This window comes from Neisseria dumasiana (assembly GCF_022870885.1).
GTDB classification, from domain to species: Bacteria; Pseudomonadota; Gammaproteobacteria; order Burkholderiales; family Neisseriaceae; genus Neisseria; species Neisseria dumasiana.
Genome location: NZ_CP091509.1, coordinates 2,530,167 through 2,643,295 on the forward strand (window position 1 = coordinate 2,530,167; position 113,129 = coordinate 2,643,295).

The following is a 113,129-nucleotide window of genomic DNA, read 5'->3' on the forward strand; positions in this document are numbered from 1 at the left end:
ATCCCGTTAACCGCAACGTTATTGACGAAGCCCTGAAAAACGGCGTGAAAAACTACATCGGCGGCAACTGCACCGTATCGCTGATGTTGATGGCTTTGGGCGGTTTGTTCCAAAACGACTTGGTCGAATGGGCTACGAGCATGACTTACCAAGCCGCATCGGGTGCGGGTGCGAAAAACATGCGCGAGCTGATTGAAGGCATGGGTGCCATCCATCACGAAGTGAAAACCGAATTGGCCGACCCTGCCGGAGCGATTCTCGATATCGACCGCAAAGTATCCGATTTTCTTCGCAGCGACAGCTACCCAAAAGCCAACTTCGGCGTACCGTTGGCGGGCAGCCTGATTCCGTGGATTGATGCCGATTTAGGCAACGGCCAATCGAAAGAAGAATGGAAAGGCGGCGTGGAAACCAATAAAATTCTCGCGCGCAGCAGCAACCCCATCGTTATCGACGGCCTGTGCGTGCGTGTGGGCGCGATGCGCTGCCACAGCCAAGCCATCACGCTTAAATTGAAAAAAGATTTGCCGGTAGAAGAAATCGAAAAACTGCTGGCCGAAGCGAATGATTGGGTAAAAGTGATCCCCAACCAAAAAGAGGCCAGCATGCACGAGCTGACTCCCGCCAAAGTAACCGGCACATTAAGCGTGCCCGTGGGCCGCATCCGCAAACTGGGCATGGGTGGCGAATACATTAGCGCGTTTACCGTAGGCGACCAGCTTTTGTGGGGGGCGGCCGAGCCGCTACGCCGCATGCTGCGGATTGTTTTGGGTAATTTAGATTAATTGCCTGTCGAAACGAATAAAACGAAAGCAACGGTTTTTTTACCGTTGCTTTTTTATTGAGTTAGAAAACTTCGGCTATGCCGCCCCTTATACAGTCAATCAACTCAATTACGGCATACTCCCGATTTTTCAGACGGCCTCACTAAAGTTAATGCCATATTTTCAATGCAGGTTGGGGTGTAACCGTATAACCGCTGCGGCGCAGCTGTTCGATCAGGCCTTCGCTGCTGACGAGATGCCCCATACCTACCGCAATTAATGTTTTCTGCTTGGCGGTATTCTTTTTGATTTCCGGCATCCACGCACGGTTGCGGGCCGACAGCAGATCCTGTTCCATCCATTTGCGTGCGGCGGCAACATATTTCGGCTGCATACGAGGTTTCGACAATTGTTTATCCATATACGCCGAAGCATCTTTAAAGCGGTTTTCCACATACAGCCGGTGCAAAGTGCGCACATCGGCGTCATCCTGTGCCTGATGTTTGACCACGCTTCTCAACAATGCCAACGCCAAATCATCAGACAGCTTTTCCGAATGATCGAACACATCTTGAATGGTTTCCAAATGGCCGCGCGGCTTACCTGATTTTTGCGCGGCCTGTGCCAACAAAATATCTGCCCCTTTTTCGGCGCTGTATCCTTTCGGATGCCGCTCGATCGCCGCCAGTACGGCTGCCCACGGTTTCAGGTTTTCCAATACGGGAGAAAAAGCCGATAAAGCGGGAGAACGGTCGAAATAGCGTTTCAATCCGGCAAAATCCTTTTCGCCTAAAGCCTCCCGCAATGACTTCGGCGAAATCATTTTCTGCCCCATGTAAGCCGCTATTTCTTCTGCGGCCTGCTCATCAGGCAGCATATCCACTTCGGTAACCAACTTGTCGGTTTGGTTGAGCAAAGCTTTGGCCTGCGCGCTCAACTGTTTGTTTTCTTTACCAAGATGTATGGTGCCGAGTAGGTAAGAATCGGGTTGGCCTGCTTTACTGATTTTCCAAAGATTGCTGGTTAATTGGGGCGTATGCCAGTTGAACGCGGCAGATTCCGCATGGGCGAACGGCAGACTTACCAACAGGGCGCATGCGCCTGCAAATTTGATGAAATGTTTTTTGAAACCGACCATCTTTGTACTCCCATTGTGTTGTCTTGTTAAACAGATTGAGACCTTTGCCTCCGAATACAGTTCAAAGTGCGGCAGCACAGCGATTGCAGACACATCATACACAAGGCTAAGCGGGCGGACGGCGCACAACGCGCAAATGCGTCGCAGACGGTGTTTTTGCAAAGATTTCAATAAGTTGATTGGCCATAGAATACGTTGTTCAGACGGCCTTAGGAAAGGCTTACCACAGCCCCAAGGCTGTCAGGCAGATTTCGCGCTGACCTTTCTGCGGGGCAATCACACGTTGCGGCAGCTCCAGCGAATATGTCTGCCCGCTGCGTTCGGCTTCTAAAACGCGGAAGCACAGCAAGCCTGCCAAGCGGTCTTTAGATGTACCGGCGGGGTAATCCAAATAAGAAATCACGGTATTGCGGACGGCGGTTTGCGGCTCTTCAAAGCGTTTATCCAGCATTTCGCCCGTTTTCGCATAAGTTTTCCATGCCACATGCTGTAACGACGCGCCTTCTTGATGAGGCTGCAAATAAGACAAATCGTCGCCTCCCTGCACGGGCGGGCGTTTGCGGTCGGTTTCGCCGCCGTGCTCGCAGCCGTCGGGCAGCTCATGGGGAATCGGCGCGGGAAACACCACCGCATCACTCGGCCAATGCCAAACGCACTGCACCATGCTCATGCCGAACGGTGCAACGGCGGCGGTACGCAACGGTGGTACGCGCAAATAGCCGCGCATCAACGCAGGAATTTGCCATTGGTGCACAGAGAGGCCGTCTGAAACAATATGCCAAGGCTGCCAGAGTTTGTCGTCTGTTTTGTCTGCACGGAGAAAATCGTCTTCGCTGCACAGCCACAGCCAGCGGCGGCGGGTGTTGTTTGTGGCGGTGAGCGACAAAACTGCCGTGCCACCGGCAAACACTTCATCCGGCATGGAAACGTCTATCTGCATATCGAGCAGTTGGCGTAAATTAAGCAGCACGGCTACAGCTAAGAATCCTGCCAACCAAAATGCGGCGGCATAAGCCAGATTCGCCTGATAATTCAGCCCTACCAGCCACAACAGCAAAATCGTTACCAGCAGGCCGGCACCCAAACGGGTGGGGCGGCAATGCAGCGCGGCCAAATCGGGAGAACGCTTACTAGCAACGGTTTTTCGAGAATTACGCAACGGCCACATGGTTCAGCAAATCTTCAAGAATCTGTGCACCGGTCAGCCCCTGTTGCACGGGTTGTAAACGGTGGTTCGCTACCGGCACCCACACGGCTTTGATGTCTTCCGGCAACACATGCCCGCGCCCTTGCATAAACGCCCACGCTTTGGCGGCATTGATTACGGCCAAGCCCGCACGCGGGCTTAAACCCAGCACAAAACGCCCGGGCTGGCGCGTGGCCTGCACCAAACGGTACACATAATCGGCGGCCGCTTGGGCGAATTTCACCTGCGCGGCCTGTTGCTGCCATTGTTGCAGCGTCTGCGCATTGCACACGGCCTGCAAAGCGGGAAGCGCTTGACGGCGGTCGCCCTGAAAATAAAGCTGTTTTTCGGCTTCGGCAACAGGATAGCCCATGCTCAGGCGCATCATGAAGCGGTCGAGTTGGGATTCGGGCAGCGGAAACGTACCCAGCTGCTCGGTCGGGTTTTGCGTTGCCACCACGATAAACGGCTCGGGCAGCGCATAGGTTTTACCGTCCACCGATACCTGATGCTCTTCCATCGCTTCCAGCAAGGCGGATTGCAGTTTGGGGGATGCGCGGTTGATTTCGTCGGCCAATAAAAAAGAATGAAACACGGGGCCGGGGTGAAACTCGAAACGGCCTTCGTTCGGGCGGAACACGTTCACGCCCAATAAATCGGAAGGCAGCATATCGTTGGTGAACTGCACGCGGCGGTAGTCCAGCCCCAACACCGCGGCCAAGCCGTGCGCCAACGTGGTTTTGCCCACGCCGGGCACATCTTCGAGCAGCACATGCCCGCCGGCCAGCACGGCGGCCATCAATTGTTTTAAAACGGTTTCTTTTCCCAAAATCAGTGAGTTAAGCTGGTGTAATGCGTGTTGGATAGAATGGTTCATGTTATGGTTTGATTCAGTATGTGAATAGGCGTAACGCCACGGGGTTTTAAGCGGTGGGCATTTTATCATGATGCAACAGTAAACCCGCCAGATGATTGCGGACGGTATTGTTTAAGTGTGGCAAAAATGTGCAGCGGCCGTCTGAAAACGGTTTTCAGACGGCCTTGAAGTTGCTGTTTGGCTTACCGCTTCATGAATGGTTGCTTCAAGACTTTGCCCTGCCCACATTTCCCCGAACACCCTGCATTAAACTGCTATAATTCCGCCTTATGTTTACGTTTTTCTAATCAAACGCATTTCAAAAGCACAATACCATGCAAGAACAATACCAACCGTCTGCCGTCGAACCGGCAGCGCAAACCAAATGGGACGAAGCCCGTATTTTCAACGTGGCCGAAGACGCTTCCAAACCCAAATACTATTGCCTTTCCATGTTCCCCTATCCCAGCGGCAAGCTGCACATGGGGCATGTGCGCAACTACACCATCGGCGACGTGTTGAGCCGCTACAAACTGCTCAACGGCTTCAACGTGCTGCAACCGATGGGCTGGGACGCTTTCGGCATGCCCGCCGAAAACGCCGCCATCGACCGCCAAGTCGCCCCCGCCAAATGGACTTACGAAAACATCGCCTACATGCGCAAACAGCTGAAAAGCTTGGGTTTTGCGTTTGACTGGGAACGCGAGCTGGCTACCTGCACCCCCGAATATTACCGCTGGGAACAGCTTCTGTTTACCAAACTGTTTGAAAAAGGCGTGATTTACCGCAAAAACGGCACGGTAAACTGGGATCCGGTCGATCAAACCGTTTTGGCCAACGAGCAAGTAATCGACGGTCGCGGTTGGCGTTCGGGCGCATTGATTGAAAAACGCGAAATCCCGATGTATTACTTCAAAATCACCGATTACGCCGAGCAGCTTTTGAGTGATTTGGACGGCCTCAACTGGCCGGAGCAAGTAAAAACCATGCAGCGCAACTGGATCGGCAAATCGCGCGGCGTACAAGTGCGCTTTGCGTTGGACAGCGGCAGCAAACAAGGTTTGGAAGGCGATTACGCCGAATACTTGCAGGTGTACACCACCCGCCCCGACACCTTGCTGGGCGTAACCTACGTTGCCGTGGCCGCCGAGCATCCGCTGGCCACCGCCGCTGCGGCCGACAAACCCGAACTTCAAGCGTTTATCGCCGAATGCAAATCCGGCAGCGTGGCCGAAGCCGACATGGCGACGATGGAGAAAAAAGGCGTGCCGACAGGCCGCTATGTGATCAATCCACTCAACGGCGACAAACTGGAAGTGTGGATTGCCAACTATGTGTTGTGGGGCTACGGCGACGGCGCGGTAATGGCCGTGCCCGGCCACGACGAGCGCGATTTCGAGTTCGCCAACAAGTACCGGCTGCCGATTAAACAAGTTGTCGAATCCACTTTGGAACAACCTGCCTACAACCCGAACGAATGGCAGGATTGGTACGGCGACAAAGAAAACACCCGCCTGATCAACAGCGGCGAATTCGACGGCATGGATTTTCAGACGGCCTTTGATGCCATTTCCGCCAAACTGCAATCCCTAAATGCCGGCGCGCCGAAAACCCAATACCGCCTGCGCGACTGGGGCATTTCGCGCCAACGCTACTGGGGCTGCCCGATTCCGATTATCCATTGCGAAAGCTGCGGCGACGTGCCCGTGCCGGCCGACCAGTTGCCCGTGGTGCTGCCCGAAGATGTCGTGCCCGACGGCAGCGGTTCGCCCTTGGCCAAAATGCCCGAATTCTACGAAACCACCTGTCCGCACTGCGGCGGCCCCGCCAAACGCGAAACCGATACCATGGATACCTTTATGGAATCGAGCTGGTATCAGTTCCGTTACATGTCGCCCCAGTTTTCAGACGGCATGGTTGCCCCCGAAGCCGCCCGATACTGGCAGCAGGCCGACCAATACATCGGCGGCATCGAACACGCCATTCTGCACCTCTTATACGCCCGCTTCTTCACCAAACTGATGAACGAAGAAGGCATCGTGCCGGTGAAAGAGCCCTTCGCCAGCCTGCTCACGCAAGGCATGGTGCTGCAAGCCACCTACTACCGCGAAACCGAAGGCGGCAAAAAGCAATGGTTCAACCCCGCCGAAGTGGAAGTGCAAACCGACGACAAAGGCCGCCCCGTATCCGCCGTATTGCGTTCAGACGGCCAGCCGGTGGTAATCGGCGGGGTGGAAAAAATGTCGAAATCGAAAAATAACGGCGTCGACCCGCAAGAGTTGATCGAAGCCTACGGTGCCGACACCGCCCGCCTGTTTATGATGTTCGCCTCGCCGCCCGAACAATCGCTCGAATGGAGCGATGCCGGCGTGGAAGGCGCACACCGCTTCCTGCGCCGCCTATGGCGTACCGTGTTTGAATACATCAACCGAGGCGGCGCGGTCAAAGCCTTTTCAGACGGCCACGACAGCTTGGGCAAAGAGTTGAAAGACCTGCGCCACAAACTGCACGCCACCATTGCCAAAGTCAGCGACGACTACGGCCGCCGCCTGCAATTCAACACCGCTATCGCCGCCGTGATGGAATTGCTCAACCAATACGACAAAACCGATTGCACGTCCGAACAAGGCCGCGCCGTGGCGCAAGAAGTGTTGGAAGCCGTTGTCCGCCTGCTGTGGCCGATTGTGCCCCACATCTGCGAAGCCTTGTGGAGCGAACTGCGCCCCGGTTCGTCATTATGGGAAACCGGCTGGCCGCAAGCCGACCAAGCCGCGCTGGTGAAATCGGAAATCGAAATCATGGTTCAGGTAAACGGCAAACTGCGCGGCAAAGTAACCGTGCCCGCCGATGCCGACAAAGCCGCCCTCGAAGCCGCCGCACTCGCTACCGAAGGCGCAGTGAAATTCATGGAAGGCAAAGAACCGAAGAAAATCATCGTCGTTCCCGGTCGTTTGGTAAATATCGTGGTTTGACCTATTAAGTGAAATTTTTTCTGTGTTATACGGGCGGAGTTACCTGTCCGCCCGTAACGGCAAATCTTGCAAGAATTCCCGAACACAGCAGAAATATCAATAAGGGCGGATATATAATCCGCCCTTATGATCTTGTTATTGAATTGATTGCTACATAGAAATAGCACATCCGTCATACTCGGGCTTGACCCGAGTATGACAGTTTGGTTATTAAACTTAATTTGATTGACTATATATACAAAGAAACCGGCAGGTTGATACCAACCTGCCGGCCGTCTGAAACACATCATCAAAAGCATTAAGCCGCTTTTGCCGCTTTGATGCTGTCGATAAACTTGTCAAACAGATAAGCCACATCATGCGGGCCGGGGCTGGCTTCGGGGTGGCCTTGGAAACTGAACGCCGCCCGATCGGTCAGCTCAATACCTTGCAACGATCCGTCAAACAGCGAACGGTGCGTTACTTTCACATGAGCGGGCAAAGTATCCGCATCCACTTCAAAACCGTGGTTTTGGCTGGTAATCATCACTTTGCCGCTGTCCAAATCCTGCACGGGGTGGTTGGCTCCGTGGTGGCCGAACGCCATTTTGCGGGTTTTGCCGCCCACCGCCAAACCTAATAACTGATGCCCCAAACAAATACCGAACAGCGGTTTTTTGCTTTCCAACAGTTCTTTTACCGCCGCAATCGCATAATCGCACGGCTCGGGGTCGCCGGGGCCGTTGGAAAGAAACACGCCGTCGGGATTCATCGCCAACACGTCTTTGGCAGGCGTTTGAGCCGGCACAACGGTTAAACGGCAGCCGCGCTCGGCCAGCATACGCAGAATATTGGTTTTTACGCCGAAATCGTAAGCAACCACATGAAACGGCTGTTCAGACGGCCTCTCAAAGCCTTTGCCCAGCTTCCATTCGCCTTCCGTCCATTCATAAGATTCGCTGCACGTTACTTCTTTCGCCAAATCCTTGCCGACCATGCTGCCGAACGCCGCAATCAATTCACGCGCTTTTTCCTCGGTAGCGTCCGCACCTGCCAGAATCGCACCGGCCTGCGCCCCTTTGTCGCGCAAGATGCGGGTGAGACGGCGGGTGTCGATGTCGGCAATCGCCACGGTTCGGTTGCGAACCAAATATTCCTGCAAACTTTCGCTGCTGCGGAAATTGCTGTGCAACAGCGGCAAGTCGCGAATAATCAAACCGGCGGCATGTACGGCAGCGCTTTCAGTATCTTCGCCGTTGGTGCCGGTGTTGCCGATGTGCGGATAGGTAAGGGTAACGATTTGTTTGCGGTAAGAAGGATCGGTAAGGATTTCCTGATAACCAGTCATGGAAGTATTGAACACCACTTCGCCGGAAGTTGTGCCCTCAAAACCCACCGACGTGCCGTGAAACACGCTGCCGTCGGCGAGCACTAAGATTGCGGGTGTCGTCATCATGATTTCCTATCGTATCTGCGGGTTTACCAAAGGCCGTCTGAAAACCAACAACCGTTATTTCAGACGGCCTCTGCATCCAATATCAGGTAAAAAAAAACACGCCGCACAGATGCTTCATCCGTGTTACGTGCTTTTTAAGGCAACCCGAAGTTGCCTCAGAAGCAGCATATTCTAAGCCAAATACGCCGTCGATTCAAGAAGCACACATACCCGCCTCCATAAACCCCTTTAACATCTGTTTTTCCCCTCACTCCGATTGTTTCATTTTTTCCATAATAGCAATCGAGTAAACTGTTGATTGCGTTAAACCGTCGAATTATTCCGCTCAAATATGATAAAATCACAAACATTTCCTAACAATAATCACATGATAGGCTGTTTCGGATACAGCTGCCACATGAAAGACAGCACATTATGAAAAAATCTGCTCCCCGTTTAAACACCGCTGTGCGCCCGATAATTTACAGTTTGCTCGCAGCATTTCCTTTATTGGCTGTAAACACGGCATCCGCACAATTTGCCGATACCCCGTTGCACCTGCAGCAACAAACCACCATTTCCGGCGGAGCAGGCAAAGTTAAGCCGAATGTGATGCTGTTTATTGATGATTCGGGGAGTATGGATTGGGCGCCGGCTGGCCGAAACCAACCGGGTAGAAAACGCATTGAGATAACCAAAGATGCTTTAAGCGCAGTTATCAATAAATATGGCAGCAAAGTTAATTGGAGTCTGCAAACTTTACATAATAATAACAATGCCAATTTATCTGGGTACACAGATCAACCCCATACTATTCTTCAACATATCAGCAGATTATCTCCCGATCATGGCACGCCGACTACTCGACGCTATTATGAAATTTCCAAAGATGTTAGGAAAAATACCTTATACCGTTGCCAGAAAAACTATATCGTCTTAATGTCTGATGGTGATGCTAACTTGAGTTGCAGCACCCCGCCTGCTCGTTTATTCCCTTGGAATCCCATTATCCCATCAAAACTAACTTTTACTTATCCGAGCGCTCAGTTTCCGGATGAGCAGAATTATTTCGGAAATGTAGATAGCCGGGGAAGATGCGAATATTCGCAAGCTTCGACAGGTCATTACCATACATTTTGGGATGGAAACAAAGGTTTACAGTTTTTCAGCAGAACTCTAGCATCCAAGGATTTCAAGACCACAGGAACAGACCTTGCAGGTAAAAGTTGGAACGGCGATCCTGCCGATCCCAAAGGCCCCGACGGCCAAAGCATCTATGCCAAACAAACCGCCCAAACATTTACCGTAGGCTTTGGCGAGGACTTAACCCGCGAAGGTAAAGCCTATCTTCAAAATGGTGCCACCAGACCGGAATGGTTTTTCGACGCATCCAACGAAGAAAAACTGGTTGCCGCCTTTGATACTATTTTTAGCGATATTGAAAACAACAGCTTAAACAACGCAGAAGAAGGTGCCGGCACCGCTGCCCCGGCAGTAACCGGCAACCATACAAGCGGCACGCCCAATACCGCCGTCAGCGTTTATCTGGATCCGCAATCGTGGAGCAGCCAGTTGCGGTTCTATAATATTAATACAGCCGGCCGGGTAGATACCGCCTTCAAACTCCCTTATTTCGGCGAACGTAAAACATTAATCAGCACAGGAAAAGCAGACTCTTCAGGTAAAAGCGTATTTTGGGCCAATAACGTCAGCCATCTGAACAATGCCGATTTCGCTATCAACAATCCGAGTAAAGCCGGCGAATGGAGTTCTTCTCTGCTGCCGTGGACTATCCGCAGTAAAGATGATGCGCAAATTAAAGCCGACACACAAAACAGCCAAGTGTACCGCAACCGCAACCTAGATGCACAAGGTAAGGCAGTCAGCGGCAAACGCGATTTGGGAGACATCTTAGATAGCGGTATTGCCATCATCGGCGACACCGACGGCAGCAACCAACATCATCAGGAATTTCTGTTAACGGCTGCCAACGACGGCATGGTTCACCTGTTCCAACGTGTACCCCAAGTAAACCATCCTTATTCGCTGAAACTCAGCTATATCCCCGCCGGCATGGAACGGGATAGCGGCAACGGCGGCGAAACTTTAGGCAAAACATTGAAAGAAGTGGCTCAAGAAGGATATGGAGCAGCTCATCCCCACCGTTATATGGTTAACGGCGGCTTCGTTGTACGCCGCACACCGTTGAGCAGAAACCCGGCTGTAAAAGGCCAACAAATTGTAATGTTCGGCGCGATGGGTCAGGGTGGCCGAGGAGCGTATGCCCTGAATATTGGCGGAAAAGACCGTGTTACGGGTCAAGGCATCGGTTTGAGCAACAATAACCCTACATCATGGGATAGCAGCGTTCCTTTATTCGAAACAGAAAAAGGGACCAACAACACCCTCGGCTATACCGTAGGAACACCGCAAATCGGACGCGTGTCACTTGAACGCATTCCCGGCCAACAAGTAAAAACCAACGAAAAAGTGCGCTACGGTGCATTCTTATCCAGCGGCTACCGCAAACAGGACATCAACGATAAATCCAATGAAACAGCCCTATATATCTACGATTTATTGGGGCAAGAAGCTTCTACCGGAGAAAAAAACGGCAATAAGGCCGGATCGTTGATCAAAAAAATTACCGTACCCGACGGGGTAGGCGGCTTATCCAGCCCTACCGTACTCGATACCGATTTTGACGGCATTATCGACGTAGCTTATGCGGGCGATTACGGCGGCAGCATGTACCGTTTCGATTTACGCGGCCAAACACCGGATAACTGGCAAGTACATAAAATTTATCAAGGTTCACCTTCACAACCCATTACCGCCGCACCTGCCGTTTCGCGCAGAGGCATTAATCGGTATGTGGTTATTTTCGGCACCGGCAGCGATATTTACCAATCAGATCTTAAAGATACCCGCCAGCAGGCCATATACGGTATTTTCGAAGATTTAACTCCGCCCAAAGACAACTCTCCATCCCAAGCACCCACTACGGTAACCAATGCTGAGCTTCTTGAACAAACCATCACGCTCAAAGAAGTCGAAGGAAACCCATACCGTTTCTTAAGCAACAACCTTATCCAACCGACGCATAAAGGTTGGAAAATCAACTTGGGCAGCACAGACGGTGAACGTGTGGTCGTCAAACCTTCAATGATTTTGCGTACAGCCGTATTCAGCACACGCATTTATAAAGCAACCGAAACACGTTCCAGCAACGGCGGAGATTTGTGTATCCCCGACAAAACAGAAACTTCTACGGAAAGTAAAAGCTGGATCTTAGCCGTCAACGCCGAAACCGGCGGAGGTCTGAAACAAGGCGATGCCCGCTTGAACTTCTTAAATAAAGTAGTACAAACAGGCGGCTACTATGCCAACGGCCAACAAAAATCAGGCATCGTAAGTTTTACCTATATAGATCCTGTTCAACTTGCCAAAAATAGCCCGGTAACGGCAGACGGAGACAGCGGTGGCAGCGGAACCGATGCAGAAGTTGACGGGGAAGGAAGACCAGTTAACCGATCCACTCCCAAAAACCAATGTTTTGCGAAAAAAGCCGACCGCAGCCTTATCACCAACCAAGGAGAGTCTATCGGTGTAGCCGGCAGAAACTGCGGCATCAGAAGGATCAGCTGGCGTGAAATTTTCTAAATTAACTTATTGAAAGGGGCTGAAGTAGATTAGCCCTAAACACCACACCAAAGCCGCAAAGTTTTTAACTGCTGCTTTGGTGTCCCGAAGTTAAAACGAAACTCACATTCTTTCAAGAACAGAGGAAAAGATTTTCGGTCAATTCCGTTGTATTTGCGCAAGACACGTTTCGCCTGATTCCAAAAATTCTCAATGCCGTTGATATGGTTGTGTCGGTCGGCAAACTTTTTGCTGTGATTAATCCTGTGATGGTGAAAACCGCTGACATCCAACACGTCGTAACTGCTCAGGCAGTCCGTATAAACTACGCTATCAGGTGTAATTTTCCTTGTAATAACAGGAAATAAACTTTCCTTTCGGGCATTATTCACTACAACCGTATAAACCTTACCTCCACGTTTAAGGATACCGAAAACCACCACTTTACCTGCTGCTCCCCTACCGCGCTTTCCTTTACGCTTACCGCCGAAATAGCTCTCATCCAATTCTATAGTGCCCTCAAAAACCTGATCTGCTTCCAAAGCCAAATGATGGCTGATAACAAGACGGATTTTACGGTAGAAGAGAATAGCCGTATTGGGCTGAATACCCAAGATATCGGCAGCAGAACGTGCGGTTACCTCCAATACAAAATATTCAAGCAGTTTTCTTTGCAGACTCTTCTTTAACTTACAGTGGGTTATCTTCATTTTGGCAGCCTATCATGACTGCTAATCTACGTCAGCCCCTATTGAAAATAATATGTTGGTTTGGCAGTTGCTTGAACAGCCAAACCAACATCAATGAAATCATTAAAAATCTTGACAACCAGTTAATTTAGATTTATTATTTAATTCCTATCGGGTCGTTAGCTCAGCTGGTAGAGCAGCGGACTTTTAATCCGTTGGTCGAAGGTTCGAATCCTTCACGACCCACCAGCTTTTCCAAGCCTAAACAAACGTTTAGGCTTTTTTCTTTGCCACCGCCTATCCTGGGGTGTGCCGAATTTGTGCCGAAACCAAGACCGACACCGTCCAATACAGCCGCATGCTCATGCAAATGCTCGGGAGCAAGATGCGCGTAACGCTGCACCATACTGATGCTCTCCCATCCGCCCATCTCCTGCAAAGCAGCCAGTGGAACACCTGATTGAACCAGCCAACTTGCCCATGTATGGCGCAGGTCATGCCACCGAAAATCGGTAATACCTGCTTCAGTCAACGCATTTTTCCAAATCCGTGAACTGATGCTCTTGACCGGATTGCCGTTTGGATAGGTAAAAACAAATGATGGGTGTTTACCCATCTGCCTTTCCAATACTCCGAGTGCAGTCTGATTCAACGCTACTCCGATTGAGCGACCACTTTTGGCTTCATCAGGATAAATCCATGCCGTTCTACGGTTCAGATTTATTTGCTCCCATTTCAACTCCAAAACATTTCGCTGGCGCAATCCTGTGGCCAAACTAAAAACCGCCATATCAGACAAATATTCAGGCAGGGCGACTATCAATTTTTGCGCTTCTTCTCGCGTTAACCACCGGATTCGCCGTTTAGCTTCCCGATACAACGTGATTTTGGGTACATCATCTAACCATTGCCACTCCTTCGCTGCTTTATTCAAGATGGCACGGATCAATGCTAGATAGCGGTTTTTGGTGCTGTCGGAACAAGTCATACCACCAACGACGCGCATAATAAAATCACGGTTCATATGGTGCAAAAATACCCCTTTGAATTGGGTCAATCCGCGTAAGCGGCTGATGTCGTCGTTGATACTTTTCTTTTTACCTCCTTGCTCTTTAATCCATCTGACGGCTGCTTCCTCCCACAACCGTTCGGGTTTCTGTCCCATGTATCGCTGCTGCCATAACTCATATTTCAGTTTGTCGTGCAGCTTTTGGGCCTCATCCCTGCTTTTGGTGCCAGCAGATTGTCTAATTCTGCGGCCGCATTTCGTTGTGATGTCAACGTAATAAATACCGTTTTGTCTTCTGTAAATCGGCATTTTTCTTCACTCCTACTTTTGAGCGAAGCCTGCAACTCCTCATTTTCCAAACCACGAAGAAATGCGTCAAGTGCAGACTGGGTTATACAATATTTACGACCGGGCTTGGATGCTACTAATCTGCCCTCTCTGATATGTTCCCGTATTGTTTCCGGGTGACACTTGCAGTATTCAGCAGCTTCTTCAACATCATATGTACTCATAGCTGTTCACTCATATACTGTTTCATACACCGTGTACGTTGCTGTTTTCAGAAATTCTGCCAGCTTTCCAATGGCAAGATGCCGTTTTATTTTTGGCTCAAGTATCAAAAAGTCTTTGCTCGTAACGTAAAAAAACAGGCAGTGGAATCTGCCTGTTTCTGTTTGTACCGGTAGCAGCCGGTAGTGCGGGTAGTTGTTTTCCGGCGGAGTAAAGCCGGGCGGGGCTTTTATAGTTTGGATTACCGGAGTAGCTTCGCTTAACATAAATACGCCTTCATAAAAAGTAAGGAAAGACTTTAGATATTCATAAATCAACGTTTGAACGGTCATTTTTTCCGTCGGATGCTTTTGAATAAATTGCAAGCCAAGAACCTAACACCATAAATGCAAAAATTCCGCCGACTAACCACATCTTAAATGTTTCACTGCCCCAATCTGATTCTCCATTTGCAATGCTTAAAACACTGTCTAATAAAACAATAGTAAAAACGATGCCCGCCAATAACATAACAAGGATTATAGCAACTCTCATACTTTACTCCCTATACCAATAATGTTTATTTAAGATTCAAAACTACTAAAAGAAGTAGTAATCCTATACCCCATGCGGCAGAAACAAAAATCAACAGCTTTTTAAGACGGTCTATAAAGGCTGTATTAGCGTTCTCTACATCCCGAATAACACGTTCAGAAACCGAGGCATAAACACGATCTTCAGTTTCTTCTATCCTACTGTTGGCTTGCTGTGCCAGCTCAACCAAAAGCTGTTCGCGGTAGGTTTCAAGTTTTGCGGCGGCTGCCGTGATGTTTTCGGCATGGGCGGCAATAGCTTCGGCGTATTGCTCTTGATGAGATGAAAGCCCGGCGAAAGCGGTATCAAACATCTGTTGTTGCATAAGAAGAACCGCCATTACCGGATCATCTTTGGAAATACGAAGACCTGTAAGGCGGAATACTTCAGAGATGATGTGGTCAGTTTCACTACTCATCGGCCGCACCGTTTTGCTGATTCACCCAAATGGGAAGATTTTTTAGTTGTGCGAATAAGTCGCGTTTTACAGTACGCAAGCGTTGGCGTGGCATGATGCCCCAATCTGACGATGCCTCAATTTCAGCAAAGGTTAGATTTGCTGAAGTCATAGCCTGAATATCTTTTTCGTAAGTATCAGGATTACGATGCGCGACTTTAATAACTCCAATAATCTTGGACTTATTGTCTTTATAAACCGAAAAATCAGTGAATACCTTGTTATCGGAAGATTTAATAGCACCGTTATATTCATTCAACCAAACAACAACATCTGCATCAATGGCATTGATGGTTTGAGATAAACCTACAACACAATCTTCCAATGCTTGTCCGCCCATAATCGGCACATGGAGAATCAGACGCACACCGTTTTCTTTCAGTAATTCGTCCACATGGTTTTCAGCCATGTAACTCATTAGTGGTACAAACGTTGCTGCCCCGTTATCCACTACTGCAATGCCATCAGTTTCAATTAGCTTTTCAATCAAACCATCAAACATACGGGTATCAATAGTATTGTCTGCTGTAAGGATGTTAATGATTTCAGGTTTCAGTGAAGCATACCTGCTAAAAGTTTGGTTTACCGGGTCGGTATCGAAGCAAACAACTGGAACCTCATTTTTTGCTTCAGCAGCCAAATATTGGGCAATAATCATGGCTGTAAACGATTTACCAACTCCACCCTTGCCCTGGACAATCAAATGTGCTTCTTTCATTTTATTTCCTTTTTTAAAACGGCCTATCGACCAATCTTTTTACACATTAAAAAACGCCTTAAGTCAGGCGCGCTTTAGTCTGTAAAAAGACCGGCGGAGAATGCTAACTCCGCCGGTTGAAGTTGCTCCGGTAGGGTTGGATGGAGGAATGCAACCGGAGCCGAGTGAACTATTTCACATCTACCCAACGCCCGCCTTCTTTTTCATTGCCGACATATTTCACTTTTTCGCCCACGGTTGTCCAACCGTGTTCAAAGTAGGCTTTACAGTAAGATGGTTTTGCATTGCGGATATAGCTTTTAGTCACATATTTGTAATCCCAATCGCTGCGCCGCCCGATTTTGTCGGGGATTTTTTCTGTATAAGTCACACGGTTAACGCGATTAAGCTCGGCTGCATCGCAACGGCCGGCACCGTTGACCAATGCGTCAATCAAGCCGGGCATATTTGCTTCATTACTGCTTGGGCACAGATTTAAAAAATTACGCCGCGCCTCTAATGTTTTGTGAAATTTTTTGTGCCGGATATCGAAATAACGCTTAATTGATGCCGCACATTCATGGGGCCGGTCGCCGGTGGATAAACACAAAATGGCTTCACACGCCAGCTTGGTGTCGCCGGTCAGTACATCTCCCGCTTGAGCAGGGAGAGATGTAAAAATAGCGGCAGATGCCGCTAAACTTGCAAAGAATTTATTCATCAACACATCTCCAATTGACTTAATTCCACAAGAAAAGGATAATCGCCATACCCCTATGGTTTTATCCCTTTTAAATTAAACAGGCCGCTTTGGAAACAAAGCGGTTTTTTATTGCCACTTCACAGCCTGGACTGTGTAGCCGGTTCCTTTTTCGGACTGCACGATGTTGGCGCAGGCATCGGGATCGTTTCCCCGCATAAACAGATCAACCTGCTTTGACGCAGCCTCGAGCGAATCATAAGTGCCGATTACCGATACCGGCACAGGCTTACTGATTTGTATATTGAACATAGTCGTTCTCCTTTTACATAAAAAAGTTGGTAAATAAAAAAGGCCGTCTGAAAATCATGGTTTCAGACGGCCTTTACGGTAAGGCGGGCGTTTCAATGTCCGTGTTAAGATTGGATTTCCACGTCTTCTCTTTACACAAAACAGGAAACGCCCATGAACATTGAATGGATCAGCTTGATTCTGTCGCTGTCTGCAATCGTTTTAAGTTTTATCAACTACCGGCACAGAGTAAAGCCAAGCATAAGAATTGTTTCGGTAACAAAAGGTTTTCATGAAGACATAATCGTTATAGAAATGGAAAGGCTCAAGCACGGTTATCATTTTTACAGTATAAAAACAGCCTGTATGGAAAAATGTACGATTATCGACTACGGGCAAGGCATTTACAGTCCGAGAATCCCCGTCAATCTTCTGCCGAAGAAGAAAGAAAACTTAGGTTATTGGATAAACCCCAAGTCGTCTTCAGATGACGAATCCTGCCTTTTTTGGTTTGCCGTGTCCAAAACCAATAGAGACCGTTGGCTTCGCTTGAAATTCAAAAGCGTCTCATTTCCTTATAAATCAAGCTGCTCGATTCCCATAATAGAAGAAGAGGTTTTAATCGTATAACTTAACGCCAATAAACAAAATTATTGCTGCACAGGTAAGCAGTTTTGCCATATTCTCCGTTGAGCGGAAAGTCGATTTTTTTGTCCATGACCTCACAACGGTTTCTTTGCCGAAAAACCTCCCACTCTTTTTCATCATGCCATTCGTGCAGAGCAAAAATAACGAGGGAAATAATGGTAAGAAATACGGTAGTGGCGACAAGTCTGGACTCACCGGCCAAACGGTCGTCGATATAAGAGTTAAAAATAAGAAAAAGAACAAGGGCAACAACATACGATGAAAAATAAACCCAATCGTGAAACATCGACAGCTCCTTATAAATGCAGAAAAGCGGGCCTTCCACCCGCCCGAACCGGTATCGCGAGGTCTGTAAGCGTCTTCCCACCCCTTTCGGCCGGAGCAGGTCGAACTCTCAAAGGCTGATTGATGCGTTAACGCCCTGCCACAGGCGAACTATGGTGTGCGAAAAAACATAACGGAGGCCACACCCGAGCCGCTTGCTGCATCATCCCTGCCGAACGGGAATCAGCCCTAACCTCCGTTATGGTGAGGCCGTCGGAAAATCATCTTTCAGACGGCCTGCTAAAACTACTTAAAAAAATCTACGAATTGCGCTTTGAAATCAGCAGCTTCTTTTTTAATATCGATATCGAGTTCCTTAATCAGCGGGGAATCGAGCAAGTACCATGCAAACTTGTGTCGATAACGATTAGCCGTACCGGCAAGAGCAATGCTTTTTTCCACATGTTCACGGTTCATGTTGTAAAGCTCTTCGCCTAATGCTAAATAATCGCCAACTTTCTGTTCATAGAACACTGTGATCTCGTCGGCTTTGTCTCGCAACAATCTTATTTCATCTTTCATAAAATGCTCCGCTATCACTCATGCTAAATATCCACAATATAAAAAATTACCTAAGTTAGTTACTTGAGCAAATTAGGTGTACAATAGGAGATACCCACAATGAAGCCCGCTTTTTCAAACGGGCTTGGGTCTGGGTACAGACCTAAGACGGTGTGTGAGACCGTCTTATAAAGAGTGTGCATTATCGGCACACTTAGGGCGGTAAAGCCCTGAATCTGCCCGCCAAGAGGCAGCCTCAAAAAATCAGTATGTAGTTTGGAGCTTGTCCGTAGATTATCGCTCCGCATCGGGGATACGCCCCGATTGTCAAATACGTTCAACAGCCGCCTGTTACCGGACGCCACTGCGCTACCCGGATGCGCGGCTTTTCTTTTTTTAGGCGGTTGAATGTCGCCTGCAACCGTTTGTGCGCCCACCGTTCCGGTGGTTTTATTTACCCAAAGGCTCGAAGCCTTTTCTACGCCTACCGTCCAAAGTTTTAGTGATGTCTGCACATTTCAGTCAATAATAAGCATGAAGACTTAGACGGCTCCGAAGGCCGGTTGCTACTTTCCGATTTGTTAAAGAACGGTTATTGCTTGATTGGAAATATATCAAATGATATACAGAATTGCAAATGCAAATGTATCAAATGATTAACTACATTCAGTAAAGTTTTGTAATGAAATGATTTTTAAAGAAATGCTCACAGAATAGCTTGTCAATCATGGCTCGTTTACAAACTTACTGGAGATATTGAAGTGAAAATTCCATTCAAAGATGATTATTTCTCAAGGTATCTAGTCGACAAGGTTTTTGTATTTTCTATTGATGATGAAGGAATGATTAGCATTAGGGAATTAAAAGATGATGCTTTAATTCTTTTGCCTGAACAAATTCCTGAAATGATCCAGGATAGAAATGTAGTAGATGATGAACTAGCAAATAAGATTCTCTTAGCCTTCAGCAAGAGATAAAAAAACTCCCCTTGTGTGTTACGAGGGGAGATTCCTTTGGATGGCAACAACTTGACCGATAATTTGAATTAAAGAAAGATTTTCATAGGAGGTGGCAATATCAGGGTAAAGTGTTTTATCTGCGCTATCGTTTGCTATTTTCACATCATTACCTAGTAAAAAGAAAAAACGCTTAACACTTACAATTCCATTATTAAAAAAAACATAAACACCTGAATTAGTTATATTTTTCTTTTTTGTATCAACTATTAAACTATCCCCTTTTAAAATATTGGGATACATATTTTCATCTGACATCTCATATTGAAATAGGTTGTTTGGGTCGAGATTCCGTTCAACAGCCCATTGCTTAGTCATGATGCCTTCATTCAAAAGTACAATTTTATAGCTACCATCACTCTCGTCTCCCACTATATCTACAATGGGTATCAAAGATGAACCATGTGAAAAATTTGTATCTTCAGTATGGTGAGGTAGATCAAGATAACCTGAAGGCAGCTTCAAATTCGCTTCAATTCTCCTTGCCAGCTGCTCGCCTAAATTTCTAACAGGGTTAGGTCCAATTATATGATTCAACTGATTTGGTGTGAGGTTAGCTGCTTCCGCTAAGGCACGCTGACCTCCATACTTTTCGGATAATAATCGTAAATTATCCCGTCTAATCGCTCTAGTATCCATCTTTTAAATTTATCAACATCCTATCTTATGATAAATAATCAAATGATATATTTAGTTTGCTGATACAGTTATCATTTGATATATTTATTTTGTTAAACAAAGGAACAAAGATGAAGTTATCTGAATATCTGAGAAAAATGCCTAGAGGTTACAGGTTTGAGTTGGCAAAAATTTTAAAATGCCATCCTGCATACATTTCACATATATCTACTGGTTATAGAAAACCTTCTCCACAAATGGCAGTGGATATTGAGAAGGCCACAAATAATGAAGTATCTCGTTATGATTTGCGAGATGATGCTGAGCATATTTGGGGCAAACGGCAGGAAGCATAAATGCTCATCGCTGATTTGCGCCCTCATTTGACTAATAAATTCGTCCAAGTCTATGACGAGTTTATGCCCGTGTGCGCGCATGATTTTCAAGCGGCATCGTTTCTATCCAATCTGTTTTGGTGGAGCGATGTGGCCGATAAAGAGCCGAAGCGGTGCGGCTGGCTCTACAAGACAGCTGCGGATTTGAAGCAGGAACTCGGTCTGACACGGCGCGGCTATGAAAAAGTACGCCGCACCCTGCTTAAGCTCGGCTTAGTGCAATATCGGCGCGGCGGGGTACACGGCAGAATGCACTGGTATCTCAACCGCGAGGTTCTGTTGGCCAAAATCTGCGAATTGCGGGGCATTCCCGTTCCCGAAAAGAACAGCCGCCACCACTACGACCGAGATAATTACCGCCTGCCGAAATTCATTCCGCTGGATTTGTGGCATAACTATTTGGATATGCGGGCTGGAGCGGGCAAACCGGCCAGTATGGGCGCAAAGAAAGCCGCTATCAAGCAACTGGCGGCACTCCACAATCAAAATCTCGATCTTCGTCCGATTATGGAGATGACCATTCTCAAAGGCTGGCTGGGCTTTTTGCCGCCCAACCAAAAACAAACCGGCAGGCCGTCTGAAAGCGACCTGAAAGCACAGGAAGAACGCACGCAACGTGAATTGGAAGCGGCTGCAAAAGAGCGGCAGCGCGATGAACAGGCGAAGCGGAAGCCGGACAAACCACCGCCGGAAAATTCGGCAGATTATCAGGCGATACAGAAATATTTAGGCAAAGGCGGTATGAAATCAGGCAAATAAGACCTGATGGTGTACCGTGTCTTACTATTACCTAAATGTCCTAAATAAATGGTTTTCACCCTGCTTTTGAGCGATTCAAAGGCATTTTGATACGGTCGATGCACTGCATTGGCCGTTTTTTTATGCTATTTTCGTAAATTCGGGTATTGATGCCGTCTGAAACCGTTGGTGTCCGTTTTCAGACGGCCTTTTCTATTTCCAAAATTTATCTAATAAAATCATGTCTTTGTACATATTGAACAAAGTACACTGTACATATTAGACAAAGTTCTTTGTACGCTGAGGACAATATCTATACAGAGATCACATCAGAGACCACTTACAGATATTAATAAGGCCATTCGGCCTGATGATTTTTTGTGCAAATTATTTTTTAATTTGGAAATAAACGTTTAAGTCATTTAACGGGAAGAATATGCACGTTTTTTGTGGATAAGTTGGTTTTGGAAGGCATATTTTTGACACCCAAATCCAAAGTATCTACAATGTAGATACACGTCAATGGGAGTATCAGTATGAAGTTACAGAAATGGGGAAACAGCGCGGCAGTACGCTTTCCCAAAGAGATTATCAGCCAGCTCGGTTTGCAAATTGGCGATGAACTGCAAACCGAAGTCAGAGGGCAAACGATCGTGATTAAGGCAGTGAAACGACCACGATATAAGCTGTCGGAATTGCTATCAGAGATGCAAGGTGATGCCCCTCGTGCTGAAGGGTGGGAAGAAATGCCGGATGTTGGCAAGGAGATTGCCGAATGACGTATATCCCGGAAAAAGGCGATATTATCCATCTTCGATTTGATCCTGCATCAGGAAAGGAAATGCAGGGAGATCATTTTGCTTTGGTGGTATCGGCCAAAGCATTTAACAAAGCGATGGGACTGGTTTTTGCCTGTCCCATTTCACAAGGCAAAGCCGAAGCCGCTAGGGGAATGCTTTCCAGCCTGCTCGGAGCCGGAACCCATACTCAAGGTAATATTCATTGCCACCAGCTCAAATCTCTTGACTGGAAGGCACGAAAAGCAGCGTTGAAAGAGAAGGTTCCCGATTATGTGGTGCAAGATGTTTTATCCCGCATTGCGGCTATTTTGGAACTTGATTGAAAAATGGTGATTGGGGCCGTCTGAAAAATTCAGACGGCCTTATTTACATCAACTTTTTCGCATCAACTTCAGAAGGTTTAAATTCAAATTTCCGTGGCTCACCCGGCTGAGTTTCAGAGGATTCTGAATTAGCCGCATTTATTGGCTTAACATTGCCAGCGATTTTTACAGTTTGTTGGGCTACATCTAGTTGCGTTTTTTGCACTTCTTCTTGCTGCTGATTTTGTGCCGAGGAATCCTCGGTTATCTCCGGTTTTGCCGAAGACACCTGACTAGGAAATTTCGGATTCTGCTGCACAGATTTTTTTTCATCAGTTTCTGTCCGGCTACGGATAAACCAGTTTAACGTAGTCATCCCCACCGAAACGTCATTCATCTTCAAAAAATCTAGTATTTGCTGCTGGGTGTAACCTTGAGATTTAAGCAGCAGAATATCTTCTCGGTATGGTTCCAGCTTTGAGCACCTACCTTTTTTCTGATGAGCTTGAATAAATTCGGCTGCTGATATTTTCGGCATACTAATCCTATCTAATTATTATCTAAATTCATCTAATAAAGTCTATATTCATCTATAAATATACCAATTAATATCTATTTTTGTCTATATAAATATCTAATAAATACCAAATAATATCTAACATACATCTATTTTAATCTAATTAATGTCTATATAAAACTATTTATAACTAATATAATCTAAAATTGCAAACGTTACTATCTAAGTCCACGCGTATCTCACCCCTGATAAAAACGCAAAACTTCCCTAATAAACCCATTTTCAAACTAGACGCAGGATAGGCAACGAGTGCCAAAAACACCGCTAAACGGTGTATTCCGCCAAAGGCGGAAACGCCGCAAGCGGCTGTCCCGTAAACAACCATCGGGGGCGGTCGCCGCCGTGTTGTCTCCTGATGTCTAAATTTCAAAGCGCAAAAAGTCCAGACCAAGACGAGTGTCTTTGCACGTCTTCCACCTTTTCCACCACGCCGCTAAGGGCGCACCGGACAAAGATGAAAGCCGCACAAAGCCAGTCTGGACTTTTTGCGCTTTGAAATTTTTAACGACATCACAACACGGCGGCGACCGCCCCCGATGGTTGTAATTATTGTTAATTATTTCACATGAAAGGAATGACTATGGGATTGGACATGTACGGCTACACCATGCGTGCCGAGTTTGCGGGCGACCGACAAACCGATGTGATGCCAAAAACTGATGAAGAGCGCGAGCAGGCGCAGCTAACCGATATTGCCTATTGGCGCAAATTCAATCATCTGCATGGTTGGATGGAAGAGCTTTACAGAGAAAAAGGCGGGCAAGACGAGGTGTTTAACTGCCGCACGGTAAGGCTGGAGTTAGCGGACTTGGTACGGTTGGAGCAGGCGTTAGAAAACGACGAACTGGAATATACACCGGGCTTTTTCTTCGGCGGCGAGGAGGTATACCCCGAAGATATAGAGGATACCAAGAAATTTATTGCAGCCGCCCGCGAAGCCATAGCAAACGGCTTGGCAGTCTTTTATGACAGTTGGTGGTAATCGTTAACCAAGTTTCAGACGGCCTGTTGAGGCCGTCTGAAAAAGCAGAATATATAAGAAAAGGAAAAAATCATGGGATGGATAGCATGTCATACCGCAGGAAAAAACCTGAAAGCGGCATTTGAAGATTGCTGGTACACCCTAGAGTGGGGTTTGGGCTTATCGAAAGAATACGAACCTGCAATGTCCGAAGACCTGCGCTTCTTTATTGCCGATTACCGCATCAAAGGCCGCAGGCTGACCCTGCTGATTCAAAACCCGAAGCACCCCGACCATCGGGAAATCGCCTGCTTCCTGATTGACCTCGACAGGAAAAACAGCGAATTTTTCTATAAACAAGTGGGCTTTGCCGACGGCTTTTCGGAAGACTTCCCGATGATGAAAACATGGGCAAAAGAATTGTTGGACAAACAGGGAAACTGCAACGCAGGCGACGAATGGGTACGGGGGCGTTTCAGCGAGTTCAGCCGCTACCTGTCCGACGCATACATGAAAACGTCCAAATCGGGAGGCATTTAAGATGGGTACACGTTGTTATATCGGCCGTCCGAATCACAGACAGGAGGGTTGTCTGATAAAGCTGACACCTCAGAGCAGAAACTGTATCCGCCATTTCTTTCAGATTGTGGATGAAATGACATTGGAGCGCGGGATGGTGTGCAGTATGCCCTTGGTCTTAACCGAAAGCGGCCTGATGAAAATCAAAAGCGATATTAAAAACAGGCTGTTCAAATACCTTGCTTGGGCTGAAGAAGAAGGTTTCTCTGAATATTACACCGTTCAATCTGCCATCAATAACGGATTTTGCCGAATCCGATTGTGGACAGACTGATTTTTGCAACAAACGATTCAGACGGCCTTTAGGCCGTCTGAAAAGAAAGGAAGCAGCGATGAAATACCACTTTCAATATGGATATACAGGTACGCGCGAGATGGTCATTTTTTTAGATGAAGCAGCATTAAAAGACAACATATGGGCTGATGATGATGGAGATATACGGGTTTATCAAGATTTAACGGTTACGTTCGATATAGACCGCTATTTACGGCTGATGCAGCTTCTGAAACCCCTGAAAGAAATTGATGCCGGATTTGGACGGGTGCAGATGACAGCGGATATTGAAAGTAAGAGCGCGGCCGAAACCTACAAAATACGCGGCACATTTATAGAAGTTTATTACAAGGGAGAGTTGAATCTTGATGCGAGATGGTGGTGCGATGGTGCTTTGATTGATTTTGGCGTTTATCTAAATATGCCGAATCAGTTTTATACCGACCCTACGGCATGGTTTGAGCAGGAAATAGCAGGCAAAGGCATTAAAAATCATTATGAAAGCGGGGTATGAAATGATGTTTTGGGATGATGTGGCAGACGATTTCAACCATTGGGTTCACTTGTTGGAACAACTTGGCGGATACAGTTTTATCAACTTCGAGCAGGATGTTTGGGAGATGGCGCGGGAGTATAAAGAACCTCCGCATATAGGCGACATCCGCCAGCATCTGCTACTGGAGCGGCTCAGACAAACCATAGAAGGGCGTTACTGTTTTTTACCTGTGGAATATAGCATTAATGCGATGGATACACATCTGTATGTCAACGGATACAGCGTTGCAACCTTATCCGATTTTGACAGAGCGTTAGGGGGATATTGCAGGGAAAACGACGTAACGATTACTGAAAAAGGAGATAAACATGAATGAAGTAAAAAACTGTGTAGAGAATACGGTGTCTCTGTTTGAAAAACTCGAACCGCATGAAATGCGTGAAGCTTTTATGGCTTTATGGAGGAATACCGACCGCCTGAATGCAGCTTTGACAGCAGACGACTGCATAGAAATTTTTGCTTCGTCCTTAAAAGGCAGTTCGGATTTTACTTACGATTTACTGGCGCAAACATGTGCGGATTACGAGGTCGGCACAATGACAGAAACATTTGCATTATTGCCCCGACCAACGTATGACAAGCTGTTTTCAGACTGTTTGAAAGGGGATATTCCTCCCAATACAAGGCTGGATACGGTAGCTTTAACTAATCTGCTGATGCTGGAAAATGTCGCCAATGTTGAGGCCAGCATAAGAAATGGTTGTATAAGAGCAACACATTTTATAGGTTCAGACGGAAAATTTATCTATGATACAGGAATTGATGATGAAGAAAATCTATGGAAAGTTGAAGAATTTAGGGAAGCCTACCCTAAAACTTGGTGGACAATCGAGCAAGTAATCTTTAATTTTTGATGTGGCAGGCCGTCTGAAAGAGACGGTTTCAGACGGCCTGAATATGGCAGGAGGGAAGCCCGTTTGTCAAAATCCAGCCCGCAGCAGCCCCGTTCCCGGCTCCGTACCTCCGCCCGAAACGTCCCCACGCCCCCAAGCCGGACTTGACCATGCCGACCGCTCCGGCACCTGCGGCAACCTACGCAACCGGCAAGCCCAAGCCCGACTTGCCCCCTCCTGCGGGAGGATTATTGTTATTACCGTTACTTCTTTGTTGAAACATATGAAGTGAAGAAGGCAACCTGAAAAGGTTCCGGCGGCTTTTAACGTTCGGGTTCGGAGCCGCCCAATGAAAGATGCCGCTCTTTAATTTGGGCTAACAAATTCCCATAAAGATTAATCCGTGCCTGCATCTGTTCGGCAGGCGAAAGCCCTTTGATTACGGCTTCGCCCGCCTGTATTACTTGCTTTTGGGCAGGGGATAAAAGATGGGTGTTCTTTTGAAAATCCGCCCGAATCTTCCCGAGTTCCCGCTCATTGCGGTGTAGTTCGTAATCGATGGCCGCACCGGGCATCTGTCCGACGTGGATACGGTCGTCAAACACCAAACCGTCCCTGTTATATACCCTGAAATGATCGGCTTTGCCTGATAGAAAAACGGCATCCGCATTTTTCGGCAGCAATTCCACCACCAAATCATGATGCGCTTTATCGGTGTATCGGGGCATTTCGCCTAACAACACCATTTGTTCGTATCGCTCGAGCGTGCTTTGCCAGCTCACTTCGGCAGGGGTGGTTTGGATATAGACGGCCGTTTCATAACCGTGGCGGCGCATATCATCTAAGGTTTTCATCGGCACGTCGGCTGTGCGAAAAGTACCCTCGACACTCACGTTATATCCTTCAGCAAGAGCCTTTGCTATAACCCTTTCTGTCATCATTCCCGAAAAAGCGGCCGTATATTTGGGAGCATCCTTGCCATATTGAGCCTGAATATCGTCAAAATCAGGATGGTAGCGGCGGAACTCGTCACCGTTGATAACCAAAAGATTGCGGTTGAGTTCGGCCCTGATTTTTTGAACCAAGTTGGATTTGCCCGCCCCGGGTTGCCCGCCCAATACAAAACCTTTGGGCAAAGAAGAAGGACGGACTTGTGTTTCAGACACCAAGCCGTCCCAAATCATTTCAAAAGCAACATCTTCTTGCTTTGTCATCTATGCAGCAGCCTCCAATTGAGGCTTCGGTAATGTTGAATATTTCTGATAAAGCGCATTGCATTCATCCGCTATCGTCTGAAAATCAATATTTTCGGGAACGGAATCATAAAGGAAGCTGCGTATTTCTACGATCCTTTGCTGATCTGCCGTCCGTTTTTCCGTGCGCGGGGTTTTGCGGGCAATCAACGCCTGCACCGACGCTACACGTTCGATCAGTGCGTCTTTTTGCATCAATGTACACATGGTTTGCCCTTTCTTTCTCTGTATTCCGGTTTTGGCATTATATCATACAGATGCCTAATCATCTGAAAACAAAATGATTTATAAGATTGTAAAATAAAGGTAATTACAAATACAAAAAGCCCTGCCGCCATACAAATAATGTACGGCGGCAGGGCTTAAAACTCAGCGGTAGGGGGGCTGAGTATTGTTGTCAGTCGGTTTCTCAACCTTGTTGTGTTTAATTGGTAATGTGGCTTTATCGGTGTTTTCTTTCAGATTTTGGCTAACAACTACAAGATATCCCTCAATCGGCGGCAAAATCACACTTGCAGCCGGAAATGCCGATACTTTCAAAGAAAGTCCGCATAAAACCACGCCAATAAATTTTCTTGCTTGCATACATACTCCTTTCCTTATTGAATAAAAAAAGCAGGCATCAAGCTGCCTGCTTCTCATATCTGAACATTGCGTCAGGGTTGTAGTTGGCACGAATCAGTGCGGCCATCGGGGGTGGCGACACCGAGTTACCACACATCCGCACTTGGGCGGTTTTGGTTAAAGGTCTGCCGGTATGGTCTCTGTCAAAGACGTAATCGTCGGGGAAACCCTGAGCTTTATAAAGCTCCTTCGGTAACAGCATACGCAGCGTAATATCTACTATGTAATGGGGCACGCCCTTCACATAAACCGTTACCAAAGCCAATTTATCTTTTGTCGTTATGGTATCCATCGGAGCCGATAAGTTGCGGGCATCACCATTTCCGTAATAATTGATCAGGAATGAAGCAACCCTAAGCGCACGTTCTTCCGTGTCTCCCAACTCGCAAACGGCCAACGATGTTTTACCGCCGCCACCATCGGTCATCACCGTACCCATAGGTGCGGCAATGTCGCTGCCGGTGCTGGCTCCGAACTGGCGTATTAAGCAGGCTGATACCAGTTGTTGCTGGCTGCCGCTGTTGGTAATCGTCGACATCGGCTCGGTTGCGTCTTTGCCGTGTACGGTGTTGAAGCCGCCGTTTGCCTGCATCAGATATGCGGCGGCTACGGCGTGTCCGCCGCTGCCGGAGGCGGTTACTGTGCCGAGGGCATCGGTAATATCACGGCTGCCGATACCGCGCCGTTTGTTTTCGCCGCTACCTTCTCCGTAGGCAGCGTTAACCAGCACCGCTGACACCAAACCGTGCCGGTTTTCAGTCGTTTGTGTTTTCAACGGCGCAGACATATCGGATGCCCTGCACTCGTTATTCTTCGGAGCATGATAATGGCTGATGATGGGGGCTAAGGCCGGAACCGCCAACCCCAAAGCATGGGCACCACCGGCCGGCCGTTTGGGATTGCCGCCGCTGGTAATGGTGGATAAAGGTTGATTAATGGAACACCCTGCGCTGTCGCCACGAAATTTGACGATAAAAGGTTCGGGGTTGTCCAGGACAAACTTTTTGATGCCTTTGGCAATCCGGCGCATGGTGGCTTCGGCCAGCGGCTTTTCGCGGTCGAATATGGATTTACCGGGAACGGACCAATCGATACATTCGGCGGCGGCCCGCCATTTCTTCTGTCCGGGCTTGGGATTTTTAAAATGGGTAGCTTCCGGCCACACTATCGGCAAACCGTCTCTCCGCGCAACCATAAACAGCCGTTTGCGGGTAGTGGGTGCGCCGTAATCGGCGGCAACCAGTGTACGCCACTCGACAACGTAGCCCAGTTTTTCCAACTCACGAACAAATTTCTGCCACCGCTTCCCCGTCTGTTTCGGATCAGGAACCAAGTATTGCTGTTGCACCGGTACTCGTTCGCCGGGAGCCGCCACGGTTTTATCCAACTTTATGACACGCCCCGTAGCCTTGTCGCGTTTGGCCACCAACCGGCCCCAACGGGTTATCTGTTCGACGTTCTCTAATGTGATAACATCAGGACGAACTTGTGCCGCCCATCTTTTACCCGCCCAACTCAATGAACGGGTTGCATTGTCACGCGGCTGGCCGCCTGCGGCTTGGCTATGGTGGGTACAATCCGGGCTGAGATGCAGCAGACCGACAGGACGGCCGCGACAGGCCAAATACGGGTCAACTTCATACACATCGGTTTGATAATGTATCGTCTGCGGATGGTTGGCGGTGTGCATGGAAATGGCTTGTTCGTCATGGTTAACCGCAAAATCAACATAGAGGCCGGTGGCCTGCTCGATGGCGCAGCTTGCTCCACCGCCCCCGGCGAACAAGTCGCCGATTTGTTTGTATCTCAAGTCTAGTGTGTATTGTTTGGTCATTTTTACTTCCTGTTCAAAGGCATGGGAAATTCCTGCCGGACACTTCCGTTGAGCAAACAACCGTTGGCACGCTTACTGCGCTTCATGCCGTCTGCTCCCCAGCTGCCCCATTGTTTGAAGAAAAACGCGGCTCCGGCAGTCTCGCATTGCCGCCGGATGTTATCTACCCATGCAGACTGCATCTGCCTTGCTTTTGAGCCTGATTCCCCGCCGACGATAACCCACTCGATGTTTGTAAGGTTTAGAGACCCCAAATCTTCCAGCAGCGGTTCGCAGGAAATAAAGCGGACGGTTGCCGGAATGTTTCTCAGCAATTCAATCCGGGGCAGACCGTAACGCCGGTCTTCCACCGATACGCCGAGCCATACGTTTTCGGGAACGGTTCGCGTAGCGAAGTATTCCGCCATTCTTTCCGCCCGTTTGGTCAGTACCTGATAAGTGTGCTGCGGTGTCTGCCGGACGGTTTCAAAGATACGGTCGATGTAGGCAAACGGTACGTTTTCGTGAAACGTGTCGGACATGGAGTTCACAAAATAAACCGCCGGCTTTTTTCTGCCGGCGGGTTCTCTCAGACGGCCTTCCATCAGGGTAAGGGTAAAACCGTTTTCATAGCCGGGCGTGTTCATGGACTGCAAACGCTTCGCCATTGATTCGGCGTAACAGTTTTTGCATCCGGGCGATAATTTGGTACAGCCGGTTATGGGATTCCATGTACGTTCCGTCCATTCGATATTGCTGTTGGCCATAAAATTCTCCCAATATTAAAAACCGATTGCCTGCTGTGCCGTCCGTTGTTCGTGCAGATTGACAAAGGCAGGATTCAATTCAATCCCTATCCATCTGCGCCCCAGCCGGTTGGCCGTTTCCGCCACCGTGCCGCTGCCCGAAAACGGATCAAGCACCACATCACCCGAGCGGGAACCTGCCAAAATACACGGCTCGATCAGTTTCGGCGGGAAAGCCGCCAAATGGTCGTGGCGGGTGGCTACGGTGGATACCGGCCATACGCTGCGCTTGTTACGCAGCGGCCGGGCAGGTGTGTGCTCACGGTTACTGCGGTGTTGGGTTGCACGTTGGCCGGGATTCGGCATTGCCGTATATTTGCCTTTCGTCCGGCAGAAATCATTTTGTCGGTTTGCACCGGGGCGGTCGTAACTGTCCGATGGCTCCCGGATGGCTTCGTGATCGAAGTAGTAACGGCTGTTTTTGGAAAGCAAAAAGAGATATTCGTGTGAGCGGACGCAGCGGTCGGTGACAGATTCGGGCATCGGGTTGGTTTTGTGCCAAATGATGTCTTGGCGCAGATACCAGCCGTCGGCCTGCAAAGCGAGGGCGACGCGCCACGGAATGCCGATCAGGTCTTTGGCTTTGAGGCCGTCTGACAGCGGCGTGCTTTTCAGACGGCCTGTCAGTTGGGTGCTCGTCTGAAATGAATCTTGATATCCGCTAAACGGGCTGCCGTCGGCATTACGGCCTTTGCCGCTGCCTGCATAACTGTCGCCGAGGTTGAGCCATAAGGTTCCGTCATCGGCCAATACTTCATACACCATACGGAACACTTTCACCAAGTTGACGACGTACTCATTCACGGTCGGCTCCAAGCCGATTTGTCCGTCACAACCGTAATCACGCAAACCGTAATACGGGGGTGAGGTAATACAGGTTTGGACTTTCACGCCTTTTTGGGCCAGCCGGGGCAGCACAAGACGGCAGTCGCCGGTAATCAGACGGTCATTGTCAGAGTGGGCGGAAGATATCATGACTACACCTTTCATACTCGAAAGGCAGGCAGGGACAACTCCCAAGCCTGCCTTTGTTTATATATGGAACACCATTTGCCGCTTTAATTCTTGCCGCTGTTTTCCATTTCATTTTGCAAACGGTCAATTTCCGCTGCAATCAGCGCACCGGCGCGGACGAGATTTTCAATCGGGCTTTGCGGTTTCCATGTATTTTCACTCCACGGCCATCCACGCGGGCATTTGTCGGATTGTGTCGAGGCGGCTTTCGCATAAGCCAATGCCGCATCTACCAGCTCACCGTTACGATAGGCCATGTCTTTTTGCGTGGTGAAACCAAGATCATCGATTTGATGGCAGCGTTCTTCTGCGATCAGTTCCACGCCGGAAAGATTAGTCTTCATAAAAGCTCCTTATATAGAATTAACGGACTACGCCGTCTGAAAAAAAAGATGCTTCCCGACAGGAAACATCTCTCTAAAAAAACGCTACTGTGCAAATTACCGTGATATGTCGTTATCTTGTCTGTCTTGATCGTGTTGGCTGAATTGCTGTTGCTGCTTATCGTGTGCAGGCTTGATGCCCTTAACGGTGTCGTACTGGTTTTGCGCTTTGGTATCAAACGATTGCCCGGCCACTTCTTTTGCCAGTTGGCTGATGATGCGGGCTTCGGTTTTATTGCCCATCTTATAAAGCTCTTTGGCTATTAGGCCGTATTGCTCCAGGACAATACCGCGCGTCTGCATGGTTTCCCGTAAAAAAGGATGCTTGGGGCGGTCATTGTTTTTCAAGGCTTCTATCAATTCAACGGCCTGCTGCTTTGCAACATTGGACAACGCACCACGTTGGCGCATGGCCCGCAACAGGCTGTTTTCCGGTTTTTGGGCTTTGCCCCGGTGTATGCGTTTTGTGGCCGCGCACATCACGCCTTCTTCGCGCAACTTTTCTGCAAACCGGACACGCCATTCAAACAGATCGGCTTTGCGCGGATTGAGCCGCTGCCCGAACTCGTCGCGCATCAACACGTACAAGTGGACGTGGGGGTGTTTCGGTTCGTCGGGATCGTGGCTGTCGTGGTGCAGGCCGAACACATATTGATGCCCGGCAAATTGTTCGGCAGCGAAGTTGCGGGCGGCATTCAACACCGCGTCCGGCGGTGTGCCTTCGGGCATGGATAAAACGATGTTCAAGGCTTCTTTGTGCTTGCTTTCCTCGGGGATACCGAGTTTGCGCCAGTCGTCTGCAAAATCCATGACCGCGCGTTTGCCGATCAGCTTTTCGCCGGATTGCGTTTCCAGCGGCACTTCGCCGTTTCTCGAAACATAATCCAAATGGTTGCGGACACCTTTCATACCTTTGGAGTTGTTACTGAGCCGCTTGGGGATTTTAACCATCACTTCGGGATGTTTAAGTGCGGCGGCGCGCAAGTTGGCCAAACCGCTGCCGGGCTTCAACGGCTTGGCGTTGCTGCGGCGGCTACTGCCGAAATACAGCCCGCCGTCTTTTTTGGCTTTGACGGCACGGGTTTTATAGCCCAAAAACCAATCGTCTATTCTACGGTGCATCGATCTACGCTCCTTAACGGCTTACTCGCGCTTGCGGCGGCGGTTGGTTTGCAGCACATGGTTTACCTTGCCGACGTGGGCATCAATAAACTTTTTAAGTTCGGTAATCTGTTGGCTACTCAAAGATACGTTTTCGCCCGCATTCAGGCGGCGGGCGATTTGGTTGAGGTTTCTGCCTATCATGACCAACTGGTAGTTGGACTGCGACAGCACATCGGCTTCAAATGCCGACAAAATCGGATGATGCGAGATATGGGATTGGATAATATCTCTGACGACATCGTTAATGGAGCCGCGACGTGTCTCCGCTGCCGCCTCAAGATAAGCACGGTCTTTATCCGGTAGGCGCAGGGTGATGCGCTTTTTACATTTGGGCGGCGGCAGTTGTACCGGATCGGGTTCGGCGGCTGCTTCCAACTCTGCCTGTAACAGTTTTTTGGCCAACAAAGACACACTGGCTTTTCCGAAACGCTTAAAAGCGACTTCACGCAATGCGTTAATTTCCGCATCGGACAAACCGTACACATCAAATTTTTTCGGCATAGATAAACCTTTATCTTAAAAAGCCTGCCCTTTAGAAGGGCAGGCTTTCAGGCGTATTGTTTATGAATCACCGCTCAATACCGGTTTCAGGTTGCAGCTCCGCCGTGGTCTCATATTTCTTGGCGGTATCCTGCACATGCGACCGGTAAAAATTAATCCTTGCCTGTAACTGCACGTCGGCAGGCAGCCCGGATATGGTTTTTTCCATAGCCTGCTCCAGGGTTTGAAGACGGTGTTTCTCTAATCCGGGCGGGTCGGTTGCCATCCTTGCCCGGTAAAGGTGAAGGGCTTTTTCCATGATTTCTTGTGGCAATGAATCGCCGGTGTCGGGATTGTTGCGGTCGAACAAGCCGCTGTTATTGACGGCTGACTTAATCTGTCCGTCTGCATTCATAAAATAACCACCGAAACCGCCTTGGCGGTTGCGTTTATCCCAAAGACCTTTGGCGGCATCCGTTTGCGAACGTGCAGGATAGATTTCTTCGCCCAAACATTGCTCTGCAAAACGGTATAGCGCGGTACCAACGCCCTTGCCCCTGTAGGCTTCTTCTATTTCAACGCGATACGGCGTGAAATAACTGCTACCGTCTTGTTTGGCCAACGGACGGTTGCTGGAAAAGCCTTGCTCACCTTTTTTTTCCGGCATTAACAGAAGGCCGCCGACAAAGCGGTTACTGCCTTGAACGTGGATATGAAAAGCACTGTCATCAACCTGTGTGAAACGTAAGGTTTCATTTACCGTCTCTGTTTTGGTTACGTCTTCGTAAACGGTGCGGGTGCGGGCGTGCCGTTCGGGGATGTAGCCGTCTCGGGGCTGTGCGGATATTGCCGTGACGTTGCCGTCGGTACCGTATTTAACGTATTCCGTAACCGTTTCCCGGATTTTCCGCCGCTGCTTTTCGGTATGGGAAATCTCGAGGGTAACGTCGTAAGTGTCGGCAACCGGTTCGGGGTAAAAGATTTTAGGTTCACCGTTCGCATCAAGCAGTCTTTCGGGAGCACGGCCGTTTTCCCAATCTCCGAACCACGCTTTAAACTCAGGTGTACGCACCTGTACCCATTGCCGGTAGTTTAGTCCGGTTTTACCGGCGGCTTTGGCCGCATCATAGGCCGCGCGGCCGCCCAAACGCTTTTCGGTAGCATAAAAACCGGGGTTATCTCCATATTTCGCTTCAGGCATGGCATCTCCAATAAGAATGGCCGTCTGAAAACATGGTTTTTCAGACGGCCTTTGTGTGGTTCAACCCCATTGTGCAGTCTATGAAAGCGATACCGTCACCGCTCGATACCGGTTTCGGCTTGACGCTCCGCCGTGGCCTCATATTTGTTTGCCGCTGCCTGCGTTTGCGAACGGTAAAAATTAATCCGTGCCTGTAACTGCACATCGGCAGGCAGGCTGGATATGGTTTTTTCCAACGCATGTTCCAAGACGGTGCGGTGCTGTTTATCTCCCGGTGACAATGTGGCTGTCTGCATCAGGTACTGGTGCTTGAGTACATTCAAGCTGCCTTGCGGATTTTGCTCCGACACGCCATTGGAAAAGGCCGTCTGAACGGTTTCAGACGGCCCTGCAATGTGGTTGGTAGTTTTTTCGACCGGCTCCGGCGGTGCGGCCGGAGCCTTCTTCGGTTCCTGACTGATCTCTTTTTCAAGTCCCATCACATAGCCCTGAATTTTGTCTGCATCACGGGCAGCTTTGAGGATCTCCGTGGGTTCGTCGGTCAAAATCTGTATCCATGTGCCGACGTAGGCGGCGTGGCGACCCGGGTCATGCGGCAATCCAAGCTGCCGCGTCAACATCATGGATGTGATTTCGGCGCGCAACTCTTCCCGCGCATAAGACAAAGTGCCGTAACCGCCGGAAAGATCGCGGTTTAATCGGCCTTCATGCCCCGTCCAATGCCCGAGTTCGTGCAAAGCGGTGGCGTAATACAGACCGGCATTCGGAAACTGCTCTTTGTGCGGCAGCACGATGTGATCTTCAGACGGCCAGTAATAGGCGGCATCCCCGTAACGGTGTCTGATTTCCGCGCCCGAGGCGGCAAGAAGAGCTTCAGCACGTTGATGGTTTTCCCATTCATGCTGCGGGGAGTGTGTGGGCTTCCATTCGGGCAGACCGTCTATTTGCTCCGCATTGAAAACGCTGAACGTTTTGATATAGGGAAAGTCGAGTTTGACAAACTCCTTCTGCGGCTCGCCCTGGTCGTCCAAGACCGGCTTGCCGTTTTCGTCCTTAACCGTTCGCTCGACATGGGTAATCAACCGTATCAGCGGTACGCCTTTTTCACCTTTGCGGACTTGTGCGCCGACCGACTGCGCCTGTTTGTAAGTCAGCCAGCGCGGGTCATCATACGGCTGCATCATCAATTTCAGCGTATTACTGCCCGAATAGGTGTTGCCGGTGAGATGGTTATACGGCAAACCGCTCATGGTAGGCTCCCACGGCTTTTGCCACGGAGCCGTTCCGCTTTTCAAATGCGCGATAAGTTCTGCGGCAATGGCTTCGGCGTATTGCTCTTGTGCATTTTGCGTATTCTGTTGCTCTTTGCTCATTTCTTCCTCCAAACAAAATACCCCGCACTGTTTAAGTACGGGGTATGTTTCAACCGGTTTTACCGCTGGCCGTCTGAAAGTAGTTGTTTTGCTGACTGCGGCTCGTCGGGATTATCCAAATAAGCCTGTACACTTTCAGCAGAAGCGCAAGCATCCAAATAGCGTTGCTGCTGCTCAGGGCTTAAACTAAAAAACACTTCAGCTTCTTCCGGCGTGAAGAAATTCTCCAGCGGCTCCTTTTGCTGCAATTCAAGCAACAGATCATTTTCCGACATACATTCTCCTTTCGTTAACGCTCGATTTCCATTTCTTTGCCTTGCGAACGTTCATGCCGTTGGTTTCGTTCGGTTGTTAGGTTGGTCGGCGTTTGCTGATGGGCGGGCTGCTTAATCGGCTTGGGCAGTTTCAGCTTGGAACCGCTCATCTGTTTGGCCGTATGCTCATAATAGTTGGTCAATGCCAACGTGCGGGCATCACCTTTCAGACCGCGGATGGTGTCTAGAACATTTCGCTCGTGCCATTGCAGGTGCTGCTTGTTCGCTTTAGACAACTTGGCTGCCTTATCCGCGTAAACCGCTTTGGCCGACAGATAGTTCGTTTCCAAAGCAGCCGTTTTCATACGGTTGGCCTGTACGACCACTTCGGAGCGGATTTCGGATTGTCCGACGGCTTGCAACGGCACACCGAGCTGCGTGTCGGCGGCATCGGAAGAATTGATCGTAGCGTCAGACGGCAACTCGTTCTGTGTCATCATCTTATCTGCCTTCGACAGCATCTCCACGTCGGGCTTGGCGGACACCTTCTCCGGTTCGCCTTTAGTAGGTGCTTCTTTTTCCTGCTGCTGCCGGTTGTCTTGCACGATTTCCATTCTGAAAAGATTGCGCTCGACTTCTTTTTTCTCGGTGCCGGTAATGTTCCCGTTTTCATCACGGACAGCTACTTCAATCTCAACCGGTTGTTTACCCAACTTGTGCAAGTGGATGCGGTCGCCGACTTCGGCTCCGCTGCGTGCCATTGCATCGGGAATATCCACGCCCCAAACGGTGCGTTCCTTGCCCTCGCGCTCCAACACTATATACGGACTGAGTTGCTCATTGGGGTTGTGGCGGTAATGAGCCGTGCCGACGTCCACAATCCGCTCTCCCACTTCTGCGGCCGCTGCGGTTTTGGCCGCTGCACCCGCTTGGGTTTCAGACGGCTTTTTCCGCTTATCGCCGGGGTAAGGCGCGGGTGTGACTTTTTCCACTTTCGGTTCAACAGCGGGTGCACGTTCGGGCTGCGGTTCGATGGCATTCAACGAGCGCTCCTGCCGCATCCGCTCCAATAAGGCTAGGTCTTCGGGTTTGGGGCGGTATCCGGTGGTGCGGATACCCCGGCTTTCAGCCGCTACATACATCATGGCCTTAAACTCTTGGCTGCCGCTGATTTTAATGCTGTCCCAGCCTTTCTCTTTGGCCACTTCCAGCATATCGTTGATGGTTTGCATATCAGTCTTGGCGGTACTGATTTTTTTGCCCGCGTCCGTAAACATCACGGTAGTGTGGTTGGCTGCCGACAAATACTTGCCACCGGCAACAACGTAACGGCTCTCAATGCTTTCCGGCGGGATACGGTAATTCAAATCAGTCACGGGCTTTTTGACGGTTGCTGCTTCCGGCTCCGGTACACCGTCGGTTTTTTCTGCTTGGTCGGGTTCGGATGTTTGCTCGGGCGCATTGCCCGGTAATGGGGATTCCCACCCGTCAGCAGTTTTGCTGAACGGCACCAATTCACCATCATGGGTCAAACCCTCATATCCGTAAATATCGCCGGCCTTATCCAAATCGGCTTGGATTTCCTGCGGGGTATTTCGCAAATATTGGATATTGGTGCGCGGATCGAACATTTCGTAATGACGAAAGTCACCTTCATAAAAAACTCGCTCGCTTTCACCCGTTGCAGTTTGGGTGGTAGTGCGGCCGCTGCCGTAAACATGATCGGGATCCACGCCCTGATAGGGTTCGGGTTCTTTGCCCCGGCGCAGCGTAGCGTATTCGATGGTGTTTTCCGACAGGGCGGCGTTTTCAGAAGGCTTTTCCGCTGCGGCTTCCGTCCCAACTGCATCATGTTCGTTACTGTTCATCTCCTGCTCCTGTAAAACAGAAGCCGCCTCAGTTTGGGCGGCTTGGTGTGGCGGTTCGGCGGGCGGCGGCGCGGAATAGCCCGACAAGCGGGCTTCTTCGGCAACTACGGCTGCCCACTCTTCATCTGTCATGGCGGGTGCGGCGGCGGGGCGCGGTTGCCCGACTTCCGGCGCGACAGCGAGTGCCGCTTCAGGCCGTCTGAAAGCCGCTTCCATTTTTTCGCGAACGGCATCGATACCGGCCAAATGGTGCAAGTCGTTAAAATCGCTCGGCAGCTTGGGGCGGCCTTGTTCGTCCATGCCGTTTTCCTGCTGGTATTGTCTGATTTGGGTCATGGTAAATTCCGGTTCGACAACCTGTGCCCGACCGCCGAAGTATGCCGCCGCCTGTAAAGCCTTTTTCATACCTGTCTGACTGGCATCGTTATCTACTGCAAGCGTAACAGGTACGTTTTCAGGCAAACTTTTGGATAAACGTTCCGATACCGTTACCATATTTCCGGCATGGAACGCCACGATAACGGTTTTCCCCGTGGCTTGGTGAATACTTGCGGCCGTCGCAAAACCTTCGGCGATTACGATACCGTTTTGGGTGTTGGCGGCGTCGCCCACTACCGCAAAACCGCCTTGTACTTGGCCGTCGGCCAAAAACCGCTTGCTGCCGTTCTGATTGATGGATTGCACATTCACAATCTCGCGGTTGAAATACACCGGTACCAGCAGATTATTGTCGCCCTGATACAGGTTTTGGCGCAGCCCGGCCATAGCGGCCGCACCGGTAATGCCTTTGGCCGCCAAGTAAGGATGGCGGGCTTCGGCAGGCGATGCCTGCGCCCAAATACGTTGGGCTAGCTGTTTGACCTGTTCGCGGCGTTCGGCGCGGGCTTGTTCTTCAGCCAAACGCACCGCTTCCCGCTCTGCCTGAATCCGCGCCTGTTCTTCGGGCGACGGAGGCGTATAGGGTTTGTCGGAACGGTAGCCGTTGGCACGGGCGTGATAAAACAGAGAGCCAATGTGTACCAGCCCGGGTTTGAATGATTTCCAAGCTGTTTTAGCATCACGGGCATTATAGTTATCCGCTCCTTGAGACCAGCTGTCCCACAGGTTAAAACCTTCTTCGCCCAATTCGTCTTTTATTGCTGCGCCAACCTGTATCCAAGTTTCACGATCGTGTGAATCGATATATGTGAGTGCATTTCGGATGTCGTCGTTGTTGCTCATTGCTTACATCTCCTTAAATGATTAATATACTTGATATAAATATGTATCTAGTAATTCCATTCCAAAACTGAGCCACAGTTGTGGTCTAAAATTGAGCCACCCTATGAGCGGTTGTAGTGTATTGCCATCAAAATCAGGCACAGTGTTAATCCGATAGAGCCTATGTAGAATAAGACTGCTGTAACCGTAGGCAAAATGGCGTAGGAATGAGTTGTATTTTCTGTTAATTCCCTGCATATGGATAAAACGACAAAAAGTCCTAAATAGCGGTACAGATAAGAAAAAAGACGGAAGTGTATTTCCGTCTTTTTTAATTCTTTCACATACTCTCTTATATTCCTGATTTTGATCAGATTAACATTTTCTGAGTAAAACACATCTGTCCAGCAAAACCATTCTCTGAGTTTTCCTTTCATCAGCAAAGGTGCAAATCGGATAACAACAGCCAATGCAAAGCCAAAAGCCATTAGCTTTTCTCCAAAATCTGCCGGAATATTGCTCCCTGAAGGAGGATGCAGAGAAAAGAGAAAGGAACAGAACAAAACAGATATAGACAGAAAAGCGTGATAGTCGAGATATTTTGATTTTTTCATGGATGGAGGTATAAGGCTTTATAAATAAATTGGTCGTCTGAAAACGCATTTAGACGAGTAAGTGCAGTTTTATCTATCATTAGCTATCAAGGACAATTTGCTAATAATTTCGTCATCTCGATCCCAAATTCTCTCTCATATTTTATATTACTCCGGTAATAACCGTATCATCCCCACTTCAGGAGGTGTGCCTCGATAGGAAGCAGCCCCTGTACGAGTTTTAGGGTCATAAAGAATATTGCCTATATGCCCCGGAAAAAGCTTGTCTATTCTCCAAGCAATTTCAGCAGGGCAGTGTGCAGCAGGATTGTGTAATTCTCTTGCGGATAATAATATTCCAAAAGTAAAAGCAGAATCACAATCATCAAAGTGGATCACTTCAGGCGGAATAATAGATTTGCCCGAATCGGTATTACCAATGATAATTACACATGTATTTATTACAGGTATCCAACTTGGAAAACCGTTATCGTTAATCTCATCTCTAGTAATACCGCCCGTTCCGTTTGTCACTTCAAACAAACGTCCATCTTTTTCTTCCAAAAATATCTCTTCGGAAACTTTTTCAAGGATATCTGGAGAGATAGAAGACTTGTCATCAACACTAATATACAAATCAATCGGCCAACTGCTTTCAACATCCTGCAACATCAACTTGTCGGCTTGGGGCAGGAGACAGCGTATTTCATGATGGCTCGTATTTTGTTTGTGTGTGATAACACGGTTTCTCTTACATTCATCTGCACCGGTAATTAAAATTAATTTACGCATAACTTTTCTCCAAAAATGAAATGGCCGCCTGAAGAGTTTCAGACGAGTGAGAGCGGTTTTATCTATCTTCAGGAAGTCCCCGAATCGTTCCAACGGCTGGAGGCGGATAGTCGCGTATTGATGCAAATCCGGTGCGTGTCTTCGGATCATAAGAAACGGTATTGAGTTTATAAGAAAACAACTTATCCAGTCGGCTGCCAATTTCAGTGTCCAAATGCGCAAAAGGATCATGCAATTCTCTTGTTGCGAGCAATACGGCGAAAGCAAAGGCCGCATCGCAACCATCTTCATTTAACAGTTCAGAGGGAAAAATTGTCCGACCATCATCACTATTACCTATAATGACTATTTGGGTATGTGTAATCGCCTGCCAACATGAAATATCTGCATCGTTATCAAATTTATATTTGATTTCTTTTCCTGAATTATCTGTTTCAATAACTGTAAGCTGTCCGTTTTCATGTGAAAGGTGGACACGTTCCGTTACCTTATCCAAAACTTCTTGCGCAATGTGTTCGGTATTATTCATGCCGATATATAAATCAACACCCCATGCGTGTTCCAAATCATGCAGTATTTCTTCATTGCCGAGTGCTAAAACGGCTCTGATATCCCTGTTCTTTGTTTGATTCTGCTGACTTGCAATATAGCGGTTACGTTGCCGTTCCGTTCCCCCTGTTACCAACACAATTCTCTTCATCTTCAATCTCCAAAAAAATAGACGGACACAAAGGACCGTCTTTAATTCAAGCCTAAATTAAGCCGCTTTCGGCTTGTCGTCTGTCGAAGTGTTTTTCAGGATTTCCGACACGATGGACATTCTGCCTGCGCCCCAATTTTGGATTATCACCGGCACCACTTCGGCCACAAACTCCGGCTTGCTGTCCGGCGGAATCAGTGCCGTAATCAGCGCACGGGCAATCTCTTCGTTGTTGGCTGCTTCCTCCCACTTGAAGCTCGCCATATCTTCAGGGGAAACATAATCCGGTGTTATCACTTTCGGCGGTTGTTTCTTGGTAATGGTAACTTCTAAAACGGGAACATCCGGCACAGGCCAGTTAGCCCGTTCGCTAAAAATGGGGTCTTCGTGATAAACGATTCTGTCTGCAAAAATGGCATTCACGCCTTCCATTGTGATGATGCAGTTAGTGTTCGACATCGTTTTAAGCTCATCAGGATTCATTACCGCCCGCTTTTGATCACTGATGTTGCTGCCGGTGCTACTGCTGTTTTTGCCTCTCGAACGGGAAGATGATTTCGCCTTATAGGTGTAATAGCCTATCAGCTTACTTAACTCTTCAGCATCTTGTTGCTCCCGGGGGGCAAAAACGATACGGGCTGCGAATGTGGAAAAGAACGTTTGACTTGCAGCTTTGCCATAGACGTTCTCAACTTGCGAAGGAGCCTGAAAAACGGGAACGGGACGGATACCGTAACCGGCCAAATATGCAATACCTTCTTCAATCGCACGAATGCGGCCAAGAGCCGTAAATTCATCCAACATCAGCAAACATTGGTATTTCAAATCTTTGTTGTCTTTCGGCAACCCCTGCCGGACATTCACATCGACAAGCTGGCTGAAAAATAGATTGAGAAGTGTACCGTACACTTTCAATTCTTCCGGCGATACCCCCAAATAAATCGTCATCAATTTACGGCGGACATCATCCAGGTAAAAATCATCACCGCCGGTGGCCGCCTCAACCGCCGGATCCAAAAAAATCGCCAGCGGCGCGGTCATGGTGGACAAAACATCACCGCTGGTTTTGGCATTTGCGTTGGCAAAGCCCAATAACAGGGTTTTGCAGTTGTTGCTGAGTTGAGTTGTATCCGGTTGTGCCGCCCGCAATTCAAACTCTGCCCGTATCCACTCTTGCAGGGTCTTGCCGTCTGTTGGGGTGGTGAGGCGGAACAGGTTGGCCATCGTGGTTTTGTTTTCCAGCTGGCTTAAATCCCGCTCCTGTTCGGTCTCGATCATATAAAGCAACAGGCCAACGAAAAGTTTTTGCGCCTCTTGTTGGAAAAACTTTGCGCTACCGCGGTCTTCCGTTGGCAACGGGTAAAATACAGCTGCTACCGCCAGCGCATCCTTGTAGGTATTAATCGGGTTTCGCCGCACATAAGTCAGCGGGTTCCAACGGTGACTGATAAGGGGTGCACTTTGATCGCGGTCGTGATACGGCATGGTGCCCGAAGGATTGAAAAAATAGACTTTGTGTCCGTGGGCCGCTCGGAACCCAGCCGTAATGAAGAAATTCTCTTTTTTAACGTCATTGACCACCATGCTTCCGTTGTAATGCAGACAATTGGGGATAACAAAGCCCACACCCTTACCGCTACGCGGACGTGCGGCCAAATATACAGGGCTGTCGGACGGCCAACGCAGATATTCACCGTTAAACTTTCCCATGATTAAATCAGGATACTTATCGGGCTTGGGCTTTAACCAAAACAGTAACGGTTTTTTCTCCAACAAACCGGCCTTTATTATTTCACTAGGCTTGGCAAAGCGCGCCGAGCCGTGCAGTTCTTTTTTCGGACGGGAAAACAACGCTGTCAGAAACAATACCACAACGAAAACCGGCAATAAGGCAGCAACAACGCTGGAGACGTGCAGCCGCCAAACCATGCCTTTAGGCAACTGTTCTATATGCTGCCAATATTTGATAAGCAGAGATACCGACGGTTCGGTTTTTAATCCTAACCATTGTGTGTAAAGCATAGCTCCGACATACAAACCGCCACAGACGGCTACGGCCATCAACAGACAGAATACAAAAGCCGCTACCAAATATTTCTTCATATTGGAACTCCAAAGCAAAGGCCGTCTGAAATTTCAGACGGCCTGAAAAACAAGCTCAGATTACATCATGTTGTATAAACTGCCATCCTGCGGAATATCATTACCGGATGGTGTATGACGGTTGGCTGTATGGATTATCTGCATTTCGTTGGCAATTACTTCAGTTACGCTTCGATCGTTACCGCTTTGATCCTTATATTGGCGCGTCCGCAATTTGCCATACACTTGTATGCAGTCGCCTTTTTTCATGTACCGACAGACGACCTCAGCGTGCCGACCGTATAGCAAGACAGGGCACCACTCAACATGCTCTTTAAGCTCCTTCGTTTTTTTGTCTGTCCATTTTTCGGCAACGGCCACAGTGATTTTAGTCGTCGGCGTACCGTCGGGCATGTAACGTAACTCCGGGTCTTTGGCCAAGTTGCCCATGACTTCGATTTTGTTGATATACGGCATACTCCCCCCTTTTTTGACTTATTTATCTGTTTCAAAAGTGTTAAGAACAGTATGCGTTCCACCGGTTTTACCGCTCCCCGGGGAGCCTAATACCATATAGGATGTTTGCGGCCAGCAAACAGGGACAATCGATTCGATATCGATTATTTCGTTTTCCTCGTGATACTGTTTTTTAAGCTCAGGTAGGATAGATTTATTTAAATCCTCCCAAACCTGAATGGGGGGAGATTCCAATATGAGTGATATAACACGAATCTTATTACTCATATCTGCATAATCCCCCCCTGTTGATCTGTAAACAGATGCGCGGACAAAGTAACTGAATTTTTCTGAAACAGATGAAGTCATTGGTAAACCTTTCTTTTTTAATCGCAAAAAAAGCAGCAACAACCATGTTCAATAACAACGTATATATTGATGAATAATTTCGCAGTCATTTTGATTATCACTGGCTTCCGTATTCAGGACATCTGAAGAGTTTCGTATGCGGGAAAGCATAGACAATTCTTGAATAACCAATTCCTCAGTTTCTTGGTTAAATTGTTTTGAAAATAAGGCAAATATGTAATAAAAAATATCTACATAATTGTCTCCCATTTCATACTCGAAAATCCGACTTACGGCCCGAATTTCTTTGTTTAAATCTGCCAAACCATCTTCCCCAAAGCCGTAAACCGTACCGCACACATACCAAAGTTTTTTCCCATTAACCGGCAATGTCACTGAAATACCTTTCTTCTCAACCTACAAAAAAACAGCCGTCACAGACGGCCGCTCATGGCATAGAATTTTTCAACCGGATCGAAATACAACTCGGTCATGCGGGTTTTTTCAAAGTAGCAAATAACATCAATAGTGGCTCGCACGGTATTCAATATATAAGAATGATCCATATTTTGACCTGCCGGGGATTCCATCGCCAACTGCGCGATACGATAATGAACCGAGCGGGCATCGTTGGCATGGACGGAAGTTAATCCGCCCGGGTGTCCGGTATTGAGAGCGGCCAAGTAATCCCATGCTTCATCGCCGCGAAGCTCTGTCAAAAATATACGGTCAGGTTTCAGCCGCATACAGGCAGCCACAATCATTTTGGCCGAAATGTGTTCTTTATAGAAAAGATGGGCATGGTTAGGATGGTTGGGAAGACTTAATTCGTGCGTATCTTCAATGGTAATCAAACGCTCGTTTTCGGGAATTAAGTCGGCAAGGGCTTTAGTAAACGTGGTTTTACCGGAACCCGTGCCGCCAACCATGCAGATATTTAACTTACGGGCAATCGCTATTTTAAAAAACTCGACCAAATTCCCATTGGCTTTGTGTTCCAACATCTTATACTGCCAGTCAGCCAACTTTACATCGTGCGGCAACTTCATCTTGTCGCAAACATCACGGACATAACGGCTGTCAATTTCAATTTCGGATGCCATACGACGTTCAGGTACACCGTGAGATGATACATCGTTAAAGTCTTTCAGACGGCCTGTATTGATATAGTCATCCAAGCTGAAACGGTTGTTCGATGGTTTACGGAAGGCGAACACCATTGTTCCGTCTTCGCAGGAAGGCGGCATCATGATGTGACCACGTTCGCCATCAGGTAAGGTAACGGAATGAATGGGAGATTCGTGGGAGATATATTTTTTGTTATAAGTACACAAAGTGTTCGCCAACTTTTCCAATGTATGGAAAGTCAAATCCTCTCTTTCTAATCGGCGGCGGCCATCGGCACCTTCCAAAAATACTTCGCCCGGCCGGTTGATAAATACTTCCGTTATTCCCGGCATATTGAGATATTCAGTCAGTCGTAACTTTTCCAATAAATTTCGGGATGATACTGAATTGTCGTGAGCCATATCTTTCTCTCAAAATACTTATTGTGGATACCTCAAAAAAGCCGTTCCCATATAGGAAACGGCTTACGGTCAGTAGGTATCGGGAACGGTAATATTTTCATATACCCCTGAAAAATCGACATCGCGGGCAGCAAAAATCATGATTTCCGTGCCTTGATTGACATAACCTGTCGGCGGAATATTAATGCTGTTTTTCAATATCTCGGTTGCCAAGTCCTGAGCGGATTCTGTTGTGCTTTCAAAACTCACATCGGTTCCCTTGCTGCTACGGCGGTTTCCTGCGACAGCCACAACATTTTGTATCATGCTGATCATGACCGCACCGCCGATTCTGCGCCAAAAATGGTGTTTGACTTTAGCCGGATGGCCTGACGCACCAAGCGCATCACCGCCGGGGCTGTCTATCGCCACACGGATACCTTCAGGTGTTTCAAGGGTGTTCCACAAAACAAACACCCGTGCCTGACCCTGTGTCAATGCGGAAGTTTGCTCTCCGATGACGGTTGAACCGCGCTCGACCAAAAGTGTTTTGCCGTTCGCAGAATATACGTCTTTGGTTACTTGGCAGCGGGTTAAGCCGGGATGAGTGGTGACGATTTTGCTTGTGGTAACGCAAGGAATGCCTGTGCCTCTACCCAATACATACGTTAAATCGCCACGGTTTTCTGCTAAAGCCGTCTGATATGCTCCGGGGCGCAATTTGGCTGTTAAGGCGTTATCTGAAGGGGAAGAGATGCTACCGGTAGAAAGATTCCCATCCATGCTACCTCTTTCCCCAATTGACGCAATTTGGCCGGCTGCATTGCTGCCGGAATTGCCTAGCCCTTGTGGAGACAAGTCCGAATCCAAACGTTCGTCGGGCGGCGGCGGAACCTGAGCCGGAATTGGGGGTTCATTGATAGTTACCTTGTCGGATACAGAAGAAGCAGCTTCAACTTTTTCTTCTTCCGCAGGTTCGGAAGCGGTAGTTTCGGGCTTTTGCGTCATTTCCAAGATTTCTTCCTGTTCAGATGCAAAGCTTTTGCTACCGGCTTTATTATTGACAGTTTCTTCCTCTTTTTTTACCGGTGCTTCGTCAGAACCGCCGGCAAACATCATCAAGCCGCCAACAGCCAAGCCTGCAACCATCAAGCCTATAAGGAACAGCACAACACCCAGCATACTGTTCTTTTTTTTCGTATTGAGGTTTGTAGGGATACCGCGTTCGATAGTGTTATCACCGATGCGCTCTTGCAGGGTCTGACGGTCTTCTTCGGAAGGAATATGATTACGGCTCATTTCTTCTCCTTTTTCATGCGTACAGTGCGACTTTGGGTCGTACCGGTAATGTTGAATTTACCTTTGGGGTTGTAACTGCGGTTTTCGATGCCGAGAACCGATTTACCCAAACGCAGTACAAAATGCTTGGCTGTTTCATGTACAACCAAAGTATCACCTTCAACGTGGCTGTTGACGGCAGCTTCCGTACCGTCGGCTTTAACACGGAATACCGCAGGCAGGTCTTTTGCATTATCGAAACGGAAGTAGGTAAAGCGTCCGTTGTCGTAAATTTCCGTTGGTGCCAACGATTTTTTACCCCGCCCCCAATAGTCAAGGTTGTATCCTTTACGAACGGGATTGCGTGCTTCCTCCATACGAAGTACGGCTTCCGCGTTGGCGTATTTAGCCATCTCGGCCTGCTGTCGTTTGCGCGCTTCTTTCGGATAGCGGAATTCGAGTACATAGGTTGGCGGGTGGTTTTGATTGGACATTTTCAAATCGAGCGAATAGCGGCGGTTTTTATTGGAAACCATCAGCAGATTGGTTGCCGGTTGCGGCTTCGTCGGCTTGAAAAAAATATTGTTGCCACGGACAGAAAAACCCCATGCCTTACCGTAGCCGGTCACCAAACCTTCATTGACAGGATTAGCCACATCAACCGTTTCACCTTCTTCCAGCTGAAGCAGTGAGGCATAACCAACTTTTGCTCTAACGACAACCACATCGTAGGGATTGTGATTGACATGCTGAATCCTTGTATCGAAAGAGGAATGTTTGGGATTGACTGCGGCCGTGGCCGTCTGAAACGAAAAACCGGCCATCAGGCCGGTTATCAACAAGGTAGGTTTTATCATGGTGCAACCTCTTCAGTGACGTTGTAACTCAACACCTGAAAGCCCAGCGGATTTATCAGGCGGTCGGCTTCACTCATCGGTGTTGACTTGAATTCAAATGCCATTGTGGCAATCATCTTTTGCGGAGGTGCAGATTTGGTATCCGCATCCGCCCCTACCGGTATGGTTCTCTTTTCAAAACGAACTTGAGCCATATCACCTACAAACGAGATATTGGTTACTTTTACCGTTGTTTTAAAATGGTTTTTCAACATCTTATGCGGCGCGGCAGCATGGTTGTAGATGTTTCTGAACTCAGTCTGTATCGCGGGAGAACTAAGCAGATTGGTTGCATCATAAGTGGCCTGAATCGTGTTCCAGTCGTATGCTTCACGATAACGGACATATTGCGAAAGCCAATAACGGTTAGTTACTTCGTCATATTTCATTTCTTTATTTTTTATCGTGGTCATGATATCCACCGCTCCGGTAGTATCATTGACGCGGGCAACATAAGGCACGGCTTCCTTTAATGGTGTCAGCCCCATAACGGCAGCAACTGCTAAACCGACAATGACAAGGCTGCCGATACCTACCCGTTTCCAAGTGCGTGCATTCTTCTGAGCTTCGTCAACGAGAGATTTTTCAAAACCTAAAGCCATGTTGATCATTTGGTTCACTTCTTTATGAACGCTTTTTTTCTGCTCTTTTTGCAATTGCTCGGGTGTTTGAGGTTGTTTATTGGATTTGCGTTTGAACATTATTTCATCCCGTTCTGTTGAGCGTTAATCGGAAAAGCCTGTCCGTAAGGCTGTTTGGGTGATGATGAACAGGCCGAGAGAATGGCAGCCAAAACTGCCAGTAATATAACTTTCTTCATAGCGGTATTCCTTGTCGGTAAACATAAAGCCCGACAAGATATCTTGTCGGGCTTTAGCTGTTGTCGTCTAAAATCAGTCGTCGTACCAATCACGGCGACGACCGGAACAGGCCACTGCAAACAATGCAGCGGGAAAAATCAAAATCATCATAATTGCCGGAGCAATGTTACTATCCCGGTTGAAGTAGGCAACCAAAACCAGTGCCCATACCACACCTATTCCTAACAGCATTTTCATGATGGATTCTCCTTTTGGGCTTACCTTATATGCTCAAAAGCATAATTGTTTACTTCGGCACTCCAATCGCGTCCGTTGTACAGATTTCTAATGGTAACAGTTCTACCGTATCTGTCCAACAGGTAAACGGTGTAGCTATGGGCAGCCCATCCAAAGACGCTTTGCCCATACTGTACTTGATCGAAGTTTTCCCACCGTATGCCGCGTATGCCTTTTGCCCAGGGCAGCAGGCCGCTGTAATACCATACTCCTGTTTCATCAACATAGGCGCGACAGCGGCTCAGTTGGAACATCACCCATCCGAAGCCGGACAAATACAGCAACGTCAACCCGTAAAATACACTCTGGGCGGCAACTTTTCCCAAAGCCAAGCCGAGTAGCCCCGATATAATCGAAAATGCCGATGAAACGACAAATAAATACAGCAGGACACCGATAGCAAAATATTGGATATACACTACCCAAGACAGACGGGCGGTCATATTGTACTCCTACATGATTAAGGTTAAGAAGGCCGCTTGTTGAGCATAGGGGAGATACCGCCGCCGCTGCGCCGTGTAGAGGCAGCAGACAACATAGCTCCACCGGCACGACCGGCCAAGCGGCCGACAGTACCCATGCCGCCTGCCAAAGAGTTCAAGTGTCGGGTTGCACCTGACAATATGGCTCCACCGGTTAAAGCAGAAGCGATGCTTGGAATATTGAAAACAACCACTAGGAAAATAATGGTTTGCAATAAAAACAACGGCGGCAGCAATTCGGCAGCAGCATAATCAGCCACCCCGCCACTGAGTGCCATATTGATTGCTTTATCAAATGCGGTCATTTGGACTTTAGCCAGCAAAACAAACATCGTGCAGGTGATGATATGGTTCATACATTGTCCGATCCAATTGATTGCATATTGACGGGTGGCAGGAAAAAGCATGAACGCGAGAAAAAGCGGTCCGATCATCAAAACCAATGCCAGTGATATTTTTGCCACCATATAAAAGGCAAACGATAGTCCGACAACCAATGCACCACAAACAAGGATAATGGCACTTATCTTCACTGCTAAACCGAAATGCACCCCCAAGTCATACCATTGATATTGTTCATGTAATTTAGAAATGCTATACAGCAAATCCATTAACAGTTTCCAACTGGCATCCAATGCGGAAGCATCAACGGTATAACCGCCGGCAAAAATACCTGCAATTTCATCCGGTAAACCGTATGTAAGTACGGCCAGTTTCATGTACGCTGCCGGGGCAAAGGCAAGACTGATAATAACCATCCAACCGCAACATTTTTTGATGAAATCAACCAGCGTGGTATCAAAACTTTGTCCGTAATAGTCCCATATCACCAACAGCACATACAGGGAGAAGCCTGAGAGAAACAACGGGGAAATCTGACTGATAAAGTCCCCGGTTTTATCAAGAAGATTCTGCCCCAAATCTGCGCCAAGCGTTTTTGCCACGTCTGCAAAAAAAGTAGACATAAACGTCTCCAATTAAAAAGCCACCGTTTTACCGGTGGCTTTATATGGTTAATCGTGGTTAATTTTCAGGTATAGGAAACTTCTTATGGCAATCAACATTAGTATTATTGATTCTATTATCTCTAATACAATTATCACGTTTTTGGCGGATTTTGCTGATTTCCATATCCTTGTTCATTTTCTCATAAAACTTCTCTTCTTCGGATTTGCCGCAGGCAGATAATAATAGAGCCGCGCTGATTAAGCCCAACAGTTGAAGTTTCATTTCTGATGTCCTTTCAATATTTAACCACAGGATTTATTGGTATTGTTTATATAATTGTCACGAATACAATTATCAACAGCCTGCCGTTTCTTGAATTGCACTTTTTCGTCCAACGCCATAAAGCGTTCCAACATATCCAATTGGGTTTGGTTTTGCTGGATATAGGCATTTTCCAATTGAATACGGTTCATCAGGTCGGCAGCCGCCTTCGCATCTTGGGTTGTGTTGACCTGATTCATCAATGCCTTGATGTTTTTAAAACGTAGCTCTGAATCTTTAATAGCCTTTAAAGTCAGATCGTAATGCTTAACCAAACGGTCATTGTCCGCATTCTTGTCATAGCCTTTGGAACTCAGTAAATCTTTAAAGTTCCCGTTTTTAGCCTTCATGGCTTGGCTGTAAACCGACTTCCATTCGTCCGGCAATTGTTCGAGGGCTTCGGTTTTTAAGATATTACCGAGGTTACGGTTGCCGGTAATGGCTTTTACTTGGTTTTTCAACTCAGTAATTTGCTTCACTTGGTTGTCAATCTGTTCCTTAAGTTGGATAACTTGCTGAGCAGCTTGAGCCAAATTAGCCCCATCAAATACCAAAATACCACTAGCAGAGGCCGTGGGTATTGTAGCAGCCATTAACCCCGCTGATACCAAAACAGCGGTAACGTTATTTTTAAGTTTTTGCATATTCATAAAAACCTCACTTTAGATAAAGAAAAAGCCGCCAAATGGCGGGCAAAAGCAAATACCGTCTGAAAAATTCAGACGGTATTTGTTGGCGGCACACCGCATTGTTTAGGCGGTATTGGCGGTCCCTTCCCCCAGTACCGTCTGATAAAGCAGCGGAAGCCATACTTCGGGATCTTCGCTGCCGGTCTCTTCCATGATGCGGTGCATATGAGCTACGTTTTCCGACGTGCCGGACAACACAATCAGTTCCTTGTCGAACTCATGCAGATCAAGCGTTGCCAACGTGCTTTGTTTTCCCTGCTTAATCAGGAATGTGCGGCTGAGCGGGTGCAGCTTGATGACTTCCTCAGCCTCTTTATACGTCAGTCCGCATTGCATATAAGCGTCTATGCTGGCATCAGGATTAGGCAGGAAAATCTTAGTTGGTGTCTGCTGAACAATTGCGGCTGCATTGGGAGATTTGGCCGCGTCCTCGGGAGATTGTGAATCCAAAAACATAAATTCACCCAACTTCCGGCCGGTCTTCAAGGTTTTAAGCATCAACTCGGAAGTAATATCGAAACGGTCTGCATACCAAAACTCGGCGATAACCGAAGCCAACAGACTGCCTTCCCGTGCTACACGCTCCGACATGATTTCTTTCAGGTAAAACAGGTACGACAATACTGGTCCTGTTGGCTCATAATTTGTTTTCAGAATACAAGTGGCATCCATTCCTATCCGGTAGAAAGCGTCGGGATTGAAACGGTTTTGCAGGCTGTCTAGACACCATGCGTACTCCCCATTTTCGCTTCGACACCACTTTGACAAACGGGTGCGTAGCGAATTTTTGGAAGTGGAAAAAGGCAGGTTATCCAACAAAGTGCTGAAATTTCTATGCTCTGAAGCCAGCTCATACAGGGTATCTACCGCCAATTTGATCTGCCTTTCTTCCGAAGCGTCCGCACCACCCGCACACAGATTGACCAACCGGTACAGAAAACTGCGATTTTTCGGCAAATCAGGCAGTTGGAACGGATTTAACCCGCTATCCACGCCTTCTTCCAGGGCAAAATATGACCCACCCAATGCCCGTACAAAAATCTCCATCCCTCTATCCAAATCCAACACGAACATATAAGGGTTGAAGCGTTCCATAAATGCTAAAACAGCCGTTTCGAGTGCCGTCTTACCTGTGCCCGTCGCACCGGTAATCAGAGTATGTCCCGCTATTTTTTTGCCGACCATATTGAGGTCTTTAAGGCTGTAATGCAGGCTTAGATTAAACAGCGTGTTGGACAGCGTTTTCAGCGGCATAACGGGGGAGCCGTCACCAATTGGGTTTCCCCAACTCTTGCCTTGAGGGTAATTGTGCATACCGAAGACAGTAGCAAGATTGGTAGTGGTTTTGGGAATCATACGAGGACGTTGGCGATAGCCCGGTATTTGGCTGAAGAAGGTTGAAGGCATGGAGCCTGTAGCCCGGACAAAACGGAAGGAATGGGCATTTAGGAATGCCGTCACGGCTGCCGAACCGTTTCTGTCAGCAGCCTTTTCCGTCTTACCATAAACCACAAGAGAAGCGGAATAATCGCCAAACATGGTTCTGCCCGCGGCCAGCTCGCCTTTACCGATGAGCAACTCTTCCTGCTGATCTGTTGCTTGGTCATTGGCACTAATCAAGGCATTGTTCTGTTTATTAATGGCCGTCTGCATCTCCGCATTTTCAGTAAAGACAAAACTCTGCGTCAGTGTAAATTCACAAGGCAATGAGAGAACGGGCAGCAAAACCATGATTTTGCTTTTGCCAAAGTCCTTTAAGTCATAACATGTGGCGAATTTACGGTGCCCGGCACTCCTGATTTCCAAAATATCCGTACCGAAATGCAGATCTGCCGACGGAATGACCTTATATGCCGCGGATGCGGTTAAGGGAATTTCTTCACGCAAGCCGCCATTGCACAAAGTACCTAAAAACTGATATGCCTCGGAGAATGTCACGCCTGAATCATTTTCATAAACCGACAAAGGCTGCGGCTCAAAGAGTGACAACCCTTTTACCATCAATTCCAAAAGCTCTTGGGCTTCCTCAAGGCCGTCTGAAAAATCTGTATATTTCAATACGGCTGTTATGTAAAACAGGTTCTCATAGTAATTTTTCCCGCCGAACTCTTTGATATAGTGTTCTGAAAACTCCTTACAGAAATTCGAGGAGAACTCATACTTGTGATTTAAGCCGATTTCCTGTCTCTGAATTGTTGTCCATAAGCCAAGCCGACTTCCATACTGTTTACCCGCAGCATTCAGCACTCTTTTCAATGTTTCATTGGCAGCGATCAAATGTCCGTCGTTAACACCTTCAAAAGGAATACCCTCAAACTTTAGGGTAAAACCAAAGTAGCCGCTGTCGTAATGAAAAATATGTTCAGAAACGTGCCGACTGACTTTCGGAAAGAAGTCTTGCTGCGGCGGCTGCTTCCTCAATATCTTCATTAATAAATCGGGTATAATCATCTCGGTCTCTTCCAAATTTAGTTGCAGAAATAGTTAAAGTGTCTCCGAATAAAACGGACTTCCGTCGGACAAACCACCAGTAGATTTCCAATCCCAATATTCTTATTGCCTGATCATCCCGTTTAACCAAGATGCGCAAAAAAATAATGACGGGAATACCCAGTAAAAAAACGGAAAGAGCTTTTAAGCCCAACAAAGGTATTAGCCCCATTGCACTAACCATCAATGCTATAAGCAAAATAAAAGCCGGTACTATCGGTACACCGGCTATCATGGCCTCGCGGGACAGTCCGTCATAGGTGCTGTATTCGGTATCTATATCGACTTCCGGTAAATTCCGCATTTTTAGTTATCCTAAGAAAAGGAGGCTTGTTTGCCCCAATCAAAGACCGCCTTAGCTATTGCCAAGGCCGCACCGGCAAGAAAAATCCAACCACATACTTCCACCACGTCTTTCAAAGTTTTGTTACCCAAATAACCCCAAACAGCCGTTACAAGCATAGCCAGACCGGCCAAGATACCTACAATACCGTAGAAGCCCATAATCGCATCTTTGAGGCTACTCTCGGCAGAAGATAATCCTCCGGCAGCCAATGCAACTTGTGCTCCGCCAAGCATGACGGACAACAAAAAAGCTTTAATCCATTGACGGGTATTTTCACTTACATATTTCATACAAATCTCCAAAAAAAAAACCGCCTAGAGGCGGACACACAAAAACTACATATTTAATTAATTAAAAGTCACCAAATACATCCCAAGACGCATGCTGTTTGGGGGCCTGAGCATAAGCGGCTTCTAACGGTTCGGCTCGTTCTGCTTTAGCGACAGGTTTGGCCCGGTAAACCGCTTTAGCAAATCCTGTATGCTTCCCAGCTGCATAAGCAGGGTTGCCGCTTAATTTGGCATAACGGTTACGAACCAAATGGACATATTTTTTAGTTTCGGGATAGGGTGGAATGCCTTTATATTTATTCACTGCCCCTTCACCGGCGTTGTATCCCGCTAAAATAAAATCTAAGTTACCGTTAAAATACTTCGTCAGGTAACGCAAATACCGCGTACCGGCGATAATATTTTGCTCAGGGTCATACAAATGTTTTGGGTTAACACCCATTCTTGCGGCAGTAGGCGGAATAACCTGCATCAATCCGCGGGCATTCTTGTCAGACAACGCATAGCGGTTGCCTCCGCTTTCACGCGACATCACAGCCCATACTAGATTTGCGTCTAATCCTTGCGCCGCCGCATGTTTTTCTACTAAATGTTGATATTGAGGATACGGTGCTGCGGTACAGATGGCGGAACAGAATGCTGCCGCCAATACGAAAATAGTTTTATTTCTTTTCAATTTAAATACTCCTTTATTAAGCGTGAAAAAGCCGTCTGAAATTTTCAGACGGCACTCACTAAATGATAAATAATATTAATCAGAACTTATTATTACTGTGGGGGGAAGCTGCAAACTCAAAGGTTTTCCAAATATGAAATTACGGTTCGGGAAAGTGAAAGTACCCTTTAAATTTATTTTTGGTCTTCGGGGCTTCGGTTCCACAACAAGAACAAAAGAGCCACCTTCAGTCAGACAAAAGGAAAAAGAAGATTCGGGTTTAAATATTAAACGCCGTCGTAAAATTTGTTTTTTTCGGAAGTTCATAATTTATTCCTCTAATGGATTTTCTCAAATACCACTAAATCGAATCGAAACATCGGCGGCTGAGCGGTTTAAAATAAATCACACTTACCAATGCAAACTTTTTTGTATTATTTATTCAGGTCTTCAATTCTTTCGTCCGTGACAAAATCCTGAAAACTCCGGTTGTTATCACAAAACGTCGTTACATATTCTATGTTATTATCATTAACCGTCGAATACGGATGCTCCGTTTGATAAAGTTTAATGCAACGGTAAAGGTTCTGTCGTTGAATGTCGGAACCATATTTGTTTGCGGTTTCAATACTTGGTCCAAAATTTACAATTAATATAAACCCAATTACCAATGAAAAAATTACTGAGATGATAGCAATGGGTAAAATTTCTAAGTCATAATATATTCCAGCTGTACTTGCAAGAATAATGAGACATGAGAAAAATGCTAAAATTACTAAGCTGCTTACTGCTAAAGAGTTCACAAAACCATAATCATTAAGCAACCATTGGATTAAATTCATTTTTGAATTCCTTTTTAGATAAGTGACAATTTTTCATAGATACGCTCAAAATAAAAAATGAAAATTTAAACATACCTTTTTTTAAAGGCAGGCTTAAATTTTCATTTTTCAATGTGTGCCAAATTTGTGCCTGAATGCACTTAAATAAGGCTGTATATGACTGTAATTGCAGGCTTCACTCTTGTTTAAAAACAATTAGTTATATTTATATTTTAGGACTTTTAATCCGTTGGTCGAAGGTTCGAATCCTTCACGACCCACCAAATAAATCAATAAGAAAGGCCGCAATTGTTTGCGGCCTTTCTTATTTTTAAACAGTTTATTAGACAGCCTCAAATTTTACAAAACTCTTAAAGTATCAAAGTATTTTCGTACAGCAATCAAAGCCTGAGACCTTTGCAAAACCCGCTACGTGCGCGACAACGGCGGCCGTCCCGCCTATCCTTTGCTCTCCATGTTCAAAGCCATCCTGCTCGGTCAATGGCACAGCCTTTCCGACCCCGAACTCGAATACAGCCTCATCACCCGCATCGATTTCCAACTCTTCTGCCGCTTCGACGACTTTTGCATTCCTGACCACAGCACCCTCTGCCGTTTCCGCAACTGGCTGGCGCAAGACAACACCTTGGCCGAACTACTGGATCTGATTAACCGCCAACTGACTGACCAGGGCTTAAAAGTAGAGAAAGCATCCGCCGCCATCGTTGACGCCACCATTATTCAGACGGCCGGCGGCAAACAGCGTCAGGCCATAGAAGTGGATGACGAAGGCGTTGTCTGTGGCGAAACCACCCCCAGCAAAGACCCGGATGCCAGATGGATCAAAAAAGACGGCCGCTTCCATCTGGGCTACAAACAACACACCCGTACCGATGCGGACGGCTATATCGAGAAACTGCACATCACCCCGGCCAATGCTCATGAGTGCAAACACCTGCTGCCATTACCGGCGGACATCGCAGAAGGCAGCACCGTCTATGCGGATAAAGGCTACGACAGCCGGGAGAACCGACAACATTTGGCAGCGTGCGGCTTGAAAGACGGCATCATGCAAAAAGCACACCGTGGCTGCCCGTTAAGCCAAGAGCAGAAAATCCGCAACGGCCGGCTGGCGAAAGTGCGCTATGTGGTGGAACAAAGCTTTGGTACGTTGCACCGCAAATTCCGCTATGGCCGGTCAGCCTATTTTGGGTTGGGCAAAGTGAGGGCGCAAAGCCACCTGAAGGCGATGTGTGTGAACCTGTTGAAGGCGGCCAACAGGATAGGTGTGCCTGTTGCTGCCTGAACAGGCAGGCAGTGCCTCATGATGAGGCACTTTAAGGGGACTTTAGGGGTAGCTTGTCTACTTTTTACGCAAAAACAGCCGGAACATGATGAAGAATGTTCCGGCTGTTTGTTGGCGTGGGGTTTTGCAAAAGTCTCGGCCTTTCCTTTTTATGGCATCCCTCCAACCCTTACATTACAATAACGCCTTTCATGACACTATCGAGGCCGACACCATGACCGTCAAAACCCGTTTTGCCCCCAGTCCCACCGGTTATCTGCACATCGGTGGCGTTCGTACTGCCCTGTTTTCATGGGCATTTGCCAAAAAACACAAAGGCGAATTTCTGTTGCGCATCGAAGACACCGATTTGGAGCGTTCTACCGCCGAGTCGGTCAATATTATTCTCGACGGCATGAATTGGGTCGGACTCAACTACGACAATGCCGACAACGTGGTTTATCAAACCCGCCGTTTCGACCGCTATAAAGAAGTAATTGCCGAGCTGTTCGAAAAAGGCCATGCCTACCATTGCTATTGCAGCAAAGAAGAGCTGGAAGCCATGCGCGAAAAAGCCGAAAAAGAAGGTACGGCCACTTACGACCGCCGCTGGCGGCCCGAAGCCGGCAAAACCCTGCCGCCCGTACCCGAAGGCGTGGAGCCGGTGGTGCGTTTCAAAACCCCGATTGACGGTACAACCACATGGAACGATTTGGTTAAAGGGCAAATCAGCATTCCCAACGAAGCCTTGGACGACCTGATTATCGCCCGCGCCGACGGCACGCCCACCTATAACTTCTGCGTGGTGGTGGACGATTACGATATGGGTGTTACCCATGTTATCCGTGGCGACGACCATGTGAATAACACCCCCAAGCAAATCAACATCTTAAAAGCAATGGGTGCCACCCTGCCCGAATACGCGCACTTGCCGATGATTTTGAACGAACAGGGTAAGAAAATCTCCAAACGCAGCGGCGACACCGTGGCGATTACCGATTTCGGCGCGATGGGCATCCTGCCTGAAGCCATGCTGAACTATCTCGCCCGTTTGGGTTGGGCGCATGGCGACGACGAATTTTTTACCATGAAGCAGTTTGTCGAATGGTTTGATTTGAAAGACGTTTCCCCGTCGCCCAGCCGCATGGATTTGAAAAAGCTCTACTGGATTAACGGCGAGCACATCAAATTCACGCCCAATGAAGATTTGGCAGAGTTGGTTAAACCCCGCTTGGCCGTGCGCGGTGTCGACGTTACCGACAAACCCGCTCTGGAAGACGTGTTGGCTTTGGTGAAAGACCGTGCCCAAGACTTGAACACGCTGGCCGACGAATGCATTTATTTCTACCAAAAAGGCACACCCGCCGAAGCCGACGTACAAAAACATTGGGACGAAGAGGCTCCCGCGCGCATGCTGCGCTTTGCCGACAAACTCGAAGGCCTGAGCGATTGGAATGCCGAATCCATCCACGACCTGTTCAAGCCTTTCTGCGATGAAGAAAACATCAAAATGGGTAAACTCGGCATGCCGCTGCGTTTGGCTGTATGCGGAACAGCCAAAACCCCGAGTGTGGATGCCGTACTGGCATTAATCGGCAAAGAAGAAGTATTAAAACGTATCCGCAGCTGAAATTAAGGTAAAACCTGATTCGGGTTTGTTCTTCATGGCATTTGGCGTCAAAACAGTTTGAAACCTTTGAAGACACCGAATATAGATGCAGTTCAAGGTGCAGCAGCACAGCGGGCACAGGCATATCACACGATAAGCAAACCAAGGGAGTAGCTCCCAGCACAGAAATGCGCCGTAGGCAGTGATTTTGTAAAGGTCTCGGCTTGATGAGCAGTTCAAGTAGATCACAAAGTTCTTAAATTCGAGGTGTTTGAAAGCGCCGGTGTGTAAAAGCTGAGACCTTTGCAAAACCCCGAGCCAACAAACAGCCGAAACATGCTTCATCATGTTCCGGCTTTTTTTGCGTAAAAAGTAGACAAGCTACCCCTAAAGTCCCCTTAAAGTGCCTCATTATGAGGCACTGCCTGCCTGTTCAGGCAGCAACAGGCACACCTATCCTGTTGGCCGCCTTCAACAGGTTCACACACATCGCCTTCAGGTGGCTTTGCGCCCTCACTTTGCCCAACCCAAAATAGGCTGACCGGCCATAGCGGAATTTGCGGTGCAACGTACCAAAGCTTTGTTCCACCACATAGCGCACTTTCGCCAGCCGGCCGTTGCGGATTTTCTGCTCTTGGCTTAACGGGCAGCCACGGTGTGCTTTTTGCATGATGCCGTCTTTCAAGCCGCACGCTGCCAAATGTTGTCGGTTCTCCCGGCTGTCGTAGCCTTTATCCGCATAGACGGTGCTGCCTTCTGCGATGTCCGCCGGTAATGGCAGCAGGTGTTTGCACTCATGAGCATTGGCCGGGGTGATGTGCAGTTTCTCGATATAGCCGTCCGCATCGGTACGGGTGTGTTGTTTGTAGCCCAGATGGAAGCGGCCGTCTTTTTTGATCCATCTGGCATCCGGGTCTTTGCTGGGGGTGGTTTCGCCACAGACAACGCCTTCGTCATCCACTTCTATGGCCTGACGCTGTTTGCCGCCGGCCGTCTGAATAATGGTGGCGTCAACGATGGCGGCGGATGCTTTCTCTACTTTTAAGCCCTGGTCAGTCAGTTGGCGGTTAATCAGATCCAGTAGTTCGGCCAAGGTGTTGTCTTGCGCCAGCCAGTTGCGGAAACGGCAGAGGGTGCTGTGGTCAGGAATGCAAAAGTCGTCGAAGCGGCAGAAGAGTTGGAAATCGATGCGGGTGATGAGGCTGTATTCGAGTTCGGGGTCGGAAAGGCTGTGCCATTGACCGAGCAGGATGGCTTTGAACATGGAGAGCAAAGGATAGGCGGGACGGCCGCCGTTGTCGCGCACGTAGCGGGTTTTGCGGCCGGTGAGGTATTGTTCGATGGGTGCCCAGTCAAGAATACGGTCGAGTTTGATGAGTGGGAAGCGGTCGAGATGTTTTTCGATGTGGTTGAGGGCATCGGTGTGTAAAAAGCTGCTCATGAACAAAATCCTCTAAATTCTCGGAGTTTGATGTGAGTGGGAATTTAGAGGATTTTTGGGGGTTTTGCAAAGGTCTCGGCCTATTTTGGTCTGAGCAAAGTGAGTGCGCAAAGCCACCTGAAGGCGATGTGTTTGAATCTGTTGAAAGCAGCCAACAGGCTGAGACCTTTGCAAAACCCTCAGATGTGGATGCAGTTCAAGGCGTAGCAGCACAGCGAGTGCAGACATATCATACAGATAGGCAAACGAGCGGGCAGCGCACAACGCAGAAATGCGCCGCAGATGGGGGGGTTGCAAAGGTCTCAGGCCGTCTGAAACCGCTGCTAAGGTTTTCAGACGGCCTTTATCCATAGAAAAAACCGTTGAAACGGCGTAAAATACCGCTCCAAACAGCTAACCTTATCAGGCCGTTTTAGCGAAGCTCACTAAATTCGCTTTCAGACGGCCTGCTTATTTTTGGAAAACAACACCATGAGCGAACAGAACAACCCACAAACCGAACCGCAGCTTGATGAAAACCAAATCATCGCCCTGCGCCGCGAAAAATTAAACGAACTGCGCAAACACGGCATCGCCTTCCCCAACCAATACAAGCGCGATGCCTTTGCCGGCGATTTGCAGGCGCAATACGGTTCGCAGGAAAAAGCCGAGCTCGACCCGCAGGAAATCCCCGTTAAAGTGGCCGGCCGCATGATGCTGCAACGTGCCATGGGTAAAGCCAGCTTCGCCACCATCCAAGACGTAAGCGGCCAGATTCAGGTGTATGTGAACAACCAAGGCGTGGGCGAAGACGTGCACAACGCCTTCAAACATTGGGATTTGGGCGACATCATCGGCGTGGAAGGCACGCTGTTCAAAACCAACCACGGCGAATTAACCGTGCGCGCATCCAAGCTGCATCTGCTCACCAAATCGCTGCGCCCGCTGCCCGACAAACACAAAGGCTTGACCGACCAAGAGCAGAAATACCGCCAGCGTTACGCCGATCTGATTACCAACCAAGATTCGCGCGACACATTTATCAAGCGCAGCAAAATCATCCAAGCCGTGCGCAACTACATGGTCAACGAGCGTTATCTCGAAGTGGAAACCCCGATGATGCACCCGATTCCCGGCGGTGCCACGGCCAAGCCCTTCGTTACCCACCACAACGCGCTCGACATGCCGCTCTACCTGCGCATCGCCCCCGAACTGTATCTGAAACGCTTGGTTGTGGGCGGTTTGGAGCGCGTGTTTGAAATCAACCGCAGCTTCCGCAACGAAGGCATGAGCACCCGCCACAACCCAGAATTCACCATGATGGAATTCTACGAAGCGTTCTGCACTTACGAGCGCATGATGGAAATGACCGAAGGCGTGATCCGCCATGCCGCCAAAGAAGTGTGCGGCACCGCCAAAGTGAGCTACAACGGCAAAGAAGTCGATTTGGAAAGCCCGTTCGAGCGTTTGACCATTCTCGAAGCCATCAAAAAATACAATCCGCAATATACCGACGAGCAGTTGAACGATGCCGAATGGCTGAAAAAAGAGATCGTGAAACACGGCGAAAAAATCCCGCCGTCGCCCGGTATCGGCAGCCTGCAACTGGCCTTGTTTGAAGGCTGTGCGGAAAGCAAACTGTGGAACCCGACGTTTATCATCGACTATCCGGTGGAAGTATCGCCGCTGGCACGCGCATCAGACACCAAACCCGGCTTAACCGACCGCTTCGAGCTGTTTATCGTCGGCCGTGAGTTGGCCAACGGCTATTCGGAGCTGAACGACCCCGAAGACCAAGCCGCCCGCTTTAAAGCGCAAGTGGCGCAGAAAGATGCCGGCGACGACGAAGCCATGCACTACGATGCCGACTACATCCGCGCCATGGAATACGGCCTGCCCCCCACCGGCGGCAGCGGCATCGGCTTGGACCGCTTGGTGATGCTGCTCACCGACGCGCCGTCTATCCGCGACGTGATTCTGTTTCCGCAAATGCGTCCGGAATAAAGTTTGCTTTTGGTATGTAAACAGGTCTAAACCTTTTCACCCTGCCATGCAGATGTGCAGGCATATATAGCAAATAAACGTTATTTCTGCTGCCGCGTTGCTGCCCCTTGCCGTATTACTCATACTGTTTGTGCGAGGGCGCAGCAACGCCGTAGTAAAATTTAAGTTGATTAACGATAACGCTTACGCCTGCCCATACCTTCCCAACACAGCCCGCAGGCTCGAAACCGCCTGTTCGCTCAAACGCGGGGCGGCCAGTTCCAGCGTAGCAGCAGCCAAAGCCAGATAAAACGCCCTCTCTTTATCATTCATACCGGCCAAATGACTATCAACCGTAGAATCGTCTCCCCGTACAATCGGGCCGGTTAATGCATTCTCGGGTGTAAGTCCGGAAAGATTGCCGACACTCTGCCGCATCAAACCCGCCACCAAATCACGCGTTAAATGCTCCGGCAAATCCAGCGGTGCCAGCAGGTTTTGGGCAAAAGCCGCCAGCGTTACCGAAAAATTAGATGCTGCCGACAATGCCGCATGGTAGCGTGCCTTATGTTCAGACGGCATCACGAAAGGCCTCAAGCCCGCAGCCTCGGCCAACCCGCGCAACACCGTCATCGCCCGATCACTCTCAGCCTCTAATGCACACAAACTGCCCCGCAACGAGCGCACGGCGTTTTCTACGTCTGCAAACGCGAAAACAGGGGGTAAACTGCCGACTGTCGCTCCGCATTTGACAACGGCATCCAATACCCCTATTGTTTTCGCACCGCTGAAATGTACAACCACAGTTTCCCTGTTCAGCCAACCCAACCGTGCAAGGGCTGAAGCCGTTTCCTGCAACGCATTGTCCGGCGTGCACACCAGCACCACATCGGCCGGCGGCAGGTCTCTAACATGGGGAACTATGTCCACACTTCCACAGTCTGCCAAAGCAGCCGCACCGGCTCGGCGGGAAACCACCGCAACCGGTTGCCATTTACCGCTTTTCGCAAGCACAGCGGCAAACGTGCGCCCTACGCGCCCCGCACCGACAATATGGAAGCTTTTTTTCATTTCAGACGGCCCTAACAGATTGAATAGCTAAGGTTAACACGGTAAACTTATAACCATTAAATTTTTTTATGACTGTCTTACTAAAATGAAACCAGCTTTTGAAGTTAAATCAGCACGTCTCGACGTGCTTTCCGTGCAGCTGCATACTGCAGATTTAGGGGAATTGGAAGAATTTTTACAGCAGCGGGTGAGCCAGCACAAAGAGCTCGACAGCATGCTGTTTTTATTAGACCTGCAGGAATTCAGCAACCCGGGCGAATTGAGCATTGCCGGCGTTGTATCGCTTTTTGCCCGTTACGGTTTGCAGATTATCGGCCTGCGCCATGAAAACGAAGCTTGGGCACCCCATGCCCAAGCCTACCATTTGGCCTTCAGCCGCAACGACAGCAAACCGGCCGACCCCCAGCCCAAACCCGCAGCGCAACCGGCAGCAGCCGCACCTGCGGCCGAATCCGTGCAGGCCACCGTGATCAGCAAACCTACCGTATTGATCAACACGCCCATCCGCACCGGCCAGCAAGTGTATGCGGAAAACGCCGATTTAATCGTAACCGGCATCGTTAACGAAGGGGCGGAAATCATTGCTGACGGCAACATCCACGTTTACGGCACCATGCGCGGGCGCGCATTGGCCGGCGCCACCGGCAACCGCGACGCACGGATATTCATCCAATCCATGCAGGCCGAATTGGTATCGGTGGCAGGCATTTACCGCAACTTCGACCAAAGCCTGCCCGACCACCTGAACAAAAAAGCCGTGCAGGTATCGCTTCAAGACAACCGTTTGGTTATCAGCGCCATAGACGGCCAATAACCGTTTTTGATTTTAAAAAAGGAAACATCGTGGCAAAAATTATTGTAGTAACTTCAGGCAAAGGCGGCGTAGGCAAAACCACTACCAGTGCCAGCATTGCCTCCGGTTTGGCTCTCCGCGGTCATAAAACCGCGGTTATCGACTTCGACGTAGGCTTGCGCAACCTCGACCTGATTATGGGCTGCGAACGCCGCGTCGTATACGATTTAATCAATGTTATCCAAGGCGAAGCCTCCCTGACCCAAGCACTGATTAAAGACAAACACTGCGACGACCTCTTCATTCTGCCCGCCTCGCAAACCCGCGATAAAGATGCCTTGAACCGCGAAGGCGTAGGCAAAGTATTGAAAGAACTCACCGAAGACATGGGCTTTGAATACGTTATCTGCGATTCTCCCGCCGGTATCGAACAAGGTGCGCTGATGGCCCTCTACTTCGCTGATGAAGCCATCATCACCACCAACCCCGAAGTATCGAGCGTACGCGACTCCGACCGCATTTTGGGTATTCTGCAAAGCAAGAGCCAAAAAGCCGAAAAAGGCGAAGTGGTTAAAGAGCACCTGTTGATTACCCGCTACTCTCCCGAGCGCGTAGACAAAGGCGAAATGCTTTCCGTACAAGACATTTGCGATATCCTGCGCATTCCGTTGATCGGCGTGATTCCCGAATCTCAAAACGTATTGCAGGCATCCAACGCCGGCGCACCGGTTATCCATCAAAACGATGTTGCCGCCGCCGAAGCCTACAAAGACGTGGTATCGCGCCTGCTGGGCGAAAACCGCGAAATGCGCTTTTTAGAAGCCGAGAAAAAAGGCTTTTTCAAGCGTTTGTTCGGAGGTTAAGCCATGTCGCTGATTGACTTACTGTTTGGCAGAAAGCCTAAAACCGCAGCAGTGGCGCGCGACCGCCTGCAAATCATCATTGCACAGGAACGCGCCAAAGAACAGGCTCCCGACTATCTGCCCACTTTGCAGAAAGAACTCTTGGATGTATTATCGAAATATGTTCATGTATCCTTAGAAGACATCCGTATTTCTCAAGAAAAACAAAACGGTATGGACGTGCTTGAACTGAATATCACCCTGCCGGATCAAAAAAAGGCCGACTAAGCTATGACCTTAACCGAATTGCGTTACATTGTAGCAGTGGCACAGGAGCGCCATTTCGGGCGCGCTGCCCGCCGCTGTTTCGTGAGCCAGCCCACTCTTTCCATCGCCATTAAAAAGCTGGAAGAAGAGTTGGCCGTATCGCTCTTTGACCGGAGCAGCAACGACATCATCACCACCGAAGCGGGCGAACGCATCATCGCACAAGCCCGCCGCGTGCTGGAAGAAGCCGAGCTGATCAAACATCTGGCCAACGAAGAGCAAAACGAGCTGGAAGGCGCATTCAAACTCGGTCTGATTTTTACCGTTGCCCCCTACCTTCTGCCCAAGCTGATTATGTCGCTGCGGAAAACCGCGCCCAATATGCCGCTGATGCTCGAAGAGAACTACACCCAAATTCTCACCGAATCGCTCAAGCGCGGCGATTTGGACGCGCTGATCGTAGCAGAACCTTATCAGGAACCGGGCATCATTACCGAGCCGCTGTATGACGAATCTTTCTTCGTGATTGTGCCCAAAGGCCATCATTTTGAAGAACTCGATACCGTTACCCCGGAAATGTTGAGCCAAGAACAGGTGCTGTTGCTTACCGAAGGCAACTGCATGCGTGATCAAGTGTTGGCAAGCTGCTCCGAATTGGCTTCCCGTCAAAAAATACAGGGCTTGACCAATACCTTGCAAGGCAGTTCCATCAACACCATCCGCCACATGGTTGCCAGCGGCCTGAGCATCAGCGTATTGCCCGCTACCGCCCTCACTGAAAACGACCACATGCTGTTCAGCATTATCCCGTTTGAAGGCGAAGGCCCGAAACGCCGCGTTGTGCTGGCTTACCGCCGCAACTTTGTGCGCCCCAAAGCACTTTCGGCTATGCGCAATGCTATCCTGACATCGCAACTCAACGGTGTTACCTTTATCGAGCCGCAGCAGGCCGTCTGAAAAATCTGCTTTATGCCGGGCTGCATTGCTTGCAGCATTTTGTTTCCAAACAGCCGTTTCTTTTTAAGAAACGGCTGTTTCTTTTGCCTTAATACAAATTAACGCCAAAGAACCCGTCCGCTCGCATCACCGTTTTCTCACCGACACTTGCAAACGCCGCTGCCGAATCCATTACAATACAGCCTGTTTCATTTTTTCAGACGGCCTCTTCTATGTTTCCCGAGCAATCCGCCCCTTCCTTGCTGCAAGGCTTAAACTCCGAACAACTTTCCGCCGTAACTTGGCCGCCGCAATCCGCCCTCGTGCTTGCCGGAGCGGGCAGCGGCAAAACCCGCGTGCTCACCACCCGCATCGCATGGCTGCTGCAAAGCGGCCAAGCAAGCGTGCACAGCATTATGGCCGTTACCTTCACCAACAAAGCCGCCAAAGAAATGCAAACCCGCTTGAGCGCGATGCTGCCCGTTAACGTGCGCGCCATGTGGCTCGGCACTTTCCACGGCCTGTGCCACCGCTTTTTACGCCTGCACCATAAAGACGCAGGGCTGCCTTCCACCTTTCAGATTCTCGACAGCGCCGACCAGCTCGCCTTAATCAAACGCCTGCTCAAACAGCTCAACATCGCCGAAGAAATCATCGCCCCGCGCACGCTGCAAGGCTTTATCAACGCCCAAAAAGAAAGCGGCCTGCGCGCCTCATCCCTGCAAGCCCCCGATCCGCACACCCAGCGCATGATCGAGTGCTATGCCGAATACGACAAAGCGTGCAACCGCGAAGGCGTGGTCGATTTTGCCGAACTGATGCTGCGCAGTTACGAAATCCTGCAAGCCAACGAAATCCTACACCGCCATTACCAAAACCGCTTCAATCATATTTTGGTGGACGAATTCCAAGACACCAACAAACTGCAATACGCATGGTTGAAGCTCATCGCAGGCGAACACGCCGCCGTGTTTGCCGTGGGCGACGACGACCAATCCATCTACCGCTTCCGCGGCGCACACGTCGGCAACATGACCGCCCTGATGCGCGAGTTTCACATCGAAGCACCCATCAAGCTCGAGCAGAACTACCGTTCAGACGGCCACATTCTCACTGCCGCCAATGCCGTAATAGAAAACAACGCCGAACGCCTCGGCAAAAACCTGCGCACCGATGCCGCCGCCGGCGACAAAATCCGCTTTTACTCCGCCCCCATAGATTCCGACGAAGCCCAATTTATCGTAGACGAAGCCAAATCCCTGCAACGCGAAGGCCACACACTCGACCAAATGGCCGTGCTCTACCGCAGCAACGCCCAATCGCGCATCATCGAACAAGCCCTATTCCGCGCCGGCATCCCCTACAAAATCTACGGCGGCCTGCGCTTCTACGAACGGCAGGAAATCAAACACGCGCTCGCCTACCTGCGCCTCTCCGTCAACCCCGACGACGACAACGCCCTTTTGCGCGTCATCAACATGCCCCCGCGCGGCATCGGCACCCGCACCATCGAAAACATCCAAGCCGCAGCCGCCGAACAAGGCATCTCCCTATGGCAGGCCGCCTGCGGCATGGGCGCAAAAGCCACCAAAGTCGCCGCCTTCGTACGCCTGATAGAAAACCTCCAAGCCCAAGCCCCCAACGTATCCCTGCAAGAAATGATGCTCGGCATCACCCGCGACAGCGGCCTCGTCGAATACTACCAAACCCAAAAAGGCGACCACCAAGACCGTCTCGACAACCTCGACGAACTCGTTAACGCCGCCGTCGCCTTCAGGCCATCTGAAAGCAACTTCGAAATCCTGCCCGAAAACGTCGCCGAAAACCCGCTCTTCCCCATCCTCGCCTTCTTAAGCAACGCCGCCCTCGAATCCGGCGAAAACCAAGCCGGCGAAGGCGAAGAAGCCCTGCAAATGATGACCGTGCACGCTGCCAAAGGGCTGGAGTTCGACACCGTATTCCTCACCGGTATGGAAGAAGGCCTCTTCCCCAGCGAATACAGCCTCGCCGAACGCGGCGGCCTCGAAGAAGAGCGCCGCCTCATGTACGTTGCCATTACCCGCGCCAAAAAACGCCTCTACATCAGCATGTCCCAACAACGCCTGCTGCACGGCCAAACCCACTTCGGCATCGTCTCCCGCTTCGTCGAAGAAATCCCCGAAGAAGTGCTGCACCGCCTCTCCCCCCCTCCCAAACGCTTCAACAGCTTTACCGACATACCCAAAACCAAAAACCGCACCGCCGTCGAACACTACGACCTGCCGCAAGAATACGCAGGCTTCCGCATCGGCCAAAACGTGCGCCACGCCAAATTTGGCACCGGCGTAATCATCGACGCCGTCAACAAAGGCGAATCCGCACGGCTTACCGTGAATTTCGGAAAAGAAGGGATTAAAGAACTGGATACCAAGTTTGCCAAGCTCGAGGCCGTCTGAAAAAAGGCCGTCTGAAAAAGGGTAGGCAGTTGGGAGATTTGATGCGCTGTTTTTCAGACGGCCTTAGATGCGAATGATGTAGGTCGGATTCTTGAATCCGACCTTTCGGGGAGGTTTGGGCGGATTGTCGGATACGAGTATCAGACTGCCACGGTTACTAGTTGCTATAGCCAATCAATACATTTTTAATACAAGACAGCAAGCCGCAGGCAGTGGCAGTACAGATAGTACGACAAGGCGTAGCAACGCCGTAGTAAAAGTTAAGTTGATTGACTATAGATATTTTTTCTTACAAATCTTACAAGAAAGAAATTTTAATTAGGCTGGTTTGTAGTTAATTCATTTTTTTCCCAGCGATTAGCTAGCCATTCAAATTCCTGATAGTACGTTTGTCTCTTTTTTTGTCGGCGCAATTCCATAATCATTGGTTTTGCCTTGGCCCAAATATCCATAGTGTCTGAATATTTCAGACGTTTGTATATTTCCTCTTCAAAAGCTCCATTTTTAATTCCTAGTGCAACAAATTCATATCTATTTAAAAGTATACGGATGCATTCTTTTTCTTTTTTAGAATTGTCATCATCACATAAATTCGGTTCAAGATATTTGATAAAGGAAGCTTCACCTGGTAAAGCCATTACAATTCTTTTAGCTTCAACTAATTCCTTATCCTGATTTTCTTGAATTAAGATGTCAATAGTTGCTCTTTTTCGAATCATTAAATGATTATGCTCAAGTGTATCTTTTGCTGACTTGCCGTTTTTGACTATTGCTTTCTGAGCAAAATAACCTGTTACTGCGATAGATATAATAATGGCTCCTGTTTGTACCCAGAAGCCATATGCTTGATTAAACTCAATCAGAGTTCCCATTTTTTAAAATCCATCCCAACCTTCTGAATAAACACGTTTCATATCCAGCTCCTTATTTGATTAATATATTTTGGTTAAATAAAAAAGTTGCTGCTTTCACCAGTCAACGCGTTCGAAAATATATTATATAGCATTGCTATATTTTTTCAACTTCCATGTTTAAATCAATTCTTAGGTTCGAATTTTAGTATAACATTCAGACAATAGTAGTTGAACAAATTTAAGAATAAAACATTTGGCGTTTCATAGCAACATGCCACCGCGAGTTTAGTCGATCTTGAAAAAGCCAACGAATATGTGCAGGAAACTTTCACCCAAATCCGCAACCGCTTGCTGTCGGAACAGATACGACAAGATTATTCTCAACCGTTAGATGGTAAAGAAGAAGACTTGGGTTTGGATAAGATCATCAATCTGTTGGATAAAATTACCAATTTGGCCAATAAAAAGCCGTCTTAAAAACTTGACCGGGTCGGGCATCCTTGCCCGACTTTTTATTTAGGCATCTTAAACTTAAATCACTATCTAACACGCAAAACTTATCGCGATAAGATTAAAGAGCCAAGTTTTCAGTTATGCTGCTTTTTCAGACGGCCTTCATGGCGGATAACTTGAATTTCGTGCGGGTATGTAGTCAAATCGCGGAATGTTGATGTTTGCTGTTGAAAGGCCGTCTGAAAATGCCGAACCGTGCTGAAAAATCCGAGTTGCGCCGCCGCCTGCGCCGTGCCCGTGCGGCTTTGCCGAAAAAAGAGCGGGCTGCGGCCACGCGTGCGGCCAATGGTTTTTTAAAGCGGTTTATCCGCCGCGGCAGCCGTATCGGTGTTTATTGGCCGGTGGGCAGCGAGATGCGTTTGAGCGGTTTTGTTCAGACGGCCTTATCACGCGGGGCGGAGCTTTATCTGCCTTATATCGAGCCGGATTCGCTGCGTTTGTGGTTTACGCCTTATCGGGGCGACGCGGCGCAGGCGGAGCGTAAACGCGGCAGGGGCAGCCTGCATATTCCGCAATTCGGCGGCAAAAAAATCCGTGCGCACCGTTTGCATGTGCTGTTCGTGCCTTTGGTGGGCATAGACAGACAGGGCTACCGTTTGGGACAGGGCGGCGGCTATTATGATGTGTCGCTGGCGACACTCCGCGGCCGGTTGCGGCCGCGCACGGTGGGCGTGGGTTTTGCGTGCCAATTATGTGATGTGTTGCCGCATGAGCCGCACGATATTCAGCTGGATGCTTTTGTATGCGAGCGGGGTATCATTCGTTTTTAGGCTTGCGGCCGTCTGAACACTGCCGCCATTCTGTTTTATCGCGGGCGTTTAAATGGGCTACAATGTCGGCAGTTTCTGTAAAACAGTTCGATATATATACTAAGTTTATGAATATAAGTTGGTTTTATAAGCAGCTTTGGCAGGTTGCGCCTTTTTTTATCCGCCATTATCTGCGCAAACGCGGTGTGAAAGCGCCTGCTTATCTGGAGCATTGGGGCGAGCGTTTCGGCGAGCCTCTTGCCCAAGCGGTGCAGCAGCCGGTGTGGGTGCATGCGGTATCGGTGGGCGAAACGCGGGCGGCACAGCCGTTGATTCGTGAGCTGTGCAAGCATTTTCCCGATGCGCCGCTGCTGGTTACGCAGATGACACCCACGGGTCGGGCAACGGCGGAAATGCTGTATCCGAACGCGCAATGCCGTTATCTGCCTTATGATAAGCCGGAATATGTGGCGCAGTTTTTACGCGAACACCGCCCGCGTTTCGGAATTTTGATGGAAACGGAAATTTGGCCGAACTTGATGCACGGTTGCGCCGAGGCGGGCGTGCCGCTGTTTTTGGCAAATGCGCGTTTGTCGGAAAAATCGCAAAACGGTTATCTGAAAATCCGCACGCTGGTTGAGCCTGCAATGCAGACTTTGCGCGGCTGTTATGCGCAAACGGCGGCGGATGCGGAGCGTTTGCACCTGATCGGGGCATCGAACGTGCATGTGTGCGGCAACACCAAATACGATATTACGCCCACCGATGCCATGCGTGAGAAAGCGGCTCATTTCCGCAGCCTGATCGGTTCGCGCCCTGTGGCGGTGTGCGCCAGCACTCGGGAATATAAGGGAGCGGACGAGGCGGAAATGCTGCTTTCGGCATGGCGTGCCTACCACGGCGATGCTCTGCTGATTATCGTGCCCCGCCACCCCGAGCGTTTTCAGACGGCCTATGATTGTGCGGTGAAAATGGGGTTTAAAACGCAAAAACGCAGCGACGGGCATGAAGTGGCCGCCGATACGCAGGTGTGGATAGGCGACAGTATGGGTGAAATGCTGGCTTATTATCTGGCTTCTGATGTGGCGTTTGTGGGCGGCAGTTTGGTGGATACGGGCTGCCAAAACATTATCGAGCCGGTAGCCTGCGGCATACCGACGCTGTTCGGCCCCTCTACTTATAATTTTGCCGCGGCCTGCAAAGGTGCGGTTGCGGTGGGCGCGGCCAAGCAGATATTCAGCGCGCAAGAATGGCAGTACACCACAGCCAAATGGTTGTCGGAGCCTGCATTGCGCGCGCCGTTTGTAGAAGCGGCGGCGGCTTTTGTGGCACAAAACCGCGGAGCCAGCCGCCGGATTGTGGAGCGCATGATAGAGGCCGTCTGAAACAGGCCATTCTCCATGCCGCTTTGCCGCTATTGCTTTATATATGGTTAATTAACTTATTTTTCATACAAGGCAACAAGCGGCAGCAGCACAGGTAGTACGGAACCGATTCTGTTGCCGCTTCAGCCGCTTACACAATCGTTTTTAGAGCTAAGGCGCAGCAACAGCGTAGCAAGTTAAGTTTATTTACGGTATAGGCTCACTTAATGCCTGTGTTATCTCCATCGGCAGAATATGAAAAAGGCCGTCTGAAAATATTTTTTCAGACGGCCTTTGCATAGCGGGAAACCGATAAAACCGACGGCTTATCTGTTTACTTGGCTGCCGATCACGCCGCCAAGTGCAGCACCGCCCAAAGTAGAGCCGGTGTCGCCGCCGATCAGGTTGCCGGCCACGCCGCCGATTACGGCACCGGTAGCGGTATTGCGCTGGGTGCGCGACATGCTTTCACAAGCAGTCAGTGAACCGGCAACTGCTACTAATGCGATCATTTTTACGATGTTTGATTTCATGGTGTCCTCCTAAAAGGGTTGTTTGTATTGCCGGAGTACCCGCTGCCTGAATGGTTTGCGGCAGGCAAGCCCCCGTTGATGCACGCGCAGTATGGCACAGGACTCGGATAATGGTATATTGGCAGGCGTAAAGAGTCTTAAAACTGGGAAAGATTGTGAAAGGCTGGTTTATGAATGCTTATTCTGTTGCACATATCATACATTTATTTTGCGCGATTGCTTTTGTGGGCGGGGTATTTTTTGAAACATTGGTGCTTTCGGTGATTCACAGCAAACGGGTATCACGCGAAGCGCGGCGCGAGGTGGAAAAAGCGATAAGCTACCGCGCGGTGCGGGTGATGCCGTGGATTGTAGGCGGGGTGTTTCTTTCCGGGCTGGCGATGGCGCACCGCTATGCCGCGATACTCGCCGACCCGTTCGGCGCGCCGTTTAATATACAGCTGAGTTTGAAAGTGCTGCTGGCATTCGGCGTGTTGGTGCATTTTGTGATTGCCGTTACCAAAATGCGCCGCGGCACACTCACGGCGGCATGGTCGAAATACATTCACGCCGCCGTGCTCGTTCATATGGTTTTGATTGTGCTGTTGGCCAAAAGCATGTTTTATTTCAGCTGGTAAACATTGGCAAATGTTTCATGGCCGTCTGAATCGCGGGTTCAGACGGCCTTGTTTTCAATAAAGCCGCCTTCTGCGCGCCATTCTGTTACCCGTTCATTCCCTGTTTCTCTTCTACCGGCATTCGGCTATCGGGATTCCTATATGTTAAAATGAAAATGCTTTATGATTTCATTATGTTAGGAATTTTATGGTTGAACATCCCTCTGTCGGCTCCCCGTTGTTTTACGGGGTATTCTTTGCAGCCGTGTTTATTATGATTGCCATCGATATGATGTCGCTCAAAAAAACCGGCGTTCACAAAGTCAGCATGAAAGAAGCTTTGGCTTGGTCTTGCGTATGGGTGGCGGTATCGTGCGCATTTGCCGGCTGGCTGTATTTTGAACTGGCAGGCAACCCGCTCTACGGCCATGTTGTCGCCAAGCAGAAGGTATTGGAATTCTTTACCGGCTATGTGTTGGAAAAATCATTGGCGGTTGACAATATCTTTGTGTTTTTAATGATTTTTTCTTATTTCAAAGTCCAGCCGCAATACCAGCACCGCGTGCTGCTTTACGGTGTGTTCGGTGCGATTGTGCTCCGCATGATCATGATTTTTATCGGTGCGGTATTGGTGAGCAAATTTGAAGCGGTGCTTTATCTTTTCGGTGCATTCCTGCTCTACACCGGCATCAAAATGATCAGATCGGGCGGAGAAGACGAGCATGAAGATTTATCGCAAAACAAAATGCTCAATTGGGTAAAAGGCCACATTCCGGTAAGCAACCACTTCGACGGTGAAAAGTTTTTTACCGTTGAAAACGGCAAACGTATTGCCACGCCCATGCTGCTGGTGCTGATTATGGTTGAAATGAGCGATGTGATTTTTGCAGTAGACAGCATCCCCGCTATTTTTGCGGTAACCACCGACCCGTTTATCGTGCTCACTTCCAATATTTTCGCCATTCTCGGTTTGCGTGCAATGTATTTTCTGCTGGCCGATATTGCCGACCGTTTCGTGTTTTTAAAATTCGGTTTGGCGTTTGTGTTGAGCTTTATCGGCATCAAAATGCTGATTATGTATTTCAACATCCACATTCCGGTAGGCGTGTCATTGGCGGTAGTGTTCGGTGCCTTGGGCGTTTCCATCCTGATTTCACTGATGTATAACCGCCGGAAAACCAATTAACTATCCAACCCGTAACAAAAGCAGATGTATTACGCATCTGCTTTTTTTGCATCCGCTAAACTGTTTTAATATCGGAAATGCGACATATTTGGTGCATTTACACTATTCATCTTGCTTATCAGAGTGCAGGTTTGTAAACTTATTAATGAAATACCTGTTATAAAAACGGCTTCTGTTCGTCTAATCACAAGATAAATCTTATATTCCGTCCAACAATATATGAAGGAAACATTATTATGAAAACGTTTAATATGTTTATGATCGCCAGTTTGTCTGCCTTAACCCTATCGGCCTGTGGTGCCAAAGAAGCCATCGAATCCATCCGTCCTCCCTCCGGAGATACCGAGCCTAAAAGCATCACCACGCCGGATTTCAGCAGCACCAATATTAAAAATGTTACGTTAACCATCAACGGTAAAACTTATCAAACCGGAAAAAGTATAGATATCGCATCAATATCCCCTAATAGCGTTCACAATCAAGATTACGAAATAAACGGGCAAACGCAAAAAGGGGAATATAAAGAAAAAGGTACGCTTCGCATCTATAAAACCGTACAACATTTCCCTAAAGGGCACGCTGCAATATTGGCTAAATATGCAGAACAACAAACGGAAAACGGTGTCAACAAAGCTGCCAATAAGTTTGAAGTCCTTTCCATACAGGGCAACCCGACTAAATTAGAGAATCTGCCTAAGCAAGGAAGTTACAGTTATCAAGGCTTGGCATTCACAGGAAAAAACGATACCGCTCAATTTATCTACAATATTGATTTTGATAAGAGAGTCGGCTCCGGCCAAATCGGGAAGTCTAAACAATACGACATCATTAAACTAAAAGAACATGATATTACCGCATTGAACGCCTCTTCTAATTTCCACGCAACAACAGGTATCAAAGGTGATGCCGAATACGGCGGCAAAACCGTAGGCAAATATGAAGTAGGCTTGTTCGGCCCCGCAGCCGAAGAGATTGCCGGCAAAGCAAACCTTAACATCGGCGGAAACGAAGTTGATTTCGGGTTCGGTGCCACCAAACAGCCGGGCTCGAAATAAATTCGGTTTATAAAGTTATGCAATAGAAATGATGGAGCATCAGGCCATCTGAAAAGCACAAAAGGGCGGGGTTCAAACCCGCCCTTTTGTTTTATGGCCTACCAACTTAATTTTTACTACGGTATTTCTGCGTCTTAGCTCAAAGAGAACGATGGTGTAAGCCTCGAAAGCGGCAACAGAATCGGGTCCCGTATTAGCTGTATTGATTGCGGCTTGCTGGCTTGAATTAAAAATTCAGTTGATTGACGATACGCCTTGGACTGCATCCACATCTGAGAATGTTACAAAGACATCCACAAGTTATCGCAACCGTTTACCCGTATCCGCATCAATAATACGGCTGGGTGCCCGATAACCGCCTGTTCGTCCTCCCACCACCCATACATTGCGCCCGAATTGCCTACGGGCTTCACGTTCACTTTTACAGGGTCTGCCACCCGAACGGTTACACGAAGTCGATACCAAAGGCGTGGCAAGTGAGGCACACAACTGCCGTGCCTGCCGATGTGCCGGCACTCTGACTGCCAGTTTTTTACGGCCTTTTCCACGCAATAATACCGGTTGTTTGCGGCAGGTAAGCAAAAAAGTGGTTGGAGCCGGCCATGTGGTCTCAAGCATATCCACCGTTTTTTCAGACGGCTTCTCAAGCAGCGGCAGAAGCTGCTGCAAACTGCTGCCAATCACAATCATGCCTTTGTTTTGTGGGCGTTTTTTTAAACGGATAAGCTTTTTTAGCGCAAGTGGGTGCTGCGGTAAGCAGCCTATCCCGTAACAAGATTCGGTTGGATAAGCCACCAATCCTCCGCGCTTTAAATGTGCACGCAACCTGCTTTGGGCAGATGCGGCAAGCACGCGGGAATATTTGATTGTGTTCATATTATCCAAACCTTTTATGGCTGATTTTATTGATCAAAGAAGAGCATAGGCCGTCTGAACGCAGTTTCAGACGGCCTGAGACTTGCACAAACACCGACTCATTACCGATTGAGCAATGGTTGCAAGATGTTCTATCTTGCCGCGCCTTTGGTTTGCATCTTCGGAATTGACTAAAAAAAACCTCGGCAAACCAATTGCATCATGCTTTAGCCTTTAATGGCTTTGTCGGCAATATCGCTCCGATACTGCATGCCTTCAAAATGAATATGCTCAAGGGCTTGATAAGCTTTGGCTTTAGCAGCCGCCACATCCGAACCTAAACCTACCACGCACAATACCCGGCCGCCGTTGGTAAGCACATTGCCGTTATTATCTTGCGCCGTGCCGGCATGAAAGACTTTTCCTATTTGATTGGCTGTGTCCAATCCGGTAATCACATCGCCTTTTTTAGGGGTTTCAGGATAGTTTTCTGCGGCCAACACCACACCGACAGCTGTTTGTTCGTTCCATTCTGCCACGGCCGTATCCAGACGGCCTTCGATGGCTTGATCAACCAGCTCTGCCAAATCGCTGTTTAAACGGCTCATAATCGGTTGGGTTTCGGGGTCGCCGAAGCGGCAGTTAAATTCAACGGTAAAGGGCGCACCGTTTTGATCTATCATCAAACCTGCGTATAAAAACCCTGTAAACTCATGGCCTTCGGCTTTCATCCCTTCAATGGTAGGAAGAATAATCTCATTCATGGCACGCTGATATACTTCCGGCGTAACCACCGGCGCAGGGCTGTATGCCCCCATGCCTCCGGTATTCGGGCCTTGGTCGCCGTCGAGCAGGCGTTTATGGTCTTGGCTGGTAGCCATCGGCAAAACGTGATTGCCGTCTGCCATCACAATAAAACTGGCTTCTTCGCCCTGCAGAAAATCTTCAATCACAACACGCGCACCGGCATTGCCCATTTTATTGCCGAGCAACATATCGTCAATGGCGGCATGCGCTTCGTCTTCCGTCATGGCAACAATCACGCCTTTGCCCGCTGCCAAACCGTCGGCTTTTATCACTATCGGCGCACCTTTGGTTTGCACATATTGATGTGCTTTTTGTGCATCTTCAAAAGTTTGATAAGCAGCGGTGGGAATACCGTATTTCGCCATGAATGCTTTGGCAAAATCTTTGGAGCTTTCCAGCTGTGCGGCATAGCGGGTAGGGCCGAAAATTCTCAAACCGGCAGCGCGGAAATCATCCACAATACCTGCGGCTAAAGGTGCTTCAGGGCCAACCAAAGTAAAAGCTATATTTTCCCGTTTACAGAAATCAATCAAATCGGCGTGGGCGGTTAGTGCCAAATTTTCGAGCTTGGGTTCGGTTGCCGTGCCTGCATTGCCGGGAGCCACGAATACGGTTTCCACATCGGGGTTTTGTGCCAACTTCCAAGCCAGCGCATGTTCACGCCCGCCGCTGCCGATAACGAGTAATTTCATGTTGTTTCCTTGATTGACGCCTGTTTAAAAGTGTACATATAAGCATTGGATTATAGCCGATTTTCTCCATGCCGCGCAGGTGCGGCAGGGTGAAGGCTTTGCAAAACCTTCGCATTCACATGCGCTTCAAATTGAAGCTGCACAGCGAATACAAACATATCCGAGCGGACGCGGCGCACAATGCCAAATGCGCCGCATATGGGTTTGATAACGAATAAGCTTTGTTTCAGCTACGGTGTCGCTGCGCCTTAGCACAAAGAAAACGATTGCCGCTAAAGCGGCAACAGAATCGGTTCCATACTGCGTGCACTGTCTGAGGCTTGCTGCCTTGCATCCAAATTAAAGTTGATTGACTATATGTTATATAAAGGTCTCTCAGGCTTTCAGACGGCCGCACACCGTGCTTATTCAAACGATGTCGTGCTCGCTGTCGGTATGCACTTCGATATTTCTAGTATGCTGCCATGCTGCCACACATGCTTCGTAATGTGCCAAAGGGATGCGAACGGTTAACCGGCAATCCAGCTGCAAATCTTGGGCTATAACGCTGGCCTGATGTTGCTTGGCGATTCGGATTGCATCGTTGAGATAAGGATAGGCACAACGCAGCCATACTGTTTTTTCTATATTTTTTTCAACCGTTTCTGCTGATTTCAAAGCTTCGGCAGCGGCTGTTTTGTAGGCATGAATCAAGCCCGGCACGCCCAAAAGGGTTCCACCGAAATAACGCACCACCACAATCAAAACATCGGTTAATCCTGCCGAATCAATCTGACCCAAAATCGGCCTACCCGCGCTGCCGGAAGGCTCTCCGTCGTCATTGGCGCGAAACCGGTTACCGTCTGTGCCCAAGCGGTAGGCATAACACCAATGTCGGGCTTTATGATGTGCTTCCCGCAAGGCTTCAACATGGATTTTGATCTCTGCCGTGCTTTGCACCGGATATGCATAAGCGATGAAACGGCTGCCTTTATCTTTAAACTCGGCCTCAACCGGCGCGGCAATGGTGTGAAAAGTTGTTGTTTCGGCCATTTCAGACAGCCTCTACGCTTTTTTGGGCTGCGGCTATCAGTGCATCGACATCGGATTCCTGTGTATCGAAACTGCACATCAGGCGCACGGTTCCTTCATTGTCCCAATCATAAAAAACAAACTGTTCATGCAGTTTTTCTGCGACGCCTTTGGGCAAACGAACAAATACTCCGTTTGCTTCAACGGGCGAAACAAATTCAATGCCGTTTATTGCCGACAAACCACGCAACAACCTTGCTGCCATCGCGTTGGCGTGCTGCGCCGCGCGCAACCACAGGCCGTCTGAAAGCAACGCAACAAATTGTGCCGATACAAAACGCATTTTAGAAGCCAACTGCAAATTGAGCTTACGCAGATAGGGCAGGCCGTCTGAAATTTTTTCAGGGTTCAGCACGATCACACATTCGCCAAACATCAATCCGTTTTTGGTGCCTCCAAACGACACGATATCCACGCCGACATCGGCAGTGATTTCACGCAGCGAAACACCTAACGACGCAGCAGCGTTAGATAATCGGGCACCGTCCATATGCAATGCCATTCCGCGCTCACGGCAGTACTCACCAATCGCCTGTATTTCAGACGGCCTATATACCGTGCCTAATTCCGTACACTGGGTAATGCTGACTGCCAAAGGTTGGGCACGATGCTCGAAACCGTACCCATAAGCCTCCCGAGCAATCAGTTCAGGGGTTAACTTGCCGCCAAGCGAAGCCACAGGCCACAATTTAAATCCGCCCACGGCTTGCGGAGCGGTACTTTCATCATGATGAACATGCGCCGTGTCGGCACATATTACCGCCCCCCAACGCGGCAAACATGCCTGCAACGCCAACACATTTGCGCCCGTTCCGTTAAAAACAGGAAACGCTTGGGCTTTATCACCGAAATGCTCCCGAACCAACGTTTGTAATTTTTCGGTATAAGGATCATTTCCATACGCTCCCACATGGCCGCCGTTAGCTGTTGATAAAGCATCCATGATTTCAGGCAACACGCCCGAATAATTATCGGAAGCAAAAGAAATGTATTGAGGATTATGCAGCGGCTTCATAACAGGCTTTCAATGAGAGAAGGCCGTCTGAAAAACTTCAAACGGCCTGTTTCACGTGAAACATTTAACTTTTTAATGCATCGGTAAGCTGGGGAACAATCTCAAATAAATCGCCCACCAAACCGTAGTCCGCCACGTTAAAAATAGGTGCGTCCGGGTCTTTGTTGATGGCAACAATCACTTTGCTGTCCTGCATACCGGCAATATGCTGAATCGCACCTGAAATGCCCACCGCAATATACAGTTGCGGCGCAACTACCGTGCCGGTTTGACCTACCTGAAGGGCATTGGGCGCATATTCTGCATCAACCGCTGCTCGAGACGCACCGATTGCGCCTCCGAGCGCATCCGCCAAAGGCGTAATCAATGCGTTGAATTGCTCGGCACTGCCCAAAGCCCGCCCGCCGGATACCACTACTTTAGCCTGCGTGAGCTCGGGGCGATCGGATTGAGCCAGCTTTCTTTCCACGAAACGGCTTAAATTTTGAGCAGGAGCGGCTTCAACACTCACCACTTCTGCATCGCCGCCTTTTTCCGCCGCATCAAAAGAGGCGGCTCTAAAGGTCAAAACCAGTTTGGGCGCGTCAATTTGAATGGTTTCAAAAGCATTGCCTGCATAAATAGGGCGTGTAAATGTTTTGTTATCAACCACTTCGGTTAAATCTGAAACTTGGGGCACATCCAATAACCCAGCAACGCGGGGCAAAAGGTTTTTACCGAAAGCAGTAGCCGTTGCACCGACAGCTTGATAATGTTCAGCCAGCTTCACAACCAACGGAGCAAGTTCCTCTGCCAAACCTTCGCTATAATGGCCGGCTTCTGCCGATAAAACTTTTGCAACGCCCTTGATGTGTTTTGCTTCTTCTACAACTGCAGCCGCACCGCTGCCGGCAACTAAAATATGCACTTCGCCCATTTTAGAAGCTGCGGTAACGGCATGAAGGGTGGCGGGGTTTAATTGCTGATTATTGTGTTCTGCAATAATTAAAATATTCATTTTGCCTCTCCCGTCAGATAACTTTAGCTTCGTTTTTCAGTTTTTCAACCAATTCGGCAACGCTGCTTACTTTCACACTGGCTTTCCGCTGCTTAGGCTCGGCTACTTTCACGACATGCATAAGGGGTTTGATATCCACACCCAAATCTGAAGGAGAAAACTTCTCCAAAGGCTTTTTCTTTGCCGCCATAATATTGGGCAGCTTCACAAAACGGGGTTCGTTCAAACGCAAGTCTGCACTAATCACTGCAGGCAATTTCAAGGCTACGGTTTCTTCCCCGCCGTCAATTTCACGGGTAACCAACACTTCGTTATCAACCAGCTCAACTTTGCATGCGAATGTGCCTTGAGAGGCATTTAATAGCGCAGCCAGCATTTGGGCGGTTTGGTTGGCATCATCATCAATAGCCTGCTTACCCAACAGCAACAACTGCGGCTGCTCTTTATCTGCTATTGATTTAAGCAGTTTGGCCACGGCCAAAGGCTCGAGCTTGCCGTCGGTTTCAACATGAATGGCACGGTCTGCACCCATTGCCAGTGCCGTGCGCAGGGTTTCTTCGCTTTTTTTGCCGCCCAAAGAAACGGCTACGATTTCACTCACTTTGCCTGCTTCTTTGAGACGCACGGCTTCTTCAACAGCAATTTCGTCAAACGGATTCATCGACATTTTCACATTGCCGATATCCACATCCGAACCATCTGCCTTGACGCGGACTTTTACGTTGTAATCCACCACTCTTTTCACTGCCACCAGTGCTTTCATGAACGCTCCTTAAACCCGGCCGCCACTTGGGGCGGCTGGTAAATTGATAAACATGTTTTTGTAAGAAACCTGCTTTGAACTTCCTTACAGAAACAGTCTGTCGGTTTATATTCCCAACTTGCCGGACGGATGATAAACGGCTTACCAACACCTAGCGGCTTTTTTATTTTTCAGACGGCCTCATTTTTGTTATGCACACAATCAATCAATGCCGTATATACCTTATCCACAGCGGGGATATTTCCGGCTCTTCCCAAATTTACCGCCCAAGCAGAAGGCTGAACACCGGTTTTTGCAGGATCTGTATCGGTGTAAATCCCCACCACAGGACGATCCAACGCATTAGCCAAATGCAGCAAACCGGTATCCACACCAACGACACCTTGGGCCCGCTCCAAAAGACAGGCCGCCTGAAGCAGGCTTAATTTATCGCACACCTTGGCAAAAGGCAGCTTGGCAGCGATATTTTCCGCCCTGAGTTTTTCGGTTTCATTACCCCAAGGCAAATAAACGGCGCATTCTTCCCGATCATGGAGCTTTTGCAGCAACTCCACCCAATGCCCGACCGGCCATAACTTGCTGTCGCGGCTGGTTGCATGAAGGGCAACATAATACCGGGGCGGCAATCCGTTTAACGCACCTTCTTGCGGCACAACCAATCCGAAACGCTGTTCAGACGGCATCTCATAACCAAAGGCTTGCGCAAATAAAACACGGTTGCGCCAAACCGCATTTTGACCTTTAGGAACCGTATAAGTTTGGTTATACATTAACGCCGCCCACCGTTCGCGGGCGCTTCCGAAACCCAAGCCTTTCACGGGCGCCTGAGTGATTTTGGCAAAAACCGCGCTTTTTACCAAACCTTGGCTGTCCAACACAAAATCAAAGCGTTGTTGCTGAAGATCGTTTTTCAGACGGCCTATATCCTGCCACACCGAGTATTGCGCCAACCCTTTGCGCCATTGCCGCCAGCGCATAACATGAACCTTTTTGACAAAAGGGTGCAGTCGGGCGATATCGGCAAAAGCCGCTTCACTCAACCAGTGCAGCTCCACATCCGGACGCATGCGCGACAAGTCGTCCACCGCAGGCAGCGTATGGATTAAATCGCCCATACTCGACAGCCTAACCAGCAAAACTTTCATCACGCCACCTCATCTTTTCAAACCGATGTTTCACGTGAAACATCTTGAATAAAAATACAACCTATTGATTTTTAATATAATCTGAAACAGAATCAGCATTTTCGAGCACCACGGCACCGGCATCCATCATTTCGTTCCACGCCAATTCAACCGTTTCGGGCGCAATGCCGCGGCAGGCAGCCGCGTTAACCAATACTTGCCAATTGCCGCCTTTAATCAGCTGCAACACCGTGGTCTTTACACAATAATCGGTTGCCAAACCGCCAACAATAACCATTGTTGTGCCTTTACTGTGCAGCCACTCCAACAAACCGGTGCTGAGTTTTTCTCCAATATCGTGAAAACATGCTCCGTAAGGGTGGTATTCGGGGTCAACGCCTTTCCATACGCAATAATCATAGTCTTGCGCAGACGGCAAACCATCGAGCAATTCATAGCCTTTTGTGCCGACTATTGCGTGCGGCACCCATGTTAAGTCGGCTTCCGGCATACCCGTCGGCCGGAGCATATCGGCAGCGTCTTGCACTATCCATTTCGCAAACGGGCTGTGCGCGTCTTTCGTCATCACGCGCAAATCCGCCAATGCCGCTTGGGCGTTCAATTCCGCCACAATCGTATCGCCTTCCGCCACCGGCAATTCATCCGGACACAACGGGGAAAAGGTTTTCTGTGCATCAACGTCTATCGACACAATCATATATATGCTCTCAGTCTTAAAAGGCAGCTGACATTATAGCCGAAAAATCAGATGCCCAGCACCGCCCGCCACCCTTTCAACGCACTACATTTTCCATACTGCCCGCACTGCAAAAACAGCGGCAGACATTTGCTTACCGAGCGCAACACAAAGGCCGATACCTTTGCGAACACCCGATATGGGTACGGTTAAAGATGTATATAGCCAATCAACTTATTTTTAATACGAGGCAACAAGACGCAGCAACGCCACAGCAGAAATAAAGTTTATTTGCTGTATCGGTGTTATCATAGCCGCCTTTCAAAGCCTTTCAGACGGCATCTATGCAATACACCATCACTTCCATCGGCACCGTACATTCACCCTACAAACAAAAATTCGGCATCGCCCGCCAACCCGGTTTGGTGCCTGCCGCCGAAGTCTGCATCGAATTAAACAACAGCTTTACCGCCGACAGCGTGCGCGGTTTGGAAGCATTTGATTATGTGTGGGTCAGCTTTATTTTTCACGACGTATTGGAAGAAGGCTGGTCGCCGCTGGTGCGCCCCCCGCGTTTGGGCGGCAAGCAGAAAATGGGCGTTTTCGCCACACGCAGCCCCCACCGCCCCAACCACATCGGCCTCTCGCTATTGAAACTCGAACGCATAACCTCCGGCAAACCCGTGCGCCTTTATTGCAGCGGTGCCGATTTGCTCGACAACACGCCCGTTATCGACATCAAACCCTATATTCCCTTTGTAGAAGCCAAACCCGATGCCGCAGGCGGTTTCGCCGCCGTTAAACCCGAAGAACTCAGCGTAACGTGGCAGGCCGATTGCAGCCATACCGCGCTAACATCCGCCGAACGCAACCTGATCAGCCAAAGTATCGCCCAAGACCCGCGCCCCGCCTATCAAGATATTCCCGAACGAATCTATGTGATGCAGGTTGCACAATACGAAGTAACTTTTCAAATCAACGGCCGCCAAGCCCTGATATTAACCGTTACGCCTGCCTGACAAACATCGGAAATATTTCAGACGGCCTGAAACCTTTCGCATGAAACGCCAACAGAACCATCCCATTCTTTCATATCATTAAACGAATACACAAACTTTAATATTTACCAAGTATTCCAACCATTTATCCCAACACAAATCGAAGGAAACCACATGAAAAAACTCATTGCAACTTTATTGTGCTGCCTGTCTGCCCATGCTTTTGCACAAAATCCGATTATCGTACCGGTGTCGCTGCTCGACCTCGAAAAAGGCGACACCCCGATAGGCGAAATCCACATCAGCCAAAGCAAGCACGGTGCCGTCTTCACCCCGCACCTGAAAGGGCTGAAAGCAGGCATTTACGGCTTTCACGTTCACGAACACCCCAGCTGCGCTCCCGCACCAAACAAAGGCAAGCTCGTTGCCGGCCACGGAGCGGGCAGCCATTGGGATCCCCACAAAACCGGCGCACACAAAGGTCCGTGGGATGACAGCGGCCATTTGGGCGACTTACCCGCATTGGCAGTAGCCGCCAACGGCCATGTGCAACCCGTTGTCGCTCCCCGCATCAAAAACATCAACACCCTGCGCGGCCACTCGCTTATGATTCATGAAGGCGGCGACAACTACAGCGACCACCCCTCCGCTTTGGGCGGCGGCGGCGGACGCATGGCCTGCGGAGTGATCCGTTAGTAAACGGCACAATACCTTTGCCCCCGGATATGAATGGTGTTCAAAGCTTATAGCCAATCAATTTAATTTTCATACGAGGCAGCAAGCCCAAGCAGCACAGCTAATACGGAACCGAGTCTGTTACCGCTTCAGCGGCTTACGCCGTCGCTTTCTTTGAGCTAAGGCGCAGAAACGCCGTAGTCGAAGTTAAATTGGTTGATTATATATAACGCCATGTTTTGCCTGTGCCGGTAAGGCCGTCTGAAAAATCTCAACGGACAAGACAAAACCGAAGGCCGAACCTTAGTTAAAAGGTTCGGCCTTCGGTTTAAATCAAACAGGTTTCAAGCAACTTTTTCAGACGGCCTCAGCAGCCTGAACTGCCGGTTTGAAATGAATCAATCAGCAAACTGTTTTTTCATCTGCTCGCGGCGTTCTTGCGCTTCAACCGAAAGGGTTGCAGTGGGGCGGGCAAGCAGGCGTTTCAGACCGATGGGTTCGCCGGTGTCGCGGCAGAAACCGTAGTCGCCTTCGTCGATGCTGCGGATGGAGGCTTGGATTTTGCTCAACAGCTTGCGCTCGCGGTCGCGGGTGCGCAGCTCGAGGGCGTATTCTTCTTCCTGAGTGGCGCGGTCGGCGGGATCGGGAGCGGATTCGTGCTCTTGCAGATGGCCGGTGGTGGCATTGGCATTGGCAATCAGTTCGTCTTGCAGTTTTACCAACAGCTCACGGAAAAAAGCCAGTTGGTCCGCATTCATGTAGTCTTCTTCAGAGCCGTTCCAATTAAGGATGTCTTGTTCTGTGAGCTTTGCCATGGTAGTTCTTTCTTTCTCTGTTGGACGGTAGGCTTCGATTCAAAGCCCGCTTTTAGGTTTGTTGTTGATTTTTCGATGATTTAACCTTTTTGTGCGGGGGCATCATATCACGGTTTTATGAATATGCCTTATTTTAAGCCTGCTCCGCGCCCGGTGTTTTTGTTCAGACGGCCTCTCTAACGGGTTAACTCATTGATATATCAATTCAACAGCCATAAATTCAATTTGGCGGTCAACTGTGGCAGGATTGCACTTAACCAAAACCACAGCATCAATGCCAGAACGCTGCCCGAAAAATCGTAGCGTCCGAATTTTAAAAAGACAAAAGGCCGCGACAATGGTTCAAATATTTTATGCAAAGATACTTGTAAAAATGAGTATGGATTTTGAAAACTCAGCACCATTCTCAATACCAAACCCAACAGTAAAACATAGGCAACGGCTTTAAACATGCTTAAAACTGTGAAAAACAGATTGGCGGCGATCACTTTTATGCCGAAACCGCCCGGCAGCGAGATTAATGAAATCAGCGTAAAGGCGGTGTAATAGAGCAGCACGCAGGCCAAAATGCAGGCGGTATCCCAGCGGCCTAACGGCGGGGCGGCCTTGCGCAGCGGCTTCACCAGCCAATCGGTGGTATGGGTGCAGAATTGGGCAAACGGATGGCGGTAATCGAGCTTCGCCCATTGCAGCAGACAACGGGCCAAACACACGATGGCCAGGCCGTCTGAAAACAGAATCAATAATTTAGACAACATTTCAGACGGCCTCGAATTGGCGGGTAATTTCCCGTGAACGCGCCACGCACGCATCAACGCCTTCGCCTATCGCTTCGGCTACCGAGCGGGCTTTAAAAGTTTCCAGCGCGGCAAACGTGGTGCCGCCTTTGGAGGTAACGTTTTGCTGGAGCACGCTGAAATCTTCGCCGCTTTGTTCGGCCAACGCAACCGCGCCTTTAAAGGTGGCCAAGCTGAGCTGATTGGCGGTTTCTTCATCGAAACCCTGCATAACGGCAGCTTTCTTCAAGGCATCGAGCAGATAAAACACATAGGCGGGGCCGCTGCCGGTAATGCCGGTAACGGCGTGCAGCTGGGCTTCGTCTTCCACCACCATCACTTGGCCGACCGCAAGCATGATTTGCGCCGCCAGCTGTTTGTCGGCCTCAGTGGCTCCGTCGCCCGCAAACAGCCCGGATACGCCCAAACCGACCCCGCTGGGCGTATTCGGCATCACCCGCACAATACGGCGCGTGCCGTTGAGATAGCGGCTCAAGGTATCGACACTCAATCCGGCCGCCACCGATATGACCAATGCGCCGTTGGTTTCCACACCCGCACACGCTGCCTGCATGTCTTGCGGCTTCACGGCCAACACCAGCACGTCTTCGCCGTGCAGTTGGGGCAGGGCTTCCGATACCGGCACACCCAACTCGCGCGCCAAGCGTTCGCGCTTTTCCGCACCGCGGTTCACAATATGGAGCGCGTATCCGCCCTGTCTGGCCAAACCGCCTGCAATAGCGGCCGCCATATTGCCGCCGCCTAAAAAATAAATGGTCATCGTCCGCTCCTTTCAAACGTGTCGAGCCGCCAGTATATAGCGAAACCGCCTGCCACCGTTACCGCAGCGAAAGATTGCCACTATCACGGCAGAAAATATTTTGGAAAAGGCCGTCTGAACGCCACAACGCCGACAAGCCTAAGCGATTCCTGTTAAAATCACGCCTTTTCAGCAATTTGATAAGCCATACACCCACGCCGTTTTTTCAGACGGCCTCCCGGCGCAAGCTTATCGCCCATCTATTTTATTTATGAACATATTTTACGAAGAATCCGGCCAATTCAAAGTGGCGACCGTCGTTCAAAAAAACGATGCCAACTATCAGGCCGACACCCAGCACGGAAAACGCACCAAAGTTAAAGCCGCCAACGTATTTGTCGAATTCGACACCCCGCTCGACGACTTCCTGAACAAAGCCCAAGCCGAAGCCGCCGACATCGACACCGATTTGCTGTGGGAAGTGTGCGGCGAAGAAGAATTCACCGCCGAAGCCATCGCCGAAGAATATTTCGGCCACGCACCCGCCAAAACCGAGCTGGCCGCCACCCTGATCGCCCTCTACGCCGCGCCGATGTACTTCTACAAAAAGGCCAAAGGCGTATTCAAAGCCGCGCCCGAAGAAACCCTCAAGCAGGCGCTGGCCGCCATCGAGCGCAAAAAGCAGCAGGAAGCGCAAATCGAAAGCTGGGCCGAAGCCTTGAAACAAGGGCAGATGCCGTCTGAAATCGCTGCCGACTTAAAAACCATCCTGCACGCGCCCGACAAACAGGCACTCACCTACAAAGCCTTCACCAAAGCCGCCGACGCGCTCAAACTCGCTCCGCTGGCACTCGCCATGCAAACCGGCGGCGTGGCTTCGATTCCGCAGTATCTTTACGACGGCTTTGAAATCAAGCATTTCCCCAAAGGCACCGGCTTTCCCGATGTCGCCGTCCCCGCTTTGGCCGACCTGCCCAAAGCCGACGTGCAGGCATTTTCCATCGACGACGACAGCACCACCGAAGTGGACGATGCCATCAGCGTTACCGATTTAGGCAACGGCAGCAAACGCGTCGGCATCCACATTGCCGCGCCTTCGTTGGCCGTCGAGCCCGGCAGCGGTATCGAAGGCATCATCATGGAACGCCAAAGCACCGCCTATTTTCCCGGCGGCAAAATCACCATGCTGCCCGACAACTGGATTGCCTCTTTCAGCCTCGATGCCGGTGCATACCGCCCCGCCGTGAGCATTTATTTCGACGTGGACGCCGACTTCAACATCGGCGCGCCCGAACATAAAATCGAAGCCGTTTACATCGCCGAAAACCTGCGTATTCAAGCCATTGAGCCGCATTTCAATACCGAAACCGGTTTGGATGCCGAAGGGCAGGCCATGTTCAACCACCACCGCGATTTAATCTGGCTGCACCAATTTGCCGTCGCCCGCCAAAAAGCCCGCGGCAAATACGAGCCGGAACGCGCCGTTCAATACGATTACAGCATCGAATTGAACGCAGACGGCAGCGTAGGCGTGGCCCGCCGCGAACGCGGTTCGCCCATCGACACATTGGTGAGCGAAATGATGATTCTCGCCAACAGCACATGGGCCGAAATGCTCGATGCCAACCACCTGCCCGGCCTGTTCCGTGTGCAGCCCGGCAACAGCAAAGTGCGCATGAGCACCAAATCCGAACCGCACAGCGGCATGGGCGTGCAACATTACGGCTGGTTTACCTCGCCGCTGCGCCGCGCCGCCGACTACATCAACCAAAAACAGCTTATCAGCCTGATTTCAGACGGCCTGCCGCTGTTTGAGCACAACGATGCCGACCTGTTTGCCGCCCTGCGCGATTTCGATTCGGCCTATACCGCCTATGCCGATTTCCAGCGGCAGATGGAAAGCTATTGGAGCTTGGTGTATGTGCAGCAGGAAAACATCAAAGAGCTGAAAGCCACGCTGTTGAAAGAAGACTTGGTGCGTATCGACGGCCTGCCGCTGGTGGCCCGCGCCACCGGCATTCCGTTCGACGCGCTGCCCAAATCGCAGATGCTGCTGTCGGTAACGGAAGTGGATGCAGACAAACAGTTTATCGCGCTGAACTACCTGAAAACCGTTGTGCCTGATGCGGCTTGATGCGGATCAGTTTGCAAGGTTTTGCGTAATCCATTGTAATCATGACGCAAATCAACCGTTGGGGCTGCGCGCCTTTACCGCTTTTTCCGCTTCCCGCATAATGCGGCTGATTGCTTTCATTTACTTCAGACAAGGAAACCGAACATGGCATTTTTGAAATTGACCGAACAAAACGTACAAGGCAAAACCGTATTGATCCGTGCCGATATGAACGTGCCGTTTAAAGACGGTGCCATCAGCGACGACACCCGCATCCGCGCATCGCTCGCGTCGATTCAATATTGCTTGGACAACGGCGCGGCGGTGATCGTGATGTCGCACTTGGGCCGCCCCACCGAAGGCGAGTTCCACCCCGAAGACGACGTAGCGCCGGTTGCCGCCCACTTGGGCAAACTGTTGGGCAAAGAAGTGAAGGTGTTGAACGATTGGCGCGAAAACAAACCTGCGCTCAAAGCCGGTGAAATCGCCATGCTGCAAAACGTGCGCATCAACAAAGGCGAAAAGAAAAACGATTTGGAATTGGGCAAAGCCTATGCCGCGCTATGCGACGTGTTTGTGAACGACGCATTCGGCACCGCCCACCGCGCCCAAGCCTCTACCGAAGCCGTAGCCCAAGCCGCGCCCGTGGCCTGCGCCGGTGTGTTGATGGCCGGCGAATTAGACGCTTTGGGCAAAGCCCTCAAAGAGCCTGCCCGTCCGCTGGCTGCGATTGTGGCCGGCAGCAAAGTATCGACTAAACTCACCATTCTCGAGAGCTTGGCCGACAAAGTTGACCAATTAATCGTCGGCGGCGGCATCGCCAATACCTTCCTGCTGGCTGCGGGCAAGCCCATCGGCAAATCGTTGGCCGAACATGATTTGGTGGAAGAATCGAAAAAAATCATGGAAAAAATGGCGGCCAAAGGCGGCGTGGTGCCGCTGCCGACCGACGTGGTGGTGGCCAAAGCGTTTGCCGCCGATGCCGAAGCAACGGTAAAAAATATCGACAATGTGGCCGAAGACGACATGATTCTCGACATCGGCCCGCAATCTGCCGCAGCCTTGGCCGAAGCCTTGAAAAAAGCCGGCACGGTGGTGTGGAACGGCCCCGTGGGTGTGTTCGAGTTCGACCAATTTGCCGGCGGCACCGAGGTGCTGGCCAAAGCAATTGCCGACAGCAGCGCCTTCTCGATTGCCGGCGGCGGCGACACTTTGGCGGCGATTGCCAAGTTCGGCATTACCGACCAAATCAGCTACATTTCCACCGGCGGCGGTGCGTTCCTTGAGTTTTTGGAAGGCAAAGAGCTGCCTGCCGTGGCGGTTTTGGAAAAACGCGCTTAATCCCGACAGAATGTGAAAACAGGGAAAGCACGGGCTTTCCCTGTTTTTGTTGAATGCCCGTTGCAGGCCGTCTGAAACCGTTTATTTAAGTGAATTGACCATAAACGGTTTCAGACGGCCTGCGGCCTTTGCAAACTCAAGCCGGCCTTAGATATAAAATCCTGTAAAATAAACCGCTTTCCCCATCCGAGTATCTCAAACCTATGCCAGACACCGCCCAGATTATCGCCAGCTACGGCCGCCGCTATACCGTGCGCACCCCCGGCGGCATTCAATATGATGCCACCACCCGCAAAAAACGCGTTGATTTTGCCTGCGGAGATTGGGTGCACATCAGCCCCATCAATCACGAACAGGCGGTTATCGAAGATTATCTGCCGCGCGAAAGCCTGCTCTACCGCCAAGATGCTTGGAAAACCAAACTGATTGCCGCCAATGTCGATAAACTGTTTATCGTTACCGCCGCCGTGCCCGGCCCCAACGAAGCCTTGATCCAGCGTGCGCTGCTGGCTGCCGAAGCCGCCGGTATCGAAGTCGTGATCGTGCTGAACAAAGCCGACTTACCCGAAACCGACGCTTGGCGGCAAAAACTCGGCTTTTACGAATCATTGGGCTACCCCGTAATCGAAACCTGCGCGCTCGACCACGCCGACGCACTCAAACCTTTGATGCAGGGCTACACCAATATTTTTCTGGGGCAGAGCGGTATGGGCAAATCCACGCTCACCAACGCTTTGCTCGGCAGCCAGACTGCCCGCGTGGGCGAAATCTCCACCGCGCTCGATTCCGGCAAACACACCACCACCCATGCCCGCCTGTATGATATTGATGCCGAAACCAAATTAATCGATTCGCCCGGTTTGCAGGAATTCGGCCTGTTCCATCTCGAAGCGCCCCGCCTGCTCGAATATTTTCCCGATTTGCGCCATTTGTCGGGACAATGCCGTTTCCACAACTGCACCCACCGCGCCGAACCCGGATGTGCCGTGAAAGCGGCAGCCGAAACAGGCGCAATACGCGAATCACGGCTGGCGTTTTTACAGCGCATTACCGACGAACTGCTGCGCTAACCATACGCAAAGGCCGTCTGAAAAACCGATTCTCAAACTATACAGCCAATCAAACTTTTTTCAGACGGCCCGAAACCTTTGCCCAATCCATCCGGCCATCCCTATGCTCGACATCCTTTACCGCGACACCCTCTGTATAGCCGTCAACAAACCTGCGGGCATGTTGGTGCACCGCAGCTGGCTCGACCGCCACGAAACCCGCTTTGTGATGCAGACCCTGCGCGACCAAACCGGCCGGCATGTCTATCCCGTCCACCGGCTCGACCGCCCGACCTCGGGCGTACTTCTGTTTGCCTTCGACAGCGAAAGCGCACACTTGCTGTCGCGGCAATTCGAGCAGCAAACCGTGCAGAAAACCTATTGGGCGGTTGTGCGCGGCCATCTGAACGGCAGCGGCCGCATCGACTATCCGCTCAAAGAAGAAGCCGACAAAATCGCCGACCCCTTTTCCGACCCCGACAAACCCGCACAACATGCCGTAACCGACTACCGCTGCCTTGCTCAAACCGAACAGCCGTTCCAATCTGCCGCCCGCTATCCTACCTCGCGCTATTCATGGGTAGAACTCACACCGCATACCGGCCGCAAACACCAGCTGCGCCGCCATCTGAAACACATCTTTCATCCGATTGTGGGCGATACCACCCACGGCGACAATGCCCAAAACCGCGCCGTTGCCGCCCATACCGGCAGCACGCGCCTGATGCTTCATGCCCGCACGCTGGCATTCAATAAGCCTGACGGCAGCGGCAGAATCACCGTCTGTGCAGACGTTGACGGGCAATGGCAGCAGCTCGCCCGCGCTTTCGGCTGGCAGATACCGCCGCCCTAAAGCCCTTGGTGCAGACAAGCCGGTTGCCGGCACCGCCCTTTATCGTCAATCCGCTTGACTTTTATTACGGCGTTGCTGCCTTGCATTAAAGCTAAGTTATTGACCATAAAATAAATAGGCCGTCTGAAACATTTCAGACGGCCTATCCGTTATGGGGGCATACAGGTCGGGCGGTAAGCCGGGTTCTGTCGTCGGACAGCCATTCCTCTAGGCGCACCATTGCTGATACGCTCCAGCAACCTACCCGAACGCTCGGCGAGCAGCGTCAATGCGTTCTGTTTGGTCTTGCTCCGAATGGGGTTTAGCCTGCTGCGCCTTGTTACCAAGTGCACGGTGCGCTCTTACCGCACCTTTTCACCCTTACCTGTGCTGCCGAAGCAGCCATTGGCGGTATTGCTTTCTGTTCCACTTTCCGTCGCATTACTGCGCCCGGCCGTTAGCCGGCATTCTGCTCTTCGGAGCCCGGACTTTCCTCCCCGCAGGCTTTATACGTTGCGCGGCGGCTGTCTGCCCGGCCTGTATGCACGGCGGATTATAACACGGCAGATGGCGCGGCAAACTTCATCAAAACAAATAATCAGGGGTATAATTGTTGGTGCAGTAACGATAAAACCCGCTCGATTTCATTCATCTACAAGGAAAATCAATCATGCACAAAAGCGTTTTACTTTGCCTGTTGATGGGCAGCGCGGCGGCTTTTGCCTCCGCCGCCGATATCCATATCGCAGAAACCGTTCCTTATGAAGACGAAAGCCGTATCGATAACCGCATCACGTCCGAATGCACCGAAATCGGCAGCCGCTTGTCTCAAGCCGTTGAAAAATATGCACGCGAAAATCAAATAACGGTTATACGCGACGGCAACACCGACCCCGAGGTATCTTATGCCAAGCTGCACATCACTTCGGCCATGAGCGCAGGCAATGCTTTCATCGGCCATGCAAAAGGAATGTCGGTTTACGGCGAGCTTTACCGCAACGGCCAACCCGTGCATAAAACCACGTTCAACCGCAACTCCATGGGCGGCATGTTTGCCGGTTTCAAAGGTTCGTGCACCGTACTTTACCGCACCGCCAACGCCTTGGGCAAAGACATCGCCGCTTGGCTGGCCACACAAAACCGCCCCTAAGCCGCCGCCTGTCATAAAAGTTTCAGGCCGTCTGAAAACAGCATTTCAGACGGCCTTCTCTATAATCAATGCTAAAATACACTTTTCCCTTGCCAGCTATGTTCAGACGGCCTCAATGCTCACCGATTTAGAAAAAAACGCCATCCGCGACCATTACCAAAACATCGGTAAAAACCTGCCCAACTTCCGCCCGCGCGCCGCGCAGCGGGAGATGATTGCAGCCATTGCCAACGCCTTTTCGCGCACGCAAACCCGCGCCGAAGGCGAAGAAGCGCCCAAACGCGAAGGCGAGAGCATTGTGGTGGTGGAAGGGCCGACCGGCGTGGGCAAAAGTTTGGCTTATCTTTTGGCCGGCGGCATCATGGCGCAAACGCGTGGCAAGCGGCTGATTGTGAGCAGCGCCACCGTTGCCCTGCAAGAGCAGTTGGTTGACCGCGATTTGCCGTTTTTGGTGGAACAAAGCGGCTTGGAATTAACCTTCGCGCTTGCCAAAGGGCGCGGACGCTATCTCTGCCCCTACAAACTCTACCAGCTCACCCAAAGCAACGCCCAGCAAAACCTGCTCGGCTTCGAAGCCCCCGCCGTGCTGTGGGACAGCAAACCCAAGCCCGAAGAATTGAAGCTGCTGCGCGACATCGCCGACGAATTTTCCGCCCGCCGCTTCAACGGCGACCGCGACACTTGGCCGGAAAAAATCGACGACACCGTTTGGATGAAGGTGAACAACGACAACTACGGCTGCCTCAAAGCCGCCTGCCCCAACCGCCCCGAATGCCCGTTTTATCTCGCCCGCGACACGCTGGAAACCGTTGATGTCGTCGTGGCCAACCACGATTTGCTGATGGTCGATATCAGCATGGGCGGCGGTGTGATTCTGCCCGCTCCCGAAAACAGCTTCTACTGCATCGACGAAGCGCACCACCTGCCCAAAAAAGCCCTGAGCCAGTTTGCCGCCGAGCATTCGTGGAACCAAGCGGTGTGGGCGTTGGAAAAGCTGCCGCCCGTTATCGCCAAAATCGCCGCGTTAACCGACAAAACCGAGCTGGCGAACCTTACCGACGAAGCCGCCGCCGCACTGCTCGAAAGCCTGCACGAATGGCAGTTCCATTTATCCGAAGAGCCTGAATTGAGGCCGTCTGAAAGCAACGAATCGGTGTGGTTATGGCAAGACGGCAAAATTCCCGAAGCGCTCGAATTGGCCGTATCCAACACCGCCATCGCCGCCCGCAGCCTGTATAAACACGCTAACAGCTTGAACGATGCCCTGTCTGCCGCCCGCCGCGACAAAGACCAAAACAGCGCCCAAATCGACCGCCTGAGCACCGAATTCGGCGTATTCCGCGCCCGCATCGAACAAATCACCGCCACATGGGATTTGCTTTCCACCGTGCCCGCCGAAGGCGAAGAACCGCTGGCCAAATGGATAACCCGCCGCCTCGACGACAAAAACGACTACTTTTTCCACGCCAGCCCCATCAGCAGCGCATCGTATCTGGCCAACAACCTGTGGCGGCGCGCCGCCGGTGCCGTGCTCACCTCCGCCACCCTGCAATCGCTCGGCAGCTTCAACCTGATTCTGCGCCAAACCGGCCTGCAATGGCTGCCCGAAACCACCACGCTCGCCCTGCAAAGCCCGTTTGATTTCGACGCGCAGGGCGAATTGTATATCCCGCCCGTACACGCCAGCCCCAAAGACCCCGCCGCGCACACCGCCGCCATCGTCGAATGGCTGCCCAAGCTGATATCGCCCGCCGAAGCCATCGGCACGCTGGTACTGTTTTCCTCGCGCAAACAAATGCAGGATGTCGCCCTGCGCCTGCCCGAAGACTACCTGCCGCTTTTGCTCGTACAAGGCGAATTGCCCAAAGCCGTGCTGCTGCAAAAACACTACCAAGCCATTTCAGACGGCCGCGCCAGCATCATTTTCGGTTTGGACAGCTTCGCCGAAGGTCTCGACCTGCCCGGCGAAGCCTGCGTACAGGTCATCATTGCCAAACTGCCGTTCTCCATGCCCGACAACCCCATCGAAAAAACCCAAAACCGCTGGATCGAACAGCGCGGCGGCAACCCCTTTATCGAAATCACCGTGCCCGAAGCCAGCATCAAACTGGTGCAGGCCGTCGGGCGGCTGATCCGCACCGAGCAAGACTACGGCCGCGTTACCATACTCGACAACCGCGTCAAAACCCAAAACTACGGCCGTCAAATGCTCGCCTGCCTGCCGCCGTTTAAGCGGATAGGTTAAGCCCGCTTCAGGGCTGGAAGCCGGAAAACCAAAACAGGCCGTCTGAAAAATATTGCTGTTTTCAGACGGCCTTATAGCAGTATTTCAATTCACGGCATTTGCTTCTCTATAACCACACAATCCATCTACGCAAAAATGTTACAATACCGCCTTTATTCCACAAGCCTAGCGATATGAAAAAATTTGCCGCACCCAAATCGTTTGAAGAAGCCCTGAAACGTTTAGAAACCCTCACCCAAGCCATGCAGAGCAGCGAAATGCCGTTGGAAGACGCGCTGGCCGCCTATCAGGAAGGCAACGAACTGGTGAAATACTGCCAAGCCAAGCTGGCCGAAGTAGAGCAGAAACTGCAAGTGCTTGATGTGGGCGAACTGAAGGAGCTGAATCTTGAACAAAGCGAATAATCTGCAAGCATGGCAGCTGAAAGCACAGGCACAAGCCGAACTGGTGCTTGAACGCGTGATGCCGTCTGAAAATATTGTGCCGCACACCCTGCACCAAGCCATGCGTTACGTTACCCTCGGCGGCGGCAAACGCCTGCGCCCGCTGCTGGTGCTGGCCGCTTCCGAATTGGGCGATGCCGATACCGAAGCGGTGGAACGGGCAATGGCGGCGGTGGAGCTGATACACGTTTATTCACTCGTGCACGACGATATGCCCGCAATGGACAACGACAGCCTGCGCCGCGGCAAACCGACCTGCCATGTCCAATACGACGAAGCCACCGCCCTGCTCACCGGCGACGCGCTGCAAACGCTGGCTTTCGATGTGTTAAGCCAACCCACAGCCTTGCCGCCCGCGCGCCAACTGAAAATGGTGGGCGTGTTGGCACAGGCATCGGGCAGCCTCGGCATGGCGGGCGGACAGGCGATTGATTTGGCAAACGTGGGCAAGCCGATGAACCAACACGATTTGGAACACATGCACAGCCTGAAAACCGGCGCCCTCATCCGCGCCGCCGTCAAACTAGGCGTACTGGCCTGCCCCGATTTGGATGAAGCCGCCGTGCAGCGTGCCGATCAATACGCCGCCAAGCTCGGTTTGGCGTTTCAAGTGATTGACGACGTGCTCGACTGCGAAGCCGATACGGCGACCTTGGGCAAAACGGCAGGCAAAGATGCGGATAACGACAAGCCGACTTATGTAAAACTGATGGGCTTGGCCGAAGCCCGCCGCCACGCCGAAATACTGATAAGCGAAGCGGTGGAAATGTTAGAAGGATTCGGCGAAAAAGCAGAACACCTGCGCGCATTGGCGCAATTTGTGGTTGCGCGAAAAAACTGATTGGGCAAGCCCCCCGCCGGCTTGATTGCATCACCGCTTAATCGTATCCGCACCGCCAATAAGCAATATATATTATAAAGGGTGCAGACAAATATTCGTGCGTTATTGATATTCGAGGCCGTCTGAACGTTTTCAGACGGCCTCAACCCTTGCCCCGTTTGCTACAATACGCCTCTTCAAGATTCACACCACAAGGCCGTCTGAAATGACCAAACCCGCCGTTTCCCCAATGATGCAGCAATATCTCGACATCAAAGCGCATCACACCGACAAGCTGGTGTTTTACCGCATGGGCGACTTTTACGAGCTGTTTCTCGACGACGCGGTAGAAGCGGCCAAGCTGCTGGATATTACGCTGACCACGCGCGGGCAGATGAACGGCGAGCCGATCAAGATGGCGGGTGTGCCGTTTCATGCCGCCGAGCAATATCTGGCGCGGCTGGTGAAAATGGGCAAAAGCGTGGCGATTTGCGAGCAGACCGGCGAAGTGGGCGCAGGCAAAGGGCCGGTGGAGCGCAAAGTGGTGCGCATCGTTACCCCCGGCACGCTCACCGACAGCGCGTTTCTCGAAGACAAAGAAACCAACCGCATCGTGGCCGTGTGTGCCGACAAAAAGCACATCGGCTTGGCGTGGGCATCGCTGCAAAGCGGCGAATTCAAAGTCAAACTCACCACCGCCGACAAACTGCCCGACGAGCTTGCCCGCTTGCAGGCCGCCGAAATTCTGCTGCCCGACGGCAAAAACGCACCGCCGCTTCAGGCGGCCAATATCACGCGGCTGAACCATTGGCAGTTTGCCGCCGATACCGCCGCCAAACTGCTCACCGATTATTTCGGCTGCCAAGATTTGCTCGGTTTCGGCTTGAATTTGGATGACCATGCCGCCGCCATCGGTGCCGCCGGCGCGCTGCTCAACTATATCCGCCTCACCCAAAACCATTTGCCGCAACATCTCGACGGCCTCTCGCTCGAAACCGAAAACCAATATATCGGCATGGATGCCGCCACCCGCCGCAATCTGGAAATCACCCAAACGCTCACCGGCAAAAAATCGCCGACGCTGCTTTCCGTGCTCGACGACTGCGCCACCCATATGGGCAGCCGCCTGCTGGCTCTGTGGCTGCACCATCCGCTGCGCCACCGCGCCCATATTCAGGCGCGGCAGCAGGCGGTGTTGGAACTGCAAAACCATTATGCAGACCTGCAAGGCCGTCTGAAAAACATTGCCGACATCGAACGCATCGCCGCCCGCATCGCCGTGGGCAACGCCCGCCCGCGCGATTTGGCCGCATTGCGCGACAGCCTGTTTGTTTTGGCCGAAACCGAACTGCCCGCCGGCGGCAGCAGTTTGCTGCAAACCCTGCAAAACGTGTTCCCCGAAACCCTGCCGATTGCCGAAAAACTGCAAGCTGCGATTCTGCCCGAACCCTCGGTTTGGCTGCGCGACGGCGGTGTGATTAACGAAGGCTTCCACGCCGGATTGGACGAACTGCGCCATATCCAAAACCACGGCGACGAATTTTTGCTCGCCCTCGAAGCCCGCGAACGCGAGCGCACCGGCTTATCTACCTTGAAAGTAGAGTTCAACCGCGTGCACGGTTTTTATATCGAACTTTCCAAAGTACAGGCCGAACAAGCACCGACCGATTACCAACGCCGCCAAACGCTGAAAAATGCCGAGCGTTTTATCACGCCCGAACTCAAAACCTTTGAAGACAAAGTATTAACCGCGCAAGAGCAGGCGCTGGCGTTGGAAAAACAACTCTACGAAACCCTGCTGAAAGAACTTCAGACGGCCTTACCGCAGCTTCAAAAAGCCGCCAAAGCCGCCGCCTCGCTGGACGTATTGTCCACCTTCGCCAAGCACGCCGAAGAGCGCGGTTACGTTTGCCCCGAATTTGCCGATTACCCTTTAATCGAAATCGACAACGGCCGCCATCCCGTCGTCGAACAGCAAGTGCGCCACTTCACCGCCAACCACACCGCCCTCGACCACAAACACCGCCTGATGCTGCTCACCGGCCCCAATATGGGCGGTAAATCCACCTACATGCGCCAAGTGGCCTTGATTGTGCTGCTGGCACACACCGGCGCGTTCGTGCCTGCCGACGCAGCCAAAATCGGCACCATCGACCAGATTTTCACCCGCATCGGCGCGTCCGACGACTTGGCCGGCAACCGCTCTACCTTCATGGTGGAAATGAGCGAAACCGCCTACATTCTGCACCACGCCACCGAACAATCGCTGGTATTGATGGACGAAGTCGGCCGCGGCACTTCCACCTTCGACGGCCTCGCCCTCGCGCAAGCCATCGCCGAACATCTGATTCAGAAAAACAAATCGTTCAGCCTGTTTGCCACCCATTATTTCGAGCTGACCCGCCTGCCCGAAGCCCATGCCACCGCCGTGAACATGCACTTGTCGGCATTGGAAGAAGGGCAGGACATCGTGTTCCTGCACCACATCGAACCCGGCCCCGCCAGCAAAAGCTACGGTATCGCCGTTGCCAAACTCGCCGGCCTGCCCGCCCGCGCGTTGAAGTCCGCCCACAAACATTTAAACGAACTCGAAGCCCAAGCCGCCGCCAACCGCCCGCAGATGGATATTTTCAATATGATGCCGTCTGAAAACCAAGATACGGCATGGGAGGAAAACGAAACCGAACCGGCATCCGCGCCTAATCCTGCATTAGAAGCACTCAAAGCCGTCAACCCCGACGAACTCTCGCCGCGCGAGGCTTTGGAATGGGTGTATAAATTGAAGGGCTTGGCCGGTTAAAACATGTGGCCGATTCGCTTGCGAAACGGTGTTTTTGGTTAAAGTTTGCCCGCCAAGCACACCTGCAACGCACCTCAAGGAACTATTTTCCCGTACAAGGGTCATTCGAATAAATAAGCCTCTATGAAATAGTTGCGTGTTATGCGGTATGTGTTCCCCCAATTTCTCAAACCGCATCTGCATCCGGCTGTTTCGGGAGGTTTTTTCAATTTACAGTCCGTAACCGGTTGCAAGGATTTTCATCATGAATTTATCTTTTATCATTCCGATTTATAACGGGGGGAAGTTCATTGAAAATTTGGGCAGTAACATCAAAAACATTCACCAAGCCATTGATGATGTGGAATTTATCATTGTGAACGACGGCTCTACCGACGACACTTCCGAAAAACTGCACCGCTTCTTAAATGACCATCCCGAAATATCGGCCCGTTGCCGGCTGATCGAATGCGAAAACGGCGGAGTCAGCCGCGCCCGCAATCAGGCTTTGGATCAGGCCGTAGGAAGATATGTGATGTTTATGGATCACGACGATAACGTCGATGCGGTTAAATTGGGCGGTTTGTTCAACAGCCTGTGCGTGCAGGATGCCGATATTCTGCATTTCAACTGCCGTTATCCCGTAAGCGGACACAGACAAACCGTCGATACTAACCGCTTTATGGTTGATTTTCCGTTTGTATCGTATGTGTGGGGCTATATTTACAGACGCAGCCTCATCGAAAATATCGGCCTACGTTTCAACGAAAACATGAAATATCTCGAAGACGGGCTGTTTGTGCTGGCATATCTCTTCCAAACCGATAAAATCATGGTGAGCGACGAACAGGTTTACGATTATGTAGATAATCCCGATTCGGCTATGCGGGCGCAACGCAGCGACGCACAAAATAAAAAGTTTCTTGATGATGTGTCGTCGGCCGTAAAAGGCTACACCGAGTTGGCAGAAAGCCGCAGCAACTCGCCGGTTTACAGCCGCTTGAAAGAAATACGCGATTCGTTTTTGTTTATTTATATTGTGAACATGTTGAAACTGAATCTCGGCAAAAAAGAATTTTTCAGCCGCCTGCAAAATGTCGGCTACGATTTCAAGATGGCCAATTATCCGAGCAAATTCAATAACCGCCTGCCGGTAAGAATGCTGTGCGGTTTATTCAGAAGCAAGCCGCTGCTGAACCTGACCCTGCAAACCGGTGCATTCAACCTGTTGAGAAAATTTGTATAATCCGTATCAATATTGAAGGCCGTCTGAAAAACATATTTCAGACGGCCTCCAATTTTATGTTTTTCCGAAACCTTCCGATTTATCGCTTTCGGTCAAACCAGATTCTGCGGATGCCCCGCCACAAAGCGATTGATGTTTTCCGTCAACATATCAAACAGGCGGTTGCGCGCTTCCAAGCTGCCCCAAGCCATGTGCGGCGTTACAATCAAATGCGGCAGGCGTGCTTTTAGCAAGGGGTTGCCGTGGCGCGGCGGCTCTTCGGTTAATACATCCACCCCCGCACCGCCGAGCTGACCGTATTTCAACGCGGCCACCAAAGCCGCTTCATCTACCAAACCGCCGCGCGCGCAGTTGATCAGCAACGCACCCGGTTTCATGTGTTGCAGCTCCGCTTCGCCTATCATACCGGCGGTTTCGTCGGTTAGCGGGCAATGCAGCGACACCGCATCGGCACAACCCAGAGCCTCGTAAAACGGCAAATAACCCTCGCGCACGCTGCGGGCATGTTTATGTTCGCCGAACACCACGTTCATACCGAAAGCCCGTGCGTAACCGGCCAGCTTGACGCCGATACCGCCCTTGCCGAATATGGCCAGCGTTTTACCGTTCAAATCCCGCATGGGCGCACCGAAATGGCAGAAAAAAGGCGACCGCTCCCAAATGCCTGCCGATAAATCCCGCTGATAGGCGGGCAGATTGCGCATCAATGCAATCATCAGCATAAAAGCATGTTCGGCAACCGAATCATTGCCGTAATTGCGGATATTGCACACCGCTACGCCCGCTGCTTTGGCCGCCGCAACGTCGATGTTGTTGACGCCCGTAGCCGATACCGCAATCAGTTTTAAATTCGGGTTGTCGGCGATATGTTGCGAATCAATAACAGTTTTATTGGTAATCACAATATCGGCGCCTTCGATACGGGCGGCCACATCTTCGTTTTCGGTATAGGCATATTCTTGAATTTCGTGGCTAAAATCAAACGCAAAAGGCCGTTCTACCAAGGTTCCCCGATCCAGAACCACAATTTTCCATGTCAACATAATTACTCTTTGCTATTAGTAAATGATAATTAATAAAAAATAGCTAAATAAACATTGTCAGAATCAAATTCATCATCTGCCGGTTCATTATTTAAGATACTTCGCATTGTACAGATTAAAATTTTTTCAGACGGCCTCGAACCGTATAACCGAATTTTTAAGCGTCTGTTCCCAATATTCCTGCCCAACAGTTTTTCAAAACAAAACCGCAGGCAACAGACGGAAACTTTGAACAGACCCTAAGGACATACCCATGTTGAAAACCATTACCTTCGCCATTCTACACTTCGGCGTAGCCTTCAGCGTAACCTATATACTCACGGGCAGCATCGGCATTTCCGGTGCGGTTGCCCTCATCGAACCGATTGCCAATACTTTCGTGTTTTATTTTCACGAAAAAGCATGGTGTCGTTACGAGCGTAAGAAAAACATCCGTTCCCAAAGCAGCCCCTTTCCGCTTCACCAGTGCGTAGGCGCAGACACATACAGCCAATCCACTTAAGAAAAGCACATTCCAACCTTCACACCGCCCGACGCGAAGCAAAGGTTTTCCCGCAAGTTGGTGCTATGTTATTCTTGCCACTCCCAACCGAGACCTTCGCACCATTATCCGAGGCGTATTTCAGCGTTGTGCTGCCACGCCTTCAACTGCACCGCAGATGGGCGTTTTGCAAAGGTCTATAACCTAAATCAAAGATGAAAGAAAAACATGAGCCTGATTATTGAAGATATCCAAACCGGCCACGGCAAAGAAGCCGTAAAAGGCAAAGAAATTACCGTACACTACACAGGGTGGCTGGAAGACGGCACCAAATTCGATTCCAGCCTCGACCGCCGCCAGCCCTTAACCATTACCCTCGGTGTGGGTCAAGTGATTCAAGGCTGGGACGAAGGATTCGGCGGCATGAAAGAAGGCGGCAAACGCAAACTCACCATCCCGCCCGAAATGGGCTACGGTGCCCACGGAGCGGGCGGTGTGATTCCTCCCCATGCCACACTTGTTTTTGAAGTGGAATTATTGAAAGTGTATGAATAAGCCGGCAGGCAGAAAATAACAACAGGCCGTCTGAAAAACATTTTTCAGACGGCCTGAAGCTTTTAATCCAATCATAAAAACCGGATGCTTATCCAATAAGCATTAAGAAATACGCTCGATTTTCGCACCCACTTGACCGAGTTTGGTTTCAATGTGCTCGTAACCGCGGTCAAGATGATAAATACGCTCCACAACCGTTTCACCGTCGGCAACCAAACCCGCGATAACCAAGCTGGCAGAAGCACGCAAGTCGGTAGCCATCACCGTTGCGCCCGAAAGCCTTTCAACACCTTTCACAATCGCCGTATTGCCTTCCGCAGAAATATTCGCACCCATACGGTTCAACTCCGGCACATGCATAAAACGGTTTTCAAAAATCGTTTCCACCACCTTGCCCGTGCCTTCGGCAATCGCATTCATCGCCATAAACTGCGCCTGCATGTCGGTCGGAAAACCCGGGTGTACAACCGTGCGGATATCCACAGCCTTCGGACGCTGCTGCATATCGATAGAAATCCAATCGTCGCCCGCCTCGATAACCGCACCCGCTTCAACCAGCTTGTCGAGTATCACTTCCATGGTTTTCGGCGCAGCATTACGCAGCACCACTTTACCGCCCGTCATCGCAACCGCACACAAAAACGTACCCGCTTCAATACGGTCGGGAACCACGCTGTGCTCGCAGCCGTGCAGCTCTTTCACGCCCTCAACCGTCATCACAGAAGTACCGATGCCGCTGATTTTCGCACCCATTTTGACCAAACATTCGGCCAAATCCACCACTTCAGGCTCAATGGCGCAATTTTCCAAAACCGTTGTGCCTTCAGCCAAAGTAGCAGCCATCAACAGGTTTTCCGTGCCGCCGACCGTTACCACATCCATCACCACCCGCGCACCTTTCAGACGGCCTTTGGCTTTCACATAACCGTGTTCAATGGTAATTTCGGCCCCCATCGCTTCCAAACCCTTCAAATGCTGGTCCACAGGCCGCGAACCGATGGCACACCCGCCCGGCAAGCTCACCTGAGCCTCGCCGAAACGCGCCAACGTAGGGCCGAGCACCAAAATCGAAGCACGCATGGTTTTCACCAATTCATAAGGAGCAACCGTATTGTTTACCGTGCCCCCGTTGATTTCAAATTCATGCACGTTATCAGTCAACACCCGCGCACCCATGCCTTGCAACAGTTTTTGGGTAGTTTTCACATCGCGCAGCATGGGTACGTTTTTCAGGCGCAAAGTGCCTGCGGTGAGCAAGCCTGCGCACATCAGCGGCAGGGCGGCGTTTTTGGCGCCGGATACGGTGATTTCGCCGTTTAACGGGCCGTTGGCGGAGATTTTGAGTTTATCCACAGTGGTTCTTTCGGTAATTCAACACCGGCACATGCAATTTGCAAACCAAGGCCGATGCGGTCAGTGTTTCAAATCAATTAAAAATAAACGTGCAATTATAAAGTATTCCGGCTGATTCAAATACGGCTCGGTAACATTTGACAGGCAGGTTTTTGGTAAAAATACGCTTGGATAAAGAAAAAGATTGCTGGCTCTCTCTTACTATTTAGGCAAAGTAATTTGTCATGTCACGGCAATAACCTTACATTCCTAAGAGTGGAGCCTAAACGAAAATCAATAGGCATCGATTGACTATTAAACACGACCTAAAGTGATAGCCCAATTAACTTCCGATATCCAAAAAAAGAAATTAATCTTATATATAATTTTTGATTATCTAAAAGCGTAATGATTAAACTTTTCTTATTTTTCCACTTTAAAGAAGGGGCTGAAGTAGATTAGCCCTAAACACCACACCAAAGCCGCAAAGTTTTTAACTGCTGCTTTGGTGTCCCGAAGTTAAAACGAAACTCACATTCTTTCAAGAACAGAGGAAAAGATTTTCGGTCAATTCCGTTGTATTTGCGCAAGACACGTTTCGCCTGATTCCAAAAATTCTCAATGCCGTTGATATGGTTGTGTCGGTCGGCAAACTTTTTGCTGTGATTAATCCTGTGATGGTGAAAACCGCTGACATCCAACACGTCGTAACTGCTCAGGCAGTCCGTATAAACTACGCTATCAGGTGTAATTTTCCTTGTAATAACAGGAAATAAACTTTCCTTTCGGGCATTATTCACTACAACCGTATAAACCTTACCTCCACGTTTAAGGATACCGAAAACCACCACTTTACCTGCTGCTCCCCTACCGCGCTTTCCTTTACGCTTACCGCCGAAATAGCTCTCATCCAATTCTATAGTGCCCTCAAAAACCTGATCTGCTTCCAAAGCCAAATGATGGCTGATAACAAGACGGATTTTACGGTAGAAGAGAATAGCCGTATTGGGCTGAATACCCAAGATATCGGCAGCAGAACGTGCGGTTACTTCCAATACAAAATATTCAAGCAGTTTTCTTTGCAGACTCTTCTTTAACTTACAGTGGGTTATCTTCATTTTGGCAGCCTATCATGACTGCTAATCTACGTCAGCCCCTTAAAGAATCCATATCTGCCATAGAATAATATGGTCTAACAAATGATGTTTGGTCTATTAACTTGCCAGAAAAATTGAATAATAAAACATAATATCCTGCTTCAAAAGGACAAAGCATGAAATCTCTTACAATTAATAAATATCCTATTTCATTAAGATAAAACTCTTTTTCTATTTCACTATATTCATTTTTATTCAATAAGATATATTGATTCTTATCTGTAAAATACATATTAAAAGATTCATCAGTATGACTATATTCAATCCTAAATTGATGAGACTCTTGATAATCATTCATTATCAATTCCTGCACTCTTCTCAAAATCATTTATTTTCAGTTTACAAAATATAAAATTTTTACTTTTAAAAGGGAATAGCAACATTAGAAACAGAGAAATATATAATATCAACCATAATGAAAACGCAAGATTATTTCCTTTATATACGGTTGAGAAAGCGATATCAATGAAACTTGCCGTTTCCATAAACATCAGGATGCAAAAAGAAATAATCATGCTGAAGAGCATGAATAAAATACTTAATTTTCTGTTTACAAGGAAAAATATGGATGAAATAGAATTAGCTACAAGTAAAAATACAGATGCTATTATGATTAAAACATGATCACTCTCTCCTGATCCTTGCAGGTCTGATATTTTGTACAAATCACTATTTTCCAAATATGAATGTATGTATAATCCGCCCGAATCGTTTATAAATAAACTTAATATCGCTAAAATCAAGCTCATTAAAATGATTGAACATAAATAAAACATTAAATTATTTTTTCATTTCGCCGAATTTCTTTATTTCAAAGCATTGGCAGATGTAGTTGATGAAGAAGGCTATATCCACCATTTTATAACGAAAGCATATCAATAAGTAACTTTTCAGCCGATTGTTCAGCGTTTTAGTAACAGATAAGGCCGTCTGAAACACCAGCATTTCAGACGGCCTTTATGTTTTTACCGTACAACTTTTAAAATTATGTCGTAAGCGATTATTGTATTTTTATCATTTAATCATATACTGTTTGTCCGGTTTCAAAAGCCTGATGAAGCTTTGCCTCCGGAAGATGTATTTTTTGCTCTCCTTTTTCTAAATAAGCATCAGTCAACTTCAATCTGCCGTTAAATTTCAATTTTAGTACACCAAAGTCATGTGACGCAGGTACCTGCTCATTATTCGTTCGAGTACGACCAGGAAACTGGGTTTGGAATATGCGGTAGAGTTTATTGAGACTTTTATCATCGTATGTGTTCAGATATTGACCATCTTGCCATGCAGGTATATCAATCATGTTTAGCTTTATCGACCAACGTTTACCAGTTTCTTTTTCAATGACCCAAAACCAAATGGCGGTAGGTATAGCTTTAAGTGTGTTTTTAGCCTCTACCACCGCATCTTTGCCAATTACCGGTCCTTTTTCTGTATTAGCAAACTCTACATAATACTCTCCGTTCCATTCGCCACCATCAACTTCGATATCTAAATACCAAGGGTATTTAACCTGCATCTGCTTATACCATTCAGCGGAAATCTTTTTGTGACCAACCATATAGGTATAGTAAAAATTAGAGAAATCACTCATGGTACGATTGAGGTATTCTTTTCGGTTTTTCGGATCCAAATCGTATCGCAAACTGCTTTCCCAATGGCTGTTACCACTCTGTTTAGCCTCTTCAATTGTAGGAAATACCTGTTCAGCCTGCCAAGAAACCAACTCTTTACGGGCACTAGCAGTAAAAGCATTCAGCGTTACCCAACCGTCAGGAGCAATAGCTATTTCGAGAGTGTCATAAACAGCCCGATCAGCAGTTGTTTCACCGGGTATAGTAAGATGAAAAAATTCCTTAGTCATCAGTTCCTTAATCTGTTCCGTTGGCAGCGGCTCATCCAACTGATAAAACTTATTTTCAAACCGGCTATAATATGTAAGCCCCAATCGCTGTGGCAGTAACCCAAAGCGGGGATTACCTCCCATCGGTATATCACCACGCCCCCAAGCTCCACCGCCACCATCTATACTACGTACAATCGTGCCATCGTTTCGATAAAAATCTGTGCTGTATTTCGAAGTCGCATAAATAGCATCTGCATCCAGACCTAAACTCTTATCTGGCTGATAGACAAACGTTGCATCAGCCATTCTTACTCCCCATGAGAATCCATTCATTTTTCTTACCTCATCAACACCCCAATACATAATGCCTATTAATAAATAAATTATCGCCACACTGCTTAACAGCCAATTTTTTAATGCGCCTCTAAACTTCATAAATGCTAACCCTGATGTGTTTTGCGATAGGGTAGACCATCTTTGAGCCGCAATTCATAGCCTGTTTCGTTTTTAGCTGACCAATGGATAAATCTATTACGAAATGCTTTAGCATAACTCTCTGGCAACGCCATATTAATTGATTGCCCCCAACCATTAGCAGCAGCACGCATAATTTTTGCCGGCATAGTATTTAATAAACTCTGAATTTCCTTGTGAGGACTTTGTTCAATCTTTTCAGCTTTATCTTTATCGAACTGTACATTGACAGCGTATTTTTCCGCCATCAATCTCATAGCTTTAAAGGGAACTTTGTGGTAATGATTGGATACGCTGCTGCGGGATACATACAAGGTAGCGGGAGTATAGAAATTTTTCCCATGTTCGTCTTTAATCGAGACCTGTGCTTTATAAGACGTCTGCTCATCTGTATAAAACCCCTGTTTAACAAACCATCTTTTCAAAAGGCTTGCAGCATCTCCAGAAGCCATGAAAGATTCCTTACTGTTATTTGGATAGCTACCTCCAATATCAGCATGAGCACCGTTGAGCGCAACTTCAAAGCCGAAGCCCTGCTTAACCGCACTTCTAATAGTAGTAAGCGAAAAATATTTGCGGTATTCATCAAGCGCCGTAATGTGAAACACTTTATCAGCATAACCACGGGAAAAATTCAGATGTAGTTCGCTAACATCTTCAAATAAATCTCGCTCGCGCTCAATCACTTTATATTCAGGAATCATCATACCAGGATGATAAGACGATACTGTATCAAACAACCCGACAAAGCCCACAGTAATATTGGCACTCTTCAGATTCCAGCCTTTAAAACGCTGAGGCTGGCTTTTAACCAAATGGATGAAATAGCGAGCAGCAGCAGCTCCCCGGCTGAAACCAAACACATTGAGCCTAATAATAGCAGGAATAATGGTTCCATGATCACCACGAACCTGTGTTTGAATCTTTTCAAATGATTGCTCAACTCTTTGCTTAATACCCGTGCTTCCACTCCCCATAGCAAAGCCTTTGGTTGAATCAGTGTAGAGCTTTCTCTTCTGCTCTTTACTCGCCTGTTGTGACTGAGCCGCGGCCTGTATTCTTTTACGATCCTCCTCATTAATGTCGTTTGCCCCCGTGCCTATGCCTTCAATATAGACCCAACTAGTTCGAGGAATCCTTCGAGCTCTACTGTTAAACAAGTGAGCAACATTAGAATAATCATTAAAATAACTCTCGTAATCATCCTTATCTTTGTTCGCATATTTAGTAGTGTTTTTTCTACGATCTTCAATGTTATAGAGGTTATTTTTAGTGCCATCAAAAAACACATTAACCGTAAGAGTGCTGCCCTGGACTTGGACTTGCGAAAGATTCCGCCCGTTACTGCTGGCATGACCCTGAACAGTTTGTCTCTGTTGAGGGGATTTTCCCTTTGTTTCAAATCCCATGTTTACTCCTTTCTAACCTATCCAATATTGGTATTTTGGGATAATCTCATTCAGCAGACGGTAGATTATTATGCCATTAAAAATTAAAAAAACTGCAACACTCCATTTGAAATAAATTTTATCGTTCATTTTAACAATCAAATAGCTGTTAATTATTAAAAAGGCAACATATTTACCAAATGAATCCCACATTGCTCCAACCATCAACCACGACATGACTTACCCTTTCGGCCTATCTACTTATCAACATGATCTTCGTTTGTATCTGCTTCGAAAAGCATATCTTCAATATTACTTCCAGTATAAACCCGGATGGCTTCACCCCTACTATTGGTAAATCCTCTATAAATTTCACCACTTGCCGTGGTAATTTTATAAGCAAAATTTGGAATAGGCTTACCTAATTCATCAACAAGCACAAACATTTCATCATTACCTGGGTTGGGCATTTCTGTTGGGTAATCCATTGAGTGGTTTCCAGTAACGTTAAATGGTGCTCTAAATCGTATTAAATTAGGACAGCCTATTTCTACATTACCATCTTTAATCTTTATATACCCCCCCCCACTAGTAAGCAGGATTTCTTTTTTAGCTGCAATAATTACTTTTTCTTCACTACTAGTTACTACAGCATCTTTCAAAGCATTCAACTGAAGTTCATCGTTTTGAGCCTGTATAGCAACCTTACCTCGATTAGCTTGGAATCTGGCACCACTATTTTGAGCAAAAAGATTGACACTTTCAGCAGCGTGAACAGTAAAGTTTTTACCAGCACTAATATTAGTGTCCCGGCCACTGATATGGTGAATATGTTTATTGGCTGTATGGAGTTGGCTTTGTTTTGTTACTGATGCAATCCCATTCGGAGCAGACTGAATAATACCCGCTTGCTTGAGTTCTTTTAAGCTGTTTTCTAATTGCTCTATCTGGGCTTTTGTTTCAGCTAGCTCACTTTTAGCTGACTGAGCAGCTTTATTCAAGCCTTGTGCAAGCCCCATCATTTCTTCTAATATGGCGTAAGCTACATCCATATCCAACACCTGTCCCGAAGCCTGATTTTGGGCGTCGGCACTGATGAACAAGCCTTTGCCCGCCCTTAGTGCACCCCAACTGTCGGTACGCAGCTCGAAGCCTTCGCCGTTGTCGCCGCGTTTTTGTCTCTGGCTGTCGACGATATGGCCGAGGTTGAGTTGGGTTTTGCCGTATTCGGTCGCCAGTTTGATATGCTCCTGCCCCTGTTTGTCTTCCATCCGCAGTTTGTTGTTCGCCCAAGTGCGGATGACGTTGCGGGTGTTCCAATCGGCAGGTACGTGGTCGGGGTGGGAGCTGTCGTGCATCACGCCACTGATGTAGGGTCTGTCGGGATTGCCCTGTACGAACGACAGCATCACTTCGGTGCCTTCGTGCAGCGGGAAGTGTTGGCCGTAGTCGGGGCCGGCATAGGGTTTGGCCAGGCGGATGGGACGGCTTTCTCCGCCCGGGCTCCATTCGTCGAGGTCGAACGGCAGTTTGACGCGGTAGCGCCCCATGTTGTCGATATAGGCGTATGTGTAGTTGCCGGGGCTGGTGACTCTGGCGGGTAGGCTGCCCTGTATCTTAGGCAGCGGGGTGATGCGTTCGGGGCGGAAGATGCTGTCGGCGGGGATGGCGGTGAAAGTATGGCTGTATGCTTGGTCGCGGCTGCCGCTGTGGGTGAGTGACACCGCCAACCAGCCGTTGGGCGCTTCGCTGAAGCTCGGGGCCGTCTGAAACACCAGGCCGGGGCTGAGGGCGGTAATGTTGCCGCTGCCGGAGGCAACAATACGGCGGCTGTAGTCGAGCTGTTGCAGTAAGGCCGTCTGAAGTTGGGCTTCTGCGGGTGTCTTTTGATGCAAACCCCAATGGCTGTCGCTGCCGAGTAAGACGCTGCTGTCGCTTTCCTTATCTTTAGCTGTTACTTGGGACGACAAATCGGTATCGGCATCGCGGTAGTTGTAGTCGCCGACGCGGATGGATTCGAGGATGGGGTTGTGTTTTACCTGTAAGGCGAACACCGCTTCGGCTCCGACGCTCTCCAATCCGCCGTGGGGGCGGTAGGGATAGGGAAAGGTATTACCGCGAAAATAATGGGCGGTATCGTCACCGAATACCGCCACATCGCCATATTGGGCATTCTGCTCGAAGGCGTACCAGATGCCTTCTTCTTCGCACAGCCGGTTGAGAAAGGCGAAGTCGCTTTCCTGATACTGGGTCACATACTCGCGCACACCGTATTCGCGTGAGGTATTGAAACGGAAATCAACGCCGGAGAAGCCGTGGTGTTTCAGCAGCGACGAAATAATGTCGGGCACGTTTTGGTTTTGAAACAGACGCGAAGTGCGGTGATGCTTCAATGCGGCGATGCGGGGTTCCAATACCATGCGGTAACGGGTTTCGTCGGCCGATACCGACAACTTCTCGCAGGAAGTGATGATGCCGCTCCATTCCTTCAACGGCTCGGGAGCCAACATCCCTTCGATCAATCCCAACACATCAGAGCTTACCGGCGTCACCGTAAACTTAGCCGCCTGGTTGATGTACGACGACAGCGGCAAATCGGCATCGGCGGAAGTGAGTTCGATGTCGAGACGGTAGGCTGTATTCAATGCTTCGGTGGCGGTGAAGGAGACGACGGAGAGGGAGGGGCTGAAACGGGAGAAGGTGAGGTGGTAGGATTGGGTTTGGGTCATCGCGGGCGTTCCAAAGCGGTGTGTACAAAGGGAAATTATGCTTTAGAAATATAGCAGAACGGATATTTATTTTCCATTTGCATATGATAAAAGGCCGTCTGAAAGTTTCAGACGGCCTTTGCACAAAAAAAGATAAATTTAAAACTTGTAAAATGTGAGTCTGTTAAAACCCTACATACTGCTTGGAAACAACATACGTTATTGATTTGTATTTATATGTTGTAGATTGATTTTGGTGGGTCCGGTGGGGTTCGAACCCACGACCAAGGGATTATGAGTCCCCTGCTCTAACCCCTGAGCTACAGACCCGGTTAGAAAGGAAAGGGTG

116 protein-coding genes, 2 tRNA genes, 1 other RNA gene and 3 pseudogenes (1 of these 122 only partly in view) are annotated in these 113,129 nt (G+C 49.4%); 45 read left to right on the forward strand and 77 right to left on the reverse strand.

The genetic code is table 11. The annotated features are described in order from the left end of the window. A protein-coding gene (gene asd / locus LVJ88_RS11735) for an aspartate-semialdehyde dehydrogenase (RefSeq protein ID WP_085418175.1) crosses the window boundary here: on the forward strand, positions 1-785 show its 3' portion. It extends 334 nt beyond the left edge of the window; only the last 785 of its 1,119 coding nucleotides appear in the window; the start codon falls outside the window, past its left edge; it ends in the stop codon at positions 783-785. A gap of 148 nt (positions 786-933) precedes the next feature. On the opposite strand, the gene LVJ88_RS11740 is transcribed toward asd, so the two are convergent. From LVJ88_RS11740 to LVJ88_RS11750, 3 genes are all read right to left on the reverse strand, one after another. Beyond that, positions 934-1,902 carry a TraB/GumN family protein gene (locus LVJ88_RS11740; protein WP_085355569.1) on the reverse strand — a complete coding sequence of 323 codons (969 nt, stop codon included), beginning with the start codon at positions 1,900-1,902 and terminating at the stop codon, positions 934-936. Between the two features lie 220 nt (positions 1,903-2,122). Then, a complete protein-coding gene (locus LVJ88_RS11745; protein WP_085418174.1) occupies positions 2,123-3,070 on the reverse strand; it encodes a DUF58 domain-containing protein in 948 nt (315 codons plus the stop codon). Next, positions 3,054-3,965 (reverse strand): AAA family ATPase, encoded by a 912-nt coding sequence (locus LVJ88_RS11750; RefSeq protein WP_085418173.1) that lies wholly within the window; start codon positions 3,963-3,965, stop codon positions 3,054-3,056. Before LVJ88_RS11750 ends, LVJ88_RS11745 begins: the two co-directional genes overlap by 17 nt. A gap of 314 nt (positions 3,966-4,279) precedes the next feature. Between LVJ88_RS11750 and leuS the strand changes: the two genes are divergently transcribed. After that, the gene (leuS, locus tag LVJ88_RS11755; RefSeq protein ID WP_085418172.1) at positions 4,280-6,916 is read left to right on the forward strand and encodes a leucine--tRNA ligase; all 2,637 of its coding nucleotides are present in this window, start codon (positions 4,280-4,282) and stop codon (positions 6,914-6,916) included. A 298-nt stretch (positions 6,917-7,214) separates the two neighbouring features. Here leuS and carA read toward each other — a convergent pair whose 3' ends face one another. After that, complete coding sequence (gene carA, locus LVJ88_RS11760) at positions 7,215-8,348, reverse strand: glutamine-hydrolyzing carbamoyl-phosphate synthase small subunit (RefSeq protein ID WP_085418171.1); 1,134 nt, start codon at positions 8,346-8,348, stop codon at positions 7,215-7,217. A gap of 417 nt (positions 8,349-8,765) precedes the next feature. Here carA and pilC point away from each other — a divergent pair, with 417 nt between their 5' ends. Continuing rightward, positions 8,766-11,993 carry a PilC family type IV pilus tip adhesin gene (pilC, locus tag LVJ88_RS11765; protein ID WP_085418170.1) on the forward strand — a complete coding sequence of 1,076 codons (3,228 nt, stop codon included), beginning with the start codon at positions 8,766-8,768 and terminating at the stop codon, positions 11,991-11,993. A 35-nt stretch (positions 11,994-12,028) separates the two neighbouring features. Here pilC and LVJ88_RS11770 read toward each other — a convergent pair whose 3' ends face one another. Further along, positions 12,029-12,682 (reverse strand): IS1595 family transposase, encoded by a 654-nt coding sequence (locus tag LVJ88_RS11770; protein ID WP_085417784.1) that lies wholly within the window; start codon positions 12,680-12,682, stop codon positions 12,029-12,031. Between the two features lie 152 nt (positions 12,683-12,834). Here LVJ88_RS11770 and LVJ88_RS11775 point away from each other — a divergent pair. After that, a tRNA-Lys gene (locus LVJ88_RS11775) sits at positions 12,835-12,910 on the forward strand. 49 nt (positions 12,911-12,959) lie between these two features. Here the strand turns inward: LVJ88_RS11775 and LVJ88_RS11780 are convergent. The 8 genes and pseudogenes from LVJ88_RS11780 to LVJ88_RS11815 all read right to left on the reverse strand — a co-directional run. Further along, positions 12,960-13,952: pseudogene (locus tag LVJ88_RS11780) on the reverse strand (tyrosine-type recombinase/integrase); the annotation flags it as partial. Then, positions 13,853-14,182 (reverse strand): helix-turn-helix domain-containing protein, encoded by a 330-nt coding sequence (locus tag LVJ88_RS11785; protein WP_085418997.1) that lies wholly within the window; start codon positions 14,180-14,182, stop codon positions 13,853-13,855. The gene LVJ88_RS11785 and the pseudogene LVJ88_RS11780, both read right to left, overlap by 100 nt. A 6-nt stretch (positions 14,183-14,188) precedes the next feature. Beyond that, complete coding sequence (locus tag LVJ88_RS11790; RefSeq protein WP_233127659.1) at positions 14,189-14,512, reverse strand: lipopolysaccharide heptosyltransferase; 324 nt, start codon at positions 14,510-14,512, stop codon at positions 14,189-14,191. Beyond that, on the reverse strand, positions 14,487-14,714 hold the full coding sequence (locus tag LVJ88_RS11795; RefSeq protein WP_233127661.1) for a hypothetical protein: 228 nt from the start codon (positions 14,712-14,714) through the stop codon (positions 14,487-14,489). Before LVJ88_RS11795 ends, LVJ88_RS11790 begins: the two co-directional genes overlap by 26 nt. 25 nt (positions 14,715-14,739) lie before the next feature. Continuing rightward, complete coding sequence (locus LVJ88_RS11800) at positions 14,740-15,171, reverse strand: hypothetical protein (RefSeq protein WP_233127663.1); 432 nt, start codon at positions 15,169-15,171, stop codon at positions 14,740-14,742. Continuing rightward, the gene (locus tag LVJ88_RS11805; protein ID WP_085419000.1) at positions 15,164-15,928 is read right to left on the reverse strand and encodes a nucleotide-binding protein; all 765 of its coding nucleotides are present in this window, start codon (positions 15,926-15,928) and stop codon (positions 15,164-15,166) included. Before LVJ88_RS11805 ends, LVJ88_RS11800 begins: the two co-directional genes overlap by 8 nt. Before the next feature lie 169 nt (positions 15,929-16,097). Then, on the reverse strand, positions 16,098-16,628 hold the full coding sequence (locus tag LVJ88_RS11810) for a TrbM/KikA/MpfK family conjugal transfer protein (RefSeq protein WP_085419001.1): 531 nt from the start codon (positions 16,626-16,628) through the stop codon (positions 16,098-16,100). 108 nt (positions 16,629-16,736) lie between these two features. Next, on the reverse strand, positions 16,737-16,919 hold the full coding sequence (locus tag LVJ88_RS11815) for a hypothetical protein (RefSeq protein WP_085390704.1): 183 nt from the start codon (positions 16,917-16,919) through the stop codon (positions 16,737-16,739). 153 nt (positions 16,920-17,072) lie between these two features. Here LVJ88_RS11815 and LVJ88_RS11820 point away from each other — a divergent pair, with 153 nt between their 5' ends. Then, positions 17,073-17,528, forward strand: coding sequence for a hypothetical protein (locus tag LVJ88_RS11820; RefSeq protein ID WP_085390703.1), 456 nt, complete (start codon positions 17,073-17,075; stop codon positions 17,526-17,528). 1 nt (position 17,529) lies between these two features. On the opposite strand, the gene LVJ88_RS11825 is transcribed toward LVJ88_RS11820, so the two are convergent. Next, a complete protein-coding gene (locus LVJ88_RS11825; protein ID WP_085390701.1) occupies positions 17,530-17,832 on the reverse strand; it encodes a hypothetical protein in 303 nt (100 codons plus the stop codon). Positions 17,833-18,116: 284 nt separating this feature from the next. Beyond that, entirely contained in the window at positions 18,117-18,392 is a 276-nt protein-coding gene (locus LVJ88_RS11830) for a hypothetical protein (RefSeq protein ID WP_085419003.1), read from the reverse strand. Positions 18,393-19,132: 740 nt separating this feature from the next. Between LVJ88_RS11830 and LVJ88_RS11835 the strand changes: the two genes are divergently transcribed. Further along, a complete protein-coding gene (locus tag LVJ88_RS11835) occupies positions 19,133-19,348 on the forward strand; it encodes a hypothetical protein (RefSeq protein ID WP_143773689.1) in 216 nt (71 codons plus the stop codon). Positions 19,349-19,366: 18 nt separating this feature from the next. Here the strand turns inward: LVJ88_RS11835 and LVJ88_RS11840 are convergent, their stop codons facing one another. Then, entirely contained in the window at positions 19,367-20,026 is a 660-nt protein-coding gene (locus LVJ88_RS11840) for a S24 family peptidase (protein WP_085419005.1), read from the reverse strand. Between the two features lie 110 nt (positions 20,027-20,136). Here LVJ88_RS11840 and LVJ88_RS11845 point away from each other — a divergent pair, with 110 nt between their 5' ends. The 4 genes from LVJ88_RS11845 to LVJ88_RS11860 all read left to right on the forward strand — a co-directional run bounded on the left by LVJ88_RS11845 (position 20,137) and on the right by LVJ88_RS11860 (position 22,261). Then, positions 20,137-20,361: a transcriptional regulator gene (locus LVJ88_RS11845; protein WP_085419006.1), complete on the forward strand. Its 225-nt coding sequence runs from the start codon at positions 20,137-20,139 to the stop codon at positions 20,359-20,361. Continuing rightward, positions 20,362-21,159, forward strand: coding sequence for a hypothetical protein (locus tag LVJ88_RS11850; protein ID WP_244694161.1), 798 nt, complete (start codon positions 20,362-20,364; stop codon positions 21,157-21,159). A 515-nt stretch (positions 21,160-21,674) separates the two neighbouring features. Beyond that, the gene (locus LVJ88_RS11855) at positions 21,675-21,917 is read left to right on the forward strand and encodes an AbrB/MazE/SpoVT family DNA-binding domain-containing protein (protein ID WP_054600260.1); all 243 of its coding nucleotides are present in this window, start codon (positions 21,675-21,677) and stop codon (positions 21,915-21,917) included. Next, on the forward strand, positions 21,914-22,261 hold the full coding sequence (locus LVJ88_RS11860; RefSeq protein WP_244694162.1) for a type II toxin-antitoxin system PemK/MazF family toxin: 348 nt from the start codon (positions 21,914-21,916) through the stop codon (positions 22,259-22,261). The genes LVJ88_RS11855 and LVJ88_RS11860 overlap by 4 nt, the downstream gene beginning before the upstream one ends. A gap of 43 nt (positions 22,262-22,304) precedes the next feature. Here the strand turns inward: LVJ88_RS11860 and LVJ88_RS11865 are convergent, their stop codons facing one another. Further along, complete coding sequence (locus tag LVJ88_RS11865; RefSeq protein WP_085418955.1) at positions 22,305-22,778, reverse strand: hypothetical protein; 474 nt, start codon at positions 22,776-22,778, stop codon at positions 22,305-22,307. 619 nt (positions 22,779-23,397) lie between these two features. On the opposite strand from LVJ88_RS11865, the gene LVJ88_RS11870 reads away from it, so the two are divergent. From LVJ88_RS11870 to LVJ88_RS11900, 7 genes are all read left to right on the forward strand, one after another. Further along, positions 23,398-23,799, forward strand: coding sequence for a phosphoglycerate kinase (locus LVJ88_RS11870; RefSeq protein WP_233127648.1), 402 nt, complete (start codon positions 23,398-23,400; stop codon positions 23,797-23,799). Positions 23,800-23,871: 72 nt separating this feature from the next. Continuing rightward, on the forward strand, positions 23,872-24,318 hold the full coding sequence (locus LVJ88_RS11875; RefSeq protein WP_085418953.1) for a hypothetical protein: 447 nt from the start codon (positions 23,872-23,874) through the stop codon (positions 24,316-24,318). Position 24,319: 1 nt separating this feature from the next. Beyond that, positions 24,320-24,631: a hypothetical protein gene (locus LVJ88_RS11880; protein WP_143773686.1), complete on the forward strand. Its 312-nt coding sequence runs from the start codon at positions 24,320-24,322 to the stop codon at positions 24,629-24,631. Positions 24,632-24,689: 58 nt separating this feature from the next. Beyond that, positions 24,690-25,145, forward strand: a complete 456-nt coding sequence (locus LVJ88_RS11885) for a hypothetical protein (protein WP_233127646.1) — start codon at positions 24,690-24,692, stop codon at positions 25,143-25,145. Then, positions 25,129-25,503 carry a hypothetical protein gene (locus LVJ88_RS11890; protein ID WP_085418952.1) on the forward strand — a complete coding sequence of 125 codons (375 nt, stop codon included), beginning with the start codon at positions 25,129-25,131 and terminating at the stop codon, positions 25,501-25,503. The genes LVJ88_RS11885 and LVJ88_RS11890 overlap by 17 nt, the downstream gene beginning before the upstream one ends. Then, positions 25,496-26,041 carry a hypothetical protein gene (locus tag LVJ88_RS11895; RefSeq protein WP_085418951.1) on the forward strand — a complete coding sequence of 182 codons (546 nt, stop codon included), beginning with the start codon at positions 25,496-25,498 and terminating at the stop codon, positions 26,039-26,041. Before LVJ88_RS11890 ends, LVJ88_RS11895 begins: the two co-directional genes overlap by 8 nt. Positions 26,042-26,084: 43 nt before the next feature. Next, complete coding sequence (locus tag LVJ88_RS11900) at positions 26,085-26,312, forward strand: hypothetical protein (protein ID WP_143773685.1); 228 nt, start codon at positions 26,085-26,087, stop codon at positions 26,310-26,312. A gap of 31 nt (positions 26,313-26,343) precedes the next feature. Here LVJ88_RS11900 and LVJ88_RS11905 read toward each other — a convergent pair whose 3' ends face one another. From LVJ88_RS11905 to LVJ88_RS12075, 35 genes are all read right to left on the reverse strand, one after another. Continuing rightward, the gene (locus LVJ88_RS11905; protein ID WP_085418950.1) at positions 26,344-27,234 is read right to left on the reverse strand and encodes a zeta toxin family protein; all 891 of its coding nucleotides are present in this window, start codon (positions 27,232-27,234) and stop codon (positions 26,344-26,346) included. After that, positions 27,235-27,468 (reverse strand): hypothetical protein, encoded by a 234-nt coding sequence (locus tag LVJ88_RS11910; protein ID WP_085418949.1) that lies wholly within the window; start codon positions 27,466-27,468, stop codon positions 27,235-27,237. It abuts the gene before it with no gap. Between the two features lie 174 nt (positions 27,469-27,642). Continuing rightward, positions 27,643-27,858: a hypothetical protein gene (locus LVJ88_RS11915; protein WP_085418948.1), complete on the reverse strand. Its 216-nt coding sequence runs from the start codon at positions 27,856-27,858 to the stop codon at positions 27,643-27,645. A 37-nt stretch (positions 27,859-27,895) separates the two neighbouring features. Then, the gene (locus tag LVJ88_RS11920) at positions 27,896-29,731 is read right to left on the reverse strand and encodes a DNA cytosine methyltransferase (protein WP_085418947.1); all 1,836 of its coding nucleotides are present in this window, start codon (positions 29,729-29,731) and stop codon (positions 27,896-27,898) included. 2 nt (positions 29,732-29,733) lie between these two features. After that, a complete protein-coding gene (locus tag LVJ88_RS11925; protein WP_085418946.1) occupies positions 29,734-30,477 on the reverse strand; it encodes a phage Gp37/Gp68 family protein in 744 nt (247 codons plus the stop codon). A 15-nt stretch (positions 30,478-30,492) separates the two neighbouring features. Further along, positions 30,493-31,491 carry a DNA-methyltransferase gene (locus LVJ88_RS11930; RefSeq protein WP_085418956.1) on the reverse strand — a complete coding sequence of 333 codons (999 nt, stop codon included), beginning with the start codon at positions 31,489-31,491 and terminating at the stop codon, positions 30,493-30,495. Positions 31,492-31,574: 83 nt separating this feature from the next. Further along, entirely contained in the window at positions 31,575-31,874 is a 300-nt protein-coding gene (locus LVJ88_RS11935) for a hypothetical protein (RefSeq protein WP_085418945.1), read from the reverse strand. Between the two features lie 96 nt (positions 31,875-31,970). Next, positions 31,971-33,035, reverse strand: coding sequence for a relaxase/mobilization nuclease domain-containing protein (locus LVJ88_RS11940; RefSeq protein ID WP_085418944.1), 1,065 nt, complete (start codon positions 33,033-33,035; stop codon positions 31,971-31,973). Between the two features lie 21 nt (positions 33,036-33,056). After that, the gene (gene mobC / locus LVJ88_RS11945) at positions 33,057-33,578 is read right to left on the reverse strand and encodes a plasmid mobilization relaxosome protein MobC (RefSeq protein WP_085418943.1); all 522 of its coding nucleotides are present in this window, start codon (positions 33,576-33,578) and stop codon (positions 33,057-33,059) included. Positions 33,579-33,645: 67 nt separating this feature from the next. Beyond that, on the reverse strand, positions 33,646-34,758 hold the full coding sequence (locus LVJ88_RS11950; protein ID WP_085418942.1) for a hypothetical protein: 1,113 nt from the start codon (positions 34,756-34,758) through the stop codon (positions 33,646-33,648). A 95-nt stretch (positions 34,759-34,853) separates the two neighbouring features. Further along, positions 34,854-36,131 (reverse strand): ArdC family protein, encoded by a 1,278-nt coding sequence (locus LVJ88_RS11955; protein WP_085418941.1) that lies wholly within the window; start codon positions 36,129-36,131, stop codon positions 34,854-34,856. A gap of 59 nt (positions 36,132-36,190) precedes the next feature. Beyond that, entirely contained in the window at positions 36,191-36,406 is a 216-nt protein-coding gene (locus tag LVJ88_RS11960; RefSeq protein ID WP_085418940.1) for a hypothetical protein, read from the reverse strand. A gap of 14 nt (positions 36,407-36,420) precedes the next feature. Beyond that, entirely contained in the window at positions 36,421-39,474 is a 3,054-nt protein-coding gene (locus LVJ88_RS11965) for an LPD7 domain-containing protein (RefSeq protein ID WP_244694163.1), read from the reverse strand. 101 nt (positions 39,475-39,575) lie between these two features. Next, entirely contained in the window at positions 39,576-40,067 is a 492-nt protein-coding gene (locus LVJ88_RS11970; protein WP_085419057.1) for a hypothetical protein, read from the reverse strand. Between the two features lie 147 nt (positions 40,068-40,214). Next, positions 40,215-40,838 carry a hypothetical protein gene (locus LVJ88_RS11975; protein WP_085358482.1) on the reverse strand — a complete coding sequence of 208 codons (624 nt, stop codon included), beginning with the start codon at positions 40,836-40,838 and terminating at the stop codon, positions 40,215-40,217. A gap of 58 nt (positions 40,839-40,896) precedes the next feature. Then, positions 40,897-41,538, reverse strand: a complete 642-nt coding sequence (locus tag LVJ88_RS11980) for a hypothetical protein (protein WP_085419022.1) — start codon at positions 41,536-41,538, stop codon at positions 40,897-40,899. Positions 41,539-41,595: 57 nt separating this feature from the next. Then, positions 41,596-43,641 carry a type IV secretory system conjugative DNA transfer family protein gene (locus LVJ88_RS11985; RefSeq protein WP_085419030.1) on the reverse strand — a complete coding sequence of 682 codons (2,046 nt, stop codon included), beginning with the start codon at positions 43,639-43,641 and terminating at the stop codon, positions 41,596-41,598. 60 nt (positions 43,642-43,701) lie between these two features. Continuing rightward, a complete protein-coding gene (locus tag LVJ88_RS11990) occupies positions 43,702-44,097 on the reverse strand; it encodes a single-stranded DNA-binding protein (RefSeq protein ID WP_085358488.1) in 396 nt (131 codons plus the stop codon). 18 nt (positions 44,098-44,115) lie between these two features. Beyond that, positions 44,116-44,445, reverse strand: coding sequence for a hypothetical protein (locus LVJ88_RS11995; RefSeq protein WP_085419029.1), 330 nt, complete (start codon positions 44,443-44,445; stop codon positions 44,116-44,118). Between the two features lie 48 nt (positions 44,446-44,493). After that, complete coding sequence (locus tag LVJ88_RS12000; RefSeq protein ID WP_085419018.1) at positions 44,494-44,820, reverse strand: hypothetical protein; 327 nt, start codon at positions 44,818-44,820, stop codon at positions 44,494-44,496. A 38-nt stretch (positions 44,821-44,858) separates the two neighbouring features. Further along, positions 44,859-45,953 (reverse strand): ATPase, T2SS/T4P/T4SS family, encoded by a 1,095-nt coding sequence (locus tag LVJ88_RS12005; RefSeq protein WP_244694164.1) that lies wholly within the window; start codon positions 45,951-45,953, stop codon positions 44,859-44,861. Positions 45,954-46,022: 69 nt separating this feature from the next. Beyond that, entirely contained in the window at positions 46,023-47,231 is a 1,209-nt protein-coding gene (virB10, locus tag LVJ88_RS12010) for a type IV secretion system protein VirB10 (RefSeq protein ID WP_244694165.1), read from the reverse strand. Next, on the reverse strand, positions 47,228-48,067 hold the full coding sequence (locus LVJ88_RS12015) for a TrbG/VirB9 family P-type conjugative transfer protein (protein ID WP_085358498.1): 840 nt from the start codon (positions 48,065-48,067) through the stop codon (positions 47,228-47,230). Before LVJ88_RS12015 ends, virB10 begins: the two co-directional genes overlap by 4 nt. Continuing rightward, positions 48,064-48,807: a VirB8 family type IV secretion system protein gene (locus tag LVJ88_RS12020; RefSeq protein ID WP_180384088.1), complete on the reverse strand. Its 744-nt coding sequence runs from the start codon at positions 48,805-48,807 to the stop codon at positions 48,064-48,066. The genes LVJ88_RS12015 and LVJ88_RS12020 overlap by 4 nt, the downstream gene beginning before the upstream one ends. Continuing rightward, the gene (locus tag LVJ88_RS12025) at positions 48,807-48,926 is read right to left on the reverse strand and encodes a lipoprotein (protein WP_158087730.1); all 120 of its coding nucleotides are present in this window, start codon (positions 48,924-48,926) and stop codon (positions 48,807-48,809) included. The genes LVJ88_RS12020 and LVJ88_RS12025 overlap by 1 nt, the downstream gene beginning before the upstream one ends. Before the next feature lie 73 nt (positions 48,927-48,999). Further along, positions 49,000-49,164, reverse strand: a complete 165-nt coding sequence (locus LVJ88_RS12030; protein ID WP_085390655.1) for a pesticidal protein Cry5Aa — start codon at positions 49,162-49,164, stop codon at positions 49,000-49,002. 20 nt (positions 49,165-49,184) lie between these two features. Then, positions 49,185-49,646, reverse strand: coding sequence for a cytochrome C oxidase subunit III (locus LVJ88_RS12035; RefSeq protein WP_085419028.1), 462 nt, complete (start codon positions 49,644-49,646; stop codon positions 49,185-49,187). Between the two features lie 23 nt (positions 49,647-49,669). Continuing rightward, a complete protein-coding gene (locus LVJ88_RS12040) occupies positions 49,670-50,650 on the reverse strand; it encodes a TrbL/VirB6 family protein (protein WP_085358504.1) in 981 nt (326 codons plus the stop codon). A 58-nt stretch (positions 50,651-50,708) separates the two neighbouring features. Next, positions 50,709-50,915 carry a conjugal transfer protein TraH gene (locus LVJ88_RS12045; RefSeq protein ID WP_085358506.1) on the reverse strand — a complete coding sequence of 69 codons (207 nt, stop codon included), beginning with the start codon at positions 50,913-50,915 and terminating at the stop codon, positions 50,709-50,711. Between the two features lie 20 nt (positions 50,916-50,935). After that, positions 50,936-51,604 carry a TrbJ/VirB5 family protein gene (locus LVJ88_RS12050; protein WP_244694166.1) on the reverse strand — a complete coding sequence of 223 codons (669 nt, stop codon included), beginning with the start codon at positions 51,602-51,604 and terminating at the stop codon, positions 50,936-50,938. Between the two features lie 102 nt (positions 51,605-51,706). Next, positions 51,707-54,094, reverse strand: a complete 2,388-nt coding sequence (locus LVJ88_RS12055; RefSeq protein WP_244694167.1) for a VirB4 family type IV secretion/conjugal transfer ATPase — start codon at positions 54,092-54,094, stop codon at positions 51,707-51,709. Beyond that, the gene (locus tag LVJ88_RS12060; RefSeq protein ID WP_085419037.1) at positions 54,006-54,437 is read right to left on the reverse strand and encodes a VirB3 family type IV secretion system protein; all 432 of its coding nucleotides are present in this window, start codon (positions 54,435-54,437) and stop codon (positions 54,006-54,008) included. Before LVJ88_RS12060 ends, LVJ88_RS12055 begins: the two co-directional genes overlap by 89 nt. An 11-nt stretch (positions 54,438-54,448) precedes the next feature. After that, entirely contained in the window at positions 54,449-54,769 is a 321-nt protein-coding gene (locus LVJ88_RS12065) for a hypothetical protein (protein ID WP_085419036.1), read from the reverse strand. 61 nt (positions 54,770-54,830) lie between these two features. After that, positions 54,831-55,445 (reverse strand): lytic transglycosylase domain-containing protein, encoded by a 615-nt coding sequence (locus LVJ88_RS12070; RefSeq protein WP_096777417.1) that lies wholly within the window; start codon positions 55,443-55,445, stop codon positions 54,831-54,833. Between the two features lie 413 nt (positions 55,446-55,858). After that, a complete protein-coding gene (locus tag LVJ88_RS12075) occupies positions 55,859-56,266 on the reverse strand; it encodes a hypothetical protein (RefSeq protein WP_244694168.1) in 408 nt (135 codons plus the stop codon). 400 nt (positions 56,267-56,666) lie between these two features. Between LVJ88_RS12075 and LVJ88_RS12080 the strand changes: the two are divergent. Together LVJ88_RS12080 and gltX are read left to right on the forward strand one after the other, a co-directional pair. After that, a pseudogene (locus LVJ88_RS12080) lies at positions 56,667-57,551 on the forward strand (IS5 family transposase); the annotation flags it as partial. Between the two features lie 214 nt (positions 57,552-57,765). Further along, a complete protein-coding gene (gltX, locus tag LVJ88_RS12085; RefSeq protein WP_085419055.1) occupies positions 57,766-59,160 on the forward strand; it encodes a glutamate--tRNA ligase in 1,395 nt (464 codons plus the stop codon). Positions 59,161-59,572: 412 nt separating this feature from the next. Here the strand turns inward: gltX and LVJ88_RS12090 are convergent, their stop codons facing one another. Together LVJ88_RS12090 and LVJ88_RS12625 are read right to left on the reverse strand one after the other, a co-directional pair. Then, positions 59,573-60,580, reverse strand: coding sequence for an IS5 family transposase (locus tag LVJ88_RS12090; RefSeq protein ID WP_244694170.1), 1,008 nt, complete (start codon positions 60,578-60,580; stop codon positions 59,573-59,575). Between the two features lie 150 nt (positions 60,581-60,730). Further along, a pseudogene (locus LVJ88_RS12625) lies at positions 60,731-60,931 on the reverse strand (signal peptidase); the annotation flags it as partial. Positions 60,932-61,051: 120 nt separating this feature from the next. On the opposite strand from LVJ88_RS12625, the gene lysS reads away from it, so the two are divergent. Then, the gene (gene lysS, locus LVJ88_RS12095) at positions 61,052-62,563 is read left to right on the forward strand and encodes a lysine--tRNA ligase (protein WP_085418355.1); all 1,512 of its coding nucleotides are present in this window, start codon (positions 61,052-61,054) and stop codon (positions 62,561-62,563) included. Between the two features lie 183 nt (positions 62,564-62,746). On the opposite strand, the gene LVJ88_RS12100 is transcribed toward lysS, so the two are convergent. Beyond that, positions 62,747-63,613, reverse strand: coding sequence for a Rossmann-like and DUF2520 domain-containing protein (locus LVJ88_RS12100; protein ID WP_085418316.1), 867 nt, complete (start codon positions 63,611-63,613; stop codon positions 62,747-62,749). 85 nt (positions 63,614-63,698) lie between these two features. Here LVJ88_RS12100 and minC point away from each other — a divergent pair, with 85 nt between their 5' ends. The 5 genes from minC (at position 63,699) to LVJ88_RS12125 (ending at position 68,886) form a co-directional block, all read left to right on the forward strand. Then, positions 63,699-64,427 (forward strand): septum site-determining protein MinC, encoded by a 729-nt coding sequence (minC, locus tag LVJ88_RS12105; protein ID WP_085355579.1) that lies wholly within the window; start codon positions 63,699-63,701, stop codon positions 64,425-64,427. A gap of 29 nt (positions 64,428-64,456) precedes the next feature. Beyond that, on the forward strand, positions 64,457-65,269 hold the full coding sequence (gene minD / locus LVJ88_RS12110; protein ID WP_054599483.1) for a septum site-determining protein MinD: 813 nt from the start codon (positions 64,457-64,459) through the stop codon (positions 65,267-65,269). A 3-nt stretch (positions 65,270-65,272) separates the two neighbouring features. After that, positions 65,273-65,536, forward strand: coding sequence for a cell division topological specificity factor MinE (gene minE, locus LVJ88_RS12115; protein ID WP_085418317.1), 264 nt, complete (start codon positions 65,273-65,275; stop codon positions 65,534-65,536). 3 nt (positions 65,537-65,539) lie between these two features. Then, positions 65,540-66,472 carry a hydrogen peroxide-inducible genes activator gene (locus LVJ88_RS12120; RefSeq protein WP_054599485.1) on the forward strand — a complete coding sequence of 311 codons (933 nt, stop codon included), beginning with the start codon at positions 65,540-65,542 and terminating at the stop codon, positions 66,470-66,472. Between the two features lie 212 nt (positions 66,473-66,684). Beyond that, a complete protein-coding gene (locus tag LVJ88_RS12125; RefSeq protein ID WP_085418318.1) occupies positions 66,685-68,886 on the forward strand; it encodes a UvrD-helicase domain-containing protein in 2,202 nt (733 codons plus the stop codon). A 314-nt stretch (positions 68,887-69,200) separates the two neighbouring features. Here LVJ88_RS12125 and LVJ88_RS12130 read toward each other — a convergent pair whose 3' ends face one another. Next, positions 69,201-69,758: a DUF4760 domain-containing protein gene (locus LVJ88_RS12130; protein ID WP_085358528.1), complete on the reverse strand. Its 558-nt coding sequence runs from the start codon at positions 69,756-69,758 to the stop codon at positions 69,201-69,203. A gap of 297 nt (positions 69,759-70,055) precedes the next feature. Here LVJ88_RS12130 and LVJ88_RS12135 point away from each other — a divergent pair, with 297 nt between their 5' ends. From LVJ88_RS12135 to waaA, 3 genes are all read left to right on the forward strand, one after another. Next, complete coding sequence (locus tag LVJ88_RS12135) at positions 70,056-70,217, forward strand: hypothetical protein (protein WP_158087937.1); 162 nt, start codon at positions 70,056-70,058, stop codon at positions 70,215-70,217. Between the two features lie 221 nt (positions 70,218-70,438). Continuing rightward, on the forward strand, positions 70,439-71,023 hold the full coding sequence (locus tag LVJ88_RS12140; protein WP_085418319.1) for a 5-formyltetrahydrofolate cyclo-ligase: 585 nt from the start codon (positions 70,439-70,441) through the stop codon (positions 71,021-71,023). Positions 71,024-71,130: 107 nt separating this feature from the next. Continuing rightward, positions 71,131-72,387, forward strand: coding sequence for a lipid IV(A) 3-deoxy-D-manno-octulosonic acid transferase (gene waaA / locus LVJ88_RS12145; RefSeq protein WP_085418320.1), 1,257 nt, complete (start codon positions 71,131-71,133; stop codon positions 72,385-72,387). A gap of 305 nt (positions 72,388-72,692) precedes the next feature. On the opposite strand, the gene LVJ88_RS12150 is transcribed toward waaA, so the two are convergent. Beyond that, on the reverse strand, positions 72,693-72,899 hold the full coding sequence (locus LVJ88_RS12150; RefSeq protein ID WP_054599490.1) for a glycine zipper 2TM domain-containing protein: 207 nt from the start codon (positions 72,897-72,899) through the stop codon (positions 72,693-72,695). Between the two features lie 170 nt (positions 72,900-73,069). Between LVJ88_RS12150 and LVJ88_RS12155 the strand changes: the two genes are divergently transcribed. The 3 genes from LVJ88_RS12155 (at position 73,070) to LVJ88_RS12165 (ending at position 75,736) form a co-directional block, all read left to right on the forward strand. Next, positions 73,070-73,516: a CopD family copper resistance protein gene (locus tag LVJ88_RS12155; protein ID WP_054599491.1), complete on the forward strand. Its 447-nt coding sequence runs from the start codon at positions 73,070-73,072 to the stop codon at positions 73,514-73,516. A gap of 187 nt (positions 73,517-73,703) precedes the next feature. Further along, positions 73,704-74,681 carry a TerC family protein gene (locus LVJ88_RS12160; RefSeq protein WP_054599492.1) on the forward strand — a complete coding sequence of 326 codons (978 nt, stop codon included), beginning with the start codon at positions 73,704-73,706 and terminating at the stop codon, positions 74,679-74,681. Positions 74,682-74,917: 236 nt separating this feature from the next. Further along, complete coding sequence (locus LVJ88_RS12165; RefSeq protein ID WP_085418321.1) at positions 74,918-75,736, forward strand: factor H binding protein domain-containing protein; 819 nt, start codon at positions 74,918-74,920, stop codon at positions 75,734-75,736. A gap of 300 nt (positions 75,737-76,036) precedes the next feature. On the opposite strand, the gene LVJ88_RS12170 is transcribed toward LVJ88_RS12165, so the two are convergent. The 8 genes from LVJ88_RS12170 to LVJ88_RS12205 all read right to left on the reverse strand — a co-directional run bounded on the left by LVJ88_RS12170 (position 76,037) and on the right by LVJ88_RS12205 (position 83,778). Then, a complete protein-coding gene (locus tag LVJ88_RS12170; protein ID WP_085355585.1) occupies positions 76,037-76,612 on the reverse strand; it encodes an L-threonylcarbamoyladenylate synthase in 576 nt (191 codons plus the stop codon). A 206-nt stretch (positions 76,613-76,818) separates the two neighbouring features. Continuing rightward, positions 76,819-78,090 (reverse strand): phosphoribosylamine--glycine ligase, encoded by a 1,272-nt coding sequence (gene purD, locus LVJ88_RS12175; protein ID WP_085418322.1) that lies wholly within the window; start codon positions 78,088-78,090, stop codon positions 76,819-76,821. A 408-nt stretch (positions 78,091-78,498) separates the two neighbouring features. Beyond that, positions 78,499-79,122: an IMPACT family protein gene (locus LVJ88_RS12180; RefSeq protein ID WP_085418323.1), complete on the reverse strand. Its 624-nt coding sequence runs from the start codon at positions 79,120-79,122 to the stop codon at positions 78,499-78,501. Position 79,123: 1 nt separating this feature from the next. Beyond that, positions 79,124-80,176 carry a threonine aldolase family protein gene (locus LVJ88_RS12185; protein WP_085418324.1) on the reverse strand — a complete coding sequence of 351 codons (1,053 nt, stop codon included), beginning with the start codon at positions 80,174-80,176 and terminating at the stop codon, positions 79,124-79,126. Positions 80,177-80,240: 64 nt separating this feature from the next. Next, entirely contained in the window at positions 80,241-81,173 is a 933-nt protein-coding gene (locus LVJ88_RS12190; protein WP_085418325.1) for an electron transfer flavoprotein subunit alpha/FixB family protein, read from the reverse strand. A 13-nt stretch (positions 81,174-81,186) separates the two neighbouring features. Next, the gene (locus LVJ88_RS12195; protein WP_085418326.1) at positions 81,187-81,936 is read right to left on the reverse strand and encodes an electron transfer flavoprotein subunit beta/FixA family protein; all 750 of its coding nucleotides are present in this window, start codon (positions 81,934-81,936) and stop codon (positions 81,187-81,189) included. Positions 81,937-82,106: 170 nt separating this feature from the next. Next, on the reverse strand, positions 82,107-83,081 hold the full coding sequence (gene waaC, locus LVJ88_RS12200) for a lipopolysaccharide heptosyltransferase I (protein ID WP_085418327.1): 975 nt from the start codon (positions 83,079-83,081) through the stop codon (positions 82,107-82,109). 61 nt (positions 83,082-83,142) lie between these two features. After that, on the reverse strand, positions 83,143-83,778 hold the full coding sequence (locus LVJ88_RS12205) for a nicotinamidase (RefSeq protein WP_085355592.1): 636 nt from the start codon (positions 83,776-83,778) through the stop codon (positions 83,143-83,145). A gap of 323 nt (positions 83,779-84,101) precedes the next feature. Between LVJ88_RS12205 and tsaA the strand changes: the two genes are divergently transcribed. Together tsaA and LVJ88_RS12215 are read left to right on the forward strand one after the other, a co-directional pair. Next, entirely contained in the window at positions 84,102-84,776 is a 675-nt protein-coding gene (gene tsaA / locus LVJ88_RS12210; RefSeq protein ID WP_054599502.1) for a tRNA (N6-threonylcarbamoyladenosine(37)-N6)-methyltransferase TrmO, read from the forward strand. A 153-nt stretch (positions 84,777-84,929) separates the two neighbouring features. Then, positions 84,930-85,451 (forward strand): superoxide dismutase family protein, encoded by a 522-nt coding sequence (locus LVJ88_RS12215; RefSeq protein ID WP_085418328.1) that lies wholly within the window; start codon positions 84,930-84,932, stop codon positions 85,449-85,451. 377 nt (positions 85,452-85,828) lie between these two features. Here the strand turns inward: LVJ88_RS12215 and dksA are convergent, their stop codons facing one another. The 3 genes from dksA to proC form a co-directional block, all read right to left on the reverse strand. Then, complete coding sequence (gene dksA / locus LVJ88_RS12220; protein ID WP_054599504.1) at positions 85,829-86,245, reverse strand: RNA polymerase-binding protein DksA; 417 nt, start codon at positions 86,243-86,245, stop codon at positions 85,829-85,831. A gap of 200 nt (positions 86,246-86,445) precedes the next feature. After that, positions 86,446-87,057, reverse strand: coding sequence for a YggT family protein (locus tag LVJ88_RS12225; RefSeq protein WP_233127562.1), 612 nt, complete (start codon positions 87,055-87,057; stop codon positions 86,446-86,448). Further along, positions 87,005-87,802 (reverse strand): pyrroline-5-carboxylate reductase, encoded by a 798-nt coding sequence (gene proC, locus LVJ88_RS12230; RefSeq protein WP_085418329.1) that lies wholly within the window; start codon positions 87,800-87,802, stop codon positions 87,005-87,007. The genes LVJ88_RS12225 and proC overlap by 53 nt, the downstream gene beginning before the upstream one ends. Before the next feature lie 250 nt (positions 87,803-88,052). Here proC and LVJ88_RS12235 point away from each other — a divergent pair, with 250 nt between their 5' ends. From LVJ88_RS12235 to truC, 4 genes are all read left to right on the forward strand, one after another. Beyond that, positions 88,053-89,915, forward strand: a complete 1,863-nt coding sequence (locus LVJ88_RS12235; protein ID WP_085418330.1) for a ribonuclease catalytic domain-containing protein — start codon at positions 88,053-88,055, stop codon at positions 89,913-89,915. 144 nt (positions 89,916-90,059) lie between these two features. Further along, complete coding sequence (locus tag LVJ88_RS12240; protein WP_085418331.1) at positions 90,060-91,235, forward strand: phosphoglycerate kinase; 1,176 nt, start codon at positions 90,060-90,062, stop codon at positions 91,233-91,235. Between the two features lie 203 nt (positions 91,236-91,438). Next, complete coding sequence (rsgA, locus tag LVJ88_RS12245) at positions 91,439-92,305, forward strand: ribosome small subunit-dependent GTPase A (protein ID WP_085418332.1); 867 nt, start codon at positions 91,439-91,441, stop codon at positions 92,303-92,305. Between the two features lie 103 nt (positions 92,306-92,408). Further along, a complete protein-coding gene (truC, locus tag LVJ88_RS12250) occupies positions 92,409-93,137 on the forward strand; it encodes a tRNA pseudouridine(65) synthase TruC (RefSeq protein WP_085355600.1) in 729 nt (242 codons plus the stop codon). A 158-nt stretch (positions 93,138-93,295) separates the two neighbouring features. Here truC and rnpB read toward each other — a convergent pair. Further along, positions 93,296-93,656: RNase P RNA component class A (gene rnpB, locus LVJ88_RS12255), an RNA gene on the reverse strand. 130 nt (positions 93,657-93,786) lie between these two features. On the opposite strand from rnpB, the gene LVJ88_RS12260 reads away from it, so the two are divergent. The 6 genes from LVJ88_RS12260 (at position 93,787) to LVJ88_RS12285 (ending at position 101,799) form a co-directional block, all read left to right on the forward strand. Next, complete coding sequence (locus LVJ88_RS12260; RefSeq protein ID WP_085358567.1) at positions 93,787-94,266, forward strand: hypothetical protein; 480 nt, start codon at positions 93,787-93,789, stop codon at positions 94,264-94,266. 115 nt (positions 94,267-94,381) lie between these two features. Then, entirely contained in the window at positions 94,382-96,511 is a 2,130-nt protein-coding gene (gene dinG / locus LVJ88_RS12265; protein ID WP_085418333.1) for an ATP-dependent DNA helicase DinG, read from the forward strand. 173 nt (positions 96,512-96,684) lie between these two features. After that, positions 96,685-96,915, forward strand: coding sequence for an exodeoxyribonuclease VII small subunit (locus tag LVJ88_RS12270; RefSeq protein WP_085418334.1), 231 nt, complete (start codon positions 96,685-96,687; stop codon positions 96,913-96,915). Next, the gene (locus tag LVJ88_RS12275; protein WP_085418335.1) at positions 96,899-97,795 is read left to right on the forward strand and encodes a polyprenyl synthetase family protein; all 897 of its coding nucleotides are present in this window, start codon (positions 96,899-96,901) and stop codon (positions 97,793-97,795) included. Before LVJ88_RS12270 ends, LVJ88_RS12275 begins: the two co-directional genes overlap by 17 nt. Positions 97,796-98,000: 205 nt before the next feature. Next, positions 98,001-100,574 carry a DNA mismatch repair protein MutS gene (mutS, locus tag LVJ88_RS12280; protein ID WP_085418336.1) on the forward strand — a complete coding sequence of 858 codons (2,574 nt, stop codon included), beginning with the start codon at positions 98,001-98,003 and terminating at the stop codon, positions 100,572-100,574. Between the two features lie 244 nt (positions 100,575-100,818). Continuing rightward, positions 100,819-101,799: a glycosyltransferase gene (locus LVJ88_RS12285; RefSeq protein ID WP_085418337.1), complete on the forward strand. Its 981-nt coding sequence runs from the start codon at positions 100,819-100,821 to the stop codon at positions 101,797-101,799. Positions 101,800-101,891: 92 nt separating this feature from the next. Here the strand turns inward: LVJ88_RS12285 and LVJ88_RS12290 are convergent, their stop codons facing one another. Next, the gene (locus LVJ88_RS12290) at positions 101,892-102,842 is read right to left on the reverse strand and encodes a D-2-hydroxyacid dehydrogenase (RefSeq protein WP_085418338.1); all 951 of its coding nucleotides are present in this window, start codon (positions 102,840-102,842) and stop codon (positions 101,892-101,894) included. A 253-nt stretch (positions 102,843-103,095) separates the two neighbouring features. Here LVJ88_RS12290 and LVJ88_RS12295 point away from each other — a divergent pair, with 253 nt between their 5' ends. Together LVJ88_RS12295 and LVJ88_RS12300 are read left to right on the forward strand one after the other, a co-directional pair. Beyond that, positions 103,096-103,344, forward strand: a complete 249-nt coding sequence (locus LVJ88_RS12295; RefSeq protein ID WP_085418339.1) for a DUF2061 domain-containing protein — start codon at positions 103,096-103,098, stop codon at positions 103,342-103,344. 207 nt (positions 103,345-103,551) lie between these two features. Further along, the gene (locus LVJ88_RS12300) at positions 103,552-103,878 is read left to right on the forward strand and encodes an FKBP-type peptidyl-prolyl cis-trans isomerase (RefSeq protein ID WP_085355609.1); all 327 of its coding nucleotides are present in this window, start codon (positions 103,552-103,554) and stop codon (positions 103,876-103,878) included. Between the two features lie 102 nt (positions 103,879-103,980). On the opposite strand, the gene murA is transcribed toward LVJ88_RS12300, so the two are convergent. From murA to LVJ88_RS12335, 7 genes are all read right to left on the reverse strand, one after another. Further along, entirely contained in the window at positions 103,981-105,231 is a 1,251-nt protein-coding gene (gene murA / locus LVJ88_RS12305) for a UDP-N-acetylglucosamine 1-carboxyvinyltransferase (RefSeq protein ID WP_085418340.1), read from the reverse strand. A 443-nt stretch (positions 105,232-105,674) separates the two neighbouring features. Next, entirely contained in the window at positions 105,675-106,328 is a 654-nt protein-coding gene (locus tag LVJ88_RS12310; protein WP_085417784.1) for an IS1595 family transposase, read from the reverse strand. A gap of 31 nt (positions 106,329-106,359) precedes the next feature. Then, positions 106,360-106,665 (reverse strand): hypothetical protein, encoded by a 306-nt coding sequence (locus LVJ88_RS12315; protein ID WP_244694171.1) that lies wholly within the window; start codon positions 106,663-106,665, stop codon positions 106,360-106,362. A gap of 720 nt (positions 106,666-107,385) precedes the next feature. Continuing rightward, a complete protein-coding gene (locus LVJ88_RS12320) occupies positions 107,386-108,645 on the reverse strand; it encodes a DUF2931 family protein (protein WP_233127670.1) in 1,260 nt (419 codons plus the stop codon). Positions 108,646-108,650: 5 nt separating this feature from the next. Next, positions 108,651-110,093: a T6SS phospholipase effector Tle1-like catalytic domain-containing protein gene (locus tag LVJ88_RS12325; protein ID WP_085419025.1), complete on the reverse strand. Its 1,443-nt coding sequence runs from the start codon at positions 110,091-110,093 to the stop codon at positions 108,651-108,653. 236 nt (positions 110,094-110,329) lie between these two features. Next, positions 110,330-112,801, reverse strand: coding sequence for a type VI secretion system Vgr family protein (locus LVJ88_RS12330; RefSeq protein ID WP_244694172.1), 2,472 nt, complete (start codon positions 112,799-112,801; stop codon positions 110,330-110,332). A 233-nt stretch (positions 112,802-113,034) separates the two neighbouring features. Beyond that, positions 113,035-113,110, reverse strand: a tRNA-Ile gene (locus LVJ88_RS12335). Between the last annotated feature and the right edge of the window lie 19 nt (positions 113,111-113,129).

What these genes read in the sequence shown, in the direction of transcription:
- LVJ88_RS11860 (WP_244694162.1), top strand. Translation starts at nt 21,914, where the DNA reads ATGACGTATATCCCGGAAAAAGGCGATATTATCCATCTTCGATTTGAT.
- tsaA (WP_054599502.1), top strand. Translation starts at nt 84,102, where the DNA reads ATGCAATACACCATCACTTCCATCGGCACCGTACATTCACCCTACAAA.
- dksA (WP_054599504.1), bottom strand. Translation starts at nt 86,245, where the DNA reads ATGGCAAAGCTCACAGAACAAGACATCCTTAATTGGAACGGCTCTGAA.
- LVJ88_RS12225 (WP_233127562.1), bottom strand. Translation starts at nt 87,057, where the DNA reads ATGCGTGCGTGGCGCGTTCACGGGAAATTACCCGCCAATTCGAGGCCG.
- LVJ88_RS11900 (WP_143773685.1), top strand. Translation starts at nt 26,085, where the DNA reads ATGGCAGGAGGGAAGCCCGTTTGTCAAAATCCAGCCCGCAGCAGCCCC.
- LVJ88_RS11865 (WP_085418955.1), bottom strand. Translation starts at nt 22,778, where the DNA reads ATGCCGAAAATATCAGCAGCCGAATTTATTCAAGCTCATCAGAAAAAA.
- LVJ88_RS11950 (WP_085418942.1), bottom strand. Translation starts at nt 34,758, where the DNA reads ATGCCTGAAGCGAAATATGGAGATAACCCCGGTTTTTATGCTACCGAA.
- LVJ88_RS12045 (WP_085358506.1), bottom strand. Translation starts at nt 50,915, where the DNA reads ATGAAACTTCAACTGTTGGGCTTAATCAGCGCGGCTCTATTATTATCT.
- minE (WP_085418317.1), top strand. Translation starts at nt 65,273, where the DNA reads ATGTCGCTGATTGACTTACTGTTTGGCAGAAAGCCTAAAACCGCAGCA.
- LVJ88_RS11980 (WP_085419022.1), bottom strand. Translation starts at nt 41,538, where the DNA reads ATGAAGAGAATTGTGTTGGTAACAGGGGGAACGGAACGGCAACGTAAC.
- LVJ88_RS12260 (WP_085358567.1), top strand. Translation starts at nt 93,787, where the DNA reads ATGCACAAAAGCGTTTTACTTTGCCTGTTGATGGGCAGCGCGGCGGCT.
- LVJ88_RS12195 (WP_085418326.1), bottom strand. Translation starts at nt 81,936, where the DNA reads ATGAAAGCACTGGTGGCAGTGAAAAGAGTGGTGGATTACAACGTAAAA.
- LVJ88_RS12165 (WP_085418321.1), top strand. Translation starts at nt 74,918, where the DNA reads ATGAAAACGTTTAATATGTTTATGATCGCCAGTTTGTCTGCCTTAACC.
- LVJ88_RS12090 (WP_244694170.1), bottom strand. Translation starts at nt 60,580, where the DNA reads ATGAGCAGCTTTTTACACACCGATGCCCTCAACCACATCGAAAAACAT.
- LVJ88_RS11880 (WP_143773686.1), top strand. Translation starts at nt 24,320, where the DNA reads ATGGGTACACGTTGTTATATCGGCCGTCCGAATCACAGACAGGAGGGT.
- LVJ88_RS11820 (WP_085390703.1), top strand. Translation starts at nt 17,073, where the DNA reads ATGAACATTGAATGGATCAGCTTGATTCTGTCGCTGTCTGCAATCGTT.
- LVJ88_RS12240 (WP_085418331.1), top strand. Translation starts at nt 90,060, where the DNA reads ATGGCATTTTTGAAATTGACCGAACAAAACGTACAAGGCAAAACCGTA.
- LVJ88_RS11770 (WP_085417784.1), bottom strand. Translation starts at nt 12,682, where the DNA reads ATGAAGATAACCCACTGTAAGTTAAAGAAGAGTCTGCAAAGAAAACTG.
- LVJ88_RS12320 (WP_233127670.1), bottom strand. Translation starts at nt 108,645, where the DNA reads ATGAAGTTTAGAGGCGCATTAAAAAATTGGCTGTTAAGCAGTGTGGCG.
- LVJ88_RS11960 (WP_085418940.1), bottom strand. Translation starts at nt 36,406, where the DNA reads ATGTCGGAAAATGATCTGTTGCTTGAATTGCAGCAAAAGGAGCCGCTG.
- LVJ88_RS11740 (WP_085355569.1), bottom strand. Translation starts at nt 1,902, where the DNA reads ATGGTCGGTTTCAAAAAACATTTCATCAAATTTGCAGGCGCATGCGCC.
- LVJ88_RS12100 (WP_085418316.1), bottom strand. Translation starts at nt 63,613, where the DNA reads ATGAAAAAAAGCTTCCATATTGTCGGTGCGGGGCGCGTAGGGCGCACG.
- LVJ88_RS12075 (WP_244694168.1), bottom strand. Translation starts at nt 56,266, where the DNA reads ATGAATTTAATCCAATGGTTGCTTAATGATTATGGTTTTGTGAACTCT.
- LVJ88_RS12040 (WP_085358504.1), bottom strand. Translation starts at nt 50,650, where the DNA reads ATGTCTACTTTTTTTGCAGACGTGGCAAAAACGCTTGGCGCAGATTTG.
- LVJ88_RS12300 (WP_085355609.1), top strand. Translation starts at nt 103,552, where the DNA reads ATGAGCCTGATTATTGAAGATATCCAAACCGGCCACGGCAAAGAAGCC.
- lysS (WP_085418355.1), top strand. Translation starts at nt 61,052, where the DNA reads ATGAGCGAACAGAACAACCCACAAACCGAACCGCAGCTTGATGAAAAC.
- LVJ88_RS12330 (WP_244694172.1), bottom strand. Translation starts at nt 112,801, where the DNA reads ATGACCCAAACCCAATCCTACCACCTCACCTTCTCCCGTTTCAGCCCC.
- LVJ88_RS11935 (WP_085418945.1), bottom strand. Translation starts at nt 31,874, where the DNA reads ATGAAGACTAATCTTTCCGGCGTGGAACTGATCGCAGAAGAACGCTGC.
- LVJ88_RS11890 (WP_085418952.1), top strand. Translation starts at nt 25,129, where the DNA reads ATGAAAGCGGGGTATGAAATGATGTTTTGGGATGATGTGGCAGACGAT.
- waaA (WP_085418320.1), top strand. Translation starts at nt 71,131, where the DNA reads ATGAATATAAGTTGGTTTTATAAGCAGCTTTGGCAGGTTGCGCCTTTT.
- LVJ88_RS11965 (WP_244694163.1), bottom strand. Translation starts at nt 39,474, where the DNA reads ATGAGCAACAACGACGACATCCGAAATGCACTCACATATATCGATTCA.
- proC (WP_085418329.1), bottom strand. Translation starts at nt 87,802, where the DNA reads ATGACCATTTATTTTTTAGGCGGCGGCAATATGGCGGCCGCTATTGCA.
- mutS (WP_085418336.1), top strand. Translation starts at nt 98,001, where the DNA reads ATGACCAAACCCGCCGTTTCCCCAATGATGCAGCAATATCTCGACATC.
- LVJ88_RS12285 (WP_085418337.1), top strand. Translation starts at nt 100,819, where the DNA reads ATGAATTTATCTTTTATCATTCCGATTTATAACGGGGGGAAGTTCATT.
- LVJ88_RS11815 (WP_085390704.1), bottom strand. Translation starts at nt 16,919, where the DNA reads ATGTTCAATATACAAATCAGTAAGCCTGTGCCGGTATCGGTAATCGGC.
- LVJ88_RS12170 (WP_085355585.1), bottom strand. Translation starts at nt 76,612, where the DNA reads ATGAACACAATCAAATATTCCCGCGTGCTTGCCGCATCTGCCCAAAGC.
- LVJ88_RS11925 (WP_085418946.1), bottom strand. Translation starts at nt 30,477, where the DNA reads ATGGCCAACAGCAATATCGAATGGACGGAACGTACATGGAATCCCATA.
- LVJ88_RS12270 (WP_085418334.1), top strand. Translation starts at nt 96,685, where the DNA reads ATGAAAAAATTTGCCGCACCCAAATCGTTTGAAGAAGCCCTGAAACGT.
- LVJ88_RS11875 (WP_085418953.1), top strand. Translation starts at nt 23,872, where the DNA reads ATGGGATGGATAGCATGTCATACCGCAGGAAAAAACCTGAAAGCGGCA.
- LVJ88_RS11855 (WP_054600260.1), top strand. Translation starts at nt 21,675, where the DNA reads ATGAAGTTACAGAAATGGGGAAACAGCGCGGCAGTACGCTTTCCCAAA.
- LVJ88_RS11850 (WP_244694161.1), top strand. Translation starts at nt 20,362, where the DNA reads ATGCTCATCGCTGATTTGCGCCCTCATTTGACTAATAAATTCGTCCAA.
- LVJ88_RS11845 (WP_085419006.1), top strand. Translation starts at nt 20,137, where the DNA reads ATGAAGTTATCTGAATATCTGAGAAAAATGCCTAGAGGTTACAGGTTT.
- pilC (WP_085418170.1), top strand. Translation starts at nt 8,766, where the DNA reads ATGAAAAAATCTGCTCCCCGTTTAAACACCGCTGTGCGCCCGATAATT.
- LVJ88_RS12290 (WP_085418338.1), bottom strand. Translation starts at nt 102,842, where the DNA reads ATGTTGACATGGAAAATTGTGGTTCTGGATCGGGGAACCTTGGTAGAA.
- LVJ88_RS11805 (WP_085419000.1), bottom strand. Translation starts at nt 15,928, where the DNA reads ATGAAAGAAGCACATTTGATTGTCCAGGGCAAGGGTGGAGTTGGTAAA.
- minC (WP_085355579.1), top strand. Translation starts at nt 63,699, where the DNA reads ATGAAACCAGCTTTTGAAGTTAAATCAGCACGTCTCGACGTGCTTTCC.
- LVJ88_RS12315 (WP_244694171.1), bottom strand. Translation starts at nt 106,665, where the DNA reads ATGAATGATTATCAAGAGTCTCATCAATTTAGGATTGAATATAGTCAT.
- LVJ88_RS11895 (WP_085418951.1), top strand. Translation starts at nt 25,496, where the DNA reads ATGAATGAAGTAAAAAACTGTGTAGAGAATACGGTGTCTCTGTTTGAA.
- LVJ88_RS12180 (WP_085418323.1), bottom strand. Translation starts at nt 79,122, where the DNA reads ATGGCCGAAACAACAACTTTTCACACCATTGCCGCGCCGGTTGAGGCC.
- LVJ88_RS11990 (WP_085358488.1), bottom strand. Translation starts at nt 44,097, where the DNA reads ATGCCGTATATCAACAAAATCGAAGTCATGGGCAACTTGGCCAAAGAC.
- leuS (WP_085418172.1), top strand. Translation starts at nt 4,280, where the DNA reads ATGCAAGAACAATACCAACCGTCTGCCGTCGAACCGGCAGCGCAAACC.
- LVJ88_RS12310 (WP_085417784.1), bottom strand. Translation starts at nt 106,328, where the DNA reads ATGAAGATAACCCACTGTAAGTTAAAGAAGAGTCTGCAAAGAAAACTG.
- purD (WP_085418322.1), bottom strand. Translation starts at nt 78,090, where the DNA reads ATGAAATTACTCGTTATCGGCAGCGGCGGGCGTGAACATGCGCTGGCT.
- LVJ88_RS12295 (WP_085418339.1), top strand. Translation starts at nt 103,096, where the DNA reads ATGTTGAAAACCATTACCTTCGCCATTCTACACTTCGGCGTAGCCTTC.
- LVJ88_RS12060 (WP_085419037.1), bottom strand. Translation starts at nt 54,437, where the DNA reads ATGCGGAATTTACCGGAAGTCGATATAGATACCGAATACAGCACCTAT.
- LVJ88_RS12130 (WP_085358528.1), bottom strand. Translation starts at nt 69,758, where the DNA reads ATGGGAACTCTGATTGAGTTTAATCAAGCATATGGCTTCTGGGTACAA.
- LVJ88_RS11995 (WP_085419029.1), bottom strand. Translation starts at nt 44,445, where the DNA reads ATGACTTCATCTGTTTCAGAAAAATTCAGTTACTTTGTCCGCGCATCT.
- LVJ88_RS12120 (WP_054599485.1), top strand. Translation starts at nt 65,540, where the DNA reads ATGACCTTAACCGAATTGCGTTACATTGTAGCAGTGGCACAGGAGCGC.
- LVJ88_RS12025 (WP_158087730.1), bottom strand. Translation starts at nt 48,926, where the DNA reads ATGAAGAAAGTTATATTACTGGCAGTTTTGGCTGCCATTCTCTCGGCC.
- LVJ88_RS11955 (WP_085418941.1), bottom strand. Translation starts at nt 36,131, where the DNA reads ATGAGCAAAGAGCAACAGAATACGCAAAATGCACAAGAGCAATACGCC.
- LVJ88_RS11940 (WP_085418944.1), bottom strand. Translation starts at nt 33,035, where the DNA reads ATGCACCGTAGAATAGACGATTGGTTTTTGGGCTATAAAACCCGTGCC.
- LVJ88_RS11810 (WP_085419001.1), bottom strand. Translation starts at nt 16,628, where the DNA reads ATGAATAAATTCTTTGCAAGTTTAGCGGCATCTGCCGCTATTTTTACA.
- LVJ88_RS12125 (WP_085418318.1), top strand. Translation starts at nt 66,685, where the DNA reads ATGTTTCCCGAGCAATCCGCCCCTTCCTTGCTGCAAGGCTTAAACTCC.
- LVJ88_RS11830 (WP_085419003.1), bottom strand. Translation starts at nt 18,392, where the DNA reads ATGAAAGATGAAATAAGATTGTTGCGAGACAAAGCCGACGAGATCACA.
- LVJ88_RS11750 (WP_085418173.1), bottom strand. Translation starts at nt 3,965, where the DNA reads ATGAACCATTCTATCCAACACGCATTACACCAGCTTAACTCACTGATT.
- LVJ88_RS11785 (WP_085418997.1), bottom strand. Translation starts at nt 14,182, where the DNA reads ATGAGTACATATGATGTTGAAGAAGCTGCTGAATACTGCAAGTGTCAC.
- LVJ88_RS12015 (WP_085358498.1), bottom strand. Translation starts at nt 48,067, where the DNA reads ATGATAAAACCTACCTTGTTGATAACCGGCCTGATGGCCGGTTTTTCG.
- LVJ88_RS12325 (WP_085419025.1), bottom strand. Translation starts at nt 110,093, where the DNA reads ATGGGATTTGAAACAAAGGGAAAATCCCCTCAACAGAGACAAACTGTT.
- LVJ88_RS12020 (WP_180384088.1), bottom strand. Translation starts at nt 48,807, where the DNA reads ATGTTCAAACGCAAATCCAATAAACAACCTCAAACACCCGAGCAATTG.
- LVJ88_RS11885 (WP_233127646.1), top strand. Translation starts at nt 24,690, where the DNA reads ATGAAATACCACTTTCAATATGGATATACAGGTACGCGCGAGATGGTC.
- LVJ88_RS11915 (WP_085418948.1), bottom strand. Translation starts at nt 27,858, where the DNA reads ATGCAAGCAAGAAAATTTATTGGCGTGGTTTTATGCGGACTTTCTTTG.
- LVJ88_RS12050 (WP_244694166.1), bottom strand. Translation starts at nt 51,604, where the DNA reads ATGAATATGCAAAAACTTAAAAATAACGTTACCGCTGTTTTGGTATCA.
- rsgA (WP_085418332.1), top strand. Translation starts at nt 91,439, where the DNA reads ATGCCAGACACCGCCCAGATTATCGCCAGCTACGGCCGCCGCTATACC.
- LVJ88_RS11905 (WP_085418950.1), bottom strand. Translation starts at nt 27,234, where the DNA reads ATGACAAAGCAAGAAGATGTTGCTTTTGAAATGATTTGGGACGGCTTG.
- LVJ88_RS11970 (WP_085419057.1), bottom strand. Translation starts at nt 40,067, where the DNA reads ATGAAAAAATCAAAATATCTCGACTATCACGCTTTTCTGTCTATATCT.
- LVJ88_RS11745 (WP_085418174.1), bottom strand. Translation starts at nt 3,070, where the DNA reads ATGTGGCCGTTGCGTAATTCTCGAAAAACCGTTGCTAGTAAGCGTTCT.
- LVJ88_RS11930 (WP_085418956.1), bottom strand. Translation starts at nt 31,491, where the DNA reads ATGATATCTTCCGCCCACTCTGACAATGACCGTCTGATTACCGGCGAC.
- waaC (WP_085418327.1), bottom strand. Translation starts at nt 83,081, where the DNA reads ATGAAAGTTTTGCTGGTTAGGCTGTCGAGTATGGGCGATTTAATCCAT.
- LVJ88_RS11790 (WP_233127659.1), bottom strand. Translation starts at nt 14,512, where the DNA reads ATGACCGTTCAAACGTTGATTTATGAATATCTAAAGTCTTTCCTTACT.
- LVJ88_RS11910 (WP_085418949.1), bottom strand. Translation starts at nt 27,468, where the DNA reads ATGCAAAAAGACGCACTGATCGAACGTGTAGCGTCGGTGCAGGCGTTG.
- LVJ88_RS12055 (WP_244694167.1), bottom strand. Translation starts at nt 54,094, where the DNA reads ATGATTATACCCGATTTATTAATGAAGATATTGAGGAAGCAGCCGCCG.
- LVJ88_RS12140 (WP_085418319.1), top strand. Translation starts at nt 70,439, where the DNA reads ATGCCGAACCGTGCTGAAAAATCCGAGTTGCGCCGCCGCCTGCGCCGT.
- LVJ88_RS12160 (WP_054599492.1), top strand. Translation starts at nt 73,704, where the DNA reads ATGGTTGAACATCCCTCTGTCGGCTCCCCGTTGTTTTACGGGGTATTC.
- LVJ88_RS11870 (WP_233127648.1), top strand. Translation starts at nt 23,398, where the DNA reads ATGGGATTGGACATGTACGGCTACACCATGCGTGCCGAGTTTGCGGGC.
- LVJ88_RS11985 (WP_085419030.1), bottom strand. Translation starts at nt 43,641, where the DNA reads ATGAAGAAATATTTGGTAGCGGCTTTTGTATTCTGTCTGTTGATGGCC.
- LVJ88_RS12005 (WP_244694164.1), bottom strand. Translation starts at nt 45,953, where the DNA reads ATGGCTCACGACAATTCAGTATCATCCCGAAATTTATTGGAAAAGTTA.
- dinG (WP_085418333.1), top strand. Translation starts at nt 94,382, where the DNA reads ATGCTCACCGATTTAGAAAAAAACGCCATCCGCGACCATTACCAAAAC.
- virB10 (WP_244694165.1), bottom strand. Translation starts at nt 47,231, where the DNA reads ATGAGCCGTAATCATATTCCTTCCGAAGAAGACCGTCAGACCCTGCAA.
- LVJ88_RS11825 (WP_085390701.1), bottom strand. Translation starts at nt 17,832, where the DNA reads ATGTTTCACGATTGGGTTTATTTTTCATCGTATGTTGTTGCCCTTGTT.
- LVJ88_RS12155 (WP_054599491.1), top strand. Translation starts at nt 73,070, where the DNA reads ATGAATGCTTATTCTGTTGCACATATCATACATTTATTTTGCGCGATT.
- LVJ88_RS11920 (WP_085418947.1), bottom strand. Translation starts at nt 29,731, where the DNA reads ATGACCAAACAATACACACTAGACTTGAGATACAAACAAATCGGCGAC.
- LVJ88_RS12065 (WP_085419036.1), bottom strand. Translation starts at nt 54,769, where the DNA reads ATGAAATATGTAAGTGAAAATACCCGTCAATGGATTAAAGCTTTTTTG.
- mobC (WP_085418943.1), bottom strand. Translation starts at nt 33,578, where the DNA reads ATGCCGAAAAAATTTGATGTGTACGGTTTGTCCGATGCGGAAATTAAC.
- LVJ88_RS11795 (WP_233127661.1), bottom strand. Translation starts at nt 14,714, where the DNA reads ATGAGAGTTGCTATAATCCTTGTTATGTTATTGGCGGGCATCGTTTTT.
- LVJ88_RS12205 (WP_085355592.1), bottom strand. Translation starts at nt 83,778, where the DNA reads ATGATTGTGTCGATAGACGTTGATGCACAGAAAACCTTTTCCCCGTTG.
- LVJ88_RS12190 (WP_085418325.1), bottom strand. Translation starts at nt 81,173, where the DNA reads ATGAATATTTTAATTATTGCAGAACACAATAATCAGCAATTAAACCCC.
- LVJ88_RS12235 (WP_085418330.1), top strand. Translation starts at nt 88,053, where the DNA reads ATGAACATATTTTACGAAGAATCCGGCCAATTCAAAGTGGCGACCGTC.
- LVJ88_RS12150 (WP_054599490.1), bottom strand. Translation starts at nt 72,899, where the DNA reads ATGAAATCAAACATCGTAAAAATGATCGCATTAGTAGCAGTTGCCGGT.
- LVJ88_RS12030 (WP_085390655.1), bottom strand. Translation starts at nt 49,164, where the DNA reads ATGAAAATGCTGTTAGGAATAGGTGTGGTATGGGCACTGGTTTTGGTT.
- LVJ88_RS12185 (WP_085418324.1), bottom strand. Translation starts at nt 80,176, where the DNA reads ATGAAGCCGCTGCATAATCCTCAATACATTTCTTTTGCTTCCGATAAT.
- LVJ88_RS12215 (WP_085418328.1), top strand. Translation starts at nt 84,930, where the DNA reads ATGAAAAAACTCATTGCAACTTTATTGTGCTGCCTGTCTGCCCATGCT.
- gltX (WP_085419055.1), top strand. Translation starts at nt 57,766, where the DNA reads ATGACCGTCAAAACCCGTTTTGCCCCCAGTCCCACCGGTTATCTGCAC.
- LVJ88_RS11800 (WP_233127663.1), bottom strand. Translation starts at nt 15,171, where the DNA reads ATGAGTAGTGAAACTGACCACATCATCTCTGAAGTATTCCGCCTTACA.
- LVJ88_RS11975 (WP_085358482.1), bottom strand. Translation starts at nt 40,838, where the DNA reads ATGCGTAAATTAATTTTAATTACCGGTGCAGATGAATGTAAGAGAAAC.
- truC (WP_085355600.1), top strand. Translation starts at nt 92,409, where the DNA reads ATGCTCGACATCCTTTACCGCGACACCCTCTGTATAGCCGTCAACAAA.
- LVJ88_RS12035 (WP_085419028.1), bottom strand. Translation starts at nt 49,646, where the DNA reads ATGACCGCCCGTCTGTCTTGGGTAGTGTATATCCAATATTTTGCTATC.
- carA (WP_085418171.1), bottom strand. Translation starts at nt 8,348, where the DNA reads ATGACGACACCCGCAATCTTAGTGCTCGCCGACGGCAGCGTGTTTCAC.
- LVJ88_RS11840 (WP_085419005.1), bottom strand. Translation starts at nt 20,026, where the DNA reads ATGGATACTAGAGCGATTAGACGGGATAATTTACGATTATTATCCGAA.